Here is a 113,845-nt window from a genome sequence, read left to right on the forward strand (position 1 = left end):
AAAGGCTTCCGCCAGCGCGGACCGGGCGACGTCGGGCTTCAGCTGGGTATCCTTCTCGATGACGACGATCTTGCGGCCGTCGACTTCCATCGTGCCGGCGGTCGCATATTCAAGGCCCATCATCAATCCCGTATGGGACTGCTTGGCATAGGCCTCCAGCGCGCCGGTCTTGCCATAGACATGCGCGATCTTGATATCGTCAGCCAAGGCAGCCGACGAAACGCCGACACATAGCGCAAGCGCGATCGTCAGCGATCGCTTTCCTGAAATCCGCTTCATCGTGAACCCTCCCGGTCGATGCAAAGCGCCGCTGCCCTCCGCCAGGAAAAAGCGGCATCGGGCTCCTCCATTGGCGGCCATTTCGCACTTCGCAATATATGACGCATGATTCATGTTTCATGTCAATTTGGCGCAATCGTAATTCTGATGCGCAGCGGCAGAACCGCCTTCGATTTGAACGTCCAACGGGAATGCAAATGAAATGAGATGCGGCCAATAAACGGGCAATGATTTTGCGTGGGATTTCCGTCGGGCTTTTTGTCTGATTTCTCCCACGGAGGGAGCGTTTGACCGGATCCAGCCGTTTCTTGTTCGCACGGCGATGCGGCTGCGAGTAAGTAGGTGTCTTTATAAAATAACTGACAATTCAAATATTAAGTGGCGGAAGAGGTGGGATTCGAACCCACGAGACGGTTCCCCGCCTGGCGGTTTTCAAGACCGCTGCCTTCAACCACTCGGCCACTCTTCCTTGCCTTCCGTTTCCAGCGTGGGAGATGGAAAGTCAAGCCGGCAATCGACGCCTCCGCCAAATTGTGTGGGCACCCCGGAAGCCCGGTCCTTCGGCGAGTCAGATCAAGGGTATGATTCAGTTGGTGCCGAAGCTGGAACCGAACTGAAGACCGCTTGCAATCAAGGCCCTGAATCCTTGCCGCAGACGTCTGCCTAGTGTCATTTCGGTCACGCTTAACTTTTTATTAACACTAAAGAAATGAGTTTCACCCGAAATTCGGGCTCCCCGGGTCGACCGACACTTCACGATAAAGTAAGAGCTTTCGTTGCATGCTTTTCCAAAGCGCCTCAGGAGTGGGGGCTGGCGCTATCAGGCAGGGCATGATCCGGGGGTTTGCAGGTGACTGCGGCCTGCCCGGAATCTTCGAAAGCGGTTCGTCGGCAATCCGGGATTGGCTCAGCGCAGAGCCCGTGAGTGTCGGCAACGTGTATCGAGTAGGCGGCATGGTATCGAAGAAGCAGGCTCCCGCAATCCGCATTCAGCGTGATCAAACCCTTGGCTCGCCCATCGCGAAGACCGCCGTCGTTCTTGCCACCACCACGCTTTGCCTCGCCATAGCGGGCTGTTCCAGTTCTCCGAGTGGCAAGAAGGTCAAATTCAGTTCAGCGAAATACGGCGTGCCCGCGAGCCCGAGGGTGGTTGCCGACGGGCAACCCGTGCCCAAGGGCGGCGGACGCGCGGTCGTCGGAAAGCCCTACAAGGTCGCGGGCAAAACCTACCGCCCGAAGCTCGATACCGACTATGAGAAGGTCGGACTGTCGTCCTGGTACGGACCGACGTTCCACGGCCGCCTGACGGCGAATGGCGAAGTGTTCGACAAGACGTCGATCACCGCGGCTCACACCACCATGCCGCTGCCTTCCTATGCGAGGGTCACCAATCTGGAAAATGGCCGTTCGCTCATCGTTCGGGTGAACGACCGGGGTCCATTCCACGGCAATCGCGAGATCGACGTTTCCGAGCGCGCGGCGGGCCTGCTCGATTTCAAGCGCAAGGGCGTCGCCAAGGTGAAGGTCGAGTATGTCGGTCCGGCGCGGCTGGACGGCCGTGACGAGGCCTACCTTCTTGCCTCGTATGTTGGTCCCGGCGCGACGACGCCTGGCGGAACCCTGCCGGGTACATTGCTCGCGCAGGCGACCCCTCCGGTTACGTTCGGCAACGCCGCTCCGGTTCCCCAGGCGAGGCCCTATCTGGACGCAACGCTTGTCGCGAGCGCCGAATTGCCGCAGCAGCTGGAGCTCGCCGCCTTCGACCCGGCCATCGCATTCGAGGCATCCGCCAGCACGATCCAGATCGCATCCGCGAATGCTTTCGTGCCGCCGTTGCCCGAGGCGCAGGACGGCGACGCCGCAGCTTACGCACCCGGTTTGCCGACCGACCTGCGTTCCTTCGTCGCCCCGGCCGCATTTACGCCCGGCGTTGGGCCGGCGCGAGAGGAACCAATTCTCGGCGTTCTGCCGGCATCGGCCCCGGTGCCGGGTTTCAGGCGAGGGGCTGCCGTATCGTCCTATGCTGCGAACGTCCGCGTTTCACTCGCTTACGAAGCCCTGCAATTGGTGGGCGGCGGCCTGCCTCTCAAGAAACTTGCGTCGAATTCGACCGACTGACGCGCACTGCGGATATCGCCGCCTAACAAGTTGATTTGACGCGAATTCCCTTTACCCTGCCTGAATTCGGGTAAAGGGAAGTTCGGGCGTGCTTTTGCATCGTTTTCATCTGGTGCCGGTCGTGGCCGGCATCCTGGTTCTGCTGACGATCGGTTTTGCTCGTGCAGCGGGCGAGACTGCCGCCGCAAAGACATCCGCCTATCTGCTCGACATGACGACTGGAACGCTGCTGTCGGCCGAGAATCCGGACAGGCCGTTCCCTCCCGCCTCCACCGCAAAGCTGATGACGGCAGCAGTGGTCTTCAAGGCGCTGGGAGACGGCGAGATCAGGCCCGATACGAGCTATCAGGTGAGCGAGCACGCGTGGCGAACCGGCGGAGCGCCGTCCCGGACGACAACCATGTTTGCCGCCTTGAACAGTTTCGTCTCGGTTGACGATCTGCTGCGCGGCCTGATCATTCAAAACGCGAATGACGGCGCAATCGTGCTTGCGGAAGGGCTCAGCGGCAGCGAGGCCCAATTCGCCGAGCGCATGAACGCCCTGGCGAAGGAAATCGGCATGACGCAGAGCCGATTCGCCAATCCGACCGGATATGACGCGGAGGGCGCGCAGACGACCGCGCGGGACCTGGCGACGCTCGCAAACTATGTGGTGAAGGAGTTTCCCCAACGCTATCCGTTGTTCAGCCAGGCGGATTTCACCTGGAACAATATTTTCCAGCGCAACCGCAATCCCATCCTCGGAGCAATCCGCGATCTCGACGGCATCGTCGCCGGCTACAGCGAAGCGGACGGCTTCAACGCGATCGGATCCATGCTCCGTGGCGAAAGACGGTTCCTGGCGGTAGTGGCGGGGTATCCGACGCATCAGGCGCGGGTTGCCGCGCTCGAGAAGCTCTTCGACAGCGTCGACAAGGATTTCGAGGAAGTCAGGCTTTTCGAAGCTCGGGAGATAGTCGCCGAGGCAAGAACCTATGGTGGCAGCGAATCGCGCGTCGGGCTGGTGGCAGGTAAACCGGTCGACGTGCTGCTTCCGCGCGGCGACCGGCATGCCTTCCGCCTTCGCGCCGTATATCGGGGGCCGCTCGTAGCGCCGGTTGCCAAGGGCACCGTGGTTGGTGAACTGCGCATCCTGCACGAAGATAGCGTTACCTATACGGTACCTCTAGTCACCGCGGAAAACGTAGGCGCCGGCACCATGCAAAGTCGGGCTTTCGATACAGTCGCCGAAACGCTATTCGGGTGGTGGTAGACAGCCGGCAAAGGCGGACGACGTGGCGGGGCAGTTCATTACATTCGAAGGCGGTGAGGGCGCGGGAAAATCCACCCAGATCGCGCGCCTGAAGGCTCGACTGGAGGCCATGCGCATCCCCGTCCTCGTTACACGCGAGCCCGGCGGATCGCCGGGAGCGGAGGCCGTGCGCAACGTGCTGCTTTCCGGCAAGGCCCGCCAACTCGGAGCGGACGCCGAGGCGTTGCTTTTCGCCGCCGCCCGCGCCGACCACATGGATACGGTCATCCTGCCCGCCCTGGCCCAAGGCAAATGGGTGCTTTGCGACCGTTTCACCGATTCCACGCGCGTCTATCAGGGTGAGGCTGGTGTCGCACCCGCCTATATCGAAGAGCTGGAGCGCCTGGCGATTGCCGGCAGGAAACCGGACCTTACGCTCCTGATCGACGTTCCGGCTCAACTCGGGTTGGCGCGGGTCCATGCGCGTTCGTCGCTCGGCAGCGTATCGGATCCGGACCGGTTCGAGCAGGACGATATCGAAGTTCACAAGCGCAGAAGAAGGCTTTTTCTGGATCTGGCGGAAACCGAGCCGGATCGCCTTGCCGTAATTGACGGCTCAAAAGGACCGGATAGCGTCGCCGAGGCCATCTGGCAGCAGGTCCAGCAGCGCCTGGCAGATGCCCTGGCCGAGACAAAGCGTATCGTTCCGATCGCCGGGCATGGTCCCGCAAAGGAAGGCCAGCGCGATGGCGAAGCGTGAAATCGTCGTATCCGTCGGAGAGGCGGACGAACTCGACGGTGTGCCCTTGCCGCGTGAAACCTCCGGGCTGATCGGCCACGGCGAGGCGGAGGGCGCGCTTTTGGCGGCCTATCGCTCCGAGCGTTTTCACCATGCCTGGATCATTGGCGGCCTTCGGGGAATCGGCAAGGCGACGCTTGCATTCCGCTTCGCCCGGTACGTTCTTTCCCATCCCGATCGCTTCAGCGACGCGGTAGCGCAGGCGAAGGATCTTTCCGTCGAACCGCAAAGCCCGGTCAGCCGGAAGATCGCCGCTGGTTCCCATCCCGACCTCCTGCATCTGCGCCGGCCTTATGACGACAAGCGCGATCGCTTCAAGTCGGATCTTCCGGTTGACGAGGTGCGGCGCACCGTTTCGTTCTTCGGCTCGACGGCGGCCGGCGGCAACTGGCGCGTCTGCATTGTGGATGCGGCCGACGACATGAACCTGAGTGCGGCCAACGCGCTTTTGAAGATCCTGGAAGAACCGCCGCCGCGCTCGGTATTTCTCGTACTCTCCCATGCGCCCGGGCGGCTGCTGCCGACCATCCGCTCCCGCTGTCGTCAACTGCTGCTGCGCCCTCTCAGCGGCGTCGAGATGGGCGAGGGCATCGCCCATGCGCTTCCGGGCCTTGACCTTTCCAACGACGACTTGGAGCGCATTTCGCGGCTGGCTGACGGTAGTCTGCGCCGCGCTATCCAGCTTGCCGCGGGTGGCGGACTGGACTTTGCGCGTGAATTCGAGGCAATGGTCGCACTGCTGCCGCACATTGATGTCGACCGGTTGCATCGCTTCGCCGAAATGGCCGGTGCAAATGGCGCCGAGGACGCCTGGCAACTCTTCCACGATCTCGCCGCAGACTATCTCCATCGCAGGCTGAAGGAGGATGCTTCCGGCTCCGGCGGGCGTCTTGTCAGGTGGAGCGAGGTATGGGAAAAGACCGTCACCGCCGTTTCGCAAGCCGAAGCTCTGAATCTTGACAGGAAGCAGGTCATCTTGAGCGTTTTCAGGCAAATGGCCGAAGCCGAACGAATGCGGAGCAGGAACTAGGCCATTGCCTCGTTACGCCACCCGCAAACGACCCTGCCCATCTCGAATTCTGCCGTCCGTATAGCATTTCAGGCCCTATGATCGGCCTCGATGGCTGCACGGCCTCCGACACTGAAGAAACCATGACCGCCAAAACCCCGTTCTACATCACGACCGCCATTTCCTATCCGAATGGATCACCGCATATCGGCCACGCCTACGAGGCGATTGCCACGGATGCGATTGCCCGTTTCGAGCGGCTGGACGGCCGCGACGTCTATTTCCTGACCGGCACGGATGAGCACGGCCAGAAGATGCTGCAGACGGCGCGCAAGGAAGGGATCGACGTGCGAGATCTGGCCGAGCGCAATGCCGGCCGTTTCAAGGAGATGGTCGCGAAGCTCGGCTGTTCCAACAATGATTTCATCCGCACCAGCGAAGCGCGGCATCATGCGGCGTCGAAGGCGATCTGGGAGCGGATGGCGGCCAATGGCGACATCTACAAGGACAGCTATTCAGGCTGGTACTCGGTTCGCGACGAAGCCTATTATCAGGAAAGCGAAACGGAACTGCGTGAAGACGGCGTGCGTTACGGCCCGCAAGGCACGCCCGTAGAATGGGTGGAGGAGGAGAGCTATTTCTTCCGCCTCTCCGCCTATCAGGACCGCCTTCTTGCGCACTACGAGGCCAATCCGGATTTCATCGGCCCTGATGAGCGGCGCAACGAGGTCGTCAGCTTCGTAAAGGGCGGGCTGAAGGATCTTTCGGTCTCGCGCACCACCTTCGACTGGGGCATTCCGGTGCCGGGCGACGAGAAGCATGTGATGTACGTGTGGGTGGATGCGCTTACCAACTACATCACAGGCCTCGGATTTCCGGACGAGAACGCCGAGAACTGGCGCTATTGGCCGGCCAACCTGCACGTCATCGGCAAGGATATCGTGCGGTTTCACGCCGTCTACTGGCCGGCATTCCTGATGTCGGCCGGCATCGCGGTGCCGAAGCGGGTCTTCGCTCACGGCTTTCTGTTCAACCGCGGCGAGAAGATGTCGAAGTCGGTCGGCAATGTCATCGACCCCTTCACGCTCGTCGATCACTACGGTCTCGATCAGGTCCGCTATTTCTTCCTGCGCGAAGTGCCTTTCGGTCAGGACGGCAACTACAGCCACGAAGCGATCGTCAATCGCGTGAATGCCGATCTTGCCAACGACCTTGGCAATCTGGCGCAGCGGTCGCTTTCGATGATCGCCAAGAACTGCGACGGCAGCTTGCCAGTGCCGGGCGCGCTCTCCGAGGCGGACAACGCTATTCTTGGCCAGGCGGATGCCATGGCCGCAGCGTGCCGCGAGGCGATGAATAGCCAGGCAATCCATCAGGCCTTGTCTACCGTTTGGGCTTGCGTCGCGGAAGCGAACCGGTATTTCGCTTCGCAGGAGCCGTGGGCGCTGCGCAAGACCGATCCGGATCGCATGGGCACGGTGCTTTATGTAACGGCCGAAGTGATCCGGCAGGTGGCGATCCTTGCCCAGCCGGTCATGCCGGACAGCGCGTCGAAGCTTCTCGACCTGCTGTCGGTCGCTCAGGATGCCCGCGATTTCTCCACGCTCGGCAGCGTGGGACGGCTGGCAAGCGGCATCGCTCTGCCGAAACCGGTCGGCGTCTTCCCGCGCTACGTGGAGGAAGAAAAGAGCGAGGCATCCGCGTGATGCTTGTCGATAGCCACTGCCATCTCGATTTTCCGGATTTCGACGAGGAACGGGACCAGATCGTGGCCCGCGCGGCCGAGGCCGGCGTCAGGACGATGGTGACGATCTCCACCCGGGTCCGCCGCTTCGACGCGATCCGCGCGATCGCCGAGCGCTATGACAACATTTTCTGTTCCGTCGGTACCCACCCGCACAATGCAGGCGAGGAGACCGACGTCACGGTTGAGGAACTCGTGCGCCTGTCCGAGCACCCGAAAGTGGTGGCTATCGGCGAAGCCGGGCTCGATTATTTCTATGACAAGGCGCCTCGCGATGCTCAGGCGCAAGGGTTGCGCCGCCATATCGCAGCGGCGCGCGAAACGGGCCTGCCGCTCGTCATCCATGCACGCGACGCCGACGACGATATGGCCGCGATCCTGGAAGACGAAATGGGGAAGGGGGCTTATCCGGCCCTCCTGCATTGCTTCTCGTCCGGCAGGGCGCTGGCGATGAAAGGCATTGAGCTTGGTCTTTATGTCTCCTTTTCCGGAATTCTCACCTTCAAGCGGTCCGAAGAGCTGAGGCAGATCGCTGCCGAATTGCCCGTCGACCGGCTGCTGGTGGAGACCGACGCCCCCTATCTTGCGCCGCAACCCTGGCGGGGGAAGCGCAACGAGCCGGCTTATGTCCGCCACACCAACAAGGTGCTGGCCGATTGTCACGCCATGAGCGAAGAGGACATGGCCGCGCAGACGACTGAAAACTTCTTCCGCTTGTTCAGGAAAGCGCGCCGGCCGGAGGCAGGATGAGCGCGTCGCGTCTGGAATTCACGATCCTAGGCTGTGGTTCGTCCGGAGGCGTGCCGCGCATCGGCAATTTGTGGGGCAGTTGCGACCCGAAGGAGCCGAAAAATCGTCGCCTGAGATGCTCGCTGCTGGTCCGGCGGATCTCCGACGCCGGAACCACGACGGTTCTCGTGGATACCGGTCCGGACCTCCGTCAGCAGCTGCTGGCAGCAAACGTGGCCGATCTGGATGCCGTCATCTACACCCACGCGCATGCCGACCATATCCACGGCATCGACGATCTGCGGGCGATTGCGATCAGTCATCGCCGCCGCGTGCCGGTTTATATGGACGAGGCAACGTCCGAACGCGCGCACCAGGCCTTCGGTTATTGTTTCGTGACCCCGCCGGGATCGAATTACCCGCCGATCCTGGACGAGCACCGCATCCAGCGAAAGCGCGAATTTCAGATCGAAGGAGCGGGCGGAGCGATCTCCGTCCTGCCCGTCACCGTCAATCACGGCGATATCGACTCTTTGGCGTTTCGATTTAATGACGTCTGCTATCTGCCTGATGTAAAAGAGATTTCTCAGGAGGCGGCAAGGCAGATGACAGGCCTGTCCGTCTGGATACTCGACGCGCTTCGGCTGACGCCGCACCCAAGTCATTTTTCGCTTTCCGATGCGCTGAGCTGGATTGAACGCCTGCAACCGAAGCGGGCCATCCTGACCAATATGCATATCGATCTCGATTACAGCACATTATGCGAAACGTTGCCGGCCAATGTCGAACCGGCCCATGACGGCCTGACGTTCACCGTCTGAAGACATGCGACCGGGTCAAAGACCGCTCAGTCCACCAACTCAGGAGCGGCTGGAACGCTCTGCCTTTGCCTATCTGCAGCGCTATGCCACGTCACGCGAGAACTTGCGGCGTGTCCTGTCCAGAAAGGTCGAACGCGCAGCCAGGGCGAATGACCTTGACCCATCCGAATTTGCGGGAATGGTCGATCGTGCCGTCGCGCGGTGCGTCGAGCTCGGACTTGTCGATGACGCAGCCTATGCCGAGATGCGTGTCACCAGTCTGCGGCGGCGCGGACGGTCGAGCCGCAAGATCCGCGCGACGTTGAGCGCCAAAGGCGTTGAAGCTTCGGTCCTGGATGCGGCGATGCAGAAGGACGACGGAAGCGATCTGGCCGCGGCCATCATCCATGCGCGCCGCCGCCGGATCGGGCCTTGGCGGACGAAGCCGGCAGACGAGAACACGCGGAGCCGCGAAATTGCGTCCATTTGCCGGGCCGGGTTCTCATACGGGATCGCGCGCCGCGTCGTGGAGGCGAATTCGCCGGAAGACCTTGCATCAGCCGATTAATCGCCTGGGCAATCGATCCGCCAAGGCCACAGCAAACCGCACCATAAGAATATTCCATAATATATCTTATGCGAATTATGGATTCAGGAAGATGCGGATGCGCAATGGCCCTGCGGTGATGCTCTCTCATGCCCCTTCCGCTACCGCGTGGCCCGAATTTGACGAAACTCACACTGAACGGAAGACGAGCCAGGTCCAGTGAACGCCGGCGGCGCGAGAACGCTCCTGCATCGGGCCGGTTTGCCGTTGTCTCAGCAGCTCGAAACTCTCGCGCTCTGCCATGGCAATCGTTTCGTCCGTCGACACCGGAAAGACAAAGCCTTCGTGTTCCTTGCCTCCGTGGCGAAGCGAGATGATCAACAGTCCGCCCTGTACGGCGATGTTCTTCAGGTTCCGGAGCGCCGCTTGCCGCTCGCTGTTCTGCAGGTGATGCCAGACCGCACTCAATAGCACCAGGTCAAAAGGTTGCTGCCGGCGGAGCGTGACAAGCTCGGGCAGGCAGTCGTTGATCCAGGATATCGCTTCCTCCGGATGGAGCTGCATGCCGGCCTTGCGCAATTCATCGACCGGTTCCACGGCAGTCACATGATGGCCCTTCCCTGTTAACCATGCTGCGTCGCGTCCTGTGCCCGCGCCGATATCCACGATACGCGCCGATTTGACCGGAAGGAGATCGGAAACGGGAGACAGATGGTGTTCCGATGTAATCGCTTCGAAGCGCGTGATCAGATCACCAGCGGACACGGCGTATCTGGCGAGGATGTCTGATCGCATCAAACTGCTCCTGATGGTTCGGAGGACTTGCTTTTCGGTCGTGCTTCGCTAGGTTCCGCCGCAATCAAAATCGAGAACCTGCCCATGTCGAATGCCGCGCCGCGTATATCCTTTGTAAGCCTTGGTTGCCCGAAGGCGCTTGTCGATTCCGAGAGGATCATCACCCAGTTGCGCGCGGAAGGCTATGAACTCGCTCGCAAGCACGACGGCGCGGACTGCGTGATCGTCAACACATGCGGCTTTCTTGACAGCGCGAAGGCGGAATCGCTCGATGCGATCGGTCAGGCCTTGAAGGAAAACGGCAAGGTGATCGTCACCGGCTGCATGGGAGCCGAACCGGACCAGATTCGCGAAACGCATCCCAGTGTGCTGGCGATCACGGGCCCTCAGGCCTATGAGAGCGTCATGGCGGCGGTGCATCAGGCGGTGCCGCCGGCGCATGATCCTTTCCTCGATCTCGTTCCGCCGGAGGGCGTCAAGCTGACGCCACGCCACTACGCCTATCTGAAAATCTCCGAAGGCTGTTCGAACCGCTGCAGTTTCTGCATCATCCCTTCCCTGCGCGGCGACCTCGTATCGCGGCCGGCGGGAGATGTCATGCGCGAGGCGGAACGGCTGGTGAAGGCTGGCGTCAAGGAGATCCTCGTCATCAGCCAGGATACGTCGGCCTATGGCGTCGACCTGAAATACGCGGCAAGCGACTGGAAACGGGCCGATGGCGAAACGCGGCCGGTCAAGGCCAGGTTCTACGATCTGGCGGAAGCGCTTGGCGAACTCGGCGTCTGGGTGCGCATGCACTATGTCTACCCCTACCCGCATGTCGACCAGGCGATCGAGCTGATGGCACAGGGCAAGATCTTGCCCTACCTCGATATTCCTTTCCAGCATGCTTCCCCCAACGTCCTGAAGGCGATGCGCCGCCCGGCTCATCAGGAAAAAACGCTCGACCGTATCCGTAAGTGGCGCGAGATCTGCCCGGATCTCGCGGTGCGCTCCACCTTCATCGTCGGCTTTCCCGGCGAGACGGAAGAAGATTTCGAGATGCTGCTGGAGTGGCTGACCGAGGCCAGGCTGGAGCGCGTCGGCTGCTTCAAATACGAGCCGGTCGCCGGGGCCAGGGCAAACGATCTCGGCCTCGATACGGTGCCGGACGAAGTGAAGCAGAGCCGCTGGAACCGCCTCATGGCGCATCAGCAGAAAATTTCCGAGCGGCTACTTCGCCGCCGGGTCGGCCAGCGCATCAAGGTGATCGTTGACAAGTCCGATGGCCTTGCAGCCGTCGGCCGTTCCGTCTGGGACGCTCCGGAAATTGACGGCTCGGTGCATATGACCGCCCGCCGGCCAGTGCGCGTTGGCGATATCGTCACGGTCAAGGTTGAGGCTTCGGATGCCTATGACCTGCATGGCGCGGTTGTCTGAGGACGCTCAGGGAAGAGGCTGATAAATAATAAAAGGGCGCCCAACGGCGCCCTTTTCCCTTGCATTGACAGTCCGAAGTCAATTGCCGGACAGCAGATCCCTCAGCGACAAGGCGACGATTTCGGTTGCTGCCCGCAGATCAGAAAGCTGCAGATGTTCGTCGGCGCTGTGTGCGTTGGCTTCCAGGATCGAGCGAGGCCCCGCGCCATAGAGGATCGTCGGAATGCCGGCCTCCGAATAGTGGCGGGCGTCGGTGTAGAGCGGCACGCCGGTCGCCTTCACCGCATCGACGCCGAGCAGGCCCGGCGCGTGGCGCTGGATCGCCGAAATCAGCTTCTCCACGCCCTCGATCGGCCGCAGCGGCTCCGCCAGCATGATGCGCCGGCATTCCACCTCCAGGCCTGCGAGCTTGGGTGCGGCCGCCTCGACCAGACGGATCAGCTCGTCCTCGACCTGCTGACCGTTTTCTTCCGGGATCAGGCGGCGGTCAACGCGCATCGTCACCCGGTCGGGCACCACATTGGTGTTGATGCCGCCGGAAATCAGGCCGACGGTGATCTGCGGCGAACCGATGCCGATCTGGGCACTGGTCTTTTCTGTCAACCGCTTGCGCTCTTCGTAAAGCGCCGCGAGGATCGGGGTTGCCGCTTCCAGCGCATCCACGCCGGTCGCCGGCATGGCCGCATGCGCCTGCCGCCCGCGCACGACGATCTCCAGATGCAGACAGCCGTTATGCGCGTTGGTGATCGCGTAGGAGAAGCCGGCCGAGATCGCCAGATCCGGCTTGGTAAGCCCCTGTTCGAGAAGCCATTTCGGGCCGACGAAGCCGCCGGCTTCCTCATCGTAGGTCAGGTGCAGTTCGAGCGTGCCGTTCAAGCCTTCCGCATGGTCGCGCAGCGCCAGCAGCGCAAAGGCGTAGGTTGCGAAATCCGACTTCGAGACAGCGACGCCACGGCCATAGATTGCACCGTCGATTTCGGCGCCGCCATAGGGATCGGTCGTCCAGCCGTCGCCCGGCGGCACCACGTCGCCATGGGCGTTGAGGGCGATCACCGGCCCGCTGCCGTCGCCGAAAACCTCGCGCACGATCAGGTTCGTCACGCTCTTCATGCCGTATTGCTTCACGAAGGGCTCCGGAACCGGATGACGCTCGACCTTGAAGCCAAGGGCTTCCAGCCGGACCGCCGCTTCTTCCGCGTGGGCCGCGGTGTCGCCTGGCGGATTGTCGCTCGGCACGCGCACGAGCGCCTTGAGGAACTCGACCTCATCCGCAAAACGGGCGTCGATCGCCGCTTTCATCAATTCTTCCTCTCCTTGTTGGCCAACTGTTCTATCCAGCCGACCATGGCTTCCACCGCCAATCCCATATCTTCAACGGTCACGCTTTCGAGCGGATTATGGCTGATGCCGCCCTTGCAGCGCACGAACAACATGCCGATATCGGTGAGCTTCGACATTGCCTGTCCGTCATGTCCGGCACCCGACATCATGCGGCGCGGCGTGAGGCCAAGCCGCTGAAGCGCAGCCTCCGCCGCGTCCTGCAAATCCGGCGAACATGGGCAGGTATTCACTTCATGATAGGGCTCGAAGGCAATGGAACAGCCCCTCGCCTGCGCGATCTGCGCCGCCCTCGCCTCGATTGCCTTTACCGCTTCAAGGCGTGGATTGTCCGATGCAGCGCGGATATCGAGCGTCAGGGCCACGTCCGCAGGGATGACGTTGACCGCACCGGGCCTGACGCCCAACTCGCCGACCGTCGCCACAAGACTATCGGTCACACCGCTTCTCGCCGTCTCTTCGATGAAAAGAACAAGCTCACTCGCTGCCGCCAACGCGTCGTGGCGAAGCGCCATCGGCACCGTGCCGGCATGACCCGCCATGCCGGAAATCCTGATGCGGAATCGGGCAGCGCCGGCAATCGAGGTGACGATGCCAAGCGGCAGGTCTTCAGCCTCCAGAACCGGGCCCTGCTCGATATGCACCTCGAGATATCCGAGTACTTCGCCCGGATCGTCGGCGCAAGCGGCAACCCGCTGGGGATCGCCGCCGAATACTCTCAGCGCATCGGCCACGCTGACGCCATTGGCGTCCCGACCCTCCAGCGCCTGGGCGGAGACATGCCCGGCGACCGCGGCCGAAGTCAGCAGAGTGGTCGGAAAACGCACCCCCTCCTCGTCGCCAAAGGCAAGAATGTCGAGGCCGAAAGGTATCTCGATGCCACGCCTAACAATTTCGCGTGCGGCCAATATCCCGCAAATGACGCCAAGATTGCCGTCATACTTGCCGGCGTCGATAACCGTATCGATATGCGAGCCGACCAGGAGCCTGTGGTTCAACGGCGTATTCGATGTCGCCTTGAGGCGTCCCCTCACGGTCCCCATGGCATCTTCGGACACGTCGAGGCCGAAGTCCCGCATCCAGCCGGCGACGAGGTCGGCCGCCTTGCGGTGCTCGGGGCTGAGATAGAGGCGCGTCAACCTGCCTTCTTCGGCGGAGATCGCGGCCAGTGCCTCGATCATCGCCTCGGCTTCGCGTCCAAGCGCAAGGATGTCCGCGTCATCCGGAAGCACGGTCATGCCCCCTCCTCCACCCGGTCTTCCAGGCGGAAGCGGAAAATGCGCGCGATCTGCGTCAGTGCCGTCTCGAATTCCGTCTCGGCGTCGTTTCGGATACGGGCCTCGAAGGCGTCCAGGATCTGGTATTTGGTTGCCCCCTTCACCGCGAAAATGAAGGGAAAGCCGAACTCGTCCCGATAGCGGGTATTCAGGTCGGTGAAATGGGCGAATTCGTCCGGCGTCAACCTGTCCAGGCCTGCCCCTGCCTGTTCCCTGCGCGAATCCTCCGCCATCCGGCCGGAAATTGCCGCCTTGCCGGCCAGGTCGGGATGGGCCCGGATCAACGCCAGTTGGCGGTCCCTGGGCGCCGCCCGCATCGCCCACTCGAAGGCTGCGATCAACGCTTCCCGATTTGCGAAGGGTCGCCTCGTAAAGGCCGACTCGGCAACCCATGCCGAATGCTCCGCGACGTCTCCGAATTCGGTCAGGAATCCCGCAAGGTCAAGCCGGTTCACGTCATCCATGCTGCGTACCATGATGCGCGGCTCCTATTGCGCCGCGATCCAGGCGCCAAGCTTGGCGCGATCTTCTTCCGTCATGCCGGTTTCATTGCCAAGCGGCATGGCGTCCGACTGAACGGCCTGTTGCGTGATCAGCACGGCATAGCGCTTCAGATCCGCAATCGACTCAAGGGTGACGCCTTTGGGCGCTTCCTCGAAGGCCTCATGGGTCGGCTTTGCCGCGTGGCATACTGCGCAATGGGTCTTCGCCAGAACGAGGATCTCGTCGTCGCTCACCCCGGCGGTCGCGGTCGCGGTCTTCGGAGCGGTCATGACCACGGCGATCACAAGTCCCAGTGCTGCCACTGGCAGGCTCCAGGCGAAGGCTTTCAGCGGGTCTCCCGCATCGTGCCGGTTGAAGAAATGGCGCACCATCGCGCCGATGACGATGATCAGCGCCACGATCAGCCAGGACTGGCTATGCGAACTGAGCATCGGATAATGGTTCGACACCATCATCAGGAGGACCGGCAGGGTCAGGTAGTTGTTGTGCACCGAGCGCTGCTTGCCCATCTGGCCGAGCCGCGGATCGGGGGCTTCTCCGGCGATGAGCGACGCCGCGATCTTCTTCTGGTTCGGGATGATCACGCCGAACACGTTGACCGCCATGATCGTGCCGATGAAGGCCCCCACATGGATCAGCGCTCCGCGACCCGAATAGACATGGGTGTAGAGATAGCCGGCGGCCACGATCAGGACAAAGACGATGACAGCGAGTAGCGGCGTGTTGTTGCCGAGCGGCGAGCGGCAGATACGGTCGTAGATCAGCCAGCCGGCGAGCAATGACGCCATCGATATGGCGATTGCCTGCCAGGGTTCGAGCGCCAGCTTCGCCGGATCGATCAGGTAGGCCGAGGCGTTGAAATAATACTGCACCACGAGGAGGCCGAAACCTGTAACCCAGGTGAGATAGGCCTCCCACTTGTACCAGATCAGGTCGTCGGGCAGTTCCTTGGGCGCCACCAGATATTTTTCGACATGATAGAAGCCGCCGCCATGCACCTCCCAGGCGGTGCCATAGACGCCTTCCTTCATCCCCTCCCGCTTGCGGAGGGAAAGATCGAGCGCGATGAAGTAGAAGGACGTGCCGATCCAGCCCACGCCCACGATCAGATGGGCCCAGCGAAGCAGCAAATTCAGCCAGTCGGCAGCAAAAGCGGCGGTCATGCGTTTTTATCGTCACAATGAGAGGTAAGGACCGAAGCGCGGTAATCCGCGCTTCGGATTCTCGGGTTGGGTCGCAAGCGCTGCGCTTATTGCGGCAGCTTGTCGTCGACGCCCTGCACGTAGAAGTTCATGCCAAGCAGCGTGCCGTCGTCGGCAACTTCGCCGGCCTTCAGCCACTCGGTGCCGTCCTGCTTGGTGATCGGACCGGCGAACGGATGCAACTCGCCGGACTTGATCTTGGCCTCGGTCGCCTCGGCCATCGCCTTCACGTCATCGGGCATGTTGGTGTAGGCGGCCATGGTCAGGATGCCATCCTTCAGGCCGTCCCAGCTGGACTGGGTCTGCCAGGTGCCATCGAGCACGGCCTCGATGCGCTTGATGTAATAGGCGCCCCAGGTGTCGACGATGGCGGTCAGCTGCGTGTTCGGGCCAGCGGCGATCATGTCGGAAGCCTGGCCGAAGGCGTGGATGCCGCGCTCGGCCGCAAGCTGCATCGGCGCAGTGGAATCGGTGTGCTGCGTCAGGATGTCGACCCCCTGGTCGATCAGCGCCTTGGCGGCGTCGGCTTCCTTGCCGGCGTCGAACCAGGAGTTCACCCAGACGACCTTGAGCTTGAAGTCGGGGTTCACGGACTGGGCGCCGAGCAGGAAGGCGTTGATGCCCTGCACCACTTCGGGAATCGGGAAGGAGGCGATGTAGCCGGCTACGCCGGTCTTCGACATCTTGGCGGCGATCTGGCCGATGATGTAGCGGCCCTCGTAGAAGCGCGAGTTGTAGCTCGTCACGTTTTCGGCCGTCTTGTAGCCGGTGGCGTGCTCGAACTTCACATCCGGGTACTTCTTGGCGATCTTGATCGTCGGATCCATGAAGCCGAAGGACGTGGTGAAGACGATACCGCAACCCGAACGCGCAAAACGCTCGATCGCACGTTCCGCATCGGCGCCTTCAGGAATGTTCTCGACATATTGCGTCTCGACCTTGTCGCCGAGGGCCTGTTCGACTTCCAGGCGGCCGATATCGTGGGCCTGCGTCCAGCCGCCATCGGTCTTGGAACCGACATAGACGAAACAGGCCTTCAGCTTGTCGGCGGCCTGCGCGCCGGAAACCGACGCGAAGACGGCGGCGAGCGCCAGTCCCATTATCCTGCTTTTCATGATTGCAACTTCCTCTCTGGTTTGAAACTCGGGCTCAGGCGCGCAAAGCGCCCGTCCCGGTCTTTTACTCCGGTTATCGGTCCGGAACGAAGGGCTGGCCGAGAGAAGCCGGTGTATTAACCAGCGTCAGCCGCCGATCACGCGAGATGATGACGAGGACGATCATTGTGGCAAGGTAAGGCAGTGCCGACAGGAACTGCGAAGGAATGCCGAAGCCGAGGGCCTGGGCGTGAAGCTGTCCGATGGTGACGGCACCGAAAAGATAGGCGCCGACGATCACGCGAAGCGGCCGCCAGGAGGCGAACACGACGAGCGCGAGCGCGATCCAGCCGCGGCCGGCAGTCATGTTTTCCACCCATTGCGGGGTATAGGCGAGCGAAAGCTGGGCACCGGCAAGGCCGGCACAGGCGCCGCCGAACAAGACCGCCAGATAGCGGATGCGGATCACGCCGATACCGAGCGTATGGGCCGAGTTCTGGCTGTCTCCGACAGAGCGCAGGGTGAGACCGGCTCGCGTGCGGAACAAGAACCAGGTAACGCCGGCAACCAGCGCAAAGGACAGATAGACGATGATATCCTGCTTGAAGAGGATGTCGCCGAAGAACGGAATATCCGACAGCAGCGGAATCTCGATCGCCTGCAGCTTGATGCCGGGTATGCCGACATAACCCTCACCGATCGCTCCGGACATGCCAAGCCCGAGCAGTGTCAGCGCCAGTCCGGTCGCAACCTGATTGGTGACAAGGGTCAGGGTCAGGACGGCGAACAGCAACGACAGGAACGCCCCCGCCGCGATACCGCCGAGAATGCCGATGTAGGGATCGCCCGTGGTTTGCGCCGTGGCGAAGGCGACGACAGCGCCGATCACCATCATGCCTTCGACACCCAGGTTGAGCACGCCGGAACGTTCCACGACCAGTTCGCCGATAGCCGCAATCAGGAGCGGCGTGGCGGCCGTCACCACGGTGACGATGATTGCAACGGCAAGATCCATTTTATTCTCCTGCCACTGCTACGGCGCCACGGGTCCGCACCAGGCGGATGCGATAGAGGATGAGCGTGTCGCACGCCAGAACAAAGAAGAGCAGCATGCCCTGGAAGACGCGGGTGATCTTGTCGGAGAGCCCGAGGACGATCTGCGCTTCCTCGCCACCGAGATAGGAAAGCCCGAGCAGAAGCCCGGCAAAGAGTACGCCGATCGGATTGAGCCGGCCGAGGAAGGCGACGATGATCGCCGTGAAGCCGTAGCCGGGCGATACGACCGGGCGTAGCTGCTGCACCGCGCCCGATACTTCCGAAATGCCGGCGAGACCGGCAAGCGCGCCCGATAGCAGGAAGGCGAAGAATGTCATCCGGCTGGCGGAAAAGCCGCCGAATCGCCCTGCCCGTGGCGCCTGGCCGGCAATCCTGATCTCGAAACCCTTCAAGGTCCGCGACAGCAGGATGGCAAGGGCGACGACTGCAACCAGCGCGAAGACCGCACCATAATGCGTGCGGCCCGAAGCCAGCACCTCCGGCAGGATCGCGTAGTCGTGGAACGTCCGCGATTCAGGGAAGTTGAACCCTTCCGGATTGCGCCAGGGACCGCGCACCAGCCAGTCGACGAAGAGCTGCGCCACGTAGACCAGCATCAGGCTTGTGAGGATCTCGTTGGTGCCGAAACGGGTCTTGAGGAAGGCCGGAATCGCCCCGTAGGCAGCGCCGCCCGCCATGCCCATGATCATCATCAGCGGCAGCACGACAGGGCTTTGGAAGTCCGGAAAGACGATCGGCAGCGTAGAGCCCACGATGGCGCCCATCACGAGCTGCCCTTCGGCACCGATATTCCAGTTGGAAGACAGATAGCAAACCGAGAGACCGACGCCGATCAGGATCAGCGGCGCGGCCTTCACCGCCAGTTCATGCAGCGACCACGTGCTCGTCAGCGGGCTGATGAAATAGACGTAGAGCGCCTCGACCGGATCCTTGCCGAGAAAAGCGAAGAGAACGGCTCCGAATGCGACGGTAAGCGCGATGGCGATGAAAGGGGAAAGCAGAGCGTAAAGAGCGGAGCGTTCCGGGCGTTTCTGCAATTCAAGCCGCATGGGTGGCCCTTCCTTCAGCCGCCTTGCCGGCCTCGCCGGCATGTCCGCCCATCAGCAGGCCTATCCGCTCGCGCGTCATCTTCTCCGCCGCTTCCGCCGCCGACAGTTCGCCACGCGAAATCACGGCGATGCGGTCGGCAATTTCGAATATTTCGTCAAGATCCTGACTGATGACCAGCACGGCGCTGCCGGCGCGTGCCAGGTCGATGAGCTGCTGGCGGATCGATGCCGCAGCGCCCGCATCCACACCCCAGGTCGGCTGGTTGATCACCAGGACGCCGGGGTTGCGATCGAGTTCCCGTCCAACCACGAATTTCTGCAGGTTGCCGCCCGATAGCGAACGCGCTTCCGGATTGTCGTGCGACATGCGCACGTCGAAATCGGCCTTGAGCTTCTTTTCCAGCTCCTCGGCCTTGCCCCGGTCGAGGAAGCCGGAGAGCACCAGGCCGTCGCGCGTCGCATGGCGGGTGAGGATGATATTTTCCGAAAGCTTCAGGCCGGGCACGGCACCATGTCCCAACCGTTCTTCCGGGACATAGGCGGCGCCCGCCCGCCGCCTCGCATTGATGCCCTTTCGCCCGACCGGAGCACCGTCGATCAGGACGGCATCGGCGCGATCCGAGAGACGCTCGCCGGATATGACGTCGAACAGTTCACCCTGGCCGTTGCCGGCAATGCCGGCAATCGCCACCACCTCGCCGGCCTTCACCTGCAAGTGGATGCTCTTCAGCGGCACGGAGAACGGACCATCGGCCGGCGCGGAAAGGTCGACGATGGCCAGCCGATCCTCGCCCTCCGTTGCAGAAGACGCTTCGCGGGTGATGTCCTTGATGTCCGCACCGACCATCATGCGGGCAAGCGATGCCGGCGTTTCCAGCGCCGGATCGCATTCCATCACCACCTTGCCATGGCGCATGATCGTCGCATGGTGGCAGATGCGCTGCACCTCCTCCAGCCGGTGGCTGATATAAAGAATAGCGCAGCCTTCGTCGGTCAGGCGCTTCAGCGTCTCGAAGAGCTGGTCGGATTCCTGCGGCGTGAGCACCGAGGTCGGCTCATCCATGATAATGAGCTTCGGCTCCTGCAGCAGGCAGCGGACGATCTCGATGCGCTGGCGAATGCCGACCGGCAGATCCGCCACGATGGCGCCGGGATCGAGCGGCAGGCCGTAATCCGCCGACACGCGCCTGATCTTGTCGGCCAGGTCGCGCAGCGACAGCCTGCCCGGAAGGGCAAGGGCGATATTCTCGGTGACCGTCAGGGCCTCGAACAGGGAGAAATGCTGAAATACCATGCCGATGCCAAGTTTTCTTGCTTCGGCAGGTGAGGATATGGCGACCTGTTGACCGTTCCAGGACAAGGTGCCGCCATTCGGCTCCAGCGCGCCATAGAGGATCTTCACCAAAGTCGACTTGCCGGCGCCGTTTTCGCCGAGCAGGGCATGGATTTCGCCGGCCCTCAGATCGATCGAGACTTTGTCATTGGCGAGGATATCGCCGAAACGCTTGGTGATACCGTGCGCCTGCAGCAGCAAGTCTCCTGTCCGCAGGCGTCCTGCGGCGGTCTCTCCCGACTTACTGCTTTCCGTATCTCTTCCCATCACACCCCCGTGGCCCTTTATTGTCTGGCGCGGTTCGTGGTTGCAAGAGGCCGCACGGTCCCCGTCCCCTCGCTCACCGCTTCTTGTCTCGCCAAGAGATCGGCTGCAATCGAAACCGCGATCGCCGCCGGAAGTTTTGATCGGATCGTGCCGAGGCCGATCGGACAGGCGAAGGTCCGCAGGGCTTCCTCTCCAAGCCCCGCCGCGCGGAAGCGCGACATCATCCTTGCCCGTTTGGTCTTGCTGCCGATGACCCCGACATAGGTAAACCGCCCCGCTCGAAGCGCGGTATCGGCGATCTGCTGATCGAGCGCATGGCTATGGGTCATAATCAGCACCATCGCCCCGTCAGGCGCGGCGCCGAGTTCCGCCGCAGGCTCGGCGCTCCGCACCAACCGGCAATTCGCGGGCACATATTTCGGGAAGGCGTCGGCGCGGCTGTCGATCCAGGTAAGGTCGAAGGGCAGCGGCGCTAGCGACAGCACCAGCGCGCGGCCGACATGGCCAGCGCCGAAGAGATAAAGCGGCGTCCGGTCCTCTCCGAAACTTTCCACCAGTTCGCCGCCGCTCAGGCTGATCGCTGGCGCATCGGCATTGTCGATCACCCGACGCTTTCCAACGTTGCCGTCCTCTCCGACCTTGGAGGCAACCGAGAACCGTCCCTTCGCCTCCAGTTCTGCGAACATTTCCGCCTCGGCGAGCCGCGAAACGCCCATCGCTTCGAAGGACAGGCGTACCCTGCCGCCGCAGCATTGGCCGAGATCCGGCCCGAGCGCGAAGCTCCGCAAGCTGATGCCCGCCGCGCCCTGCCTCAGCAGAGTTTCGCCGATGTCGATCGCTTCGAATTCAAGCTGGCCGCCGCCGATCGTGCCGCTGAAGCGCTTGCCGGGCCGCAGCACGATACGCGCCCCCGCCTCGCGCGGGCTCGACCCTTCCGCCGACAGCACGCTGATCAGCATGCAGGCGCCATGGTCGCGCAGTGCATCGGCGATGGCGGCCCAAACGGTCATCTGCCAGTTGCCTCCGCTTGCTTGATCGCCGCTACCGCTTTCAATATGGCCTCGGGTGTAGCCGGCGCGTCAAGTTCCGGAACGACACCCGGCTTCAGGCTCGCCACCGCGTCGGACACGGCACAAAAGACCGAATTGGCAAGCATGACCGGAGGTTCGCCCACCGCCTTTGAGCGATAGATCGTATCCTCCGGATTGCCGGGCGAATCGTAGAGCGACACGCTAAAGGCTTCCGGCACATCCGACGCCGTCGGTATCTTGTAGGTGGAGGGCGCATGGGTTCTCAGCCTCCCCTTGCCGTCCCAGACCAGCTCTTCCGTCGTCAGCCAACCCATGCCCTGCACGAAACCGCCCTCGATCTGGCCGATATCGATGGCCGGATTCAGCGATTTGCCGACATCGTGCAGGATATCCACCCGGTCGACACGCATTTCGCCGGTCATCGTGTCGATGGTGACTTCCGCACAGGCGCCGCCATAGGCGAAATAAAGGAAGGGCCTGCCGCTTGCGGTGGGTCGATCCCAGGTGATGTTCGGCGTTGCATAGAAACCGGCGGCGGAAAGCTGGATCCGGTTGAGATGGGCTTCCTTGGCCAGCGCCCCGAAATCGATCGCCTCGTTGCCGACGATCACCTTGTTGTCGCGGAAATCGATTGCTTCCGCTTCGACGCCGTAATGCGCGGAGGCGAACGCGATCAGCCGGGCCTTGATCATTTCGGCCGCGCGCTTCGCCGCCATGCCGTTGAGATCCGTGCCGGAGGAGGCGGCCGTCGGCCCGGTATTCGGCACCTTTCCCGTGTGGGTCGCCGTGATGCGCACCCGGTCGAGCGACACGCCGAATTCCTCGGCCACCACCTGCGCGACCTTCTGATAAAGCCCCTGCCCCATCTCCGTGCCGCCATGGCTCAGATGTATTGAGCCGTCCGTATAGACATGGACAAGCGCGCCCGCCTGATTGAGGTGCTTCAGCGTGAAGGAGATGCCGAACTTCACCGGCGTCAGCGCCAGCCCCTTCTTCAGGATGTGGCTTGATGCGTTGAAGGACCGGATTTCCTCACGCCGGGCCCAATAGGCGGCCTTTTCCTCAAGCTCCCCGATCAGCGCATGCAGCGTGTGATGTTCTTCCACTGGCATGCCATAGGGCGTGACGTCGCGGCCGGCGCTGTAGAAATTGCGTTTGCGGATCGTCAGCGGATCCTCGCCGAGCGTGATCGCAATGGCGTCGATCATCCGCTCCGCTGCGAGCATGCCCTGCGGGCCGCCAAATCCGCGAAATGCGGTGTTGGAGACCGTGTCCGTCTTCATGCGGCGGCTGAGAATGGCGGCGTCCGGATAGTAATAGCTGCTGTCGGCATGGAACATCGCCCGGTCGACGACGCCCAGCGACAGATCGGCCGAATAACCGCAGCGCGCCAGAAGCTTCATGTCGACGGCCCGGATGCGTCCTTCCGCGTCGAAGCCGGCCGTCCAGTCGGCGCGGAAGTCATGCCGCTTGCCGGTCATGATCATGTCGTCGTCGCGGTCGAGTCGGCATTTGCACGGACGGCCCGTCACGCGAGCGGCCAGGGCCGCAAGGGCCGCCCATTGGTTGGCCTGGCTTTCCTTGCCTCCGAAGCCGCCGCCCATGCGCCTCACCTCCACGGTGACCGCCGCGTCCGGCAACGCCAGCACCTTGGAGACCGTGTGCTGCACCTCGGAGGGATGCTGCGTGGAGGAATGGACGAACATGTCGCCATCCTCACCGGGCACCGCCATCGCCGCCTGGCCTTCCAGGTAGAAATGCTCCTGCCCGCCGATCATCAGTCGGCCGGAGAGCTTGCGTTCGGCTGATGCAAGGCCGGCCTCGGGCGCCCCCTTGCGGAACTGATAGTCCGGCATGACGGTGATGTCGGCGCCGACCGCGTCGTCCACCGTCAGGATAGGCGTGTGCTCCTCGACCTCGATCCTGGCAAGGCGGGCTGCGCGCCTTGCGGCGTCGCGCGTCTCGGCGACGACGGCAAACACCGCCTGGCCGTGGAACTGGATATTTCCTTCCGCGAGCACCGGATCGTCGCCGAAGGAAGGCGAGCAATCGTTCTTGCCCGGAATATCGGCGTGGGTCAGTACCGCGACAACACCCGGATAGGCGCGAACCGCATCGAGATCGACCGACTTGATGCGCCCGCACACCGCATCGCGATGCCAGCCCGGCACCACATGCAGCGTACCGGCCGGCTCGCGGATATCGTCGATATAGGTCGCCTCGCCCGTGACATGCTTGATCGCGCTGTCATGCGGGCTTGGCTTGCGGACAGAGGCATAGTCGGCTGCCGGCATCTGGTCAGGCTGCATGATCAGCCTCCATCTGCCGGAAACCGGTTATACGCGTATGCGCATCTGGCGCACCGCTTACTTCCACCAACGCCTTCGCCAGCATGCCACGCGCGGCTTCTCGCCGGTAGTCGGCGCTGGCCCGCATATCGGTGATCGGCGCGTAGTCGTCGGCCACAGCCTTCAGTGCCGGAGCCCAACTCGCCGGGTCGGCCGGGTTGGCGCCGATCAGCGCCGCTTCGGCACCACGCGCCCGCCTGGGTGTCGCGGCCATGCCGCCGTAGGCGATGCGCGCCTCGGTAATCCGCCCGTCCACGATGGTGAAGCGGAAGGCAGCCATCACCGCCGATATGTCCTGATCGAAGCGTTTGGACAGCTTGTAGGCGCGAAACGCCTGATTGGGATCGAGCTTCGGCACGAATACGCCTGTGACGAATTCTCCGGTCGCCCTGTCCTGCCTGCCGTAGTCTATGAAGAAGTCTTCCAGCGTCAGGGTGCGCGCATCATTGCCCTTGCGCAGTTCGATCGTGGCTCCCAGCGCGATCAAGGCCGGCGGGGTGTCGCCAATCGGCGAGCCGTTGGCGATATTGCCGCCGACCGTCCCCGACGCCCTCACCTGCTTGGAACCGATCCGCCGCCACAATTCGCCGAGATCCGGGTCGATCCGGCCGATGTGCGGCTCGACCGCCGAGTAGGTTGCACCGGCACCGAGCAGCAGGCCCCCGCGTGTTTCCTCGACGCGATCGAGGCCTTCGACGCGACCGAGCCAGATAACCTTGTCGAGACCGCGCAACTGCTTGGTGACCCAAAGGCCCACATCGGTGGCGCCCGCCACGATCGTCGCTTCGGGGTGCCGTTCATAGAGGTCGGCAAGCGCATCGATGGAGCCGGGCGCGGCAAAAAACCGGTCGTCATCACCCACCAGAACGTCTTCATCGTCGGCAAGACCCCGCAAGCTTTCCTGCGTTTCATTCTCGCGGCGGCAAAAGGCGTCGTCTGCCGCCGTGAAGCAGCTGTTCAGTGCAGCCTCGACAATCGGCCGATAGCCGGTGCAACGGCACAGATTGCCGGCGAGCCAGTCGGTAACGGTCTTGCGGTCGGCGCGCTGGTGGTCGGAATGATAGAGCGTGAAGAGGCTCATCACGAAACCCGGCGTGCAGAAACCGCACTGGGATCCGTGGGCATCGACCATGGCCTGCTGCACCGGATGCAGGCGACCATCCTCGGCCAGATCCTCGACTGTGACGATCTCGGCTCCGTCGATCTGTCCGAGGAAGAGGATGCAGGAATTCACCGGCTTGTAGACGATCCGATCGCCGGAAAGACGCCCCACCGCCACCGTGCAGGCGCCGCAGTCGCCCTCCCCGCAGCCTTCCTTGGTGCCTTTCAGGCCCGCGTCGAGGCGCAGCCAGTCGAGCACCGTCTGGGTCGGACTGAAATCGGACAGTTCGACGACCTTGCCACGATGCAGGAATCTGATCGAGTTTCGCATCAGCTCCCCCGGTAGGTCGAATAGCCGAAGGGCGAAAGCAGCAGCGGCACATGGTAGTGCGCGGAGGCATCGGCGATACCGAACCGGATAGGAATCAGGTCGAGGAAAGCGGGCTCAGGCAGGGAAGCTCCCGTACCGCGCAGGTAGTCGCCGGCCTTGAAGCGCAATTCATAGATCCCGACCTGCATCACCTCGCCTTCCAGCAGCGGCGAATCCACCCGGCCATCGTGATTGGTGACGACGGATTTCACCAGTTCAGGCTCTCCCGCGACCCGCCACAGCTCAATGGCAAGGCCCTTCGCCGGCACGCCCAGTGCCGTATCGAGCACATGCGTCGTCAACCGTCCCATATATAGCTCCAGATCCCAATACGAATGCAGGCACCGACCTTGTTCGGCACCCGCCCATTCCGATTCCGAAAAAGAAACGTTGCTCTTTTAGGCAAGCCTAATCAGCGTGCACCAAGAACGGAAAGCCGACTAGCATCAATTCACGCCTCAACCGATGCCATATCGGCATCAGTTGATGGAAGCTGCTTTCGCAATGCGTTCACAACGTGATCGAAAAACATTGACGACGCGAGCCCGAGCGCGCGGTTCGAGGATATCACGACCGAGAAGCGGTCGTGCTGGAGCGGCTGGTCCTCAAGCTCCCGAAAAACGAGGCTGCCCTGCACAAGCTCTTCCTCGAGACCGATGCGGGTCTGGAAGGCGACCACGTCTCCGCGCCTCGCCAGAGCCTTCATGAATCTGAGGGAATTGGCTTCGACATAGGTCTTGTGCCGTGACGGCAGGGTGACGAGGACAGCGTCCAGCCGCTTGCGCAGCGAAAGGCCTTCGGACGGAAGGCAGAAGGGATGAGCAAGGCACTGGGCGAGCGTCAATCGCTCCGTGCGGGACAGCACATGCGCCGGATTCATCACCGCTCCGATCGGCAGGTCGCGCTGGAAGGCAACGGAAAGCCCGTGTTCGCGCGTCGGGTCGAAGGTGAAGCCGACGTCTGCCTCTCCCGCAATGATCGCCCGGTTCACCGCGTCGGAACCCGCCACGTTCACCGCAATGTGAATGCCCGGGAATTTCCGTCGGAAGTCGTTCACTATCGAAGGCAGAAGGCTTTCACAGACGCTTTCGACGGAAGCAACCGCAACGGAGCCGCGCCGCAAGCCCTTCAGTGCGTCGAGTTCGCCGGTGGTCGCCTCGAAATCGGAAAGCGACCGGCGAATATGGGCCAGCAGGATTTCGCCCGCCTCCGTCAGCCGCACGCCGCGCCCGACCCGCTCGAAAAGCCGGAGGTCCATCGCTTCTTCCAGCCAGAGGATCTGGCGATTGACGGCAGAGGAAGCGACATTGAGCTCGCGCGCCGCCGCGCGGATCGAGCCGGCATCGGCGGCGGCCGCGAAGTAACACAGCGCGGGGCCGTAGAGATGGCGTGCCTGGTCCACCAGCCTGGGACCCTCCGGTTGGTCAGGCCGGGAGCGGATTGATCCGCTCCCGGTCCTCTTTCAGGTCTCAGGGTATCAGGATTGTCGTGCCGGTCGTCTTGCGGTCCTGCAGGTCGCGATGGGCGGATACCGCGTCCTTCAACGCATATTCCTGATTGACCCGGATCTTCACGTCGCCGGATGCCACCACATCGAAGAGGTCGTTCGCGGTCGCTTCCAGGTCGGCACGGGCGGCGATGTAGGTGAAGAGCGTCGGCCGCGTCGCAAAGAGCGATCCCCTCTGCGCAAGCGCCACGAGCTGGAAGTCCGTGATCGGTCCCGACGACTGGCCGAAGGAGACCCAAAGGCCGAGCGGCTTCAGGCAGTCGAGCGAACCCGGGTAGGTATCCTTGCCGACGGAATCATAGACGACGTCGCAAAGCTTGCCGCCCGTGATTTCCTTCACCCGCTCCACGAAATTCTCGGTGCGATAGTTGATGACGTGGTCATAGCCGTGCGCCAGCGCCAGTTCCGCTTTCTCCGCCGATCCGGCCGTTCCGATCACCGTCGCGCCGAGTTTCTTCGCCCATTGGCCGGCGATGAGGCCGACACCGCCGGCCGCTGCATGGAACAGAAGCGTGGTGCCGGGCTTCACGTCATAGGTCCGCCGCAGAAGATAGCGGGCGGTCATGCCCTTCAGCATCATCGATCCGGCGGTCTTCAGGTCGACGCCGTCCGGTACTTTTACCAGCCGGTCGGCGGGGATCAACCGTTCCTCCGAATAGGAGCCGAGCGGCCCGACATAGGCGACCCGGTCACCGACCTTGACGTTGGTCACGCCCTCGCCAACGGCAATCACCTCGCCCGCACCCTCGTTGCCGGGAATCAGCGGCAATCCGGCCGGCGCCGGATAGAGGCCGGAGCGAAAATAGGTATCGATATAGTTCAGCCCGATGGCGGCATGGCGGATCCTGGCTTCGCCGGCTGCGGGCGCGCCAACCTCTACTTCTTCCCACTTCATCATTTCCGGCGCACCGGTCTCGTGCACGCGTATCGCATGGACCATGAGAGGTCTCCCCAAGCTCTTTAAAGGCATATGGCAGGGATCATGGAGAGATGGTCCGCGCACGGCAAGCCCTGCCCGTCCACCGAACGGGGTCGTGGGAGGGGCGAATGCGGTCGCGCTTCAGGACAGGCTTCGCGATCTCTGCCGGGATCGCCGGGATTTGGCCAGCACGTTGAAAACCTCGACGAGTGCCGAGAACGCCATGGCGAAATAGATGTAGCCGCGCGGAATATGGAAGCCCAGGCCATCGGCAATCAGCGCCACGCCGATCAGCAGAAGGAAGGCGAGCGCCAGCATCTTCGTGGTCGGATGGCGGTGGATAAACTCCGCGACCGGCCCGGATGCCGCATACATGACGGCCATGGCGATGATCACCGCCGCCGCCATCACCTCGATATGCTGCGCCATGCCGATGGCGGTGATGATCGAATCGACGGAGAACACCATGTCGATGACGACGATCTGCATGATCACCGCCGCAAAACCCGCGGCGACCTTGTTTCCGGCGCCTTCTCCCTCGCCTTCGATGCCCTTGTGGATCTCGTGCGTGCCCTTGACCAGCAGGAACAGCCCGCCGGCGAGCAGTATGATATCGCGCCAGGAGAAGGGTTCGCCGAATGCGGTGAAGACGGGCGCGGTCAGCCCGATCAGCACCGACAGCATGACAAGCAGCACGATGCGGAATATCAGCGCCAGCGCCAGCCCTATCTGCCTTGCGCGCTTGGCGGATGCCGCCTCGAGGCGGCTGACGATGACGGAAATGAAGACGATATTGTCGATGCCGAGGACGATCTCCATCACCGTAAGGGTGAGAAGGCTTGCCCAGATTGCCGGATCGGTCAGCCACGCCATACGATTGCCCCGCCGGTTGAGTCAGAAATAGCGGTCGAGCACCTGCTGGACTGCGGAAACGCAAAGCAGATAGATGCCGGAAAGCGACAACGCCCAGATGACGGCCGGCGTCGGCGCCATCGACTGATAGATCGCAAACCCTGCCGCGATGAACCAGATCAGCGTAACGCCGAGCGTCACCGGCCGCCAGCGCGCCACCCGCACCGGATGAACGAAACGGATCGGCGCGAAGGTCAGCGCGCAACACGCGATGACAAAGAGAATGGTGAAGGTTTCTGACGGCGAAACCGCCATCAGGCCGAAGACAACCATGTTCCAGCCGGCCGGGAATCCCTTGAACGACCCGTCGGGCTGCTTCATGCCGTTATCGGCGAAATACAGCGCGCCGGTAAAGACGACGAGACCGCCGCAGATCCAGTTCCAGGGCGTCGACAACATGTCGCTTCCCGCCAGCACGAAGGCCGGCAGGAAAACATAGGTCGCATAATCGATGACGAAATCGAGCGCGGCGCCCGACCAGCGCGGCATCCGCGTGGCGATCTGGTACCGGCGCGCCAGCGGCCCGTCGATGCCGTCGATCACGAGCGCCAGGCCCAGCCAGGAAAACATGAGACCCCATTCGCCCTTGGCCCCGGCCAGCAATGCCAGCAAGGCAATGGGCGCGCCGAGCGCGGTCAGAACATGAATGAGAAACAACGCCGTCGGGGCGCTGGAATGCTCTGCCGTCTCCGCCTTGCTCTTCGCCATTGGCCCTTTCCGGATCGGCCCCGCCGACCAGCAAACGAATGAACAGCCGCGCCGCCGGACCGAAGCCGGAGGCTGCAACTCAAAACCTAATATCCGGGCTGGTAGCATATTGCGAGACCGAAATAACGGTATCCCGCCGATTTTCCTCACCGGTAACCGGATTGCTCCGTCACAATTTCCGTTATCGGGAACCGCCGCTCATCCGGCGAACCAGGCTTGACCTGCAGGGCTGGAGAGGATCATCAGTCCGCCCCATGCAATCAGAAGGACACCGATTGCCGGCGACAGCCAGCGCGAGACGACGATCTTTTCCACGGCCATGACGAAACCAAGCAGCGCGATCCACAGCACGTTCATCACGCCGACGGCGAACATCACACTCATCAGCGCCCAGCAGCAGCCGAGGCAAAAAAGTCCCTGGTCGAGGCCAAGCCTGTATGCGCCCGCCGGCCGGTCGCTCCAGTTCACCGCGAAATAGGCCCGCGGCTTCTGGCAACGGACGAGGCATGCCTGCTTGGCGCCGGTGAATTGATAAAGACCCGCCGCCAGCAACGTGGTTCCCGCAAGGATCGTCGTCGCCGGAGCCATCATCGGCGACAGGGCGCGCGCTTCCGTAAGGCCCCATTGCGCGAGGGTTGCGACAGTCGAATAGGCCGTCCACATCGTCAGATAGCCGGCGCAGACCGCCAGGACGTTGAAGGTGCGATTGACGCTCGTCCCGCGATCTTCGGCCAGCTCCGCATAGGTCGCGATCATCGGGCTGGCGCTCGGCAGCATCATGGCAAGCGTCATCATCACCCACATCAGGAAGACGAGCGCGAGGTCCACCGCCCCCCAACCGGAGACCGCCGGCATGCCGAAGCCTTCAGATCCCGTTGGCAGACAAAGCGCGGCTATTGCCGCCCTCGCCTCCTCCGGCAAGCCGGCGAAAAGGTTGAAACTGTTGAAAACACCCATGCCGGGGCCGAGCGCGGCCATATCCATGTAGGGCAGCATGTCGGCGACGACGAGACCAAGATAGATCCAGCCGATCAGCGCAGCGGCGCCTACGGAGAGAAACACCAACAGGCGCGTCCGGCGAATGACGTCGCCGGCCGGTGCGCCGGTTCTGGACAGTTCAAGCCGCGCTTCGCCCATGTCGGGTCGCCATTGCTCCACTCGGACGCAGATCAGCATATCCGAAAGAGTGCCAATTCGCGTCGTCGATCGCAAACTAGGGCGCGTTCCGCGGCCTTGTCATCCGTGCAATGCCGGATGCGGCAATGAGTGCCATTCCCGTTCGCCGCATCCCCCTTGCAATCGCTGCCGCAAGCCTCATTTTGCAATCAGACGAAGGACAAAAGGGGAGACGGCGCGATGCCGGACAAGGCAGCAGGTGCAACCAGCATCAAGGTCGATATCGCGGTTGCCGGCGCCGGCCCTTCGGGAATGGCCTGTGCGATCCTGCTTGCGCGCCATGGCTTTTCCACTGCCCTTATTGCGCCGCTTGCGCCGGTGGATGACGGCCGCACGACCGCGCTCCTCGATTCGTCCGTCGAGATGCTGAAAAGCCTCGGCCTCTGGGATGCGATCCTTCCGCACGCGGCCGCACTTGCCCATATGCGGATCATCGATGCGACGGGCCGGCTGATCCGCGCGCCCGAAGTCGTCTTCGACGCCAGCGAACTGCAGCTCGAAGCCTTCGGTTACAATATCGAGAATCGCCACCTCAACGCCGTTCTCGCCGGGGCCTGCATGGCCGAAGAGAACCTGCAGCGCATCGATGCGCGCGTCGTCGATGTGGCAGCCCATGAAGCGACGGCAGCCATCAGTCTCGACAATGGTGCAATGGTGGAAGCCAGGCTCGTCGTCGGTGCCGACGGGCGTCGTTCGAAAGTACGCGAGGCGGCAGGCATCGCCGTTTCCGAATGGCGCTATCCGCAAAGCGCGCTGGTGCTGAACCTCGAACACCTCGCGCCGCATTACAATCATTCCTCCGAGTTCCACACGCGTACCGGCCCCTTCACGCTGGTGCCCCTACCGGGTCGGCGGTCGTCGCTTGTCTGCGTCGTCGAGCCGGAGACCGCCGAAACCCTGTCGCTGATGTCGGATGAAGAGCTGGCGCTGGAACTGGAACGCCGTGCCCATTCGATTCTCGGTGTGATGAAGGTCATCGGCAAAAGGCAGTGTTATCCGCTCGGCGGCCTGACGGCGAAGACCGTTGCCGCCAACCGCACCGCGCTGATCGGCGAGGCTGCCCATGTGTTCCCGCCGATCGGCGCACAGGGCCTCAACATGGGCCTGCGCGATGTCGCTGCACTGGGTGAGATCGTCGTGAGCGCCCAGGCATCGGGGCAGGATATCGGCGGTCCGGGCGTCCTTACCGCCTATGAGCGGGCAAGGCGACCCGACATCGTCTCGCGTACGACCGGCGTCGATCTGCTGAACCGTTCGCTGCTGAGCGACCTCCTTCCCGTGCAGTTGATGCGCAGTGTAGGGCTGTATCTCGCCGGTCGCATCGGCCCGCTGCGCCGCGTGTTGATGCGCGAGGGCATCGCCCCGATGATGGCACGCCCCAAGTTGATGCGCGGGCTTTCGCTCCGCTGAAGGCGGAGGTCAGGGAGCTTTGCGAAATTGCGGCGCGATCGGCATGGGAAGTGCCGTGATGGCGCGCTCCGTTCCTGCCACGGAATGATCGAAGAGCCCCCTGCCCCTGAAATGCGGATCCTCGAAGGCTTCCTCAAGGCGTACGACGATTGTGGCACAGCAGTCCGCCGTCGCGAGAACCGGCGCCCATTCGCTGGCCCTCTTCTGGAGGATCCTGGCGGCGACGCCTTCCTTTGTTGCCTTCGGATCGGACCGGTCGTCGCGCAAAGCCTTCGGCAGGTCGATCGCCGCGCAAAATCCGTCCCAGAACTTCTGCTCGAGCGCGCCAAGAGCCACGAACCGACCATCTTTCGTCGGATAAAGCCCATAGCGCGGCGAGCCGCCTGTCAGCAGAGCGGCACCGTTTTCCGGTGCCCGGCCCGTCGCTGCCAGATCAGCGTGTGCGAAGGCCGCAAAGGTGAACATCGCGTCGGCCATGGCGATGTCGATCCGCGCACCTTTTCCTGTCTTGTGACGCTGCAAGAGCGCCAGCAGGATATTCGCGACTGCCGGCAGGCTGCCACCGCCGATATCCGCGATCTGGGTGGGAGGAAGCACGGGATGCTGCGCATCGCCGCAGGAAAGCGCCAACAGCCCGGTCAGCGCCAGATAGTTGATGTCGTGGCCAGCCTCCAGTGCGCGCGGCCCGTCCTGCCCGTAGCCGGTGATCGAGCAATAAATCAGTCCGGGATTGATTTTCGAAAGCGCCTCGTATCCAAGCCCCAGCCTCTCCATCACGCCGGGCCGGAACTGCTCGACCAGCACATCGGCCACCTCGATCATCGGCCTCAGACCTTCCAGCGCCACCTTGTCCTTCAGGTCGACGAACAGGCTCGACTTTCCGCGATTAAGCAGCGCAAAGGGCACGGAATTGCCATCGACGAACGGCGGATAGGCGCGAAGATCCTCGCCGCCCGGCTTCTCGATCTTGACGACCTCCGCGCCGGCTTCCGCGAGCATCAGCGTCGCAAGCGGCCCCGGCAGCAGCGTGGTGAAATCCAGCACCTTGATGCCTGACAAAGGCTGCTCGCTCATGGCGCCCTCCACGCAAACTTTTCCGACAGGTCTACACCTATATTTCTCATGCCGGCATCAGGGCGCAATGCCGCCACTCTATCGTGTCATTGCAGCGGCAGCATGTCGTTGGTGATCGCGTACATGAAAGCCGTCACCGTTACCGTCGAAACCAGGGTGCCGATCAGCACCGCGCTCGACGCCCGCTGTACGTAGACGCCATATTGCTGGGCGATCACGAAGACATTCGCCGCCGGCGGCAGGCAGGCCATCAGCACGGCCGTAGCCACCCAGGACGGGTCGAAGCCGCCGACCCACATGAGCAGTGCCAGCACCAGCAACGGATGCACCACCAGCTTGATCAGCAGCACCAGAGGCAGTTCCAGCGGCATACGCCCGGCCGGCTGTATCGCCACCGTCACACCCATGGCGAACAGCGCGCAAGGCGCGGCGGCGTTGCTCAGGAACATCAGGAGCGTTTCCAGCGCCTCGGGCGGCTTGAACTCGATAGCCGCCGCCAGCACGCCGGCGATCGTCGCCACGATGAAGGGATGTGTGAAGATGCGCTGGAGCACGGTGAGCGCCGTCTTCAATGGCGGTTCGTTTTCCGTGCCGCCGATCGCCATCATCAGCGGCGCCAGCGTGAACAGCAGGATGTTGTCGAAGCAGAAGATCAGCGCGGTCGGTACGGCGGCCGCCGGTCCAAGCACCGCAAGCGTCAGGCCGGGGCCCATGTAGCCGATATTCGAATAGGCGCCGACGAGGGCCTGGATCGTCGCTTCCGGAATGTTGCCGCGCGTCGCCAGCACGCCGACGCAGAAGGCGAGAGCGAAGGCGCAATAGGTGGCAAAGGTCGTCGCCGAGACATAGGCGACATTGGTCAGCTCTTCGATCGGCGTCCTTGCAAGCAGCCGGAAGAACAGAGCCGGCAGCGCGATATAGATGACGAAGAAGCGCATCCATTCGAGGCCCGCCGGCGGGATGCGCCGCAGTTTGCCCGCGGCGACGCCGAGGAAGATCAGGCCGAAGAACGGCAACGCCAGGGAAATGACCTTTTCCATGGAGTCCTTCCGGAGAGCATCCGAAATACCGGAGCCAACCGGGCGGTTGCCAACATTCGGACACTTGAGTAATCCCCTGAGGCGTAACGGGTTCGGCCAAATGGGTCAATCGGCCCTTCGAACCGGTCCCCTGCGATCGGCTTGCCGCCAGTCAAGGAACAAAAGACGACAGATGAGTCCGCCGCGGCGGGGCGCTGCCCTGAAATCCCTGCAATACCGGCTCGAATGGCTGGCGCTGAAATCGGCGCTTGGCGTCATCCGGCTATTGCCGCTCGATGCGGCGTCCTGGCTTGGCGGACGGATCTGGCGTGTGGTCGCGCCATTCAACGCACGCCATCGAAGGGCCGTGGCGAATCTCCAGGCCGCCTTCCCGGAAAAATCGCCGCAGGAATGCGACGCGATCGCCCGCGACATGTGGGAAAACCTTGGCCGCGTCATGGCCGAAACGCTTCAGCTCGACCGGCTGGCGGCGGACCCGTCGCGGTTCGCCTTCGATATTGGGCCGGCGGAAAGGGCATTCGAGGGCAAGGGAAGCATCATCGTTTCCATGCACTCGGGAAACTGGGAAGTCTGCGCCCTTGGCGGGCTGGCAGCCGGCAGGCAGCCGGCGGGCGTCTATCAGGCGCTGAAGAACCCGCTGGCCGACGAACTTCTCAAGAACCTTCGCGCCCCTATCTACCCCGCTGGCCTGTTTTCGAAAGGCCACGACACGGCGCGACGGCTGATGGCGATTGCGCGCGGCGGTGGCATGGTCGCGTTTCTTGCCGATCTGCGGGACGTCAGGGGCATCAGGGTTCCCTTCTTCGGTCGCGAAGCCCACGCGACGCCCTTTCCGGCCAGCCTTGCACGCGGCAGCAGCCTGCCGCTGATCGCAAGCCGTGTCGTCAGGCTCAAGGGTGCGCGATTCCGTATCGAGGCGCGGCCGGTTGCCTATCCGGTGACTGGTGACCGCAAGGCCGACATCACGGCGGCCACGGCGCTTGTGCATCGCCAGTTCGAGGAGTGGATCCGCGAGAACCCGAGCCAATGGATGTGGATCCACCGCAAGTGGGTCTGACCGGGCCGGCTGTCGTCCGGCCTATCTTTTCGATCAATATATGCATTGCAGCATAATCTGCTATTGAATGGCTCGCTTCGCTTTTGGCCGCCTTGGAATTGAGAGGAACGTCCCATGAAGACGCCGCGCGCCTTTTACCAGCCGCTCGCCATTGGTGCTCCAACCCCTTGCCGCGACCTCCCCGTGCGCCTTGAGCGCATGATCCATTTCGTGCCGCCGCATATCGAGAAGATGCGGGCCAAGGTCGCCGATCTCGTCAATCAGGTGGACGTGGTGCTGGGCAATCTGGAAGACGCGATCCCGGCCGATCAGAAGGTTGCCGCTCGCCAGGGCTTCATCCGCATGGCGCGCGACAATGAATTCGGCGATACCGGACTTTGGACGCGCATCAACTGCCTGAACAGCCCCTGGGTTCTCGACGATCTGATGGAGATCGTTCCCGCCGTCGGCCACAAGCTTGACGTCGTGATGCTGCCCAAGGTCGAGGGCCCTTGGGACATCCACTATCTCGACCAGCTTCTCGCCCAGTTGGAGGCGAAGGCGAGCCTCACCCGGCCGATCCTCATCCACGCCATTCTGGAGACTGCGGAAGGCGTCAAGAATGTCGAGAAGATTGCAACCGCGAGCCCGCGCATGCACGGCATGAGCCTCGGCCCGGCGGATCTTGCCGCCTCCCGCGGCATGAAGACGACGCGCGTTGGCGGCGGCCATCCCGACTATGCGGTGCTGGCCGACGCCGATGGCGACGCCTCCCGGACCGCCTACCAGCAGGACCTCTGGCACTATACGGTTGCCAAGATGGTGGATGCCTGCCTTTCAGCCGGTATCAAGCCCTTCTACGGCCCCTTCGGCGATTTCTCGGATCCGGCGGCCTGCGAGGCGCAGTTCCGCAACGCCTTCCTGATGGGCTGCCTCGGCGCATGGTCCCTGCACCCGACCCAGATCGATATCGCCAAGCGCGTCTTCAGCCCGGAACCCTCCGAGGTGCGATTTGCCGCGAAGATCGTCGATGCCATGCCGGACGGCACGGGTGCGGTGATGATCGACGGCAAGATGCAGGACGACGCCACTTGGAAACAGGCGAAGGTGATCCTCGATCTTGCCCGTCTGGTTGCGGCGAAGGATCCGCAAATGGCCGGCCTCTACGGGCTCTGAACGCCATAAACCCTTGCCCTTGCCCGATTCTGGCCGATTTTATGGGAGAATTCACATTTATCGGAGAAGCTTGACAGGATTGCGGGGACGTGACTTGTAAGGCCCCCGAATTGAAACCGCCGCGTTCGCGCGGTGTGGAACATGGTCATGCATAAAATGCGGACGGCGAAATTCAGCATCGGCCAAGTGGTCAAGCACCGGATCTACCCCTTTCGCGGGGTGATTTTCGACGTGGATCCAACCTTCGCCAACACCGACGACTGGTGGGAGGCGATTCCGGAAGACGTTCGCCCGCGCAAGGACCAGCCCTTCTATCATCTGCTCGCCGAGAACGCGGAGACGGAGTATATCGCCTACGTCTCCGAGCAGAATCTTGTGGAAGACGATACCGGCGAACCGATCCGCCACCCGCAATTCGACGAGATTTTCGAGGAACAGGCAGACGGCTCCTACCGCCCGCGTGACGTCGATATGCATTGATGGCAATTCGGTCACTTGACTAGGCAACCAAACAAAAAACGCCGCGGTAAAGAACCGCGGCGTTTTTTGTTTGTCGATAGAGCGAAGGCTCAGTTGTTCGTCACGGCCTTCTGTTTGTCGATCAGCTTCTGGCGGGCTTCTTCCGCGCGCTTCTGCAATTCGCTCTGCAGCTTCTGCTCCTTCTGCCGAAGGGCAGCAGCGTCGATCGGAGCGCCGTCATAGATTTTCGTGAAGCCTATCAGGCTGAGTTCAAAGGGAACCGCCTTTGCCTGCTGATTAAGCGTAGTCAGAATCAGCTTGCCGCCCTTCTTCATCGAATCGACGAAACCGCCATCGATCACGAGTTCCGAATAACAGGCATTCGGGAAACAGATCCCGTATTTCGCTTCCGTCTGCTTGCCAGCGTCCACCTGCACACGCAGGCCCGGCTGGATCAGCATGCCGGGCGGGACCGCGATCAGGAGCGTCTTGCGTGCCTCGCCGGAAATCTCGCGAATAGCGACGGATGCCAGAAACTGGCCGGTATCGGTTCGCAATTCCTGCGTGATCAGACAGACATCCTTCTTGGCCTTCTGGTCTGTATTGCAGACCTTGACCCAGGGGCTTTCCGCATCCGGCTGCACTTCCTGAGCAGTCTGGGCATTCGCACCAGCGGCCATCCCCAACGCGGCAATGGAAGCAACACCCCACGCCGCCAGTCTCTGCTTGAAGCTACTCGCCATTCGACCTTGTCCTCGATTCCTATTCGCCTGCAAGCCGTCCTCCCGGGCGCGCACGCCACATTGCAGGAGACGGAACATCCATTATCCGGGCGGCCAAGCCGATAAACGGATACATAGCTCACGCTGGCGTAGCGGCGTGGTTTAGCCGACGACAGTCCACCGACCCTGATTTCCCCATCCGCCTGCAAATTCGCACCGCCCCTGTTCAGGCGACCGGCCAAATAAGCGGAACGCTCGAAAGCCGCCTACTCCTCTGAGGGGAGAATGCGGCAAGACGTTGACTATGACGGACGCGCGCATCTTTACAGGGAAGATCGAGGCTTTTCCAGTGGAGCCCGGAGAAATTCAGATTGAAATTCGAAGCAGCTCTGCCCGCTATGCAATTCTGTTCAATCAATTTTCGTGTGAGTCCGGGCACGACGCAGATTGGGCTGCCGATGCTGCGGCAGGCACCAGCCGCCCCCGCGGACTTCCACCCCGCCGTTTGCGGGATGCTCGGCTGAAGCAGTATTTCTTTCCGCATGTTAACCTTAACAAAGTGATTCAGGCCGCATAGTCCTCGCATGATGGTGAGTCAGAAATTTTTTCCGCAGGTAGCCCGATTTGCCGCCGCCAAAGCGTTTTTGGCGCTTGCTCTTTTGCTGGCAATTGACGGTGGGGCAACACCCGGATACGGCGCCGGACAGGAAGACGTGCCGGCCGTCCACGGCATTGCCATGCACGGCGATCCCGCCCTGCCCGCCGATTTCCAGGCACTGCCCTATGCGAACCCCGATGCGCCGAAAGGCGGCACGGTGACTTATGGCGTGCAGGGATCCTTCGACAGCCTCAACCAGTTCATCGTCCAGGGAGGAACGTCCTCGGCTCGCGGCATCCGCGATCCGGAATATGGCGAGCTTGTCATCGAAAGCCTGCTGGCGCGGAATCACGACGAAGCTTTTTCGCTTTACGGCTTGCTGGCCAAGAGCGTCCGCCTTCCCGACGAGCGCGACTGGATTGAATTCAAGCTTGATGAGCGCGCCCGCTTTTCCGACGGTGCTCCCGTAACACCGGAAGACGTCATTTTTTCGTTCGAGATACTGAGGGACAAAGGGCGTCCGCATTTTCGCGCGCGATATTCCCGCATCAAATCGATGGAAAAGATCGGAGAGAATACGGTGCGCTTCACCTTCGAGAATGGGGAAGACCGTGAACTTCCCCTTCTTGTCGGCCTGTCACCGATCTTCCCGAAACACACCATCGATCCGGAAACCTTCGAAAAAAGCACGCTCGTCGCTCCTGTCGGCTCTGGCCCCTACGTCATCGACACGGTTGAGCCCGGCAGCCGCATTACCTACCGGCGCGATCCCGACTATTGGGCCAAGGACCTGCCAATACGGCGCGGGCTTTATAATTTCGACGAAGTGCGGGTCGAGTATTTCCGGGACGAGAACTCGCTTCAGCAGGCTTTTCAGAAGGGGCTCGTATCCTTGCTCCCCGTGCGCGACCCCGCGCGCTGGATGACCGGCTTCGACTTTCCCGCCGTCAAGGAGGGAAAGGTCAGCCGCGATTCCTTTAAGCTTGGCACCCCCGCGGGCATGAAAGGCTTTGCGTTCAATACCAGGCGCGCGGTCTTTCAGGATATTGCCGTCCGTAAAGCACTGGCGATGCTATTCGATTTCGAGTGGGTGAACCGCAACCTCTATTATGGCCTGTACGAGCGAACCGGCGGCTACTTCGACAACTCGATCCTTTCTTCCCTCGGCCGGCCGGCTAGCGACGCGGAGCGCGAACTTCTCGCGCCCTATGCTGACCAGATAGAGCCCGATGTGATGGCCGGCACATGGGCGCCTAAACAGACTGACGGCTCCGGTCGCGACAGGGCGGTCCTCAGAGAGGCTGTAAGGCTACTGAATAGCGCCGGATATGCTATCGAGGACGGCGTCATGCGGGACCGGTCCGGTCGTCCGCTGACATTCGAGTTTCTGGTTGCCTCCAAGGACGAGGAACGCCTGGCGATAGCCTATCAGCGGCAGCTGAAGCTGATCGGCGTCGAAATGACGCTTCGCAGCGTCGATGCGGCGCAATACCAGAAACGGCGGCAGGACTATGATTTCGATGTGGTGGTCGCGTCATGGCCTGCCTCTCTTTCACCCGGCAACGAACAAAGCTACCGCTGGGGCTCGAAGGCCGCCGATCTACCCGGCACCTTCAATTTCGCCGGCGTGAAAAGCCCTGCCGTTGACGCCATGATCGACGCCTTGCTGGCAGCCAGGAGCCAGGAAGACTTCGTGGCTGCCGTTCGCGCGCTCGATCGCAGTCTTATCTCCGGGCACTATGTCGTGCCGCTCTTCCATCTTCCCGATATCTGGATCGCCCGCTGGACAACCATCGGGCATCCCGCAAATGCAACCATCGCCGGACCGCGCCTGGAAGCGTGGTGGGCGATGCCGAACTAGCCAGCAGGCCATCTGGAAACCAAGCGATGATCCTGACCAGCGAGCAGACGATCGAAGCCCACGCCCAGAGCGGAATCTGGGGACGCATCACGCTGGATGCGCTCTTTCGCAGGGCGGCGGCAAGCCATCCGGACCGCGTCGCACTTGTCGACGCGCCGGACAGGGCCGAGTGGACCGGTGGCACTCCCCGCAAGCTGACATATGCGGAAGCCGACGAGGAAATCTCGCGCCTGGCGGGATTTTATGCGGCGGTCGGCCTGTCGCTCGATCACGTGATCGGGCTCCATACGCCCAACACAGTCGATGCCGTCATCGCGTTTCTGGCAGCCTTGCGCTGCGGACTTGTCGTTACCCCGCTTCCCCAGCATTGGCGCCAGAGGGACGTTCTTTCCGCCTTGTCGCGTGCCGGAGCCAAAGCGCTCGTCGCGGCCGATCGCATCGAGCCGCGGCGTATCGCCGAAGACGCCCGGGCGGCGGCGGCCGAGCTTTTCAGCCTGCGCTTCGTCTTCGGGCTTGGCAAGGAAGTGCCTGACGGGTTGATCGATATAGCCTCGGTATTGGCCGAACTCGATGCGGAGAGCATGCCGCCTCCCGCCGTCCGCAGGGAGCGAAACCCGGCCGATCACGTCGCGACGCTGACCTGGACCCGCTCTACAAGCGGAGAGCCGCTGCCGGTGGCACGCAGCCACAACCATTGGATCGCCGCAGGCTTCATGGCGTTTCTTGAATCGTCGCTTCAAGACGGTGCCGATCTTGTCATTCCCTACGCGCTGACGGGTATGGCTGGAATAGGCGCCGGCCTGATGCCCTGGCTGATGTCGGCCGGCACGCTGCATCTCCACCATCCCAGGGCGCTCGGCAATCTCGCAGCGCACGCAAATCACGTCGAAGCGGACTACATTCTCTGCCCCGGTGCGCTCGTACCCGCCGTCGAGCGCCGGCTCGACGCACCGGAATGCCGCGTCCTCGCCGTCTGGAATACCTGGTCACCTGCGGCGACCCCGCTCCGCACGAACAGGACGGTGATCGACCTGCATGTCGCGGATGAATTTGCGATGATCGCGCGCCAGCGCGGCGGCAGCGCACTTCCGACGTCGATCCCTCTCGGCGTTTCCGGAGCTCCCTCTTCGGTTCGCCACGGGCCCGCGCTCGTCGAGATCGCGCTCGATGAGGAAGCGGCCCCTCCGACGTTGAAAGTGCGTGGGGCGATGGTTGCCGATTCGGCGTGGCCTGCCAGCAAGGTCAGGATCCCCACCGACAAGGCGGGCTTCGTCGATACGCTGCTGGCTGTTCGCCAGAGCGACACGGGGCTTGCCGGGATCGGGTTGCCCGGTAGCAGCGCACCCGGCTCCGGGCCGCTGGCCGTGCTCGATGCCCTGTATTCCTCGTTCACCGGCGTGACGGAAGCCGCCGCTTTCCTGGTTGGCGATGGCATCCTCGGTGCAAGGCTATATGCTGCCTTGGTGCCTCAACCTGGGGCAATGCTGGATACGGAAGCCTTTTTCGCCTATCTCGACGCGCAAGGGGTCAGCCTTTCGGAAGTCCCCTATCGCATATTGTCGCTGCCGGCGCTGCCGCGGCTTGAAAATGGTAAGATCAATCGCGATGCGCTCGCCGTCCGGATCGACAGGCTCAGGGCGGCAGTTGCCTGAACCTCCATTTGAGGGCTCAATGGACACCGCAGAGTTCAGCCTGGCCGTGATCTGTCTCGATCATCGTGCACTGCACGACCTATACCAGGCCTTCCCTGCGTCATGCTGGCCCGCCTTCGTCGATGATCCTGCCGATATCGCTTTTTTGTTCAATTCCGAACGCTTCCCGAGAGCTATTCTCGCGATCATGAGCGGTGTTGCCGGCGAAGCGGAGATGATCCGGGAGTTGAGCCGTCAAATTCGTGCCGCTCCCGTCGAAGTGCCTGTCATGATAATGGATTTCGGCGGCATAACCGCGGCCGAACTCGATTGCCTCTCCTTTCGCCCTGCCGCGATCGTCGGGCCGGGCGTTCCGCTGGCGCAAGTGGCCACAAGAATGGGCGATGCGTCGCGCCTGACCGTGCGCATGGAGGAAGCGCGACTGCGGCGGCGCGTATTTGGGCCCGCTAACCTCCCCGTTCCGCAAGGCATCGATGCCGGCCTCCTGATCATCGGCCTGGGTGGGCGATTTTCCGCCATCGAGCGAGCAAACAAAGACCGAACCCGGATCATCGGTGCCTTTACGCCGGACATGGCTGACCAATACCTGTCCGAGGCGCCTTTTCGTGCAGTGATGATCGATTGTCCGCCGGACGTGGCGGAAACACAGATACGCAGACTGAGATCCGACGCGCGGACCTTCACATTGCCCGTGGTAGCCGCCGTCGACACGCCCGAGGAGGCCGCGCCGCTCTACGAGGTGGGCGCGACCACCGTTCTGGTCGGCAGGCTCGAAAACGAACGCCTGGCGCGCTACCTGTCATGCGCCATACGCACAGGTATCCGGAGAGGGCTGGCCAACCGTGCACTTTCCGCGTTTCGTGATCGTTTTGTGAATGATAGCAATCGCTTGCGCCTCGACGGCGCAGCCTTTCAGACCTATCTGCTGAAAGCAACGGAAGTCTCCCGGCTGAGGGGCGAAGAGCTCATATGCCTGAAGCTCGACGATCTTGCCCGGGACGGTCTTCAGGAAATGCCTGGCGATGCGGATGCGTTGTCCATTGACCTTGCTTCGAAAGTGGCTCTCTCCTCGGCGGCGCTCGCCCGCGAGGAGGATCTGGTAGCCGAAGTGGAAGGTTTGGGTGGCGTTGCGGTATTGCGAGGAAGGGACGCGGCGAGAAGACTAGGAGAACGGGTCAAATCGATCCTGAAGTCGAGCCGATTTGCCTAAGGCCGGGACTCATTGAAGTTGACTGGAATGGCTTTCGAGATGACGAGAGATGGCAGGATAAGCCCGAAGAGCGGGATAGGCCGCCGGTCGTGGGCTTTGACCCGACAGGTCGAAGTCATCTCGAACGTCCTTTGAACCGGGCGGAACCGCGCAAATCCGCTCCGGCCGTTTCAGCCGAATTGGTGAAGCCTGACCCCAGGGCGCCTGTTGTTTCAATCCATTGGGTTCGCCTGTGGAGGCGGAGGAAAGATTTGCCATGACCAACTCAGAAGTCCTGACCATTGATGTCGTTTCCGATGTAATGTGCCCTTGGTGCTTCATCGGCAAGAAGCGCCTGGAAAAGGCGTTGGAAGACCTGCCCGATGTCGCAATCGAGATTCGCTGGCGCCCTTTCCAGCTGGACGCCAGCCTGCCGGCCGAGGGCAAGGACCGCAAGAAGTACCTCTCCGACAAGTTCGGCAGCCTCGACAGGGCAAAAGAAGTCTACAAACGCATTGGCGCGGCCGGCGATGAAGAAGGCATACCCTTCGCCTTCGACAAGATCACCAAATCGCCGAACACCTTGAACAGCCACCGATTGATCCTCTGGTCAAAAGCGGAAGGCAAGCAGAACGAAGTCGTTCACCGGCTGTTCGAGCTCTATTTCCTCGAAGGCGCGGATCTTTCGAAGAACGAAACGCTCGTTGAAGTGGCGCGCGAAGTCGGGATGGATGCCGAGGCGGTCGCCAAGCTTCTTGAAACGGATATCGATCTCGAGCGGATCAAGCAGGATATCGAGAACGCGCATAGCATGGGCGTAACGGGCGTACCGTGCATGATCATCGACGAGCGCTTCGCCCTGATGGGCGCAGAAATGCCCGAAACGATCGTTGCCGCGGTGCGGCACGCACAGGAAACCAAGCCGGGCAATACCCCGGAAGGCTGATCGTCATTCAGCCTGATCGGCCGGACAAATGAAAAGGCCCGCCGGAAACCGGCGGGCCTTTTTGAATTGTATCAATCGAGCAAGCCGATTCAGGTGCGCAGGATCGACTTGCCTGCGTAACGCGCCTGCGGACCCAGTTCTTCCTCGATCCGGATAAGCTGGTTGTATTTGGCCAGCCGGTCGGAGCGGGCAAGCGAACCTGTCTTGATCTGGCCGCAGTTGGTGGCAACCGCAAGATCGGCGATCGTCGCGTCCTCGGTTTCGCCGGAGCGGTGCGACATGACGGCGGTATAGGCGGCCTTGTGCGCCGTCTCAACCGCATCGAGCGTCTCACTGAGCGAGCCGATCTGATTGACCTTGATCAGGATCGAATTGGCAACGCCCTGTTCGATGCCCTGGCGCAGGCGCTTGGAATTGGTGACGAACAGGTCGTCGCCGACCAGCTGGCACCTGTTGCCGGCAAGCTCCGTCACTGCCTTCCACCCGGCCCAGTCGTCTTCGGCCATGCCGTCCTCGATCGAGATGATCGGATAGCGTGCCGCCAGGTCTGCGAGGTATTTCGCCATTTCATCGGAGTCCAGCACCCTGCCCTCGCCCTCGAGGTGGTACTTGCCATCCTTGAAAAACTCGGTCGAAGCGGCATCGAGCGCGAGGTAGATATCCTCACCCGGCTTGTAACCGGCCTTTTCGATCGCCTTCATGACAAAGCCGATAGCAGCATCGGTGGATTCGAGATTGGGCGCAAAACCGCCCTCGTCGCCGACATTGGTGTTGTGGCCGGCATCCTTCAGCGCCTTCTTCAGCGTGTGGAAGACCTCGGAGCCCATGCGAACGGCTTCCTTGAGCGAGGATGCACCGACCGGCATGATCATGAATTCCTGGAAGTCGATTGGGTTGTCGGCATGCGCGCCGCCATTAATGATATTCATCATCGGTACAGGCAGGAGCCGCGCATTGGTGCCGCCGACATAGCGATAGAGCGGCAGACCGCTCGCCGTGGCCGCGGCCTTCGCCACCGCCAGCGACACGCCGAGTATGGCATTCGCCCCGAGCCGCGACTTGTTGGCGGTGCCATCGAGCGCAATCATCGCCTCGTCGATCTTCAATTGATCCTCGGCATCGAGACCGCCGATCGCGTCGAAGATCTCGCCGTTTACGGCGCGGACCGCGTTCTCCACGCCCTTGCCGAGGAAACGCGAGCCGCCGTCGCGCAGTTCCACGGCCTCATGCGCTCCGGTCGAAGCACCCGACGGCACGCCGGCACGCCCGAAGGAACCGTCTTCAAGATAGACATCGACCTCCACGGTCGGATTGCCGCGACTATCCAGGATTTCACGGCCGATAATGTCGACGATTGCCGTCATCTCACTCTCCCCATCGCGTTGTCGCGGCCTCCGGGCCGCGCATTCATTCGATCAAGTCCGGCTTCAGCTTTCGCCACGGGTGGGCGCCCGGCCGATACCCACATGCGTGAGCCCTGCTTCCGCGATTTCTTCCGCCGGCCAGATATTGCGCATGTCCACCACGGTGCGACCCCGCATCCTCTCCGCCAGGGCTCGCGGCGACAGGCCGCGATAGACGTTCCATTCGGTGAGAACGGCCAGCACATCCGCCCCATTGGCAACGTCATAGGGCGCGTCGCACCATTCGACGCCGGGCAGCAGGGGCGCGGCCTGCTCCTGCGCCTCCGGATCATGGGCGCGGACCCGAACGCCGGCCGCCTGCAACGCGGGAACGATAACCAGCGAAGGTGCGTCGCGCACGTCATCCGTATTCGGCTTGAAAGCGATGCCGAGGATACCGACCGTCTTGCCGGCGGGATCTGCGCCAAGCGCGTTCAGCACGCGCTCCGCCATGGCGCGCTTGCGCGCGTCGTTGACCTCGATCGTCGTCTCCACCAGCCGCAGCGCGGTGTCATATTTGCGGGCAGTCGCCGCCAGAGCCGTCGTGTCCTTCGGAAAACAGGAGCCGCCGTAGCCCGGCCCCGCATGCAGGAACTTCGATCCGATACGCTTGTCGAGGCCGATCGCGCTCGCGACCTTCTGCACGTCGCCGCCAACCTTCTCGCACAGATCGGCGACTTCGTTGATGAAGGTGATCTTCATCGCCAGGAATGCGTTGGAGGCGTATTTGATGAGTTCCGCGTTTTCCAGCGTGGTGACGACGATTGGCGTCTCGCGCAGGAACAGCGGCCGATAAAGCCGGCGAAGCGCCTCTTCCCCGCGCGTATCGACGACGCCGACCACCACGCGGTCCGGCCGCATGAAATCCTCGATAGCCGAACCCTCGCGCAGGAATTCCGGATTGGACGCGATCGAGAAGTCGAGGCCCGGCCGTTCGGCGGCGATGATTTCCGCGACTTTGCGGCAGGTTCCGACGACGACCGTCGACTTTATGACCACGACGGTCCCCGGCTTCATCGCATGGGCGAGACGCCTGGCGGCCTCGTAGACATAAGTCAGGTCCGCCTCTCCGTCTCCGCGTCGGGACGGCGTACCCACCGCGATGAAAACCACATCCGCCTGTCCGACCGCGCTATCGAAATCTGTGGTGAACGTCAGGCGCTTGTCGGCGTAGTTCCTTTCGATCAGGTCGTCGAGGCCCGGCTCGAAGATCGGCACTTCCATGCGGTTCAGACGTTCGATCTTCTCCGCGTCGATATCGACGCAGGTGACATCGAAACCGAACTCGGAGAAGCAAACCCCGGACACCAGGCCGACATAGCCCGTCCCGATCATCGTGATACGCATCTGTCACCTTTCGCGAAGGGGCGCCTTTGCGGCTTCGGCATAGTGCCGAAAATATTTCAGTTTGATGTCGGCAGACGTTTCACCACGCGATCAATCGCCTGCAAATCCATCAGCAAGGCTTTCAGATCCTTGAGCGGGATCATGTTTGGGCCGTCGCAAGGGGCATTGTCCGGGTCATCATGCGTTTCCATGAACACACCTGCCACGCCAACCGCAATGGCAGCACGCGCCAGGACCGACACGAATTCCCGCTCGCCGCCTGTCGAAGTGCCCTGCCCTCCCGGTTGCTGCACCGAATGGGTTGCGTCGAAAATGACCGGTGCGCCGGTGCGCGCCATGATCGGCAACGACCGCATGTCGGAGACCAGCGTATTGTAGCCGAAAGACGCGCCGCGCTCCGTCAGCATCACATTCGGATTGCCCGATGCAACCAGCTTGTCGACGATATTGCGCATGTCCCACGGCGCCAAAAACTGCCCTTTTTTGACATTCACCACCCGGCCCGTCGCGGCCGCGGCCACCAGAAGATCGGTCTGGCGGCACAAGAAGGCCGGGATCTGTAGGACATCTACAACTTCGGCGATTGTCATGCATTGTGTGGCGTCGTGGACATCCGTGAGCACAGGAAGGCCAAAACGCTCGCGGATCTCTGCAAAGACCGGCATGGCGGCGGAAAGGCCAAGTCCGCGTTTGGCGGAGAGGCTCGTGCGGTTGGCCTTGTCGAAGGAAGTCTTGAAGACGAGCCCGATGCCCAGGGAGTCGGCGATCTCCTTTACCGCCGCTGCCATTTCCAACGCATGATCGCGGCTTTCCATCATGCAGGGGCCGGCGATCAACGCGAAAGGAGCATCGTTCGAAAAGCTGACGGAACCCGCGGATACCCGGGTATTGCAGGATGCAGATGCAGTCATGGCGTTGCTCCTCATAGCATTGCGCGGTGAATAGCGCGCAGGCAGGCCGACCGCAACCACGGACGATCCGGCGGGCACAAAATTCCTAAATCCGTCATCGATTTGCTCCCCTATCGCCGACATTTGCCCAAATTGCATTGTTTGGCTGGCATGCTAAATACAAAGCCAAATGCCTTTCGGCTTCGCCATGCAACCCAGAGTTCAAACCGGAGTTTCCCCATGTCCTTCAAGCGTATCCGCAAAGCGGTCCTGCCGGTTGCGGGGCTTGGTACGCGCTTTCTTCCGGCAACTAAGGCCGTGCCGAAGGAGATGCTGACGATCGTCGATCGCCCCATCATCCAGTATGTGGTGGACGAGGCGCGCGAGGCTGGTATCGAGCATGTTGTCTTCGTCACCGGCCGCAACAAGCACGTTATCGAAGATCATTTCGACATAGCCTACGAGCTTGAAGAGACGCTCAAGGAGCGCAACAAGAAGGCCGCACTGAAGATCCTGGACGATATCCGCCCTGCACCCGGAACGACCAGCTTCACGCGCCAGCAGGCTCCCCTGGGGCTCGGACATGCGATCTGGTGCGCCCGCGACCTGATCGGCAACGAACCGTTCGCGATTCTCCTGCCCGACGTTTTGATCAAGGCCGAAAAGGGTTGCCTGCGCCAGATGGTGGAGACCTACGATCACAGCGGCGGCAATATCATCGCGGTCGAGGAAGTGCCGGACGACCAGACCCAGAATTACGGCATCATCCGCATAGATGGCGAACCGGCCCGCACCATGCCGATCAAGGGTATGGTGGAAAAGCCCACGCCGGGCACCGCGCCGTCCAATCTCATGATCACCGGCCGCTATATCCTGCAGCCGGAAATCTTCGACCTGCTGGCCATGCAGGGCAAGGGTGCCGGAGGCGAAATCCAGCTTACCGACGCGATGATCGCGCTGATGGAAAGGCAGAGCTTCACAGGCTTGCGTTTCGACGGTACGAGCTACGATTGCGGGTCGAAAGCAGGGTTTCTGTCGGCAAATATCGCCTACGCCCTGAGCGACCCGGATCTTGCAAGGGACCTCCGTCCGCTTCTTTCCAACCTGCTTGAGGCTTGAGGCTTGGAACGGCAGACCGCCATGCGCACCATACTCGTAACGGGATCTGCCGGTTTCATCGGTTTTCACCTCAGCCGCCGTCTGCTGGCCGACGGCTGGAAGGTAATCGGCCTCGACAATATCTCTCCCTATTACGACCCGGAACTGAAGGAAGGCCGGCTCACGATCCTGAAGGCGAGCAATCATTTCCATGAAGCGCGGATCGACCTGACGGATCGCGAAGCTGTATTTCAGCTTTTCGCCGACCAGAGGCCGGAGCGCATCATCCATCTCGCCGCCCAGCCGGGTGTCCGCTACAGCCTGGAAGCGCCCCAAGCCTATATCGACGCCAATGTGACGGGCTTCCTGACCGTTCTCGAAGCCGCGCGAAACTTCCCCGTCGACCATCTCGTCTTTGCCTCAACCTCCTCGGTCTTCGGCCTGGACAGTGCCATGCCGCTGTCGCCGCATCGGGGAGGCAACCATCCGGTCTCCCTCTACGCGGCGACGAAGAAAGCAAACGAGGCGATGGCGCATACCTACGCACATCTCTTCCGCATTCCGCTCACAGGCTTGCGCTTTTTCACCGTCTACGGCCCGTGGACGCGGCCGGACATGGCGCTTTTCAAGTTCACCAAGGCGATCATCGAAGAAAAGCCGATCGACATCTACAATCACGGCGACATGATCCGCGACTTCACCTATGTCGATGATATCGTGGAAGGAATTGTGCGTATTGCCGACAGGCCCGCGGCACCGGACGAGGCTTTCGATCCCGCCTCCCCCGATCCGGCGTCAAGCAGCGCGCCATACCGCATCTACAATATCGGCAACAGCGAGCCGGTGAAGCTGCTCGACTATGTCGACGCCATCGAGGAGGCCGTCGGCAAGAAGGCCGAACGGCGCTATCTGCCAATGCAGCCGGGCGACATGCTCGCGACCTTCGCCGATGTTGGCGATCTCATCGAAGCAACCGGTTTCAAGCCGAAGACCTCGGTTCGCGAGGGCGTGAGGGCGTTTGTCGACTGGTATCGGGACTACTACAAAGCCTGACGCGCATGACTTCGACCCCGCCAGGCCATCACATGCCGCACCCATCGAATTGATGCATCTGTTTGGCGCGAGTCATCGTATCCTTTAAACTGGAAAGACGATGGAGTGGGCCGATGAAACGCTGCTTGCGGCATGTATTTGTCTCGCTCGCCGTTGCGACGGCGATGCTCTTTGTCGCTCTTTCATCGGCCAGGACCTCCCTGGCAGATGATGTCGATGCCGCCTTGCGCCAGATCATCACCGATCAAATGGAGGCTTTTCAGAGCGACAACGCCGCCGCGGCCTTCGCTTTTGCCGCACCTGCGATCAAGGAACGCTTTCAGAAGCCCGACATATTCATGAAGATGGTCCGCCAGGGCTATCGGCCGGTCTATCGACCCAAGTCGGTCAGCTTCGGCCAGTTCAAGCAGACTTCCCACGGGCCGACGCAGGAGGTTTTCGTTATCGGACCGGACGGTAAATCCTGGCTTGCCCTCTATACATTCGAGGAACAGCCGGATGGCAGCTGGCGAATATCCGGCTGTTATCTGACTGAGGATGAGGCCCAGGCGATCTGATAGCGCTCAGCCGATCGGCGCAATGTCGCTGCGGGCCCAGTCTTCCCGGGTCCTTGCGCGGAACTCCTCGAAGGTACCGGCTTCGATCGCGTCGCGAATGCCCTGCATGAGGCTCTGATAATAGGCCAGGTTGTTCCAGGTCAGCAGCATCGCCGCCAAGCCTTCCCCCGCTTTCACGAGATGATGCAGGTAGGCGCGTGAATAGCGGTTCGCCGCTTCGCAGGCCGAAGCCTCGTCAAGGGGCCGGGGATCGTCGGCATGGCGGGCATTCTTCAGGTTCACCTTGCCGAAGCGGGTATAGGCAAGGCCATGGCGTCCGGCCCGCGTCGGCATAACGCAGTCGAACTGGTCGATGCCCCGTGCGACGCTTTCCAGAATGTCTTCCGGCGTACCCACGCCCATCAGATAGCGCGGCTTGTCGACCGGCATCGCGGGCGTCGTGATTTCGAGCATGCGCAGCATCACGTCCTGCGGTTCGCCAACCGCAAGGCCGCCTACCGAATAGCCCTCGAACGGCATTTCGCCCAGGGCTGTGGCGGACTGGATGCGCAGGTCCGGTTCCGCGCCGCCCTGCACGATGCCGTAGAGCGCCTGGCCGCGACCCGGTCCACCCATTTCCTCGAACTTCCGCCGCGAGCGTTCGGCCCACCGCAGGCTGAGCCGCATGGCCCGCTCCGTATCTTCCGGGCTCGCCGGCAGCGCAATGCATTCGTCGAGCTGCATCTGGATGTCGGAACCGAGCAGCTGCTGGATCTCGACGGAGCGCTCGGGCGTCATTTCGTAGCGCCGGCCATCGACATGGCTCTGGAACGTGACCCCGTTCTCGTCCAGCTTGCGTAGCTGAGCGAGGGACATCACCTGAAAGCCGCCTGAATCGGTCAGGATCGTGTGCGGCCAGTTCATGAACTTGTGCAGGCCGCCGAGCCTGGCAATCCGTTCCGCGGAGGGCCGCAACATCAGGTGATAGGTGTTGCCAAGCACCACGTCCGACCCGAGCGCGCGCACCTGATCGGGATACATGGCCTTTACCGTTGCCTGCGTGCCGACCGGCATGAAGGCGGGCGTGCGGACGATGCCATGCGGCGTGCGGATTTCGCCCCGGCGCGCCATGCCGTCGGTCTTGAGCAGACGAAAAGAAAACGGCTTTTGCTTTTGGTCAGTCATGTGCGGTCTTTGGAAACAGGAGCGACGCGTCGCCGTAGGAATAGAAGCGGTAGCCTTGGGCGATCGCGTGCGCATAGGCCGAACGCATGGTCTCCAGCCCACAGAGAGCGGAGACCAGCATGAATAGCGTGGACCGCGGCAGGTGGAAGTTCGTCATCAGCGCGTCGATGGCGCGGAACCGATAGCCGGGGGTGATGAATATGCGCGTCTCGCCGGAAAATGCGGCCAGGCCGCTCTCACCCTGAGCGGCACTTTCGAGGATGCGTAACGACGTCGTGCCGACGGCAACAACCCGATTGCCGCGCGCGCGCACATCCCGCAAGCGGGCTGCCGTTTCCGCACTGACCTCGCCCCATTCGGCATGCATGACGTGGTCGGCCGTATCGTCCGCCTTTACGGGCAAAAAGGTGCCCGCGCCCACATGCAGGGTAACGAGATGCTGTTCGATGCCGCGCTCCGAAAGGGAGCGCAGCAATTCCGGCGTGAAGTGTAGCCCGGCGGTCGGTGCCGCCACCGCCCCTTCCCGCTCCGCGAAGATGGTCTGGTAGTCCGCACGGTCCAGTTCGTCGTCACCCCGCCTGGCCGCGATATAGGGCGGTAGCGGGATGTGGCCGACGGCGGCAATCGCCTGATCGAGATCGGGGCCCGTGAAATCGAAGATGAAGAGAACTTCGCCGGTCTCGTTCTTTTCGGCAACCGTCGCCTCTAGGGCACCGAGCAGGCATGTATTACCGCCGTCGCCGAAGCGGACCCGATCGCCCACCGCGAGCTTCTTGGCCGGTTTGACGAAGGCGCGCCAGCGGTCCGGCCCCTGCCGGAGATGCAGCGTTGCGCCGATCTTCGCGATCGCGTCGCCACGCTGGCGAATACCTTCAAGCTGAGCCGGTATGACACGGGTATCGTTGAAGACGAGAGCGTCACCCGGCTGCAGAAGACCGGGCAGGTCGCGGACGCCACGATCCTCGAGCATGGGCGCGTCGTCCAGACGCACGACCAGCATGCGTGCGGCATCGCGCGGACGCGCCGGTCGCAGCGCGATCCGTTCGGGCGGCAGCTCGAAATCGAAATCATCCACTTTCACGACGGCATGTCCTTGCAGCCAACATCCTTACGCGAAAAAGCCACGGACAATCCCAGTCCGTGGCCTTTCAGGTCAATCGGCGCTCGTCACGCGTCGGCGGCAACCTTCACCGAGACGATGCTGTCGGGATCGCGAACAGGCTCGCCGCGCTTGATGCCGTCGACGTTTTCCATGCCTTCGATCACCTGGCCCCAGACGGTGTACTGGCCGTCAAGCCAGGGAGCATCGGCGAAGCAGATGAAGAACTGGCTGTCGCCGGAATTGGGGTCCATGGCCCGCGCCATGGAACACGTGCCGCGCTTGTGCTTTTCCTTGGTGAATTCGGCCTTCAGCTTCTTGCCGGAACCGCCGGTTCCTGTTCCTTGCGGGCAGCCGGTCTGCGCCATGAAACCGTCGATCACCCGATGGAACACGATGCCATCATAGAAGCCGTCGCGCACCAGTTCCTTGATCCGCGATACATGGCCGGGCGCCAGATCCGGCCGCATTTCGATAACGACGGGACCCTTGGTGGTCTCCATCACGAGGGTATTTTCCGGGTCCTTGTAGTCAGCCACGGTTGTTCTCCTTGAATTTTGCGGCCTTCTTATCGGTAGCGGCGGCGCTTGTCATGCTGCAATCGCGTGAAACAGCAGGGCCTTCGCCTCACTTCGCGTCCGCGGCCACCTGCATCTTGATGATCTTGTCGGGGTTTGCAGGCGGCTCGCCGCGCGTGATGGCGTCCACATGCTCCATTCCTTCGACGACCTGCCCCCAGACGGTGTATTTGCCGTTCAGGAAGTCACCGGGGGCGAACATGATGAAAAACTGCGAATTCGCGCTGTTGGGGTCATTGGTGCGGGCCATGCCCAGAGTGCCGCGCTCATAGGGCACGTTCGAAAACTCGGCCGGGATGTCCGGCAGATCGGATCCGCCCGTACCGGTGCCGGTCGGGTCGCCCGTCTGCGCCATGAAGCCATCGATCACACGGTGAAATACGATGCCATCGTAAAACCCCTGCCGCGTAAGCTTTTTGATCTGCTCCACATGCTTCGGCGCCACGTCCGGCAGCAGGCGGATCACGACGCGCCCGTCTTTCAGGTCGAGGTAAAGCGTGTTTTCAGGGTCGAGTTGCTGCGCGGAAGCGGTCGAGGCAAAGCCAAAGGCAATTGCAACAGCAAGGATTGCGGCAATCAGTCGGGACAAGGGGTATCCTCCTCAAAGGTGCTGAACGATGGATTTGCACCGAAAATTCTGTTGGGCACACGCGGGCAGCGGCTTGCTCAGGCAGTGTCTGCCAGCTTTTCCGCGATGCGGACGGCGACATTGCGCGGCACGAAAGGCGATATATCGCCACCCATTTTCGCAATCTGGCGAACAAGTGTCGCTGTAATATGGCGCACGTCCGGCGAAGCGGGCAGGAAAACCGTCTGCACGTCCGGAGCCAGGGTGCCGTTCATCCCCGCCATCTGCATTTCGTAGTCGAGATCGGTGCCGTCTCGCAGCCCCCGGATAAGAAAGGTCGCCCCGTGGTCCCGCGCGGCGTCGACCACCAGGTTCGCAAAGGAAATCACCTGAATGCGCGTCGCATCCAGGGAACCGAACGCCGCCTCGGCGACCTCCCCGATCATGGCGACACGTTCCTCGAAGGTGAAAAGCGGCATTTTGCCGGGGTGGATTCCAATTGCCACGACGACTTTGTCCGCCAACCCGAGGGCATGGCGCAACAGATCGAGATGGCCGTTGGTGACCGGGTCGAATGACCCCGGATAAAGGGCGATACGTGACATGCCTCTTCCTACTCACCCCTGATCTGGCTGACAAGTGGCCGCAAGCACTCAATGTAGCAAACAAGCAACGCTCAATGATTTTCTTTAAAATTAACCCAAAGGATGATAGGGTTTTCCACATAATAAAAGGAGGCGAATATGCTGACTGCGATTGGGCGCTGGGGGTTGATCCTGGCGGCAGGTTGCGCAGCTTTGCTACTCGCCGTGTTCGATGTCGATCGTCACGCGGATTCGAGTGCAGCAAGCAAGGGTGACCGGCTCGTGCCGCTCGTGAAAGTGGCATGCGAAGAGGTCACAATGGTCGATACGTCCAAAGGCTGCACGCATTTGGGTTCCGCAGGAAGCGCCTCACCGAAGCCCGGCGCTTACATAACCCAGGCGCGTACCGTCGACACGACAACTGTTTTGATCAGAAAGATGATTACCGAGTGATCCGCTTTTCCTGACCTCGGATCACTTCACAATGCGGCGGCGAGTCTCCCCGGCTCGCCGCCGTATTTATTTCAAGCCCCGTCCAACGGGTTACTTTGAAGAAACCGTAAGCTTTATCAATAGATCCATCATCTTACGCAGAGAACGAATGTAAAAATAAACAATATCACGTATTGATGATCGGTAACCCGTTACAAAAGCAATTGAATTTCCTGTGGCCATCCCCATTTTAAGATGCATGATTGCGAAACTTAGATTTCAAGCTTCGGTCGCAATGACCACGTGGGTAGCGAGTATCGCCCTGCTGATTGCCCTGACTGCCGGCTTCTCCATCACTGCGGACGGTAGTTCGGGTCGTGCAGAGTCTGTTATCCACATCGCCTTGCCAGCCCCGCAAGAGATTCACCGGGGTCAGTGCGAAGGCGTGATCTTCAGGGAGGAAGACCCGGACTGTTATGACGGGCCTTCTTCCGCAACCGTGCAGGGACCCATATCGGTTACCCCGCAGGAACGAACGGCGGGATCCGTTCTTCTTCGTAATTCCGATCCAACGATCGCGCCGACAGATACGTGACGTGGATCACTGTCTCCTTGAGGCAATTGAAAGAGAGTGAAGTCATCGAAGATCGCACCACGCGATGAGGGAGTGAAACAGATGACTTTTCTCCACCAAGAGGAGGTGGTTCCGAATACCCGCCTGAAGGAACTGTCGATAGCCACCGTTGCAGCGCTTGGCGTGTTTTTTGGCGCTGCAGCGGCTCTCGATCGTTTTGTCGGGGAAAGTTCATCCCCCGACCCGGTGATCGTCACAACGGCGTTGAGCAAATCCGACCGCATGAATGCCACCCTCCCGCTGACCTGCAACGGTCAGGCATGGGGCAACTGGTCGGCAGATTGCGTTTCCGCGATCACCGGTGGCGAAACGACCCGAAATATCCGTCGCGTCACGTTCGAAGAGCGCGATTTCGCCAATCGGACTTCCACGCTTGTTCGGGTAGCGGCGCGCTGAATTGACGCCGCTACCGCATTTAATCACGCCTCGGCGGAAGATTCGTCAGGCGCCTCATCCGATCCATTGCCGCCTTCGTCGTCCACCTCCGAAACGCGCTCGACGCTGACGACTTTCTCGTCTTCCGCCGTGTTGAAGACGATCACGCCCTGCGTGGACCGTCCGGCAACGCGAATGCCGTCCACCGGACAACGGATCAACTGCCCGCCATTGGTCACCAGCATGATCTGGTCGTCTTCCTCCACCGGGAAGGAAGCCACGAGCGGGCCGTTGCGCTTGTTCACCGTCATGGCGACGATGCCTTTGCCGCCGCGCCCCGTGGTCCGGTATTCGAAGGACGAAGTCCGCTTGCCAAAGCCGTTTTCCGAAATAGTCAGAATGACTTGTTCGGCGGCGCTCATTTCCACGTAGCGCTGCTCGTTAAGCTCGCCGTTGGAGGCGCCTTCCTCCACTTCCGCAGCAGTTTCCTCCGTTTCGCCGCGCATCAGCCGCCGATGTTTCAGATAGGCCGAACGTTCCTCCGCGCTCGCGTCGAAGTGGCGAATGATCGACATGGAGATCAACTGGTCATCGTCGGCAAGCGCAATACCGCGCACGCCAACCGAATTGCGGCCGGCAAAAACCCGGACTTCCGGAACCGGGAAGCGGATGCACTGGCCGGCTGCCGTCGTCAATAAGACGTCGTCATTTTCAGTACAGGTCTCCACTCCGACGATGCCATCGCCCTCGTCGAGCTTCATCGCGATCTTGCCGTTCTTGTTGATCTGCACGAAGTCGGAAAGCTTGTTGCGCCGTACGGTGCCGCGCCGCGTGGCGAACATCACGTCCAGGTTCGCCCAGCTTTCCTCATCCTCCGGCAGCGGCATGATCGACGTGATCTGCTCCCCCTGCTCAAGCGGCAGCATATTGACGAGCGCCTTGCCGCGTGACGTAGGGCCACCAACGGGCAAGCGCCAGACCTTCATCTTGTAGGCGATCCCGCGTGAGGAGAAAAACAGCACCGGAGTATGGGTATTGGCCACGAAGAGCCGGGAGACGAAATCCTCTTCCTTCGTTGCCATACCGGAGCGGCCCTTGCCGCCCCGCCTCTGCGCCCGGTAGGTATCTAGCGGAACGCGCTTGATGTAACCGGCGTGGCTGACGGTGACGACCATGTCTTCGCGCTGGATGAGGTCCTCGTCCTCCAGGTCCGCGCCGCCCTCCATGAGTTCGGTCCGGCGCGGCGTCGCGAATTCGTCGCGGATCGCGGTGAGTTCCTCGCAGATGATCTGCTGGATGCGGGCGCGCGAACGCAAGATCTCAAGATAGTCCCGGATCTCGTCGCCGAGCTTGTTCAGTTCGTCCGCGATCTCATCGCGGCCAAGCGCAGTCAGGCGCTGAAGGCGGAGTTCGAGGATCGCCCGCGCCTGCTCTTCCGACAGACGATAGGTTCCGTCTTCCGCGACCGCGTGACGCGGATCGTCGATCAACCGAACCAGCGACTCCACATCTTTTGCCGGCCAGTTGCGCTCCATCAACTGGGCGCGGGCCGTGGCAGGATCCGGCGCGGTACGGATCAGATGAATGACCTCGTCGATATTGGCGACGGCAATCGCAAGACCGACCAGTACGTGGGCGCGGTCGCGCGCCTTGGCCAGCAGGAAACGGGTGCGCCTGCCGACAACCTCTTCGCGGAAGGCGATAAAGGCGGTCAGCATGTCCTTGAGGCCAAGCTGTTCCGGCCGGCCGCCATTCAGCGCCACCATATTGGCGCCGAAGGTCGTTTGCAGCGGCGAGAAGCGATACAGCTGGTTCAGCACGACATCCGCCATCGCCTCGCGCTTCAGTTCGATCACGACGCGCATGCCGTCGCGATCGGATTCGTCGCGAATGTCTGAAATACCCTCGATCCGCTTTTCTCTGACCAGTTCGGCGATCTTCTCGATCATCGTCGCCTTGTTGACCTGGTATGGGATCTCGGAGATCACCAGCGCTTCGCGGTCCTTACGAATCTCCTCAACCTCGACCTTGCCGCGCATGACGATCGAACCGCGCGCATTCTCATAGGCCGAGCGGATGCCGGAGCGTCCGAGGACGATGCCGCCGGTCGGAAAATCCGGTCCCGGCACGATCTGCATCAGTTCTTCGAGCGAAAGCGCGGGGTTCTCGATCAAGGCGATCGACGCGTCGATCACCTCGCCAAGGTTGTGCGGCGGGATGTTGGTCGCCATGCCAACGGCAATGCCGCCGGCGCCGTTCACCAGAAGATTCGGAAACTTCGCCGGCAGCACCACCGGCTCGCGCTCCGAATTGTCGTAGTTGTCCTGGAAATCGACCGTATCCTTGTCGATATCGTCCAGGAGCTTGTGGGCGACCTTTTGCAGGCGGCATTCGGTGTAGCGCATCGCGGCAGCCGGATCGCCGTCGACCGATCCGAAATTGCCCTGGCCGTCGATCAGCGGCAGACGCAGGGAAAAGCTTTGCGCCATGCGAACGAGCGCATCGTAGATCGCGCTGTCGCCATGCGGGTGATACTTACCCATCACGTCGCCGACCACGCGTGCCGACTTGCGGTAGGGCTTGTTCCACTCGTAGCCGTTTTCGTGCATCGAGAACAGGATGCGGCGATGCACCGGCTTGAGCCCGTCCCGAACGTCCGGCAAAGCACGGCTCACGATTACGCTCATCGCGTAGTCGAGATAGCTGCGCTTCATTTCATCGGTGATGGAAACAGGCCGTATATCGGACGGCAAACCGCCGGCCGGGGCGTTCAAATCCTGATCTGACAAGGATGCGTCTCATGTCTTGTGGTAGGTGGTTTGTTTATAGCCGATTCCGCTCGTTTCGACAAATCTGACACTGCTGCCGCGCAGCTTAATAATCTTTATGTTTCAATGAATTAAAAGATTGACTGCAGAACTTGTGCATAGTGTGCGAGGTCAAATGGCGCTGCGATCTGTGCTATGCAGATCCGGACCCGGAAACGGCACGAGGGAAAGGGGCTAAATATGGTGACGGACTATCTGCTGAATGCCTTCGCGACCCTTTTCGTCACCATCGATCCCGTTGGTCTTGCTCCGATGTTCCTGGCGGTTACCGCCGGTGCCACGCCGCGGCAAAGGCGCAAGATCGCGGTCCAGGCCACCTTGATCGGCGGGGGAATTCTGCTGCTCTTTCTTGTCGCCGGAAAAAGCGTGCTGAAGACCCTCGGCATTTCCGTGCCTGCCTTCCAGATCGCCGGCGGGCTGCTGCTTTTGATGATCGCCGTGGAGATGGTTTTCGAAAAGCGGCAGAAGCGCAAAACGGAAACGGCGGAAAAAGCCATGGCCGGCCATCACGACGATCTGCACGGTGTCGCGGTCTTCCCGCTCGGCATTCCGCTCATATCCGGGCCGGCGGCGATCAGCGCGGTGATCCTCCTGTCATCCGAAGCCCGGGACGCGATCTCCTACACCGGATTGATTGCCGTCATCGCCATAATTGTCGGCAGTTGCCTTGTCGCCTTTCTCCTTGCCTCCAGGATCGAGCGACTGTTGGGCGAAACGGCGTCGATGGTGATTACACGCCTGCTTGGCGTCCTGCTGGCGGCCTTGTCGGTGCAGTTCATCGCCGATGGCGTGGCCTCATTCGTGAAAGGCGGCCTCGCCTCCGGTATCACTTGAGCAGACGGGACCTCAATCCTTGTCTTCACCGAGTTCCTGCTGCAGGTCCTGCATCATTCCTTCGATGAAGGTTCCGATTGCCGGCGAGCGCTCACGTCTCAAACGCTCGGCGTGAAGGATTGCGCGAGCGCCCTTGAAGGCACGTTCCAGGTCGTCGTTGACGATGATGTAATCGTATTTCGACCAGTGGCGCATTTCGCCAACCGCGGTCTGCAGGCGACGCAGGATCACATCGTCCGTGTCTTCCGCCCGGCGGTTCAGCCGCGATTTCATCTCGGCGATGGATGGCGGCAGGATGAAAATAGAAGCGACGTCCTCGCGCATCTTCTCGTAGAGCTGGAACGTGCCCTGGATATCGATATCGAAGAGCACGTCGCGCCCGCTTTCAAGCGCCGATTCCACCGGATCGCGCGGTGTGCCGTAGTAATTGCCGTGAACCTCGGCCCATTCCAGCAACTCGTCCCTGTCGCGCATCTGGCGGAACCGGTCAGGCGTAATGAAGTGATAATGCACGCCATCGATCTCGCTCGACCGGCGCGGCCGGGTCGTCACCGAGATCGACAGGGTGATCGTCTCTTTTTCTTCCGCGAGCAATTGGCGTGCGATCGTCGACTTGCCGGCGCCGGAGGGCGAAGAAAGCACGAGCATCAGACCGCGCCGGCTCGCCTCGGCCTGATCCGCGGTCACCACGGTCCCGGTCGGCTTGTCGCTCATCCATTTACTCCAGGTTCTGGATCTGCTCGCGCATCTGATCGACGACGGCCTTCATCTCAAGGCCGATCGCCGTCAGTCCCGTGTCATTGGACTTCGAGCAGAGTGTATTGGTTTCTCTATTGAACTCCTGCGCCAGAAAGTCGAGCTTGCGTCCCACCGGCGCGCCATCGGCAATAAGTTTCCTCGCCGCCGCGACATGCGCGTAAAGCCGATCGAGTTCCTCGCGGATATCGGCGCGGGTCGCCAGCAGCGCCGCCTCCTGATGCAGGCGCTGACTGTCGAGGGTCGCGCTTGCTTCAATGAGCATCTCGACCTGCTTTTTCAGCCGCTCCCGAATTGCGTCCGGCTGGCGGGCCGGATGGATTTCCGCGCGTCTCGTCAAGTCCTCGATCGCCGCCAATTGACCCGCAAGGACCTCCCCGATTGCCGCGCCTTCCGACCGGCGCATCGCCGCCAGGGCCGTCAGGGCTTCGTTAAAAGAGACCAGCAATCCTTCACGCAACGCTTCTCGGTCGGCTTCGTCCTCCTCCGCTTCCTGGAGTTCGAGCACGCCCTTGTGCGACAGGATCCCGTCGAGGGTGGGCGGGCTTGCGTCGGGAAGCCGGCGATGAAGCAGCTGTACCGCGCTCAGCACCGCTTCGAGAGCGGTTTCGTTGATCCGCAGCACCGCCTCGCCCTGATCGCGCTGCAGGCTGAGGCCGATCGTAATGTTGCCGCGTTTCAATCCGCGGCCGACCGCCTCGCGCACCGGCGCTTCAAGATCCTCAAGCCCTGCGGGAAGCCGCAGCCGGATATCGAGGCCCTTTCCGTTGACCGAACGCATCTCCCAGGTCCAGCGACAGGCCTTGCCTGTACCTTCAACCCGGGAAAAGCCGGTCATGCTCGCCAGCCCCATAGTGCACTCCCTGATAAATGAAGGGCGGGTCGTCATTGATCGGCGCCCGCCCTGTAAAATCCGACTTCAGAGCAATTCGGGCGTCTCAGTTGGCAGCCGGCTTGTCGCCGTCCCCTGCCTCTTCTTCCTGTTTCCTGCGCGCATCGCGCTCGACCTGCCGCCACTTGGCGACATTGCGCTGGTGCTGCTCGAATGTCTCGGCAAAGACATGACCTCCGGTGCCATCCGCTACGAAATAGAGATCCCTTGTTCGCGATGGCGAGGCGACCGCCTCCATGGCCGCCCGGCCGGGATTTCCGATCGGGCCCGGTGGCAGGCCGTCGATCTGGTAGGTGTTGTAGGGGTTTTTCGCGTCCAGCTCCGAACGCTTGATTGCCGAGCGGTCGACCTTCCATGCCTCTCCGCCGTAAAGCCCGTAGAGGATGGTCGGATCGGACTGCAAGCGCATTCCGCGGTTGAGCCGGTTGACGAAAACGCCCGCAACGCGGGGACGCTCGTCGGCTCTTGCCGTCTCCTTCTCAACGATCGACGCCAGAACGACCAGTTCTTCCGGCGACTTGACCGGCAAGCCATCGGCGCGACGCTCCCAGATCTCTGCGAGCGCCTTGGTCTGCGCCGAAATCATCTGTTGCAGGATCTGCTCGCGCGTCGTGCCGCGCGTGAAGCTGTAGGTTTCCGGCAGGAGCGCACCCTCGGGTGGAATCTCCGTCAGCTCGCCCACCAGGGTCGGATCGCTTTTAAGACGTTCGACAACCTGCGCGCTCGTCCAGCCCTCGGGCACCGTCACGGCATGATAAACGGCCTTGCCCTCCACGAGCGCGTCCATCACTTGCCGCATCGACGCCCCGGCGGGAAAGGCGTATTCACCCGCTTTCAGCTTGCGTGCGTTCTTGTAGATCCACACGCCGGCCTTGAAAACCAGGTCATCCTCGATCACGCCTTGGTAAGTCAGTATGGAGGCGATCGAGTCCAGACCCGAACCGGACGAAATGATCACCGTCTTCTCTTCCTTGAGCGGCCCTTCGCTATCGAATTGGAGCTTTCCCCAATAAAGCAGGCCGCCAGCAGCGATCACGCCGAGAACGGCAACCGTCAGCAGGAAGTTGATGAAGATTACGATGGGGTTGCGCACATGCCTGGAACGCGCCGGAGGTGGCGGCGCGGGTTCAGGCTGGATCGCTTCGCGCGGGCTTTTCGGGTGAACACGAATATCCGCGTTGTCAACGGCCGGAGAAGCAGGACCGTTCTCGTTTTCGATCTCGCTCATGACTGCCGCATTCCCGTCAGGTTGATCGTCTGCGTCACCCCCGCCCGATAGAGGTCGGAGGTGACTATGGCCAAATGACGGAGCGTCGTGTCAAGCAGCCACTTTACGGAAAACCAGCGATGCGTTCGTGCCGCCAAACCCGAATGAGTTCGACAGCGCAACGTTGATTTCCACGGACTTAGCCCGATTGGCCACGAGATCGATCTCCGTCTCGACGGACGGGTTTTCCAGATTGATCGTGGGGGGAGCGACGTTGTCGCGCATCGCCAGCAGCGAGAAGATCGCCTCGATCGCACCGGCCGCGCCGAGCAGGTGTCCGGTCGAAGATTTCGTCGACGACATCGTCAAGCCGGCACCGTTGTTGCCGGCCAGCCTCTGGACCGCGCCCAGTTCGATCTCGTCGCCAAGCGGCGTGGAGGTGCCGTGGGCGTTCACGTAGTCGACCTCGGAGGCCATGATGCCGGCGCGCTTCAGGGCAGCCTGCATGCACCGGTAGGCGCCATCGCCATCGGCTGCGGGCGCTGTAATGTGATGCGCATCGCCCGACAGGCCATAGCCGATCACTTCGCCGTAGATTTTGGCGCCGCGCGCCTTGGCATGCTCGTATTCCTCGAGCACCACCACACCCGCGCCCTCGCCCATCACGAAGCCGTCACGGTCCCGATCGTAAGGACGCGAAGCCCTTTCGGGCTCGTCATTGAAATTCGTGGACAGCGCCCTGCATGCCGCAAAGCCGGCCATGGCAAGGCGGCAGATCGGCGATTCCGTCCCGCCGGCGACCATCACGTCGGCGTCGCCGAAGCCGATCAGCCGCGCGGCGTCGCCAATTGCGTGCGCGCCTGTGGAACAGGCTGTCACGACGGCGTGGTTGGGGCCTTTGAGCCCGTGCCGGATCGACACGTAGCCGCCGGCAAGATTGATCAGCCGGCCCGGAATGAAGAACGGGCTGATCCTGCGCGGTCCCTTCTCGGCGAGAATCATTGACGCGCTTTCGATACCCTGGAGACCGCCGATGCCCGAACCGATCAAAACGCCGGAGCGCGCCTGGTCTTCGTAGCTCTCCGGCTTCCAACCCGCATCGGCCAGCGCCTGATCCGCCGCAGCCATCGAATAGATGATGAAGTCGTCGACCTTGCGCTGCTCCTTCGGATCCATCCAGTCGTCCGGATTGAACGTTCCGTTCGAGCCGTCGCCCCGTGGAATCATGGCAGCGATCTGACAGGCGAGATCACTCGTCTCGAAGGTGTCGATACGCCTGGCACCGCTTTCCCCTTCGAGAATCCGCTTCCAGGTCGTTTCGACGCCGCAGCCAAGCGGCGTCACCATTCCCATTCCGGTTACGACAACTCGCCTCATCACGATCCTGTATCCTGCGTCGCAACAATACGAAACGGACGGATGATCAATACCCGTCCGCTTCGTCTCGCGAACCGATTAACCGGCGTTCTTCTCAAGGAACCTGACGGCGTCGCCGACGGTCAGGATCGTCTCGGCGGCGTCATCGGGAATCTCGACGCCGAATTCTTCTTCAAAGGCCATAACCAGCTCGACGGTGTCGAGGCTGTCTGCGCCCAGATCATCGATGAAGCTGGCGTCATCCGCCACCTTGTCGGTGTCAACACCGAGGTGCTCGACGACGATCTTCTTAACCCGATCTGCGATATCGCTCATGTGATAGTTCCTCGATAACTTCGCGGTGCCCGTATTAAGCGCCCCGTTCGTGACGACCAGCCGGATCATCGGAATTCGGAGGTCGCGATGCCAGTCCGAACCGCCTGTTCCGCCGCCGGACGTCTTTGCATTGCCTTGGGGGAATGCGCTATTCGACCGGCGGGTTGGTAACACACTTTACAGGGCTTGACCAGCCAGGGGAACGCCGGCCCGAACCGCTTGCGGCCGGCGTCCGGATCCTGGAGATTCTGCCAATTAAATCATTGCCATACCGCCATTCACGTGAAGCGTCTGACCGGTGACATATCCAGCTTCCTCGCTGGCGAGGTAGACGGTGGCGGCGGCAATTTCCGAAGACGTGCCCAAACGCCCCGCGGGGACGCTTTGCAGAATCGATTCCCGCTGCTTGTCGTTCAGCACATCGGTCATCGCGGTCTCGATGAAGCCGGGGGCGATCGCGTTGACCGTAATGTTGCGGCTGGCAACCTCGCGGGCGACCGATTTCGTCATGCCGATCATGCCCGCCTTCGCAGCCGCATAGTTGGCTTGCCCCGGATTGCCCGTGACGCCGACGACCGACGTGATGGAGATGATACGGCCGAAACGGCGTCGCATCATGCCTTTCACCGCGGCACGGGACAGGCGGAACGCGGCGGAAAGGTTCACTTCCAGAACCTGGTCCCACTCCTCGTCCTTCATGCGCATGAAGATATTGTCCCGGGTTATCCCGGCATTGTTGACGAGAATGTCGAGCTGCCCCATGGCAGCCTCCGCCGCTGGGACGAGGCCGTCCACGGCTTCACGGTCGGCAAGGTTCGCAACGCAGATATGTACGCGCTCGCCAAGCTCGGCGGCCAGCGTCTCCAGCCTTTCCGCCCTGGTCCCCGATATGGCGACGGTGGCGCCCTGGCGATGCAGCGCGCGGGCGATCGCCTCGCCGATGCCGCCGCTCGCACCGGTCACCAGCGCCGCCTTGCCCGTAAGATCGAACATGATTGCGTTCTCCTTGTACTGTTCAGCCGATGAGGCGCCCGATCAGGGCATCGACATCGTCCGGCGTGTTGACGGCAACGCCTTCGGCCTCCCTCGCGATCCGCTTGACCATGCCCGTGAGGACCTTGCCGGAGCCGACCTCGACAAACGTGGTCACGCCGGCACCGGCCAGCCACTCGACGGATTCGCGCCAGCGTACCGTACCGGTAACCTGCTCGACGAGCCTGCGACGGATTTCATCCGGATCGGAAATCGCCGCGGCCAGAACATTGGCGACAAGCGGCACGGCAGGAGCCTTGAGCGTTACCCTGGAGAGCGCATCGGCCATGACATCGGCGGCGGGTGCCATCAGCGCGCAATGGAAGGGCGCGCTCACAGGCAGCAGGATGGCGCGCTTGGCGCCCTTGCCCTTGGCGATTTCGACCGCGCGTTCGACGGCCGCCTTATGGCCGGACACGACCACTTGACCAGGCGCATTGTCGTTCGCCGCCTGGCACACCTCGCCCTGGGCAGCCTCTTCGGCAACGGCGCGCGCAGCCTCGAAGTCCAGCCCGAGCAGCGCCGCCATGGCCCCCTCGCCGACCGGAACGGCTTCCTGCATCGCCTTGCCGCGAATGCGCAGCAGCCGCGCCGCATCCCCGACGCTCAGGCTGCCGGCGGCGGCCAGGGCGGAATATTCACCGAGCGAATGGCCGGCCACGAAGGAAGCGCTGGCGGTAAGATCGAGCCCGCGCGCTTCCAGCACGCGCATGGCGGCAAGGCTGACAGCCATCAGCGCGGGCTGTGCATTGGCCGTCAGCGTCAATGTCTCTGCCGGTCCGTCCCACATGACGCGGCTGAGCGGCTCGCCGAGCGCCTCGTCCACTTCCTGGAAGACATTACGCGCTTCGGCGAAGGCATCGGCCAGTTCCTTGCCCATGCCGACAGCCTGGCTTCCCTGGCCGGGAAATGTAAATGCAATCGTCATTTTCGTTTCCGTCCCAAAAGCCGGTTGCAGTTGCGGCAGGCCGGCACGTGTCGGGGCTATGACACGGTGCAGGCACTGCCTGTCAAGGGCCGCAGGGCAAAAAACGGATGATAGACCGTGGCGAGGCTTGTGTTTTGCCCATCTTGCGGTATAAGCCGCGCTTCACCCGGGACTTTGGCCGGGGGCTGAACGGAAGGCCGGTTGCCTTTATCAACCGGCAGGCGTGGAAAAGCCACACCGTCTTCCCGTGTCTCCGCTCTCGAAGTTGCTTCGGTTCGCCTTTCAGGAGAGCTCGAAGAGGCTTGGCGCCGGTCCCTCGTTGAAACCAAAGGAAAGGCACAAGAACATGCCTCTTTACGAGCACGTGTTCCTTGCCCGCCAGGACGTTTCCCCCCAGCAGGTGGAGCAACTGGTGGAGCAGTACAAGGCCCTGATCGAAGAACAGGGCGGCAGCGTCGGCAAGATCGAGAACTGGGGTCTGCGGTCGCTCGCCTATCGCGTCAACAAGAACCGCAAGGCGCACTACACGCTGATGAACATCACGGCCGCCCCGGCAGCGGTGGCCGAGATGGAACGTCAGATGCGCATCAACGAAGACGTTCTTCGTTTCATGACCATCCGCGTGGAGGCTCATGAGGAAGACCAGTCCGCCATGATGCAGAAGCGTGATCGCGACGATCGTCGTCGTGGCAAGGACCGCGACGATCGCGGCGGTGGCGGCGGCCCGCGTGGCGGCCGTCGTGGCGACTTCGACTAAGGGAGACGACGGATGATCGATATCGCACAGCTTCCGACCCGGCGTCCCTTCTTCCGCCGTCGCAAGACCTGCCCGTTCTCCGGCGCCAACGCTCCGAAGATCGACTACAAGGACATTCGCCTGCTGCAGCGCTACATCTCGGAGCGCGGCAAGATCGTCCCGAGCCGCATCACCGCGGTTTCTGCGAAGAAGCAGCGTGAGCTGGCCCGCGCGATCAAGCGCGCCCGCTTCCTCGGCCTGCTTCCCTTCGTGATCAAGTAAGCACGCGGTTTGCAATATCCGGGGCGCCTCCGGTGCCCCGGAACTGTCCGAAATCCTCGGGCATCCCGGCTGGGGCTGCGGGACCGTTCCACGAGCCCCTAACCGCGTTCGAAGCGCGGGACAGACGGTACAGGAGTTAACTCCAATGGAAATCATTCTTCTCGAACGCGTCGCCAAGCTTGGTCAGATGGGCGACGTCGTGCGCGTGCGCGATGGCTTCGCGCGCAATTTCCTGCTCCCGCAGGGCAAGGCGCTCCGTGCCAACAAGGGCAACCTGGCCCGCTTCGAAGCCGAGCGCGCGCAGCTCGAAGCCCGCAACCTCGAGCGCAAGCAGGAAGCGGAAGCCGTCGCGGCGAAGCTCGACGGCCAGGCCTTCGTGGTGATCCGTTCCGCCGGTGAAACCGGTCAGCTCTACGGTTCCGTCGCCACCCGCGACATCGCCGAAGTGCTCGACCAGGGCGGCTTCACCATCGAGCGTTCCCAGGTCAGCCTCAACCGTCCGATCAAGACGATCGGCCTGCACAAGGTCGAGATCTCCCTTCATCCGGAGGTTCAGGTATCCGTCAACGTCAACGTCGCTCGTTCGTCCGATGAAGCCGAGCGTCAGGCGCGCGGTGAGGACCTGACCCAGGCCGACGTCAACCTCTTCGAATTCGAGGAAGTTGAGGGCGAGGAAGGCGAAGAGGCGGAAGCCGCTGAGGGCGAACAGGATTAATCCGGTTTAAGTACCGGGAATCCCTGATGTCGAAATTCGGGACGGCGCCTTCGGGCGCCGTTTTTTGTTGGGAATTTCCCTGTGGATTCAAGCGCCGTTGCCGGCGTGCACACGTCAACTGCATTGCTGGTTTATCCCCGATGATCTCAATGCGCCAAAGAGTGTCGGGAAACTCCCTGAATCGACTTTTCCTCCTTCCTTTCGCAGGGTAACGAAGAGTGGGGTAGATGCGAGGGGCGAGATGAAGGGTCAGCTTCAGCAGATGGAGGCCGCGCAGCAATTGATGCGCGTGGCGCCGCACAACGCGGAAGCCGAACGCCAGCTTCTCGGCGCGATACTGGTCAACAACGAGACGTTTTACCGCGTTTCCGACTTCCTCGAACCCCTGCACTTCTTCATCGAGCCGCACCGCGACATTTATGAAAAAGTCAGCCAGCTCATCCGCGCGGGCAAGGTGGCGTCTCCCATCACGCTGAAGACCTTCTTCGGCGCGGACGCGAAAATCGCGGACCTCAGCCCCGCGCAATATCTGCTTCGCCTCGCCGCCGACGCCACGTCCATCATCAATGCCGAGGATTACGGCCAGGCGATCTACGACCTGGCGATCCGCCGCAACCTGATCCGCATCGGCGAGGATATGGTGAATATCGCCTTCGATGCGCCGATCGACATGCCACCGGGCCAACAGATCGACGACGCCGAACGCCGCCTCTTCGAACTGGCGGAAAAAGGACGCGCCGAGGCCGGCTTCCTGAGTTTCGGGGATGCGCTGACCGATACGATCGCGATGGCTGCCGCCGCCTACCAGCGCGAAGGCAAGCTCTCCGGCATTTCGACCGGAATGCGCGATCTCGACGAGAAGATGGGCGGCCTGCAGTCGTCGGATCTGATCGTGCTGGCCGGCCGTCCGGGCATGGGCAAGACCTCGCTTGCCACCAATATCGCTTACAACGTAGCCGAGGCCTATGAGGCGGAGGAGCAGGCCGACGGCACCCTGAAGACCGTGAACGGCGGCATCGTCGGCTTCTTCTCGCTGGAAATGTCGGCGGAACAGCTGGCCACCCGTATCATTTCCGAGCAGACGGAAATCCCCTCCTCGAAGATCCGCCGCGGCGATATCAACGAGGCGGAATTCGAAATGCTGGTGGCCGCATCGCAGAACATGCAGATCGTGCCGCTTTACGTCGACCAGACCGGCGGTATTTCGATAGCCCAGCTCGTGGCGCGCGCGCGGCGCCTCAAGCGCCAACGCGGCCTCGACCTGCTCATCATCGACTATATCCAGCTCATTTCCGGTTCCTCGAAGAACCAGGGCAACCGCGTCCAGGAAATCACCGAAATCACGACCGGGTTGAAGGCGCTCGCCAAGGAACTGAACGTCCCGATCATCGCACTGTCCCAGCTCTCCCGCCAGGTCGAGAGCCGCGACGACAAGCGCCCCATCCTGTCGGATCTGCGCGAATCCGGGTCCATCGAGCAGGATGCCGACGTCGTGATCTTCGTCTATCGCGAGGAGTACTATCTCGGAAAATCGATCCCGGAAGAAGGGACCGAAGAGTTTTTCAAATGGCAGGACAAGCTCGACCGCGTGAAGAACCGGGCCGAAGTGATCATCGCCAAGCAGCGCCACGGACCCACGGGCACGGTCGATCTCCACTTCCAGGGCGAATTCACCCGATTCTCGGATCTAGCCGAAAGCGAGCGCTTCCCGGAGCCGCGCGACTAGGGCCCCGCCCCTGGGACGATTGGCGTCCCTCTTGGAAAAGGCGCGTTCCGGGACATATTTTCGCCCTTTCCGCTTCGACATAAGTGGCTCGTCACCCAAAATGGGGTGTCACGAATCGGGCAGAGGCGAAAGCGATGGTCTCAACCCCAGCGCGGCAGGACGATGGTTCCCTGCGCAGCGGGCGGATCACAATCGATCTCGATGCGATCGCCGATAACTGGCGAACGCTTTCCGCGAAACTGAAAACGGGCGCCGAATGCGCTGCCGTCGTCAAGGCGGATGCCTACGGACTCGGCATCGCCGAGGTCGCCGTTGCGCTTCATGCCGCCGGCGCCCGCACCTTCTTCGTTGCGACGCCCGAGGAGGGGTTGGCCCTGCGCGCCCTGCTTTCGGACGCTGTCATCTATATTCTGAACGGCCTCTATCCCAACGCGGCAGCCGACTACGCGGCGGCGAACCTCCGGCCGGTGATAGGCTCGACGAGCGAAGCCGCCGTTTGGTCGGATTTCATCAGATCGGCCGGGATAGCCTCACCCGCCGCGCTTCACGTCGACACAGGCATGAACAGGCTCGGCCTGACGATCGATGAAGCCCGCAGCCTGTCGCAAGACGATCGGAGCGGCTTCGCGCCCGTGCTAGTGATCTCGCATCTCGCTTGTGCGGACACGCCTTCCCATCCGATGAATGCCGAACAGCTCGTCCGTTTCCGCACCCTGAAGAAGCTCTTTCCCGGTTCGGCCATGTCGTTCGCCAATTCGGCCGGCATTCTGCTTGGCCAGGACTATCATTTCGATCTCGCCCGCCCGGGGATCGCTCTTTATGGCGCGCGGGCGAGTACGTCCGGCGAGACCCCGCTGCGCCCGGTAGCCAAGGTCGAAGCCCGCCTCCTGATGACACGACATGTCCGCAAGGGCGAAACCGTCGGCTACGGTGCCAGCTACACCGCGGAGCGTGACATGCGGATCGGCCTTGTGGCCGTCGGATATGCCGATGGATTGCTGCGTCTTGCCGGCGCAACCGACGACAGGCCGGGCGCCTTCATGTCGATCGGCGGGCGCAAGGTTCCCATTCTCGGCCGCGTTACCATGGACCAGACCATGATCTCGCTGGAGTCCATAGCCGAGGATGAAGCCGCGCCGGGCCGCATGGTGGAAGTTTTCGGTCCCGATATTGCCGTTGACGACGTTGCAGCAAGCGCCGAAACGATCGGTTACGAACTCCTGACCCGCCTTGGCCAACGCCTCGAGCGCCGCTATATCGGTGGCCGTCATGGATTGGGTGATTGATGGCCAAGAGGACCTCCTCCTTCGTCTGCCAGGCCTGCGGCGCGGCAACAGGCAAATGGGCCGGCCGTTGCGAGAGCTGCGGCGAATGGAACACCATCGTTGAAGAGCAGACCGGCGGTGTGGGGGCTGCGCCCGGGCAGGCGCAGGCGCGCAAGGGGCGGGTTGTCCCCCTCGTCGGACTTTCCGGGGAGATGAAAGAAGCGCCCCGCATCGTCAGCAAGGTCGCCGAACTCGACCGCGTGACGGGCGGTGGTTTCGTTCGCGGGTCCGCCCTTCTCGTCGGCGGCGACCCGGGCATCGGCAAGTCCACGCTGCTCATCCAGGCGGCCGCCCAGATTGCCCGGCTTGGCCACAAGGCCGTCTACATTTCCGGCGAGGAGGCCGTCGACCAGGTCCGGCTGCGCGCCGAAAGGCTCGGGCTCACCGATGCCGATGTCGGCCTTGCGGCGGAAACCTCCGTCGAGGATATCCTGGCAACGCTGAAGGCCGGTCCACCACCGGCTCTCGTCATCATCGACTCCATCCAGACGCTCTGGACCGAGCTTGCCGATTCTCCGCCCGGCACCGTGACGCAGGTGCGCGCGTCCTCGCAGGCCCTGGTGCGCTATGCCAAGCAGAGCGGCGCAACGGTGATCATGGTCGGCCATGTCACCAAGGACGGCCAGATCGCCGGCCCGCGCGTGGTGGAGCACATGGTCGATGCCGTGCTTTATTTCGAGGGCGACGGCGCCCACCAGTACCGCATCCTGCGATCCGTCAAGAACCGCTTCGGGGCAACCGACGAAATCGGCGTCTTCGAGATGACCGACAACGGCCTGAAACAGGTTACCAATCCGTCGGCCCTGTTCCTCGGCGACCGCAGCGGCTCGGCGCCCGGCGCATCCGTGTTCGCCGGCCTGGAAGGCACAAGGCCGCTGCTGATCGAAATCCAGGCCCTTGTCGCCCCCTCCCCGCTTGGCACCCCTCGTCGGGCGGTCATCGGCTGGGACAGCGCCCGACTTTCCATGATCCTCGCCGTGCTGGAAGCGCGTTGCGGCGTGCGTTTTGCCCAGCATGACGTCTATCTCAACGTCGCGGGCGGCCTCCGGGTCAACGAGCCGGGTGCCGATCTCGCCGTGGCCGCCGCCTTGATATCGAGCCTCAGCGGGGTTGCCCTTCCACCCGATAGCGTCTATTTCGGCGAAGTCAGCCTTTCAGGGGCAATCCGTCCCGTTTCACAGGCGCAGGCCCGGCTGAAGGAAGCGCAGAAACTCGGGTTTTCCACGGCGCTTGCGCCACAGGCAAACCTGAAGGACGGTAACAGGGAAATCGCATCCGCGGTGGGGCTGAGCGAGCTGAGCGAACTCGTCGCCCGCATTGCATCCGGCGCCGGCAAGGACGGGTCAGGCAAGGCGGCATAAGGAAGACTTCCGCGAAAGGTCCACGCGGAATTTTGGACCGAAGGACGCCCTTTCAGGCGACGGCCAGGGACTTAAGCGAGCAATGCCAATAACGCTTCTCGACGGAATCCTTCTCGTCATCATGCTGCTGTCGGCAGTGCTCGCCATGATCCGCGGCTTCGTTCGCGAAGTCCTGTCCATTGCCTCGTGGGTCGCAGCCGCCGTGGCCGCATATCTTCTGTACGGGAGCGTGCTTCCCTTCGTGAAGCAATATGTCGCACAGGAATATGTGGCACTTGGCGTTGCCGTGGCGGGAGTTTTTCTGGTCACGCTGATAGTGGTGAGCTATATCACCATGCGCATCTCGGACTTCGTTCTGGACAGCCGGATCGGCGCGCTCGATCGCACGCTCGGTTTCGTGTTCGGAGCGCTGCGGGGATTGCTGCTGGTGGTCGTCGCCATGCTCTTCTTCAACTGGTTCGTCCCCGAAGAACAGCAACCTCAGTGGATCGTCAGCGCGAAGTCGAAAGGCATCATCGATACGATCGGCAACCGCCTCGTGGCGGCTCTGCCGGAGGATCCGGAAAAGACGATCCTGGAAAGCATCAAGAACCGTGCCCGCAAACCGTCCGGCGACACGACCCAGGCGCCCGCTGAAGAGCCGGACTATTCGGCATCGGAGCGCCAGGGCCTCGACCAGTTGACGAATTCGGGTGGCAGCAACTGATCTCTATGACACGAGAGGCGCCATGTCTGACGACATGCTGACGACCAATCCCTTTGAAGACGGCGACCACCTCCGCGAGGAGTGCGGCGTCTTCGGCATATTCGGCCATTCGGATGCCGCAGCCCTTGTAACGCTTGGATTGCATGCCCTCCAGCATCGCGGCCAGGAAGCGGCAGGAATTGTCACGTTCGACGGCAAGCAGTTCCACAGCGAACGGCACATGGGCCTCGTCGGCGACAATTTCACCAAGCAGGCCGTCATGAACCGCCTGCAGGGCGACCGTGGCATCGGCCATACCCGATACTCGACCACCGGCGCTTCGGCTCTACGCAACGTGCAGCCGCTCTACGCGGATTTCGCGGGCGGCGGCTTCGCCATGGCGCATAACGGCAATCTCACCAACGCCCTGACCCTGCAGAAAGACCTGCAGAGGCGCGGTTCGATCTTCCAGTCCACTTCCGACAGCGAAACGATCCTTCACCTGATCGCCATGAGCAGCCAGAAGCATCTGGTCGACAAGCTGATCGACGCGCTTACCCAACTTGAGGGCGCCTACGCCCTTGTGGGCCTTTCGGAGAAAAAACTGATCGGCGCCCGCGATCCCCTGGGCGTTCGCCCGCTCGTCCTCGGCGACCTGCATGGCGCATACGTACTGGCGTCCGAAACCTGCGCACTCGACATTATCGGCGCGCGCTTCGTGCGCGATATCGAGCCGGGCGAGATGGTCATCATCTCCAATGAGGGGCTTGAAAGCCTGCATCCGTTCGAAAAGCGCAATCATCCACGCTTTTGCATCTTCGAATACGTCTACTTCGCGCGCCCCGATTCCAGCGTGAACAGCGTGAACGTCTACGGCGTGCGCAAGCGTATCGGCGAGGAACTGGCCCGCGAGGCCCCGGCTGACGCCGATCTCGTGGTGCCCGTGCCCGATTCCGGCACGCCGGCCGCCATCGGCTTCGCGCAGGCCGCGAACCTCCCCTTCGAACTCGGCATCATCCGCAACCACTATGTGGGCCGCACCTTCATTGCGCCGACCGATTCCATTCGCCATATGGGCGTGAAGCTGAAGCACAACGCCAACCGCGCCATGCTGGACGGCAAGCGCGTGGTTCTGGTCGACGACTCGATCGTGCGCGGTACGACCTCGCTGAAGATCGTGCAGATGGTCCGCGAGGCCGGAGCGCGTGAGGTGCATATGCGCATCGCAAGCCCCCCAACCACGAATTCCTGCTTCTACGGTGTCGATACGCCGGAGAAGACAAAGCTCCTTGCCTCGCGCATGTCGATCGAGGAGATGGCGAATTACATCAAGGTGGACAGCCTCGCCTTCCTGTCGATCGATGGTCTCTATCGGGCGGTCGGCCAATACGGCCGCGACAATGAGCACCCGCAATTCTGCGACGCGTGTTTCACCGGCGATTATCCGACGAGCCTTACCGATCACGATCAGCCGACCGAGATCATGAAGGCAACCCGACTGGCGGAGGCCGGATAATGAATGCTCACAAGCCCTTCGAAGGGCGAATTGCCGTCGTGACCGGCGCGTCGCGCGGCATCGGCTACCAGATCGCCAAATCCCTCGGGACAAAGGGGGCGCATGTCGTCGCGATCGCCCGCACGGTCGGTGCCCTTGAGGAACTGGACGACGAAATTCAGGCCGCCGGCGGCTCGACGACGCTCGTGCCCGTGGACTTGAAGGACTTCGATGCCATCGACCGTCTTGGCGCTGCCATATACGAGCGCTGGAAGAAGCTCGATTTCCTGATCGGCAATGCCGGCATTCTCGGCGTGCTTTCGCCGGTCGGCCACATCTCGCCCAAGGTGTTTGAGGAAACGCTTGCGGTAAACGTGACCGCCAACTGGCGCCTGATCCGTTCGCTCGACCCGCTGCTTCGTCAGTCAGATACTGCCCGCGCCGTTTTCCTGACGGCGGCGGAAGCGCATAGCTGCAAGCCCTATTGGAGCCTGCAGGCGACCACCAAGGCCGCACTCGAGGCGCTGGTAAAGACCTATGCGGCGGAAACCCGCAATATGGGCGTCCGCGCCAACCTCTTCGATCCCGGCCCCGTGCGAACCGCGCTTCGCGCCAAGGCGATGCCCGGCGAAGATCCCGCACGCCTGCCAGCCCCAGAGGAGGTCGTGCCCGCCGTGCTCGACCTGCTTTCGCCCGACCTGACCGCAACGGGCGAGACTTACAGCTACTCCAGCCGCAAGGCGGCGTAATGAAAACAAGAAAGGCCGGGCAATGACCCGGCCTTTTTTCGATTGAGCCGTTCAGCCCTTATCGATCCTTGCTGTGATAGGGGTTGTCGCCCTTGCGATAGCTGAGCCGTATCGGCGTTCCCGCCATGTCGAAACTGTCACGCAGGCCGTTGACCAGATACCGCGTATAGCTTTCCGGCAGATTCTCGGGCCGTGAACAGAAGACGATGAAATGCGGCGGCCGGGTCTTCGGCTGCGTGATGTAGCGCAGGCGGATTCGACGGCCGGAAACCGCGGGCGGCGGGTGGTGGATCAATACGCCGTCGAGCCAGCGATTGAGCCTCGACGTCGAAATGCGGCGGTTCCAGGTCTCATAGGCTTTGAACGCGGCATCCAGCAGCCGGTCGATGCCCTGCCCGTGCAAGCCGGACAGCGTGACGATCTGGACGCCCCGGATCTGGTTCAGATAGCGCTCATGCGCATCCTTGAACAGCTGCGCCGCGGCGTCGCGATCTTCAACCAGATCCCACTTGTTGATCGCAATGACGATGGCACGGCCTTCCCGCGCAACAAGATCGATGATCTGCAGGTCCTGCTTCTCGAACGGAATCAGCGCGTCGAGCGTGACGATGACCACTTCGGCGAAGCGAATGGCCCGCAGCGCGTCGGCGACCGAAAGCTTCTCCAGCTTTTCCTGTACCCGCGCCTTGCGGCGAATGCCGGCCGTATCGAAGATCTTGAGATGCCGGTCGCGCCATTCCCACTCGACGGAAATCGAGTCCCGTGTGATACCGGCCTCGGGTCCGGTAAGCAGACGCTCCTCGCCCAGGATCTTGTTGATCAGGGTGGATTTGCCGGCGTTCGGCCGCCCGACGATGGCCACCCGAAGCGGCCGTTCCTTCGTGCCGGCCGGTTCTTCCGCCGCGTCGTCCTCGACATCCACGTCGGTGACGGCCACGTCGCGCTGCTCTTCGGCTTCCTTCACTTCGTCGACATAGGGAAGCAGGGCTTCATAGAGCGAGGCCATGCCCTCGCCATGCTCCGCCGAGAGCGCGACGGGCTCGCCGAACCCCAGGCCGAATGCTTCGTAGAGCCCCGCCTCGCCCGCCTTGCCTTCCGCCTTGTTGGCGACAAGGATGATGGGTGTCGGGCTCTTGCGCAGCAGGTCCGCGAAATGCTCGTCCGTGGGAACGATGCCGGCTCGCGCGTCGACGACGAAGAGCACGACGTCGGCCGCCGCGATCGCCTCCTCGGTCTGGGCGCGCATGCGCCCTTCCAGCGAATGGGCTTCCGCCTGCTCCAGACCGGCCGTATCCACGATGGTGAAACGCAGGTCGCCAAGTCGCGCTTCGCCCGCGCGACGGTCGCGGGTCACACCTGGCGTATCGTCGACAAGCGCGAGGCGCTTGCCGACCAGTCGATTGAACAGAGTCGATTTCCCGACATTCGGTCGGCCGACGATTGCTACCGTGGCGGGCACGCTGGGAACTCCTGGGCGCTTGACGCGTCTTAGTTGAATGCGACCACGTCGCCGTCGGAAGAAACCGTCACGACGCGCCCACCAGCCACGATCGGGCTGACGTAAACATCAATAGACGTTTCCTGGGTGCCAATGGAGCGTCCGCTCGATGCATCGATCCGCACCATTTTCCCGTCGCTTGAAAAGGCAACCAGCGTACCGTTGGCCAGGATCGGGCCGGCCCAGTTTACCCGGTCCTTCTTCTTTCCGCTGGGAAGCGGCGTCTGCCACAAGGGCTCGCCGGTCTTGCGGCTGAGTGCCAGCATATTGTCGTCGAGGTCGATCAGGAATACCGCGTCGCCGGAGACGACCGGCGTATGCACGGAGCCATAATCCTGCTCCCACACACGCTCGCCCGTCTTGATGCTCGCGGCGATGATGCGGCCGGCAACACCTGCCGCATAGACGACGCCGTCGGCGATTACAGGGCTGCCGGCGACGTCGACAAGCCCCGATACCGCATGGGTCCGGTAGGACCTGGACACGCCGTCGATCCACATCGGCTGCCCTTTTTCGATATCCATTGCCAGCACTTCGCCTGATGACGACGGAAAGACCACGGTGCCGCCGGATACGGCCGGATTTGCGGAAGACAGGATGCCGCCCGTTTCCGGAATGCCGGCATAGGCCCACTTTTCCGTTCCGTCTTCCTGGGTCAAAGCGACGACTTCGTTGTTCTGTGTAACAGCGAAAACGTGGCCCGCAGCAGCGGTCGGCGCCTCGCGCGCGGGCGCGGAAAGATCCTTGCTCCACAGCACGGTGCCGCTGTTGGCGTCGAGAGCCGCCAGCTGGCCGTAGCCGGTCGCCACAAACACCCGACCATTATCGACGGCTACGCCGCCGCCGGAGGCCACGTCGCGTTCGCCCTCGGGCCGCAGGTCGCGGCTCCAGGCCCTGCCGCCGCCGCTGGCGCTGAGCGCGACGACGGTACCGTCCTGCTTGTAGACATAGATCCTGCCGCCGTCGGAAACCGGCCGCGCCGACAAACGCACCGGCGAGGAGACCACCCCGCTGATACCGCCAAGGCCGCCGCCGACCGACTTGCCAACGGACGAACGCCACGCGCGCGCGCCGCTGACAGAAACGGCAACGTTACCCGGATTGTTCGTCGAATTGCCGCCGGCCTGCGACCAGTCCTGCCCGCCCGACGCCGGGCCGACGGACGCTGTCTGTCCGGCGATTTCCGCCGGTGTCGTTCCCGCAGAAAACAGATCCTGTCGTTCGCCCGGCAGGATCTTTTCCTTCTTTGTGAACGGATTGATGGTGTCCGTATATTCGGAAACCGTGTCGCAGGCACTTACAGTCAGCCCGCAGGCGATCACGCAGGCGCTGAGAATGTTTCGGCGCAAAGCAGCAGACGTCACGAATTGCTTCCTTCTTTCGGCGCGCCCTGGCTGGCGTTTACGAGGTCGAGCAGCAGGTTGGCCCGGCCGACCACCTCCGCCGGCGCTCCTTCCGCCTTGACGATGCCATCGAGCCAACGGCGTGTCGCATCCATGTCGCCCGCCTTCCAGGCGGAGAATGCCAGGGCCTCCCGTGCGAGGAAGCGCCACTGGTTGCCGTCGCCGGCAAGCGTGGAGAGGCGTTTCTCCATGGCCGCGTAGTCTTCCGTATCCATGGCGAGATAGGCGGCGCGCAACGTGGCTATATCGCGATACAGCTGCGTCAGGGCACTATCGGACGCGATCGCGTCGAACTCGGCAAGGGCAGCCTCCACGTCGCCGGCTTCGGCCTTGCTGGTCGCCGCGCGCATCCTGGCAAGCATCGGATAACCGCCGGTCGCGTCTTCCAGCTTGCCGAACAGTTCCTGTGCCTCGACCTGCTTGCCCTCATTCGAAAGCGCGACGGCCTGCAGGAAAAGATCGCCGGCTTCCGCCGCCTGCTGCGCCTGCCAATATTGCCAGCCGCGATAGCCCGCCGTACCGACGACGATAAGAAACGCCGCCATCAGCAGCCACAGGCCAAACCGGTCCCACAGCTTCTTGTAGCGCTCGTGCCGGATTTCCTCATCGACCTCGCGGAAAATATCGGACATTCGATCTCGGTTCCTGAACGTATTGAGAGGCTTGGCGAAGTAGCCTCATGTTTTCCCGGGGCCTTGGCCCTTCATCGCGCGCGACACCATATATAAGCGTCATCCCGCTGGCAAACGGCCCGAAGGCATATCGCCCCTAAATGCACGCGCGCTACGCATTGCCTTAAAATTGGGGCTGAATTCTGCCCGTTTCGCGCTTCAGACAAGAGGAACGCCGATCAGCCAGCCATGGAGCTTCCAGAGGAATAGACCATAAATGGCCAGTCCGCCGACAATCGCAATGGAATCGTTGCGAGCGGCGGCGCTGCCGGGCGCAAGGGCGGGTATCCCGCCGCGTCGTTTGAGGGAAACCCGGTCGACCACCGCCCATGCGAGAAAGGCGAGGAAAAGCAAGGCCGAAGCGACGTCGCCATTCGCCAGCAGATGCGAAAGTGCCCAGATCTTGATGGCCACAATCATCGGATGGCGGACCTTCGCCTTGATCCGGCCGGGCAAATAGGCCGCGAGCAGCAGCACGAAGACCGGCACCATCAGGAGCATTGTCACGTGCCGCAGCCAGATCGGAGGATCGTAGAGGACCGGGGCTCCCTCGGCTCGAGCCTGGGCATAGCCCAGGACGATAAGCGCAAGGCCGGCAAGTGACAGCAGCGAAAAAAGGGCTTTGTAACCGCCTTCGCCCAGACGCGATCGCAATCCGGCACGTATCTTCCCGGTTATCGGAAGGCTATGCACGCCAAGAAACAGGATGAGGCCCGCCACCAGAAGCCCAATTCCCATGCGTGATCTTCCTTCCTGTCCGGATATTCCCCACTGCCCCCCATAACCTCCATATCCCACTGTAGCAATAGCCAGATTTTTCACATTCCTCTGGACAACAAGAGCGACGCACCCTACAGCCGATGCGTCGGAATCAGGTTCTCAGGCAGCGCGGGCCGGTTTCCCTTGCAGGCAAGGAAGCCGAGGCTGGAGCGTGTTCCGTTCAGGTCGAACCGACCCGAGCGACAAGATTGTGCTCAAGGCGTTAATCCTGGAGCAATTTCTTGCTTTTCGGGTCATTCCACCGGAAGGGAAAACGCTTTAGGAATTTGGCGAACTCGAAGAGAAATCCCCTACACACGTTGGCGTGACCGAACGCCGGCTATTTGGGGAATCTCAACCAATTGGCGCAATAGGTAGCGCCGAACAGCCAGATAGCGAATATGGCCATGGCAACTGCTGCGACTGATAGGCACGAGGAAGGGATGAGCAATAGCGAACGCCGCAAGGCCACGCGACGCCGGACATTGAAGGGCGGCAAGATCATCCTCGGCAGGGTGAGCGTGTTCGATTGCACGGTCCGCAATCTTTCCGACACCGGCGCGCTGCTCAAACTCCCCTCAACCGTCGGCATTCCGGACGAATTCGAGTTCAAGATCGCCAATGACGATATTCACGTGATCGCCAAGGTCCGCTGGCGCACGGAGACCGAGATCGGCGTCTTTTTCGAGAAGCGCCTGCCCTGAGCACTGCGAGGCCACGGCTCCCGGGATCCAGTATACGGCTCCCGGTTCTCCTTGAATTATCGGTTTATAACGAATTTTCCTTCAGGAACTCCTGATGGACACGCGCTCGCAAGCATTCGCCAGAGCGCAATCGGAAAGCTCGTCCGCGTCGCCGAGTTCGCTCGCGTGCCGCCTTCCCCATTCGCAAAGTGACATGATGAACGGCTCCAGGCTCAGGCCGAGAGGGGTTGCCGAATAGTCGACTCTGGGCGGAACCTGCCGAAAGATTTCCCGATGCACCAGGCCATGAAATTCCATTTCGCGTAATTGCTGGATGAGAACTTTCTGGCTCACGTCGGGCAAAAGGCGGGTCAGCTCGGAGAGCCGCTTGGAGCCGTCGAAAAGATGGAAGAGAATGACCGCCTTCCAACGGCCCGAGATAACCTTCAATGCCCGCTCGATCGGCAGGGCGGGAAGGCGTTTCAGTGGCTCCGCCATACTTACCTCTTAGTGAGTATTGGACCGAAAAGTCGGTTTAATTCAATCGGAACCTACGCCCATATCGCTCGCGAAGCCAATCAACTGCGCGAGCTTATCATGAGAGCTATACAGATAGAACGGTTCGGCGGACCGGAGGTCCTCCGGCTGGTCGAGCTGCCGAAGCCGCAGCCTGCCCCGTCCGAGATCCTGGTTCGGGTCGCGGCCTCAGGGGTCAACTTCGCCGACACGCTGATGCGATCCGACGAATATGCGGCGACGCCCCCGCTGCCGTCGGTCCTCGGATCGGAAGTAGCCGGTATCGTCGAGGGCATCGGCAGCGAGGTCGACGGACTGCGGGAAGGCATGCGGGTCGCGGCCCCGCTCTTTGCAGCCGGCATCTATTTCGGCGGCTACGCAGACTATGTGACGATCGACGCCCGCTACGCCGTGCCGGTGCCTGACGACCTTTCCTTCGACAAGGCCGTAGCGCTGATGGTCCAGGGCCTCACTGCGCTCTACCTCACCAGGCAGGCCGACCCGAAGGGCAAGACCGTGCTGGTCAATGCGGCAGCCGGTGGCGTCGGCTCCCTGCTGGTGCAACTGGCAAAACAAGCCGGCGCGAGGACCGTGATAGCGGCCGCCAGCACAAGCGAGAAGCTTGCCTTCGCGAGGGAACTCGGCGCCAATGCCGCGGTCAACTACACATTGCCCGACCATATCGACCGGCTAATGGAAGCCAGTGGCGGACAAGGCCCGGATATCATCTATGAATCGGTTGGCGGCGCCGCGCTCAAGGACGGCCTCAAGGCGCTTGCCCCGCGCGGCCAGCTGATTACCTACGGTGCGCTGAACATTCACAAGTTCAGCCTTGGCACGCCCGAACTGCTGGGGCTTATCTTCAGGAACCAGTCGCTGACCGGCTTCGCGCTGGTGCCGCTTCTCACGCCGGACCTCCTGCAGGAAAGCCTGAAGGATCTCTTTGCCAGCGCGGCGGCGGGCGAACTTGCGGTGACGATCGGCGCATCCTACCCGCTGGAACGGGCCATGGACGCCCATCGGGCGCTGGAAAGCCGCACGACCACCGGCAAGGTCGTCCTGACCGCCTGAAAAAGATTGGCGGTCAGGTGGAGACATCTGATCGCCATTCTCGGCAGTCGGAAGGAAATGGCTATTCCCGTTCCACAGTCCGAAAGGGCCATAAATAACGGTATCTGCTTATCAAATTCCGGGGGCTCTTCAAAAAGGCCGCCTTAGCTACCCCTCCAGCGCCGCAATCATTTCCACCCGCGTCGCATGCCGTCCGCCCTCGAAATCGGCGGTCAGGAACGCATCCACGATATCGAGCGCCAATCCCTCGCCGACCACGCGCGCGCCGATCGACAGCATGTTGGCATCGTTGTGCTGACGGATCATGCGGGCCGAGAAAGTGTCGGCGCAGGCGCCGCAACGGATGCCCTTTATCTTGTTCGCCGCCATCATGATGCCCTGGCCGGTACCGCACAGGATGATGCCAAACCGGCAATCGCCGGAAGCGACGAGCCGCGCGGCCGCTTCGCCGTGCCTGGGATAGTGTGTGCTCTCCGGCGTCGTCGGGCCGATATCGACCACCGTCCAGCCACGCGCCTCAATATGAGCGGCAATCGTCTGGCGGAGCTCGATAGCGGCATGGTCGCTGGAAAGAACGATGCGGTCTTTGGCAGTCATGAAGCCCTGATCCGGTTTCCGGAAACAATTGCGGCTTTGTCGAGTTGGTTCGACGTACCGGCTCATTCCCACTCGATTGTTCCCGGCGGCTTGGACGTCACGTCATAGACGACGCGGTTGATGCCCTTCACCTCGTTGATGATGCGGGTCGCCGCACGGCTCAGGAATTCCATGTCGTAGTGGTAGAAATCGGCGGTCATGCCATCGATCGACGTCACCGCCCGCAGCGCGCAGACATATTCGTAGGTCCGGCCATCGCCCATGACGCCGACCGTCTGCACCGGCAAAAGCACGGCGAATGCCTGCCAGATCGCGTCGTACAGGCCCGCCTTGCGGATCTCGTCCAGATAGATCGCGTCGGCCTGGCGCAGGATATCGAGCTTGGCGCGCGTGATCCCGCCCGGGCAGCGGATGGCAAGGCCAGGACCGGGGAACGGATGCCGGCCGACAAAAGCCTCGGGCAGGCCGAGTTCCCGGCCAAGCGCCCTCACCTCGTCCTTGAAGAGCTCGCGCAACGGCTCGACCAGCGCCATGTTCATGCGCTCGGGCAGGCCGCCGACATTGTGGTGCGACTTGATCGTCACCGACGGGCCGCCGGTAAAGGAAACGCTCTCGATCACGTCCGGATAGAGCGTGCCCTGGGCCAGAAACTGCGCGCCGCCGATCTTCTTCGCCTCGGCTTCGAACACCTCGATGAACAGGCGGCCGATCGTCTTGCGCTTCACTTCAGGGTCGGTTTCCCCTTCCAGCGCATCGATGAAGGTGTCGGCCGCGTCCACATGAACCAGCGGAATATTGTAGTGATTGCGGAAGAGCGACACGACCTGCTCGGCCTCGTTCATCCGCATCAGGCCGTGGTCGACGAAGATGCAGGTGAGCTGGTCGCCGATCGCCTCGTGGATCAGAACCGCCGCCACCGCGCTGTCGACACCGCCGGAAAGGCCGCAGATCACCTTGCCGTCGCCGACCTGGGCGCGGATGCGCGCCTTTGCATCTTCACGGAACGACGCCATCGTCCAGTCGCCCGCGCAGCCGGCGATGCCGTGCACGAAATTGCGCAAGAGCCGCGCGCCGTCCGGAGTGTGGACTACCTCCGGATGGAATTGAACCGCATAGAAGCGCCGCGCCTCGTCGGCGATTGCCGCAAAAGGCGCGCCTTCCGAAGTCGCGATGACGCGGAAGCCCTCAGGCAAGGCCGTGACGCGGTCGCCATGGCTCATCCACACCTGATGCCGGGTACCGATATCCCAGACGCCCTCGAATAACGGGCTCTTTTCCTTGACTTCGATATAGGCCCTGCCGAATTCGCGATGGTTGCCGGCTTCCACCGCACCGCCGAGTTCGGCGCACATGGTCTGCTCGCCGTAGCAGATGCCGAGGACCGGAATACCCGCATCGTAAATCGCCTTTGGCGCCCTCGGACTTCCCATTTCGGTGGTCGACGCCGGCCCGCCCGACAGGATCACCGCCTTGGGCTTCATGTCGTGAAAGGCGCTCTCGGCCGACTGGAAGGGAACGATCTCCGAGTAGACACCCGCCTCGCGCACCCGGCGCGCGATAAGCTGGGTTACCTGGGAGCCGAAGTCGATAATAAGGATGCGGTCTGTCATGCGCCGCTTCTAAACTTTCGCCCCGTGTTTTGAAACACAAAAATGCTGCGCTGCGCTGTCGATACCGCGCTCTGGATATCCCGCGCGATCGATACGCGAATTTTGACCCGGCCCCTTCGCACACCTACGCTCGGTAGAAAGATGAAAAGCGATTCGGGGCGAACCTGCGGCTCGCGGCAACCGGCGGAGTTCGATGGGCGACATGTCTGCATCCGATGACACGATCGGGATCGAAGCTGCTCTTGACGAGGCCGGGCGCCTGGAGCGCGGCGGCGACCATGCGAGTGCCGTAACAATCTACGAGCACCTGCATCGTTCGCTGCCCGAAGATCTCGAAATCACCTATCGACTGGGAACCGCCTTCCTGCGCACCGGCCGACTTGAAGAGGCGGTGCCCTTGTTGCGTCAGGTGGTGTTTCACAATCCCGGCCATCTGGCGGCGCGCACCAATCTCGGCAACGCCTTCCTGCTGATGGATCTGCTGGACAAGGCTGAGGAGCACTTCCAGGCAGTCCTCCAGAACGAGCCGGATAACCGCAATGCATTGTTCGGGCTGGCGAGTGCACTTATCCAGCAAGGCCGCAATCTGGAGGCGCTCGCCTATTGCGACCGTCTTATGATGCAGCTTCCGAACAATGCCGCGGCCCTGACACTTGCCGGCGAAGCAGCTTCCGACGATCCCCGGCTCAATATTGCGATCGCGAGATACCGCCAGGCCCTGAAAGCCGATCCGGATTACGTACCCGCGCTGCTGGGCCTTTCGCGCGCGCTCTATCGCAGGCGTCGCTTCGACGAAGCGCTTTCGCTGACCGAACGGGCCGCGCTCAGGCAGCCGCGGAACGCTGAAGCGCTTGCCCTGAAGGGCCAGATCCTGTCTGCACTGCAAGATTTTCAGGCTGCGATGCAGGTCTTGACGACTGCGATCGAGCTCGCACCCGACAATGCAGGCCTTCAAGTGGAGTTCAGCGTTGCCGCGCGACGCCAGGGCGAGCTTGGACCTGCGATAGAGAGCGCCTTCGCGGCCTGGAACCTGCAACCGACGAGCGTCGAAGCCGCAAAGGCTCTGGGCGCTGCTCTGTCGGCAGTTGGAAAGGCAGCGGCGGCGCGCGAGGTTCTCATGTCCGGAGGCGATCTTGGCTCGCTCGGCCACAGTACCCGGGAACTGCTAGAGCGGCTGCCCGGGGACATCCACGCGGTAGCGATCATCCCGACGCCGCCCGAGGCGGAACCGGACATACCCACGCAGTGCGACGATACGCCGGAAGCCCTCGAACGGGACGAGCAACCGCGCCTAACGCCGGATGATGACGATCTGCCGCTCTTTCGCGGTTTCTGAGCGCTTCAGGCAGTCCTGCGCCGCAGCGCGCCGACGAAGAAACCGTCCGTGTTTGTCCTGGCCGGGCTGAGAGTAGCAAAGCCATTCTCGTCGAAGCGCGGTTGCGGAGCGTCTGCGCCAAGAACGTCATCCCAGACGGGCTTCAGGGAAACCGCCTCGAAATCGGCATTGCGATCGAGAAAATCGGTCACTTGCCGACCGTTTTCGCCGGGAAGCAGGGAGCAGGTGACATAGACGAGCATGCCGCCGTCCCGCACGTAGCGCGCCGCGGCATCAAGCACGTCGCGTTGTTCCTGCCTGCGGCCGGCAATCGCATTCGAGGTAAGGCGCCACTTGGAATCCGGGCGCCTGCGCCACACGCCGGTTCCCGAACAGGGCGCGTCGGTAAAGACGAGATCCATGCGCCCTTCGAGATCGTCCAGCCCGCCGGTCTTCGGATCGCGCACCTGCACATTGCGCGCGCCCGCCCGCTTCAGCCGGTCGTAGATCGGCGCGAGCCGCAGACGGTCGGCATCATAGGCATAGACCTGTCCGCGATTGTCCATTTCGCCGGCCAGCGCGAGCGTCTTGCCGCCGCCGCCCGCGCAATAGTCCAGCACCTGTTGCCCCGGCTGAACACGTGCAAGCAGCGCGGCGATCTGGCTGCCCTCGTCCTGCAGTTCGAACCAGCCCTTCTGGAATCCCTCTTCCGCCTGCACATGCGGAGAGCGCCCGCCGCCGGTCGTTGGCGCAATCCGCACGCCAATCGGAGAAATCGGCGCAGCCTCGGCGTTAATATGGGAAAGCCGCTTCAACACCTTGTCCCGATCGGCCTTCAGACGATTGACGCGAAGATCGATCGGCGCCCGGCTGGCAAGCGCCTGTCCCTCGGCGATAGCATCGCCCCCGAAAGCCGCGCTGAATTCCTGCCAGAGCGCCTCAGGAACGTCCGCCCTGACCCAGTCCGGCGCACCCTCCAGGCTCGGCCCTGCCAGCCTTTGGCGTTCGTCATCCGTCAGCGGCTGCGGCGCATGGCGATCTTCCGCGAGAGCGGAATCCAGGGCATCCAGGCCGCGCTCCCAGTCGAGTACATATGTCGCCAGCACCAGCGCGCGCGCGCTTTCGTCGCCCATCTTCCAGGCGGAAGACAATTTGTGCCGCAGGGCATCGAAGACCAGATTGCCGATCGCCACCCGGTCGCCGGAGCCGGCGAAACGATGGCTGGCGCCCCAGTCCTTGAGGGCTTCCTGCACGGGACGGCGGCGGGTCTCGATATCGCTCAACACGTCGATTGCCGCGGCCAGGCGTCCGCCGTCCTTCATTCCTGCTACTCCGCTCTACGCAACGCGTACTTATCAGATGGACGAGGGGTAATTGGGCGATTCCCGCGTGATCGTCACGTCGTGAGCATGACTTTCCCGCAGTCCTGCACCGGAAATTCGCACAAAGCGCGCCTTCTCCTGCAGCTCGGGAATGGTCTTCGCTCCGACATAGCCCATGGCCGCGCGCAGGCCGCCGGCAAGCTGGTGCAGGACGCTGGCGAGCGGTCCCTTGTAGGGCACCTGCCCTTCGATGCCTTCCGGCACCAGCTTCAGCGTGTCGCGAACCTCGGCCTGGAAATAGCGGTCGGCGGAACCGCGCGCCATCGCGCCGACGGACCCCATGCCGCGATAGGATTTGTAGGAGCGGCCCTGATGCAGGTAGACCTCGCCCGGGCTCTCCTCCGTGCCGGCCAGCAGCGAGCCGACCATGGCGCAGGACGCGCCGGCGGCAAGCGACTTGGCAAGATCGCCCGAATATTTGATGCCGCCATCGGCAATCACGGGCACGTCCTGCTTGCGGGCTTCCTCGCAGGCTTCCAGGATTGCCGTCAGTTGCGGCACGCCGACGCCCGCGACGATACGCGTGGTGCAGATCGAGCCCGGTCCGATACCGACCTTGATTGCATCGGCACCCGCATCGATCAGCGCCGCCGCCCCGTCGCGCGTCGCGATATTGCCGGCAAGCACCTGCACCGAATTGGAATGCCGCTTCACCTTGCGCACCATTTCCAGCACGCGCTCGGAATGACCGTGGGCGGTATCGACGACCAGAAGATCCACGCCGGAATCGATCAGCCTTTCCGCGCGCTCGAAGCCCTCGCTGCCGACGCTCGTCGCCGCGGCGACGCGCAGCCGCCCCTGATCGTCCTTGGAAGCGTTGGGGTGAAGCTGTGCCTTCTCGATGTCCTTCACCGTGACGAGGCCGATGCAACGGCCGGCATCGTCCACCACAAGCAGTTTTTCGATGCGGTACTGGTGCAGCAGGCGCTTGGCTTCTTCCTGGCTTACCGTTTCGCGCACCGTGATGAGATTTTCCCTCGTCATCAGTTCGGCGACGCGCTGCGCCGGATCGGAGGCGAACCGGACATCGCGATTGGTCAGGATACCGATCAGTTTGCCGGTGTGATGACCGCCGCGCCCCGCATTCTCCACGACCGGAATGCCGGAAATGCCGTTATGCGCCATCAGGTCCAGCGCGTCCTGCAATGTCGCATCGGGGCCGATCACCAGCGGGTTCACCACCATGCCGGACTCGAATTTCTTCACCTGGCGAACCTGTTCGGCCTGCTGGTCGATGGAGAGGTTGCGGTGGATAACGCCCATGCCGCCGGCCTGAGCCATCGCGATCGCGAGCTTTGCCTCCGTCACCGTATCCATGGCGGAGGAAAGAATCGGCAGGTTCAGGGACAATTCCCGCGTCACCCGCGAGCGCAGGTCCGCCTCGCCCGGCAGCACTTCCGAGTGGCCGGGCAGCAGCAGCACGTCGTCGAAAGTCAGCGCTTCGCGGCCATTATGGGGTTCGTAGAAAGAAGGCATGGGCCAAATCCCCTTCATCAGATGTAAAGGCCGCCGCGCTCCGTGCCTTGATCATAGGTACGGATGAGAAGCGACTCGGGCGGTGCCGGAGAAGTTGGCGCGGGTCAATAACACGGGCGTGAACGAATGGAAAGCGTTCTGCTCGCATATCTGCGCACGAGCGTTCCTGCGGCAGGCATGAACGACAGGGCTGCTGCGTCCTAATTGCAGACCTGGCGGCTCTTTCATCTGATATAAGACCGACATTCCACTTCTGGTTCGCAGCGCTTCAGAGCTATATTTCGTGCAATCCCGCCAACGTCTGGTCGCGCTCGTCGTGGCCTGTGCCCTGTTCATGCAGACGCTCGATTCGACGATCATCGGCACCGCGCTGCCGGCGATCGGCGCGAGCTTCGCCGTGGATCCCGTACGCCTGCATATGGCGATGACCTCCTATCTCATCGCGCTGGCCGTTTTCATGCCGATGAGCGGATGGGTCGCGGACCGGTACGGCACGCGCAATGTCTTCCGGGTGGCGATCCTCATATTCGTCGGCGCCTCAATCGGCTGCGGGGCGGCGTCTTCGCTGGCCGAACTTGTGGCGATGCGGATCGTGCAGGGGTTCGGCGGCGCGCTGATGGTGCCGGTTGCGCGGCTGGCGCTGCTGCGTGCCGTGCCCAAGTCGGAACTCGTCCAGGCGATGACCTGGGTCACCGTCCCTGCGCTCGTCGGGCCGGTCGTCGGGCCGCCGCTTGGCGGCTTTCTCGTCACCTATGCCGCATGGCCGTGGATATTCTGGATCAACGTTCCTTTCGGCATTCTGGGCATCTGTCTCGCCACGGCCTATTTCGAAGACATTCGCGGCGAGCAGCGCGTTCCCTTCGATGGCCTTGGCTTCGTCTATTCGGGCCTTGCCATCGGCGGCATCCTATTCGGCTTCGAACTGATGCCCCTTCGCGACCTTGTCGGCCATGCCGGCCACGCATTGGCGGCTGCGGGCCTGATTGCCGTCCTTTTTGTCGGCGGCTTCGTGCGATCTCTTCAGTTCACCGCACTCAATTCCATCGCCTTTGCCGATCTCGACGAGCGGCAGATGAGCCGCGCCACGGGCTTCACCTCCATGGCGCAGCAACTATCGCTGTCGATCGGCGTCAGTATTGCCGCGCTCAGCCTATCCCTGAGTGCCGCGTTGCGGGGCGAGGCAGCGCCACAGCCGACCGACTACGCCGTCGCCTTCATCGTCGTGACCGTGCTGGTGTTGCTGTCGGCCGTGTCGTTCCTGAAACTGGAATCGGATGCGGGCGCGGCGGTGTCCCGGCATGCCACAACGGTGGGCGGCGCCGCGCGCACCCCGTCCGACCCGCGTACCTGAGCCGGTTTCAGTCTTCCGATTTGCCCCTGAACCCCTTGGCGAGCACATAGAGCTCGGGGCTTTCCTTGCGGCTCGCCGGCGGCTTGATATGGGATACGCTCTGGTATTCGCGCTTGAGCTGCGACAGCATCCCGCCTTCGGTTCCGCCCTGAAAGACCTTGGCCAGAAAACTGCCCCCGGGGGCCAGGTTGTCCCGGGCGAATTCCGCGGCGACTTCAAACAGATGGGTGGTGCGCAGATGGTCCGTCTTGCGGTGTCCCGTCGTCGGCGCCGCCATGTCGGACAGCACCAGATCCGGCCTGTGGCCGCCAAGCGCCTCGATCAGTTGATCGGGCGCATCGTCATCCAGGAAATCCTTCTGCAACAGGACGACGCCGGGCACCGGATCGAGTTCGAGGTAGTCGATGCCCACGACGAGCGGATCTTTATCCGTCGACCCGGTTTTCGCTGCAGCAATCTGGCACCAGCCGCCGGGCGCCGCGCCCAGGTCCACCACGCGTTGGCCGGGCTTCAGCAGTTTGTGGCGCTCGTCGATTTCGAGAAGCTTGTAGGCGGCGCGCGAACGGTAGCCGTCCAGTTTCGAACGGCGCACATAGGGATCGTTGATGTGGCGCTCGAGCCAGCGCGTGGAGGATTCCTTGCGCTTGCCCGCCGTCTTCACACGTTGATGCAGACCGCGATCGCCGCGGCCTCGCCCGCTATCGGCCATGGCCGTTCCTTCACAAGATAGGTATCGCCGGCGGCCTACCTGCCGCGAGGTCGATTGCGCCAGTTGCCGGGACCCGAGCGCCGCCAGACGCCATCGGACGCCATCAGCTCCATGAGAATGCCTTCGCGCAATCCTCGATCCGCAACCCTCAGCCGCTGGCAGGTCCAGCGCCGACGGATCGCCTCGAGAATGGCGCAGCCGGCAAGCACAAGGTCCGCCCGGTCCGCTCCGATGCAGGGGTTGTCGACGCGCTCCTCATAAGGCATCGCGCGCAATCGGTCTATCATTGCCGAAACATCTTCGTGTTCCAGCCAGGCGCCGTCCACGCGGCGCCGGTCGTAGCGCTTCAGGCCGAAGTGGACACCGGCCAGGGTTGTCACGGTGCCGGAAGTGCCGAGCATGTGCACCCGGCCGCCGCAAATCGCCTGCGTCAACTGCTCGCCGAGCGCGAAAGCCTGCAGGTGCTCTGCCGCATCGGCCACCATCGCCTCGAAGGCATCCCGCGTCACATGGCGTCCACCGTGCCGCTCCGCAAGGCTGACGACGCCGACGGGCAGTGAAATCCAGGCACGGATGAATTTGGTAAGCTGATAGCCTCTGGCTCCGCAACGGTTGCGGAGATCCAGCCAGACGATCTCCGATGACCCTCCGCCGATATCGAACAGAACGACGCCGTCGGCTTCCGGATCGACCAGCGAAGCGCAGCCGGCGACGGCAAGGCGGGCCTCGGTCTCCCGCGACACGATCTCCAGCGAAAGACCCGTTTCCTCCCGCACGCGATCGATGAAATCCGGCCCGTTCTCGGCCGCGCGGCAAGCCTCCGTGGCGATCAGCCGGAAGCGGTCCACGCCGCGCTGTACAAGCTTGTCGCGGCAACAATTCAGCGCATCGACAGCGCGGTCCATGGCATCATCGGCCAGCTTGCTGGAGCGGCCCAACCCCTCTCCAAGCCGCACGATCTTTGAAAAGGCATCGACCACGCGAAAGCCGCGTTGCTCGGGACGCGCGACCAGCAAACGGCAATTGTTGGTCCCCAGATCAAGCGCTGCGTAAAGCGGCCCGCGCTTGTCGCAATCCGCTTCGGCTCTCGAATGCGGACGATCCGCCCGGTCGCGGTGCACATACGGCGCCGGTGGCGTTGACCGCGCGTCCGCCTGCTGTCTCGCGCCTGCCGGATCCGGCGCGCGATCGAAGCCGTTTGCATGCCGGCCGGGTCTCTTGGCCTGCATCTCGCAGGCGTTGACGGGGAGTGCCTTGGGGAACTTGGAGGAAAGCAAGTCGGAGTCGACTTCGGACGCAGGGGCAAACTGCACCGCCCTGCGTTCGGCCCGATTGGGCCGCCGACGCTTCTTGCCGCGTCGTGGCTGAATGGCGTCCGGACGCAACTCGGCGGTCGACTGGCATGGGGCACGGTCGGGAGAATCCGCCAATTTCGGCCTCGTCTCGCCCTCCGGCTTCCGCCGTTTGCGGGAGCCGCGGCGAATACGCCCCTGACCAGTTGCCCCCTTCTCCGCCGCGCCGGGCATCGTCCGGGAATCGCCCGGTCCGAATTCACCCAAATCGCTCACATCAAACCCTCGGCGCCGCAAAAAGGAGCGCCTTTGAAATGCTTCGTTGTTGAAAGTGTAGCAGTTTGTCGGGATTGCGCAAATAATCTGGCATGCCACTTTCGTGGGCGTTCGCCCTGTTTTCCCTCGTTCGATGGTCGAGGTCGATCCGGATCAGTCTCATCGAAGCGGTGGAAAAATCTCCGGGCCAGTGTTGCAATTGCCGTCGAACATTCGGTATAACGCACTCGTCGGCGACGCGGACGGTCATTTTCCCGCGCGGCGGCGTGCACTTTCCAGATGGCCTCGCGCGCTGGAAACCCTGCTGGGGAATAGGTTAACGGTAGACCCGCGGACTCTGACTCCGTTAGTCCTGGTTCGAATCCAGGTTCCCCAGCCAACTCTTCCTTTAAATCTGCCGACGCTTGAACAAGCGCTGCTCAACACTTTGTCCTTGGGCTTAGTGGGTTGGCGTGTCGTTGGCCGTGGAACCAAATCGTCATTCATTTCCTTTAAGCGGACCATCACCGATCGTCGCGGAAATGCGGTTCGCGAGCGCTCTGCGGAACTCTTCGATTTTATCGAGCCTCCACGTGATGTGATTGTACTGACGGATATCGAAATGTACCTTGTCGATCACATCCTGGCGGCAGGTGAATATGACGGGAATGTTGAGACCATGCGCAAAACCGGCCTCATAATAGACGCCGCCGCGCATCCCGGCTTCTCCATGCGTAAAGTCGGCCACCAGAAACCGTGAGCGACGGATTTCTGCAACAATCTCGTCATCGATCTTGTTGTTGTGATCCTTTTTGTCGATCCGAACCGGCTGATAACCAGCGTCCAAAATAGCCTTGGCGATCCCCCTCTCGTAGACTTCGCTCACCGAGTCGTCGAACCACATGGCGATGAAGGCCTGTTTCGAATCTATGGCTTTTGTTTCGAGTTCTGCTAAATGGATATAACCATCTGCCAAAATCGTAATTATGCGATCTAAATAATCTCCACTTTCTTCTATTGCCGCATCCTGATCAAAATCAATTAACCCGCGACTGTCATATACACTCGGCAATTCTTGAATTATAAATTCTCTCTTGAGTAATATTTCCAGAAGGAATTCGACTTCTTTTTCATTATTGCTTTCTGATACTGCGAAAAATCTCCAAAAATCGACTGGTTTCTTGATCCGCATTTCATCACCGATGAACCGACTGAGCGTGCCGAGAAATCCCAACAGTCGGTCCGCGCGTTCAAGGATGGGTAGCGGTTGTCTACGCTTGACCTCTTCAATCGTGGTGCTCATAACTTCCGGGCATTCGACTCCCAGGCGGCGCTGATCGATAAGCCATGTAGTCAGCCGCGCTTTCACCGCATCATCGATGTACGATATTAGCTCAACTGCCGTCCCGCTGATGAAATACGCTCCACCAGCGCGTGCCGAATTCACTTCCTTACCATCACGGCTTGAAGGCGAAATACTGGCCGGGGTTCCCCAGATCGGACACGTGCAATCGGTTGTCATGAAGCTTGCCTCTTAATATTCAGCATGCCGCAAACTGTTTGAACGCAGCTTGAGCAAGGGGCCGGAAAATGGTCCCTGCAACAACGCAAGCGAAAATCATCCCTCCACCCAATCCTCGAAGCGCAGCCCCTCAACACGCGCGAATTCGCGCGTGTTGTTCGTCACCAGCACACATTCGGCGGCCAGCGCATGACCCGCAATCATGGTGTCATTGCCGCCGATGGGTGTTCCCATCGCCGTCAAGGCCTGTTTGATCCGTGTAGCGTGTTCCGCAGCGGCGGCGCCCCATGGCAGGATGGCTGAGAGGCGAGCGACGAAAGCTTCGACCAGCCGCGCGTGACGGGGCGAGGCATTGCGACCGACTGTACCCAGCAGCATTTCGTAATAGGTGATGACCGAGATGACGATCTGATGCTGACTTTCCGCAGCTACCTGCAAACGCTCGAGTACGGAGGCCGGGCGCTCGCGCATGATGAACGAGCATATGTTGGTATCGAGCATGTAGACGACAGGCATTATTTCTTTTCCTGTCGCGTTCGCAGCGCTTCTCGCCTGTTGGTCTCTCCATCATCGTCCAGCGAGAACCGCCCTTCTTCGATGACGTCCGGCCGCTCAACGAGGAAATCCGTGTCGCTCGGCGGTTCTTCCATAAACGAACGCCAGTCCGGCCGGACCGGACGCAACACGATCGTATCGCCCTGCCGTTCGATGGTGAGTTCGGTCACCCCCTGGAACTCGAAGTCCTTGGGCAGGCGTATCGCCTGATTGCGGTTGTTGCGAAAGATCGACACTTTTCGCGCGGTGTCCGGGCGGGTCATTAGACGCCTCCATGGTGTAAAGATCATGATAGCATATGCCATGCATATGTATATTCATATCTTCACGCCGTACCGCACGTGAGTGCCCCACGTCGACGCAGACACAGGCCGCGGCCAAGGCCGCCTGCCTCACCCCGGGTCGCGCCGGGCAAAAGGAATTGGTCTTCCAATTGTATCTGAAAAGCTTGCTGAATTTGCTCGCCCCCTCGGGGCGCTAGTGGTTCGATTCCGACATTTGCCTCCCTAGGCCGCATTCGCCCGAGCAAATGTCGGAATCAAAAGAACCACTAGTAAGTATATGATTCTAATAAGGCTTTTGAATTTGACATTTGAGCGCGAGCCTCGCTGCAACCGGGACTCAAATGTCAAATTCGCTCCGCTAGAGCATATCCCGCCAAATCTGAATCGGATTTGGCGATAAGGATATGCTCAAAGCATTGATCCTGGAGCGATTTCTTGATCCACGAAAGCGATCCCGCTTTCGTGGAAAGCGCACTAGACGCCAGTCTGATCACCTTGGTTGCCGTCCAGGACCTGATAGCTCAGCTCTCGACGTCGATATAGCGCTTGCCGATAAAGCCGGTCTGGCCGGAATGGGTCGCCTCGCACCACCAGCGGTCGCAGTTGCCTAGGGTCACTGTCGTCTTCGCCGGAAGGATCTTCAACACCTTGGCATCGTTGCTTTTTCCCTCGCGCAGGTTCACGGAGATCGTCACCTGACCGGTCTTCGTCTCATCGCTCGCTGACTGGACCTTCTCGGGCTCGGCAACCTGCTCCTCGACAACGGGGGCGGCGGGAGGAGCCTGTTCGGTCACCGGCTGCGGTTCGGCTACCGGCGCCGGTTCGGCCGCCGTTGTCGCCGGCTCTGCAGTCGGCGCAGGATCGGACGACGCGATTTCGACATCGGAAGTTCGATCGACGGTCTGAACTGTCGTGCCCGTGGCTGTCGCGTTCCGTTTCGTCGCATCGACGATCGCCCGCTGCGCGGCGGCTGAGTCGGCTTCTGTGACGGGAGCCTTGTCCCCGGCCGATACATAGCCGAGCACCGGGCTGACATCCGGCTTTATGGCAATGGTCTTTACCGGCTTCGTGTGATGGACGATGCCAAGGTCGGTCCCGGCGATATTGGCGGGTTCCTCGGCGGTATCGGCCACCGGTTGCCGCTGGACGTGGGCCTGGAGATCGATACCGAGATCGGAGTCGGCACTGGCGGTCGCAAAGCGATCGTCAAAGGCCTCCGACGGTAAAACATCGACTGCCGCTTCCGGCGTCGCGGTTTCGGTTGCCTGGTGCTGCGCGGAGGCCGCCTGGCCCGGAGCCGCAGTCTCGGCAGGATCGGGGATGGAAACCGTCAGCGTGGTTGCCAATCCGGCGCCGGTCGCAAGGAGGATCGCAGCGGCCGACACCAACGCCACCCGGCGGCGGTAGAAATGCGCGAAAAGGCCCCGCTGCGCTTTTTCCGCCGCGGCTTCGGTCGGTTCCAGAAATTGGTCGTCACCGTCGTGCTCATCCGGCCGATGCTCTGCGACGGCCTTTTCAGCCAATTGCCTGTAGGCATCGCCTTGCGCCGGGGGTTCGATGCTCTTGAGGATGGTGCAATCGTTGATCACCCGGAGCGAATGATACTCCAACTCCTCGGGGGCGGATTGCTTTGGATACGCGAGCATGGGAACCCTCCGCGCCACTTCGGGCGCAATTACCAGACATCATCAAGCTTAAAGCCCCCATCGACTTGTAGATTAACCAAGAATATGGCGCGGATGCGCCGAGAATCGGGTCATCTTCAGAAGATTGCGTCATTTTTTATGGCGACAACCTTCGCTTCACCCGCCCTAACTCTTCCGGGGCACCCAATAGATGGCGATAGCATTCCTGAGCTGCGCTTTCGGGTGACGCGCCGCCTCCTGCCATCGAATGGCGCTGACGCGAGGCGACACCTATAATAAACGGGCCCAATAAGCTGAAACACTTACAAAAAACGGCGCCGCAGTTACAATTTTTGAACTTCCTTTAAGGAAATATTGTCCCGTCGTCGCATACAAATCGTAAGAATGCTGCTTGCGGGGCATGTAATGAAGTACTGCGTCAAACAGATCACTACGGCAACCCGGCTCCTGGCAGGGCTTTTCCTGGTCTTCGCATTTCTCGGCCCGGCGACCGCGGAAGGCGAGCGCTGGGAGATCCGGAAAGCATCCGGGCAAGTCTATCTCGTGTCGCCGGAAGTTCCCGCATTCCGCGCCAGGGCGGGAATGTATCTGGAGCCGGGCTTCACCATCGCGACGAGGCAGAACGGGCGGGCGCTGATCGCCAGGGGTGAAAGCAGTATCCTCGTCGGTCCCGACACGGCATTCGCCTTGTCCGCCTACCAGTCCTCGGATAGGGCCACGACGCTGCTGCAGCGCAGCGGGCGGATCGAGATCGAGGTCGAGAAGCGCACCGTGCCGCATTTCAAGGTCGAAACGCCTTACCTTGCGGCGGTGGTGAAGGGCACGCGGTTCACCGTCACCGTCGGCAAGGATGCAGCGGCGGTCGATGTCAGCCGCGGCCTGGTAGAGGTCAGCGATTTCGCCTCGGGTGACACGGCCGACGTCAAGGCCGGGCAAAAGGCATCCAGCAAGCCGGGATTGAACCCAGGCCTGTCGGTGTCCGGCATCGGCACGGTCGAGCGCGTCCGCAAGGCCCCCCCGCAGGCCCCCTCCTTCCTGTCCGGCAAGGTTTCGCCGGCGGCAGCCGCCGCTGCCAGTTCCGCTGCTGGCAGGAGCGCCGGTGGCCTCGCCAGCGCGGGCGGCACGGGCCAAGGTGGCACCCATGGAAATGCGGGCGGAAAGTCTGCCGAGGCCGGAAACAACAGCTCCGGCGGAAATGGCGGCAAGGGTGGCGGCTCGGAAAGCGCCAGCGGCAAAGGCGGCGGCAACGGCGGCGGCAACGGCGGCGGGCACGGCCGCAATTGAACCGGGAACGGATGCTGCGCCCTCTCCTCCTCCTCACCGCCCTGATACTGGCGGCGGCCGGCCTCGATCGGATCGGAGCGCTTCATCCGCTGGAGCGATACCTGAGCGAATTGCGCTTCGAGGCAGGCCGGCGAGCCCCCTCCGGCGAGATCGTCTTTGTCGAAATAGACGCTCAAAGCCTGAAGGCCATCGGTCAGTGGCCCTGGCCGCGATCCGTCCACGCCGATCTGGTGGACCGGCTGAACGAGCTGGCGGTTGGCGAAATTGCCTTCGACATCGATTTCAGCGCGCATAGCGATGCCGGTGCGGACCGGCGCTTCGCCGCCAGCCTGCAACGTTCCGAAAGCACCGTGGTGCTGGCGGCCTTTCGACAGCCCGCGACGAGCGGGGCGAACAGCGGCTTCGTGCTGAACCGGCCGCTCAACATGTTCCTGAACTCGGCCTGGATGGCCGATGTCTCATTCGCGCTGGAGCGCGACGACAGGGTTTGGCGGGGCGGATTCGGGCACGACCACGGCAGCAGGAACATTCCGTCGATGGCGGCCTTTCTCGCCGGCGGCAGTCGGCCGCTTGGCGCGGACTTCATGATCGACTTCGGCATCGATGCGGATCGGATCGAACGGGTATCGGCGATCGACGTTCTTGAGGGACGCGCGGACGCGGCAAAGCTGAAGGCCAGGACGGTCCTGATCGGCGCGAGCGCGCAGGAGCTGCGCGACCTGTTTCACGTCCCGGCGCATGGCGTCGTTCCGGGGGGCATCCTGCAAATCCTGGCCGCTGAATCGATCGCGCAGGACCGGATGCTCCGCCGCACGGGCGCCGCGCCGCAACTCGCCGCGTTGGCACTCGTTGCCCTGGTGTTGCTGGCGGCGGCTCGATCGCCGCTCTGGATACGCCTTTCGGCGCTGTGCAGCCTGGCGGCGGCAGGAGAGCTGACGGCTTTTCTGGTGCAGCAGAGCCACCCGGTCATTGTCGCCACGCCGCTGTGGCTGACCGGCCTTGGCTTGTTCGCCCTCTTTCTCGCGGTCGAGGAATTCGGCCTCAAGCGCCTTCTGCTGCTCGTCGCGCAGCTGCGGACGAGAAACGCCGAGACGATCCTTGGCCGCGTCATCGGCGACAGTTTCGCCGGCATCCTGATCGTCGACCGCGACGAAACGATCATGCAGGCAAGCCGGAGTGCAGCCGGCATTCTGTCCCTCGACGCCGACATGCGCCTGCAGGGACGCTCGATCCGCGAGATCCTGCCGCCCGTGATGTGTAGAGACACCTTGCGGGCCCTGTCGTCGCGCAATACCGAGAGCCGGACGGGCGAATGCGAGCTGGCGGTTCCGGGACAGAGCGAGCGGATCCTCGACTACGTCGTGACCGCGTCCCGTCTCTCCGAATTGTCCGAGCGGCAAAGAGAGGAAAGGCAGATCGCCTGCGTCACCTTCAAGGACGTGACGCGGCAGCGGCAGGCGGAAAGCAGGCTGCGCTACCTGGCGCGCTTCGATCCCGTCACGGGCGCCTTGACCCGCAACGCCCTTCTTCAGGACATGGAGAAAGGAGAATGCCCGCAAGAGGGCGACCGGCATGTCGCCCTTTTCGTGGTCGACCTCGACCGTTTCGAGGAGATCGGGGCAACGCTCGGCCACCAGCATGCCGACCAGCTTCTGGAAGCCGTCGCCGGGCGACTGACGGAAATCGCCGGTCCCGGAAACGTCGCCCATCTTGGCGGCGGGCGTTTCGCGTTCCATCGGACGGACGATATCGAGACGGATGCGACTTCGCGAATTGCCGAAACGGCGATCCGCCGCCTGAACGAGACCTTTGACATCGACGGCAATCACCTTCTTGTCGGCGTCAATATCGGGACGACCATTGCCATATCGGACGCGCCCGATCCAGCCGGTCTGCTGCGCCAGGCAGAAACGGCGCTCGCGCACGCAAAGAGCTCCGGCGTCAATCGCTGGCAATGCTTCCGCTCCGGCATGGAGCTTGAGCCGATCCGCCGGCGCATGCTTGAGCTCGAACTTCGCCGGGCGGTCCGTGGCAGGGACCTGTATCTGCTCTATCAACCGCAGGTTTCGATCCTGTCCGGCGAGGTCATCGGCGTCGAGGCCTTGTTGCGCTGGCAGCACCCGCATCTTGGCGCGATTTCACCCTGCGAATTCATTCCGATAGCCGAAGCCTGCGGCCTGATAGAGGAAATAGGCCGCTGGACGATCCGGCAGGCCTGCAAGGACGCAGCCGGATGGGAGCGGCCGATCAGGCTTGCCGTCAATGTCTCGCCGAAGCAGTTCGCGGATCCCGGCCTCGTGCCGACGGTCGGGAGGGCGCTGGAGACGAGCGGTCTTGCCCCGTCCCTCCTCGATCTGGAAGTGACGGAATCGCTCTTCCTGCATGACTGCGCCGATCTCGATCTCACCATCGGCAAGTTGCACGATCTCGGCGTCGGCCTGGCGCTCGACGATTTCGGGACGGGTTACGCATCGCTTGGCTACATCTCGCGGATGCCGCTGACGAAGATCAAGATCGACAAATCCTTTATCGATCCTCTTGCCGATGAGGTGAAGGCGCAGGCGATCGTGCGTGCGATCTCCACGCTGGCACGCGAGCTTGGACTGACAATCATTGCCGAGGGGATCGAAACGGCGGCGCAGGTCGCCCCGCTGCGTGAGGCGGGCATCGAGATCGTTCAGGGATTCTATTTCCACCGGCCGCTTCCGGCGGCAGAGATCGCGGCATTGCTTGCAACCGGGAACAACGTCGTCCGGCGCATCCCGGCATAGCTATTCCGATGTCCCCTGCCAGGCCCGCCCTGGCCGCCGGTGCCGGCCCCTGCGAATAGTTCAATGCTGCTATGCACAATACGCTCTTTAATTCAGCGCATGAATAAATACATTGGGGACAACAAACGGCGATAAATCAATGCGCCGACACGATTTCCGCGCTCACGTTGCAGCGCAAAAGGAGAGCATCATGTTCGACACGATCCGTCAGAAGTACCGCACCTGGAAGACCTACCAGAACACGGTTTCCGAGCTTTCGCGCCTTTCCAACCGCGAACTCAACGATCTCGGCATCGGCCGCGGCGATATCCGCTTCGTCGCCCGTCAGTCGGTTCGCTAAGCAGAAAACGCTTGGCAAAATTGCCGATATGCTAAGCAGATCCCCGTAAGTGCGAAGCCTGAATAGTCTTCACGCCGAATCAGGGCTAAATATTCATACAAGTTTTCTTAACGTTCATCAGGCAATACTCCTCCCGTTGCTTGGTAACGTTCCCGGAAGGGCATCCTCCTCCCAGCCCTGACCGGACAATGCGACGCCCGCCGGACCTCCTCCCCCGGCGGGCGTTCGCGTTTTCGGCCGCCTTATATTCATGACAATTGTCAATGCAGGGCCTTTCGTTACGGCATTAGGCTCGTCCGGGAACAGCTTCCTGCTTTCCTTTCGGCCATGGAGGTGCATCGATGCCTTTTGCGCAACCGACATTCAGGTCCGCCTTTCTGAGCGTCCTGATACTGACCCTGCCCGGCATTGCCGCGACAAAGGCGGCGGCCGAAATCGATCCGGAAGCCGACCGGATCCTGCAGGCGATGTGCACCTACCTGTCGGGGCTGAAATCCTTCTCCTTCCAGACCGATTCTTCGATCGAAGCGGTGCTGCAGACGGGGCAGAAGATCCAGCTTGCCGCCTCCGGTTCCGGCATATTCGACCGGGAACAGGGCTTTCGCTTTCAAAGGAAAGGCGAAGCCGCCGACCTGGAAATGATCTTCGACGGCCTCAAGCTCACGCTCTTCTCGCCGGGCCTCAATCGCTACAAGACGGTCGAGGTCGAAAGCGGCGGCAATGACGCTGCGCTGGACGAGGTGCGCGCCTCGTTCGGCGTCGAGGCAGTGAGCGGCGCCGACCTGCTCTATTCCAACCCTTGCGACGGGTTGAAGTTCGATGTCACGGACGGCGCCTATTTCGGCGAAGCCTGGATCGGCGGCCGCAAGGCGCATCACCTGGGATACCGCGCGGCGGAAGTCGACTGGCAGCTATGGATCAATGCGGAAGGCGATCCGATGCCGCTGAAATACGTCATTACCAGCAAATGGGTGACGGCCGCACCCCAGTTCACCATGCAACTGCGGGACTGGGACGCGACGGCCACCGTCAGCCGTGGCGACCTGGCCTTTTCTCCACCCGATGGGGCAAGCGAACTGGAGCCCGCCGATATTGCCGCACTTTCGGCCGAGGGAAAGGAGTAGCGCGATGCCTCGCAAGACCATGTTCCGAAAGGCGGCGGTGGCGTCGCTCTCGCTGCTCGCCTTCGCCGCAATGCTCGGCGCCGATACGGATTTCCTGTATCGCAACGGCGTACCAAGCCCCGTGAGCCAGGCCGAAGCCCGCGTCGGCCGCCCGCTGACGCCCAACAGCTATGCCGGAGTGGCGCGCCGGACAACGCGGCGCGTCGTTCGCCGCTCGGCGATCTACGTGGCGACGCTGCCGGCCGGCTGCGCCAAGGTGGTCATCAACGGCACCAGCTATTTCGAATGCCACGGAACCTATTACGAGCCGTATCAGGGCCGCTACGTGGTGGTTTACGTCAACTGATATCGAAGCGTTCGGCGGGAATGTGCCGGAATGGCAGGCGGGAAACGTCGGCCATGGCCGGCCCCGGCGTGTCGCATTGCCGGACTTCGTCGAAAAGCCCGCCGAAGGCGGCCATGAAGTGGTTCTTCGCCTTGGCAAGCAGCAGCGGCACGGCTTCGATATCGATGCCGTGCAGGGCGAAATAATTGCGGTCGTTCGGCGACTGGCAGCCTTCCGTGACGATTGTGCGGAGCCTTCCGGCCTGAAGAAGCGCCGTGCGGCCGAGATTGACGCGCATGCCCTGCTCCATCGGCCCGGCATTGCGGAAGTGGCCGTCCGTCAGGCGCAACACCGTCGCCCCGCAGGATACCGGCTCGCCGAACCGGCGGTCGAGGCGTCCGCCCAGCGAAATCTCCAGCGATGCGCCCTCGCCCGCCGCATGTGCCTTCGCCGCAAGCCCGGGATCGCAGAAGAAGGCGAAGACGGAGCCTTCAGGCAGATCGGTTGCCATCGCCGCCGCGAAAAGCCCCGGAGTATCGCCAAGGCCGCCGGACATCGGATTGTCGGAGGGTTCCAGGATCGCCACCCGCCGCCCGTTCGCCCATGGCCTGGACGCCAGCACGGCCTCGGCCGAAGCGAGGTCGGGAATGAAGGCCCGCCGCCGCTCGAACAGCGCAGCGGCAACGGTATCGGCAAGGCGATTGCCCGCCGCCTCGTCCTCGCAGGTGACGACGACGCCGGAATTGGCGGCCGGGACATCGGCATAGGCGAAGCTGGCGAAGGGATAGGCGGCAAGGATGCGGCCATCGCCCATTGCGGTCTGCGCGCCGACGGCGATATCTTCCACCTCGCCCATCGGCCCCGACCCGTCCGTGCGCATGTTGAAACTCGGCAGGATGCGGTCGATAGCGCGGACGACGACCTGGGTACGCAGCCCTTCCGCGACGATGCGCGCCAGCATGTCGAGCGCGTCGTTTGCCGCCTGCGCCATGTCGACATGCGGATAGGTACGGTAGACGGTCGCAGCGTCGAGATGCGCGGCGATGTCCGGCGTCAGGCAGGCGTGCATGTCGAAGGAGGCCGAAATCGGCAGGTCGGGAAAGCGCCGGCGGAGCGCTTTCAGCAGGCTTTCCTCCGGCGCAAGGTCGGCGGTGCCGATCGAGGCGCCGTGCAGGGAAAGGTAAAGTCCGTCGATGCCGTCCAGCGCCCGGTCGCCCGCGACTTCGGCCGTGAAGGCATCGAGCAGCGCCTGGTCGACCGGGCCGGCAGGTGCCGCCGAGGCGCAGCGCGAAAAGACGAGTTCCACATCCGGCCTGCTGCGCTGCCAGGCAAGCGCGCCGCCGATCTCCGTCGCCGTGCCGTCAAAGAGCGGTACCGCGTCTTCGCCGCGTACCCATTCGCGCGCCTTGAATTGCGCCATGCGCGTGATTGCCGGCGAGAAGGCATTCGCCTCGTGCCAGAGCCGCGCGATACCGATCCGCATCCGTCACCTGGAATCCGTGTTTGACAGGCATCCAAACTCCGCCGGCGGCAAGCCGTGTGTCAAGACGACAGCAGCCTGGCGACATAGGCATCGGCGGCCACATAGCCCTTCTGGAACAGAACCTTGACGAGGCCCGGCGTCGGCTGCTGGGACAGCATGTCCGCTTCCGTATCGAGGGTCGCGTCGATCTCGTCCAGGCGTTCCGACAGGCGGGGCACGGCAAGCGCGAGCCGCTGCAGCTCCTCCTCCAGCGGCCGGGCGAACAGGGTATTGCGGATATAAGCCTCGATCGCCTTCTCGTCACGCGGCACCTCCGCGGCGCCGCTGCGCATCAGACGCACGAGCAAAACCCGCTCGCTGTCGTTGAACAGCGGAAACAGTGCCGGGTTCGCCGCAAGACCGCCATCCCAGTAGGCGTCGCCATCGATATGCACCGTGGGATGGAGGCCGGGGATGCAGGCTGAAGCGAGCAGGACGTCGAGCGTCAGTTCGGCGTTGGCGAACAGGCGCGGCTTGCCGCTCAGCACATGCGTCGCGCTGACGATCAGGCGCGGCGCGTCCGGGTGGGCCAGCGCGGCGAGGTCCACATGCCGCGACAGGATCGGCTGCAGCGGGTTGTTGCCGAGCTGGCCCGGGATGAGGCGTGTGGAGCGGGAAAAGGCCTTGCGGACCGTCTCGACATGGCCGGCGATGACGAGCGGCGCCAGCAGGATGCGGGATATGGACGCGGCTTCGGCGACATCGCGCCAAAAGGCCTCCAGCGCATGGCGGGCCGCCGACCTGCCGCCGTTCATCAGCCCGGATACGAAGACGGCGGCATTGAGCGCGCCGGCCGATGCTCCGCTGATTGCCGGAAAGGTAAGCCTTGCTTCGTCGGAAATGCGGTCGAGAACGCCCCAGGTGAAGGCGCCGAGCGCGCCGCCTCCTTGCAGTGCGAGGTTCAACCGCTGGCCTGCCGCCCCGGCGTCAGGCAGGTTCTCTTGCTCTCGCGTCGACAATGAGCGGGCTCCCGTCAGTTTTACAGGTCCGAACCCTGGGACCCAAACCTGAGCGACGGGGGCAGTATCGCATTCCGTTGTGCAATGCACAACGGAATGCTGATTTCACGTTTCGGCCGGAGCCTTTCAGGCCGCCTTCGCGGACTGACCGGTGGCGACCTGACGGCCGAGGCCGCCATGGAGGTCGAGCATGCGCTCGAACCACGCATGCACCGGGGTGCCTTCCTCCAGGATCGCCATGTCGCTGACGACGCGCGGCCACTGCAGGGCGGCGAAGAGGATGTAGTCGCTGTAGAGCGGGCTTTCGCCGCCGACGAAGGGCTGGCTAGCCAGCGTCAGTTCCAGCGGCTTCAGCGCCTTTGCGAGATCGGCGACGCGTGCCTCGCGGCCGGCCTGCACGTCCTCGAGGCTGCGGCCGAAGCGCTTCTCGCGGCTTTCGCGGAAATAGGCCTGGTCTGCCGGCGCGAGCACGTCATGCACGTCCTTGACGACCAGCGAGGCAAGGATCGGCATCAGCGCGCCTGCAACGAAGCTTTCGATAAAGCGGCAGGCCGCGCGGCCGCCCTCGCCGCCATACAGGCTCGGACGGTCGGCATAGGCCTCTTCCAGGTAGTTGGCGATCGCCACGCTGTCGCAGATGATGCGGCCGTTGTCGGACAGGATCGGCACGGTCTTGCCGGCATCCGGAGCGATATCCTTGATCTTCGTGAAGGGCGTCGGGCGAATCTCGACATCCACGCCCTTGTGCGCGAGGGCATAGATCGTGCGCCAGCAATAGGGGCTGAAACGCTGCTCGGGATTGGCGCCGCAAAGATCATATAGGACAGGCTTCACGTCTGGTCTCCGCATGTGTGTTGGGCATGTGTGGTGAGTTCCGGGCACCATAGACGGCAGATTCCGGTCGCTGAACAGGCAGTTCATGCTCAAGCGTTCTGAACATCGCGTGATAGCGTTCAGATACCCGCGCGGTCGGATAGACTGGCTGCATTTCGCACTGAGTCCCGCACAACACGACGACCGGGATACGAGGGGGATTTCGATGACGGACGCCAATGCCGAAGCCCTGCTTGAAGGCCTGCTGCGCTGGGTGAAGATCGAAACCCATACGCCCGCCGCCGCCAATCTCGACAGGCTGATGGGTATGGTCGCCGGCGAGGCTTCGGGCTTCGGCGCCGGCATCAGGCGCTTTCCCGGCCGCGACGGGCGCGGCGGCCACCTGCTGGTGACCTCGCCATGGGGCGGCAACAGCGCGCCCTATATCCTCGTCATGAGCCATCTCGACACGGTGCATCCGCTCGGCACGATCGAGAAGGCCCTGCCCGTGCGCCGCGACGGCGACAAGGTCTACGGTCCGGGCATCTTCGACATGAAGGCCAGCGCCTTTATCGCGCTTGCGGCCATGCGCGAACTGGCGGAAGCCCGCGCCACGCCGCCGCTGCCGGTCTGGCACCTGTTCACTTCCGACGAGGAAGTCGGCAGCCAGACCTCCCGGGACCTCATCGAGGATCTGGCGGCGAATGCGAAATACTGCCTCGTGACAGAGCCAACCCGCGACAGGAACGAGGTGGTGACGGCCCGCAAGGGCGTCGGCCGTTTCACGATCTCCGTCGAAGGCCGGCCGTCGCATTCCGGCGTACGCCACGAGGAAGGTCGCAGCGCGATCCGGGAACTCGCACATCAGATCCTGCAGCTTGAAGCCATGACAGACTACGAGCGCGGCATCACCGTCAATGTGGGCGAGATCACGGGCGGCAGCGGCATCAATGTCGTGCCGCAATTCGCCTCCGCCGAAGTCGACCTGCGCGTGCCGACACCGGCATTGGCGGAGGAAATGCTCACCCGGATCGGCGGCCTGCAGGCGGTAACGCCGGACGTGCGCGTGACCGTCACGGGCGGCATGAACCGTCCGCCCTTCGACCAGAGCGAGGGGTCGCGGGCGCTATTCGAGCATGTGAGGTCCATCGGCGCCGAACTCGGGCTCGAACTGCGCGGAATTCATACGGGCGGCGGATCGGACGCGAATTTCGTCGCCGACCGGGTGCCGGTGATCGACGGACTGGGCGCGCTGGGCAATGGCGCGCATACGCTAGACGAGCATATCCTCGTCAGTTCGCTCGTGCCGCGCATGACGCTGATGCGCCGCCTCTATGAAACCCTTGCCTGAAGTCCCTGCCGCAACCGATTGACAAGACTCGACCATGGTTGGGCGGAAACCGTCCCGCCCGGCCATGGTCGCGTGACCTCAGACCAGCGCGAAAAGCCGGCTGATGCCGCCTGTGGCACCCTTCACCTTCGGCGCGCCGACGACGATCGTCGCACCCGTGGCCGGCACGGAATCCAGGTTGGCAACGCATTCCATGCCCCAGCGGCCCGAGGGTAGCCAGGCGTAATGGGCGGCAAAATCCTTGGAGGCGCCGAAATCGAGGGACAGCGTGTCGACCGCCATGCCGACGACGCCCTTTTCCATCATGTACATGGTGGCGTCGAGGTGGAAGCCCGGGAAATGCATGCCGCCATCGGCATCGACATTGCGGAACTTGTCGGTCGTCACGAAATCCGCCCAGCCGGAATTCATGGCGACGCAGCCGCCCGAGGGCAGGTCGCCATTCGCGCTTTCCCAGGCCTTCAGGTCGTCCGCGGTGAGTTGGTAGTCCGGATCGGAAGCCGCCTTCTCCTTGACGTCGACCACGGCGAGCGGCACGACCAGCTGGCCGAGATCGATGGACGCCGCGTCCGCCCCGTCCTTCGAGAAATGGATCGGCGCGTCGAGATGGGTGCCGGTATGCTCGACCAGCGTCCATGTGTTCATGTTGAAGCCGTCCTTGTCGAAGGAGAAATTCGTCTCGATCGAAAGCTGCGGCTTGCCGAAGAAGGTCGGGAATTCGGGCCCGAGCGCGTGGGTGAGATCGACGACCTTGGAAAAGCTCGCCCCCTGCGCCAGCGCCGGCCGGGGTGGCGGAAAGGCGGTAAAGACGGCCGCGCCCGCACCGACGGCCCCCAGACCCTTGAAGAACCCGCGCCGCGACAGGCGCCGCATCACCACATCCTGACATCCCGGTACGCACATGGCTCGCCTCCTGCAGTCATGAACCGCTGGAAGCTTACGTTGCGTTCCCTGGTCGGGCAATCAAATCAACGATCTGCCTCGGCCGCCTCTTGCATCCCGGCGCCTCGCCTGCCATTGATCCGCGCCATGCTGCAGATCACCGACCTCACCTATCGCATCGCCGGACGCACGCTGATCGACCACGCCAGCGTCACCATGCCGTCAGGCTCGAAGACCGGCCTCGTGGGCCGGAACGGCGCCGGGAAATCGACGCTGTTCCGCCTGATCACCGGCGAAGCGGCGCCCGAGAGCGGCGAGATCCTGATGCCGAAGAACATCCGCATCGGGCAGGTGGCGCAGGAAGCGCCGGGCACGGAGGTGAGTCTGATCGACACGGTGCTGGCGGCGGATACCGAGCGCACGGCATTGCTGGCGGAAGCGGAGACGGCGCAGGATCCGCACCGGATCGCCGAGATCCATACCCGGCTCGCCGATATCGGCGCCCATACGGCGGAAGCGCGTGCGGCGACCATCCTTTCCGGTCTCGGCTTCGACGCGGAAGCGCAGCAGCGGCCCTGCTCCGCCTTTTCGGGCGGCTGGCGCATGCGCGTGGCGCTGGCCGCGGTGCTGTTTTCCGAGCCGGACCTGCTGCTCCTCGACGAGCCGACCAACTATCTCGACCTCGAAGGCACGCTGTGGCTGGAGAACTACGTGGCGCGCTATCCGCATCAGGTGGTGCTGATCAGCCATGACCGCGACCTCCTCAACAAGGCGGTGGATTCGATCGTCCATCTCGACCGGGGCAAGCTCGCCTTCTATCGCGGCGGCTATGACAGTTTCGACCGGCAGCGGCGCGAAGCGCTGATCCTGCAGGGCAAGATGAAGGAAAAGCAGGACGCGCAGCGAAAGCACCTGCAGGCCTTCGTCGACCGCTTCCGCGCCAAGGCGACCAAGGCGCGCCAGGCGCAATCGCGCCTGAAGATGCTGGAGAAGATGGAACCGATCGCCGCCGTGATCGAGGATCACGTCCATCCGATCACCTTCCCGGACCCGGCCGGCCGCCTGGCGCCGCCCATCCTGAAGCTGGAGAATGTATCGGTCGGCTATGACGGTCCGCCGATCCTGAGCCGCCTCAACCTCAATATCGACACCGACGACCGCATCGCGCTGCTGGGCGCGAACGGCAACGGCAAATCGACCTTCGCCAAGCTGATCTCGGGCCGGCTGGCGGCAAGCGCCGGCACCATCGTCAAGGCGCCGAAGCTGGAAATCGCCTTCTTCGCCCAGCACCAGCTCGACGAGCTGCGCCCGGCGGAAAGCGCGGTCGCCCATGTGCGCCGCCTGATCCCGGACGCGGGAGAAGCCAAAGTGCGCGCTAGGGTCGCCCAGTTCGGCCTGCCGACGGACCGGATGGACACGCCCGCCAAGGACCTTTCGGGCGGCGAGAAGGCGCGCCTGCTGCTGGGCCTTGCCACCTTCCACGGCGCCAATCTGCTGATCCTCGACGAACCGACCAACCACCTGGATATCGACAGCCGCGAAGCGCTGGTGCATGCCCTGAACGCCTTCCAGGGCGCGGTGATCCTGATCTCGCACGACCGCCATCTGGTCGAGGCCAGCGCCGACCGGCTGTGGCTGGTCGGCGAGGGCGGCGTGAAGCCCTATGACGGCGACATGGAAGACTATCGCCGGCTGATCCTGTCGCGCGACGAAAGATCGAAGGGCAACGGCAAGGCCACCGAGGAGGAAAGGCAGAGCGCACAGGACCGGCGCCGCGAGGCGGCCGAACGCCGCGCGCAACTCGCCCCCCTGCGCAAGGAGATCACCGCCTGCGAAAAGGAGATGGAGAAACTCCAGGCGCAGATCGGGAAGCTGGAGGCGGAACTCGGCGACGCCGACCTCTATGCCCGCGACCCGGCCAGGGCAACAAAACTTGCCAAGGACCGCGCTGACGCGCAGAAAAAGCTTGCTACAACCGAAGAGCGGTGGCTGGAACTTTCCACCGAATACGAAATGGCGGGCGCCGCCTGAATGCTTGAATACCGCTGATGATTTTATATTTATTTGATATTCGAAATATTTTTTTCAGAATAGAGACTCGGAATACTTATTTACTCGTGGATTTTAGCGAATTTTGACTCAATCACGCCGCATTTCCTTTCCACCAAATTAAGCCGGCGGCGCGAAGATTCGCCTCGGTGTGGTTGTTGTTGAGCGCATGACCTGGAAAAGCCTCCCGCTTGACCATCAGGATCATGCCCGGATGGGGAAATTGCATGAAGCCGATAACGAAAACCGCGACGGTTGCGCTCAGCGCCTCGCTCCTGATCATGGCGCCGGTTCTTGCGGGCGGCCTGTCGACACTGTTCGACGGCTCAGGTGCCGCCTATGCCAAGAGCGACAATGGCGGCGGTAATGGTAATGGCGGGGGCAACGGCGGGGGTCGTGGCGGCGGATCCGAGCGCGGCGGCGGAAACGCTGGCGGCAACGGCAAGGGCGGTGGCAGCCAGGCCAGCGCCGGCGGTAATGGTAATGGCGGGGGCAACGGAAAATCCCAGGGCAAGGGCGGCGGCATCGGCGCCACGGTCGATCGGGTCGGCACGGGCGTCGCGGATTTCCTGGGCGGCGTATTCGGCTCCGGCAACAAGGGCAAGTCGAAGTCCGCGTCCATTTCGAAGGGTAAGAACGGCTCGGTCCAGAAGGCCTCGCTGAAGGGTATCGACGCGGTTCCCTCCGCGCATCCCAAGGCTAAAGAGAAGAACCTGAACGCCAGGCTCGCCGGTCTCAACTCGCTGAAGCGGAGCGCTACCGCCATCATGAAGGCCAACGATCCGCGCATGGCCGCGATCCGTAGCTACATCGACGGCGTAATCGCTTACGAGGACGCGATGGCCGCCGCGACCATGGCAGCGGAGCAACTGGCCGCCGCGCAGCAGGCCTTCGCCGGAACGCTCGATGGCATCGCGCCCTATGGCGACTTCAGCTATGACGGAAAGACGCTCACCGAACTCAACGACCGCCTGAGCGAGCTGGAAGGCCTGGATCGCACCGGCCTGACCGACGAGGAAAACATGGCCATCGACGATGAAATCGCCGGCCTCACAGGAGCCCTCAACAGCCCCGAGGCGACAGCCCTTTCGGACGCCGAGACCATGGCGGCCGAAGCCGAGAGCGTCGCCGCCGGCCTGGAGGGCGCAGCCTCCGACGAAGCGCTGAAGGAAGCGCTGCTTGAGGCGGCGAACGACAACCGCGTCGCCCAGTACGGCGACGACTACATCAATGACGAAGTCCTCGGTTGGGCCCACGATACCCTCGACGGCAAGATCGACGAGATCCGCGCGGCGCGCGAGGCGGAAGAAGCCGCAGCCGCACCCGAAGGTCCCGAGGTCGAGGAGGCTCCCGCCGGCGAAGGCGAAGAAGCAGCCGCGGCAGAAGAGACGCCGGATGGCGGCGTCGAGGTAGCGGCCTCGGTGGAGGACCTGCGCCTCGAGACGCAGTGAGGTTTCGGCCAGCAACGCCAACCTGAAGGAAAGGCGCCGGGACCGGTTCCCGGCGCCTTTTTCGTTGCTGGATCAGAACTGTCGGGATTTGCGGGCGAGTTCGATGCCCGCCCCTACCCGCATCAGCCGCATTTCGCCGATGCCGCGGATGTCGTGGCGGCCGAGGTCGTCGAGGTGGAATTCCTCCACCAGGGCTTCCTTCATGTCGTCGGGGGCGACGACCGTCATCGGTTCGGCGAAAACCTGCAGCCTCGCGGCCATGTTCACCGCCGGGCCAAAGACGTCATAGACGTATTTCTGGATGCCGACGACCGAGCCAACCGCTGCCCCCGTGCCAAGGCCGATCCGGGCCAGCCACTTGTGCGGATGGCTCTGGTTGCGCCGTTCCAGGTAGCGGATGAAGCGCACCGCGCAATTGGCGACGGCCCGCGCATGATCGTGCGAGGGCTCGGGCATGCCCGCGACCGCCAGATAGGCGTCGCCGATCGTCTTGATCCGTTCGCAGCCATATTGCTCCGAGATGCGATCGAAGGCGGTGAAGATGTCATTGAGTTCGCCAAGCGTGATCGTCGGGTCGGACTCGGCGGCGAACTTGGTGAAATCGACGAAGTCGAGCATCACCACGGAGACATCCTTGTAGAGCTGCGGCGTGACGACGCCGAAGGTCTTGAATTCCTCGTAGACGGAACGCGGCATCAGGTTGAGAAGCAGGCGCTCCACCCGCTCCTTCTCGCGCTCCAGCTCCCGCGTGTTGCGCTCCACCATGGTCGAATAGCTGTCGATCATGGACTCAAGCTCGCGGATGCGCGTGATGTTCTGGCACTCGACGATGAAAAGTCTTTCGTCTTCGACTGTTGCGGAGGAAATCGACAGGGCGATAACCAGTATCCGCCGCTTCGGCTTGATCGAAATCTCGCCGGTGTAGCGGCCTGCCTCATCGACTGCCTGCGAGACCGCTGCCAGATCGAGATCGGGCAGGACGTCGGAAAGCGCCGCCTCCCCGCCCGCCTCGCCGAACCACTCGCTGAAGGCCTGATTGTGGAAGATCATGCGCAGGTCCGACCGGCGGGCGATCGCCACGCCCACGCCGATCGACCGCAACAGCTGCTCGTTGATGGCGGCAATGCTCATGGCCTGCCCGCCGAAAGGATCGGGCCGCGACGGGCTTCCACCTCGCGGATGATGTGGTCGACATCGGCGCGGTCCATGCCGTACTCGGTCAGCGTTTCGCGTAGCAGGGCCGCCATCTCGTCGAAATCGGCGTGGCTCAGCTTCAGGTGTTCGTGCATCTTCTGCAGCCGGTCGTCGGTATAGGACGCCGGACCGCCCATGATGGTGGAAATGAACTTCGTCTGGTGATCGATGAGCCGGGACATGTCGATATCTTCGAAATAGTCGCCGATCTGATCGGAATCGAGCACCTTTTCATAGAAGGACATGACGATCCGGCTGACGGATTTGAACCCGCCGTACTTTTCGAAAAGCGTCTTCGCCATGCCACCCCTCCACCGGCGGACGTCATTGCCCGTGGCTGAAGATCAGAATAGGTCATACGATATGCAAAACCAAGAACGTTACAGAGAGATCGCCTGAGCAATGCTTGGCACGACTGCAATTTCTTCCTTAGAGGAACGCAATCCCAACGGATAATCCCGTCTTCAGGGGCAATCCTGCGATCTTCCTTTCCGTGGCGGCTTGCCTTTGGCATTATTCCTCGACACGCAGCCGGTATCCGCAATCATGAGGAAGCTCACCACCATCGGCTTTGACGCCGACGACACGCTCTGGCACAACGAGCGCGTTTTCAAGCTGACCGAGGACCGTTTCGCCGACCTTCTTGCCGATCATGCGGACAGGAGCCATCTTGCCGAACGGCTGATCGCGGCAGAGCGGCGCAACGTCCGCCACTACGGCTTCGGCGTCAAAGGCTTCACCCTGTCGATGATCGAAACGGCGATCGAGGTGACCGGGGGCAAGGTCCCGGGGGACGTGATCGCGGAAATCCTGCAAGCCGGGCGCGAGATGCTCACTCATCCGGTGGAGACGCTGCCGCATGCCGAGGATACGCTGCAGCGGCTGAAGGACAGCTATAATCTCGTGCTCATCACCAAGGGCGATCTCTTCGACCAGGAGCGCAAGCTCGCCGAATCCGGCCTCGATCACCATTTCACCGCCGTCGAAATCGTCAGCGACAAGCAGCCGGCCACCTACGAAGCGATCTTCCGCCGCCACGGCGACGGCGCGCAGCGGGCGATCATGGTCGGCAACTCGCTGAAATCGGACATCCTGCCGGCGCTGTCGGCGGGCAGCTATGCCGTCTATGTCCCGCACGAGCTGACATGGGCGCTGGAACATGCCGAGGAGCCCCTGAGCGACGCCCGCTTCCGCCGCATCGGCCATCTGGGCGAACTGGTCGACCTTCTGGAGAAACTCGACTGACGGCGGTCAGTCGATGGCGCGGGAGCGCATCTTCTTCACGTCGCCGCGCTGCTTCTTGGATGCGAGCCTTCGCTCCTTGGAGGCTTTCGTCGGCCGTGTCGCCTTGCGCGGCTTGGGGCGCTCGAAGGCGCGAAGGGTCAGCTCCACCAGCCTTTCGACGGCGTCCTGCCGGTTCTGCTCCTGGGTGCGGAAGCGGTCGGCCTGCAGGACGATCTCGCCGGAAAGCGTGAGTCTGCGCCCGGCAAGCCGCACCATCCGCGCCTTCACGTCTTCCGGCAAAGTCTCGTTGCCGGCAAGGTTGAAGCGCAGCTGGACGGCGGTCGAGACCTTGTTGACGTTCTGCCCGCCCGGTCCGGAGGCGCGGATGAAGACCTCGCTCACATCCTCCGCCGGGATGAAATAAGCGCCCTTCACCGCGATATCGCCCTGTCGCCGTTCCCGCATGCCGATCCCTGCCCTTGCCTGCAACAGGCGAGAAACCACAGGCATGCGCCTTGATGCAAGCCATGCATGGCTTTAGAGCCTTATGCGGAGATCAGCACAAAGGCCCGCCATGCACCCTTCCCGCGACATTTCCCGCCTGATCGAGATCATGGCCGCGCTGCGCCATCCCGAAACCGGCTGCCCCTGGGATATCGAGCAGGACTTCGCCTCCATCGCCCCCTACACAATCGAGGAAGCCTACGAGGTCGCCGACGCGATCCAGCGCGGCGACCTCGACGACCTGCGCGAGGAACTGGGCGACCTGCTGCTGCAGGTGGTCTATCACGCCCGCATGGCCGAGGAAGCGGACCGTTTCGACTTCGGCGCGGTGGTGGAAGGCATCACGGCCAAGATGATCCGCCGCCATCCGCATGTCTTCGGCGACGAGGAAGCCCGCAGCGCCGGCATGGCCAAGGGCGCGTGGGAGCGGATCAAGCAGCAGGAGAAGCGGGAACGGGCGGAGCGGCGCGCGGCACTCGGCCTGACCGACCGGCCGTCGGGCCTGCTCGACCATGTACCGACGGTGTTCCCGGCGCTGACGGAGGCTGAAAAGCTGCAGCGGCAGGCGTCCAGGGTCGGCTTCGACTGGGGCGCGGCCGGCCCCGTG

The 113,845-nt window shown here is 62.5% G+C and carries 107 protein-coding genes and 2 tRNA genes (2 of these 109 running past the window's edge); 48 read left to right on the top strand and 61 right to left on the bottom strand.

Annotated features, from left to right (window positions below; translation table 11 throughout):
• Positions 1-279: the 5' portion of a substrate-binding domain-containing protein gene (locus H2509_RS06415; RefSeq protein WP_182163433.1), read on the bottom strand. 915 nt of this gene lie to the left of the window's left edge; only the first 279 of its 1,194 coding nucleotides appear in the window; it begins with the start codon at positions 277-279; the stop codon falls past the left edge of the window.
• A gap of 379 nt (positions 280-658) precedes the next feature.
• Positions 659-748 (bottom strand) — tRNA-Ser (locus H2509_RS06420).
• Between the two features lie 485 nt (positions 749-1,233).
• On the opposite strand from H2509_RS06420, the gene H2509_RS06425 reads away from it, so the two are divergent.
• From H2509_RS06425 to H2509_RS06460, 8 genes are all read left to right on the top strand, one after another.
• A complete protein-coding gene (locus H2509_RS06425; RefSeq protein ID WP_182163435.1) occupies positions 1,234-2,397 on the top strand; it encodes a septal ring lytic transglycosylase RlpA family protein in 1,164 nt (387 codons plus the stop codon).
• Positions 2,398-2,485: 88 nt separating this feature from the next.
• Positions 2,486-3,649, top strand: a complete 1,164-nt coding sequence (locus H2509_RS06430) for a D-alanyl-D-alanine carboxypeptidase family protein (protein ID WP_182163437.1) — start codon at positions 2,486-2,488, stop codon at positions 3,647-3,649.
• Positions 3,650-3,671: 22 nt separating this feature from the next.
• Positions 3,672-4,388, top strand: a complete 717-nt coding sequence (tmk, locus tag H2509_RS06435; protein WP_182163439.1) for a dTMP kinase — start codon at positions 3,672-3,674, stop codon at positions 4,386-4,388.
• Positions 4,375-5,457: a DNA polymerase III subunit delta' gene (locus tag H2509_RS06440; protein ID WP_182163441.1), complete on the top strand. Its 1,083-nt coding sequence runs from the start codon at positions 4,375-4,377 to the stop codon at positions 5,455-5,457. The genes tmk and H2509_RS06440 overlap by 14 nt, the downstream gene beginning before the upstream one ends.
• Before the next feature lie 122 nt (positions 5,458-5,579).
• Complete coding sequence (metG, locus tag H2509_RS06445) at positions 5,580-7,142, top strand: methionine--tRNA ligase (protein WP_182163443.1); 1,563 nt, start codon at positions 5,580-5,582, stop codon at positions 7,140-7,142.
• The gene (locus tag H2509_RS06450; protein WP_182163821.1) at positions 7,142-7,930 is read left to right on the top strand and encodes a TatD family hydrolase; all 789 of its coding nucleotides are present in this window, start codon (positions 7,142-7,144) and stop codon (positions 7,928-7,930) included. The genes metG and H2509_RS06450 overlap by 1 nt, the downstream gene beginning before the upstream one ends.
• Positions 7,927-8,730, top strand: coding sequence for an MBL fold metallo-hydrolase (locus H2509_RS06455; RefSeq protein WP_182163445.1), 804 nt, complete (start codon positions 7,927-7,929; stop codon positions 8,728-8,730). Before H2509_RS06450 ends, H2509_RS06455 begins: the two co-directional genes overlap by 4 nt.
• Before the next feature lie 244 nt (positions 8,731-8,974).
• Positions 8,975-9,277: a hypothetical protein gene (locus tag H2509_RS06460; protein WP_408022668.1), complete on the top strand. Its 303-nt coding sequence runs from the start codon at positions 8,975-8,977 to the stop codon at positions 9,275-9,277.
• Between the two features lie 168 nt (positions 9,278-9,445).
• On the opposite strand, the gene H2509_RS06465 is transcribed toward H2509_RS06460, so the two are convergent.
• On the bottom strand, positions 9,446-10,051 hold the full coding sequence (locus H2509_RS06465) for a class I SAM-dependent methyltransferase (RefSeq protein ID WP_182163449.1): 606 nt from the start codon (positions 10,049-10,051) through the stop codon (positions 9,446-9,448).
• 84 nt (positions 10,052-10,135) lie between these two features.
• Here H2509_RS06465 and rimO point away from each other — a divergent pair, with 84 nt between their 5' ends.
• Entirely contained in the window at positions 10,136-11,470 is a 1,335-nt protein-coding gene (rimO, locus tag H2509_RS06470; RefSeq protein ID WP_182163451.1) for a 30S ribosomal protein S12 methylthiotransferase RimO, read from the top strand.
• Between the two features lie 78 nt (positions 11,471-11,548).
• Here the strand turns inward: rimO and H2509_RS06475 are convergent, their stop codons facing one another.
• The 17 genes from H2509_RS06475 to H2509_RS06555 all read right to left on the bottom strand — a co-directional run bounded on the left by H2509_RS06475 (position 11,549) and on the right by H2509_RS06555 (position 30,623).
• Positions 11,549-12,769: an ArgE/DapE family deacylase gene (locus H2509_RS06475; protein WP_182163453.1), complete on the bottom strand. Its 1,221-nt coding sequence runs from the start codon at positions 12,767-12,769 to the stop codon at positions 11,549-11,551.
• Positions 12,769-14,046: an allantoate amidohydrolase gene (locus H2509_RS06480; protein ID WP_182163455.1), complete on the bottom strand. Its 1,278-nt coding sequence runs from the start codon at positions 14,044-14,046 to the stop codon at positions 12,769-12,771. Before H2509_RS06480 ends, H2509_RS06475 begins: the two co-directional genes overlap by 1 nt.
• Positions 14,043-14,561 (bottom strand): 2-oxo-4-hydroxy-4-carboxy-5-ureidoimidazoline decarboxylase, encoded by a 519-nt coding sequence (gene uraD, locus H2509_RS06485; protein WP_182163457.1) that lies wholly within the window; start codon positions 14,559-14,561, stop codon positions 14,043-14,045. The genes H2509_RS06480 and uraD overlap by 4 nt, the downstream gene beginning before the upstream one ends.
• Before the next feature lie 12 nt (positions 14,562-14,573).
• Positions 14,574-15,752 (bottom strand): urate hydroxylase PuuD, encoded by a 1,179-nt coding sequence (locus tag H2509_RS06490; RefSeq protein WP_182163459.1) that lies wholly within the window; start codon positions 15,750-15,752, stop codon positions 14,574-14,576.
• A gap of 86 nt (positions 15,753-15,838) precedes the next feature.
• The gene (locus tag H2509_RS06495) at positions 15,839-16,906 is read right to left on the bottom strand and encodes a BMP family ABC transporter substrate-binding protein (protein WP_182163461.1); all 1,068 of its coding nucleotides are present in this window, start codon (positions 16,904-16,906) and stop codon (positions 15,839-15,841) included.
• A gap of 73 nt (positions 16,907-16,979) precedes the next feature.
• Positions 16,980-17,900 (bottom strand): ABC transporter permease, encoded by a 921-nt coding sequence (locus H2509_RS06500; RefSeq protein ID WP_182163463.1) that lies wholly within the window; start codon positions 17,898-17,900, stop codon positions 16,980-16,982.
• A gap of 1 nt (position 17,901) precedes the next feature.
• On the bottom strand, positions 17,902-18,990 hold the full coding sequence (locus H2509_RS06505) for an ABC transporter permease (protein ID WP_182163465.1): 1,089 nt from the start codon (positions 18,988-18,990) through the stop codon (positions 17,902-17,904).
• Positions 18,980-20,590 (bottom strand): ABC transporter ATP-binding protein, encoded by a 1,611-nt coding sequence (locus H2509_RS06510; protein ID WP_182163467.1) that lies wholly within the window; start codon positions 20,588-20,590, stop codon positions 18,980-18,982. The genes H2509_RS06505 and H2509_RS06510 overlap by 11 nt, the downstream gene beginning before the upstream one ends.
• A gap of 17 nt (positions 20,591-20,607) precedes the next feature.
• Positions 20,608-21,600 carry a xanthine dehydrogenase accessory protein XdhC gene (xdhC, locus tag H2509_RS06515; RefSeq protein ID WP_182163469.1) on the bottom strand — a complete coding sequence of 331 codons (993 nt, stop codon included), beginning with the start codon at positions 21,598-21,600 and terminating at the stop codon, positions 20,608-20,610.
• On the bottom strand, positions 21,597-23,930 hold the full coding sequence (xdhB, locus tag H2509_RS06520) for a xanthine dehydrogenase molybdopterin binding subunit (RefSeq protein WP_182163471.1): 2,334 nt from the start codon (positions 23,928-23,930) through the stop codon (positions 21,597-21,599). Before xdhB ends, xdhC begins: the two co-directional genes overlap by 4 nt.
• Positions 23,920-25,401: a xanthine dehydrogenase small subunit gene (gene xdhA, locus H2509_RS06525; RefSeq protein WP_182163473.1), complete on the bottom strand. Its 1,482-nt coding sequence runs from the start codon at positions 25,399-25,401 to the stop codon at positions 23,920-23,922. The genes xdhB and xdhA overlap by 11 nt, the downstream gene beginning before the upstream one ends.
• Positions 25,401-25,751, bottom strand: a complete 351-nt coding sequence (gene uraH, locus H2509_RS06530; protein ID WP_182163475.1) for a hydroxyisourate hydrolase — start codon at positions 25,749-25,751, stop codon at positions 25,401-25,403. The genes xdhA and uraH overlap by 1 nt, the downstream gene beginning before the upstream one ends.
• Positions 25,752-25,891: 140 nt before the next feature.
• On the bottom strand, positions 25,892-26,842 hold the full coding sequence (locus tag H2509_RS06535) for a LysR family transcriptional regulator (protein ID WP_182163478.1): 951 nt from the start codon (positions 26,840-26,842) through the stop codon (positions 25,892-25,894).
• 67 nt (positions 26,843-26,909) lie between these two features.
• A complete protein-coding gene (locus H2509_RS06540) occupies positions 26,910-27,887 on the bottom strand; it encodes a quinone oxidoreductase family protein (protein ID WP_182163480.1) in 978 nt (325 codons plus the stop codon).
• A 120-nt stretch (positions 27,888-28,007) separates the two neighbouring features.
• Positions 28,008-28,739: a TerC family protein gene (locus tag H2509_RS06545; RefSeq protein WP_182163482.1), complete on the bottom strand. Its 732-nt coding sequence runs from the start codon at positions 28,737-28,739 to the stop codon at positions 28,008-28,010.
• A gap of 21 nt (positions 28,740-28,760) precedes the next feature.
• Complete coding sequence (locus tag H2509_RS06550; protein WP_182163484.1) at positions 28,761-29,486, bottom strand: CDP-alcohol phosphatidyltransferase family protein; 726 nt, start codon at positions 29,484-29,486, stop codon at positions 28,761-28,763.
• Between the two features lie 198 nt (positions 29,487-29,684).
• Entirely contained in the window at positions 29,685-30,623 is a 939-nt protein-coding gene (locus tag H2509_RS06555; RefSeq protein WP_182163486.1) for a DUF2182 domain-containing protein, read from the bottom strand.
• A 219-nt stretch (positions 30,624-30,842) separates the two neighbouring features.
• Here H2509_RS06555 and H2509_RS06560 point away from each other — a divergent pair, with 219 nt between their 5' ends.
• On the top strand, positions 30,843-32,072 hold the full coding sequence (locus tag H2509_RS06560) for a UbiH/UbiF family hydroxylase (protein ID WP_182163488.1): 1,230 nt from the start codon (positions 30,843-30,845) through the stop codon (positions 32,070-32,072).
• Positions 32,073-32,081: 9 nt separating this feature from the next.
• Here the strand turns inward: H2509_RS06560 and H2509_RS06565 are convergent, their stop codons facing one another.
• Both H2509_RS06565 and H2509_RS06570 read right to left on the bottom strand, forming a co-directional pair.
• Positions 32,082-33,146, bottom strand: a complete 1,065-nt coding sequence (locus H2509_RS06565) for a CaiB/BaiF CoA transferase family protein (protein ID WP_182163490.1) — start codon at positions 33,144-33,146, stop codon at positions 32,082-32,084.
• 86 nt (positions 33,147-33,232) lie between these two features.
• Positions 33,233-34,186, bottom strand: coding sequence for an AEC family transporter (locus H2509_RS06570; RefSeq protein ID WP_182163492.1), 954 nt, complete (start codon positions 34,184-34,186; stop codon positions 33,233-33,235).
• 172 nt (positions 34,187-34,358) lie between these two features.
• On the opposite strand from H2509_RS06570, the gene H2509_RS06575 reads away from it, so the two are divergent.
• From H2509_RS06575 to hspQ, 3 genes are all read left to right on the top strand, one after another.
• A complete protein-coding gene (locus H2509_RS06575; protein ID WP_182163494.1) occupies positions 34,359-35,243 on the top strand; it encodes a lysophospholipid acyltransferase family protein in 885 nt (294 codons plus the stop codon).
• Positions 35,244-35,357: 114 nt separating this feature from the next.
• Positions 35,358-36,398 (top strand): HpcH/HpaI aldolase/citrate lyase family protein, encoded by a 1,041-nt coding sequence (locus tag H2509_RS06580; protein WP_182163496.1) that lies wholly within the window; start codon positions 35,358-35,360, stop codon positions 36,396-36,398.
• 156 nt (positions 36,399-36,554) lie between these two features.
• Positions 36,555-36,878 (top strand): heat shock protein HspQ, encoded by a 324-nt coding sequence (gene hspQ / locus H2509_RS06585; RefSeq protein WP_182163823.1) that lies wholly within the window; start codon positions 36,555-36,557, stop codon positions 36,876-36,878.
• Positions 36,879-36,967: 89 nt separating this feature from the next.
• On the opposite strand, the gene H2509_RS06590 is transcribed toward hspQ, so the two are convergent.
• Positions 36,968-37,678 (bottom strand): invasion associated locus B family protein, encoded by a 711-nt coding sequence (locus H2509_RS06590; RefSeq protein ID WP_235974717.1) that lies wholly within the window; start codon positions 37,676-37,678, stop codon positions 36,968-36,970.
• Between the two features lie 205 nt (positions 37,679-37,883).
• Between H2509_RS06590 and H2509_RS06595 the strand changes: the two genes are divergently transcribed.
• From H2509_RS06595 to H2509_RS06615, 5 genes are all read left to right on the top strand, one after another.
• Complete coding sequence (locus tag H2509_RS06595) at positions 37,884-38,156, top strand: hypothetical protein (protein ID WP_182163498.1); 273 nt, start codon at positions 37,884-37,886, stop codon at positions 38,154-38,156.
• 10 nt (positions 38,157-38,166) lie between these two features.
• Positions 38,167-40,038 (top strand): extracellular solute-binding protein, encoded by a 1,872-nt coding sequence (locus H2509_RS06600; RefSeq protein WP_182163827.1) that lies wholly within the window; start codon positions 38,167-38,169, stop codon positions 40,036-40,038.
• Positions 40,039-40,064: 26 nt separating this feature from the next.
• Positions 40,065-41,690, top strand: coding sequence for an AMP-binding protein (locus tag H2509_RS06605; RefSeq protein ID WP_182163500.1), 1,626 nt, complete (start codon positions 40,065-40,067; stop codon positions 41,688-41,690).
• A gap of 19 nt (positions 41,691-41,709) precedes the next feature.
• Positions 41,710-42,900, top strand: coding sequence for a hypothetical protein (locus H2509_RS06610; RefSeq protein ID WP_182163502.1), 1,191 nt, complete (start codon positions 41,710-41,712; stop codon positions 42,898-42,900).
• Between the two features lie 256 nt (positions 42,901-43,156).
• Positions 43,157-43,825: a DsbA family oxidoreductase gene (locus tag H2509_RS06615; protein ID WP_182163504.1), complete on the top strand. Its 669-nt coding sequence runs from the start codon at positions 43,157-43,159 to the stop codon at positions 43,823-43,825.
• A gap of 89 nt (positions 43,826-43,914) precedes the next feature.
• On the opposite strand, the gene eno is transcribed toward H2509_RS06615, so the two are convergent.
• From eno to kdsA, 3 genes are all read right to left on the bottom strand, one after another.
• Positions 43,915-45,189: a phosphopyruvate hydratase gene (gene eno, locus H2509_RS06620; RefSeq protein WP_182163506.1), complete on the bottom strand. Its 1,275-nt coding sequence runs from the start codon at positions 45,187-45,189 to the stop codon at positions 43,915-43,917.
• A 63-nt stretch (positions 45,190-45,252) separates the two neighbouring features.
• The gene (locus H2509_RS06625; protein WP_182163508.1) at positions 45,253-46,575 is read right to left on the bottom strand and encodes a UDP-glucose dehydrogenase family protein; all 1,323 of its coding nucleotides are present in this window, start codon (positions 46,573-46,575) and stop codon (positions 45,253-45,255) included.
• Positions 46,576-46,631: 56 nt separating this feature from the next.
• Positions 46,632-47,486, bottom strand: a complete 855-nt coding sequence (gene kdsA, locus H2509_RS06630) for a 3-deoxy-8-phosphooctulonate synthase (RefSeq protein ID WP_209001852.1) — start codon at positions 47,484-47,486, stop codon at positions 46,632-46,634.
• A 219-nt stretch (positions 47,487-47,705) separates the two neighbouring features.
• On the opposite strand from kdsA, the gene galU reads away from it, so the two are divergent.
• From galU to H2509_RS06645, 3 genes are all read left to right on the top strand, one after another.
• On the top strand, positions 47,706-48,584 hold the full coding sequence (galU, locus tag H2509_RS06635; RefSeq protein ID WP_182163510.1) for a UTP--glucose-1-phosphate uridylyltransferase GalU: 879 nt from the start codon (positions 47,706-47,708) through the stop codon (positions 48,582-48,584).
• Positions 48,585-48,605: 21 nt separating this feature from the next.
• The gene (locus tag H2509_RS06640) at positions 48,606-49,616 is read left to right on the top strand and encodes an NAD-dependent epimerase (protein ID WP_182163512.1); all 1,011 of its coding nucleotides are present in this window, start codon (positions 48,606-48,608) and stop codon (positions 49,614-49,616) included.
• A 62-nt stretch (positions 49,617-49,678) separates the two neighbouring features.
• Complete coding sequence (locus tag H2509_RS06645; protein WP_235974718.1) at positions 49,679-50,173, top strand: DUF4864 domain-containing protein; 495 nt, start codon at positions 49,679-49,681, stop codon at positions 50,171-50,173.
• Positions 50,174-50,179: 6 nt separating this feature from the next.
• On the opposite strand, the gene tgt is transcribed toward H2509_RS06645, so the two are convergent.
• From tgt to coaD, 5 genes are all read right to left on the bottom strand, one after another.
• The gene (gene tgt / locus H2509_RS06650) at positions 50,180-51,337 is read right to left on the bottom strand and encodes a tRNA guanosine(34) transglycosylase Tgt (protein ID WP_182163514.1); all 1,158 of its coding nucleotides are present in this window, start codon (positions 51,335-51,337) and stop codon (positions 50,180-50,182) included.
• Positions 51,330-52,418 carry a tRNA preQ1(34) S-adenosylmethionine ribosyltransferase-isomerase QueA gene (queA, locus tag H2509_RS06655; RefSeq protein ID WP_182163517.1) on the bottom strand — a complete coding sequence of 363 codons (1,089 nt, stop codon included), beginning with the start codon at positions 52,416-52,418 and terminating at the stop codon, positions 51,330-51,332. The genes tgt and queA overlap by 8 nt, the downstream gene beginning before the upstream one ends.
• Positions 52,419-52,504: 86 nt before the next feature.
• Positions 52,505-52,939 carry a peptidylprolyl isomerase gene (locus H2509_RS06660; protein ID WP_182163833.1) on the bottom strand — a complete coding sequence of 145 codons (435 nt, stop codon included), beginning with the start codon at positions 52,937-52,939 and terminating at the stop codon, positions 52,505-52,507.
• A 124-nt stretch (positions 52,940-53,063) separates the two neighbouring features.
• Positions 53,064-53,594: a peptidylprolyl isomerase gene (locus H2509_RS06665; protein ID WP_235974766.1), complete on the bottom strand. Its 531-nt coding sequence runs from the start codon at positions 53,592-53,594 to the stop codon at positions 53,064-53,066.
• A gap of 86 nt (positions 53,595-53,680) precedes the next feature.
• A complete protein-coding gene (gene coaD, locus H2509_RS06670) occupies positions 53,681-54,187 on the bottom strand; it encodes a pantetheine-phosphate adenylyltransferase (protein WP_182163521.1) in 507 nt (168 codons plus the stop codon).
• A 138-nt stretch (positions 54,188-54,325) separates the two neighbouring features.
• Between coaD and H2509_RS06675 the strand changes: the two genes are divergently transcribed.
• Together H2509_RS06675 and H2509_RS06680 are read left to right on the top strand one after the other, a co-directional pair.
• Positions 54,326-54,619: a hypothetical protein gene (locus tag H2509_RS06675; RefSeq protein ID WP_182163523.1), complete on the top strand. Its 294-nt coding sequence runs from the start codon at positions 54,326-54,328 to the stop codon at positions 54,617-54,619.
• A gap of 655 nt (positions 54,620-55,274) precedes the next feature.
• Complete coding sequence (locus H2509_RS06680; protein WP_182163525.1) at positions 55,275-55,628, top strand: hypothetical protein; 354 nt, start codon at positions 55,275-55,277, stop codon at positions 55,626-55,628.
• Between the two features lie 23 nt (positions 55,629-55,651).
• Here H2509_RS06680 and gyrA read toward each other — a convergent pair whose 3' ends face one another.
• Positions 55,652-58,321, bottom strand: a complete 2,670-nt coding sequence (gyrA, locus tag H2509_RS06685) for a DNA gyrase subunit A (RefSeq protein ID WP_235974768.1) — start codon at positions 58,319-58,321, stop codon at positions 55,652-55,654.
• Between the two features lie 294 nt (positions 58,322-58,615).
• Between gyrA and H2509_RS06690 the strand changes: the two genes are divergently transcribed.
• Positions 58,616-59,269, top strand: coding sequence for a MarC family protein (locus H2509_RS06690; protein ID WP_182163529.1), 654 nt, complete (start codon positions 58,616-58,618; stop codon positions 59,267-59,269).
• Between the two features lie 12 nt (positions 59,270-59,281).
• Here H2509_RS06690 and gmk read toward each other — a convergent pair whose 3' ends face one another.
• The 7 genes from gmk to fabD all read right to left on the bottom strand — a co-directional run bounded on the left by gmk (position 59,282) and on the right by fabD (position 65,776).
• Entirely contained in the window at positions 59,282-59,983 is a 702-nt protein-coding gene (gmk, locus tag H2509_RS06695) for a guanylate kinase (RefSeq protein ID WP_182163531.1), read from the bottom strand.
• Positions 59,984-59,987: 4 nt separating this feature from the next.
• A complete protein-coding gene (locus H2509_RS06700) occupies positions 59,988-60,878 on the bottom strand; it encodes a YicC/YloC family endoribonuclease (protein WP_182163533.1) in 891 nt (296 codons plus the stop codon).
• 85 nt (positions 60,879-60,963) lie between these two features.
• A complete protein-coding gene (mltG, locus tag H2509_RS06705; protein WP_182163535.1) occupies positions 60,964-62,145 on the bottom strand; it encodes an endolytic transglycosylase MltG in 1,182 nt (393 codons plus the stop codon).
• Between the two features lie 90 nt (positions 62,146-62,235).
• On the bottom strand, positions 62,236-63,501 hold the full coding sequence (gene fabF, locus H2509_RS06710; protein ID WP_182163538.1) for a beta-ketoacyl-ACP synthase II: 1,266 nt from the start codon (positions 63,499-63,501) through the stop codon (positions 62,236-62,238).
• Positions 63,502-63,579: 78 nt separating this feature from the next.
• Entirely contained in the window at positions 63,580-63,816 is a 237-nt protein-coding gene (locus H2509_RS06715) for an acyl carrier protein (protein ID WP_182163540.1), read from the bottom strand.
• A 255-nt stretch (positions 63,817-64,071) separates the two neighbouring features.
• Positions 64,072-64,809 (bottom strand): 3-oxoacyl-[acyl-carrier-protein] reductase, encoded by a 738-nt coding sequence (fabG, locus tag H2509_RS06720; protein ID WP_182163542.1) that lies wholly within the window; start codon positions 64,807-64,809, stop codon positions 64,072-64,074.
• A 22-nt stretch (positions 64,810-64,831) separates the two neighbouring features.
• On the bottom strand, positions 64,832-65,776 hold the full coding sequence (gene fabD / locus H2509_RS06725; protein WP_182163544.1) for an ACP S-malonyltransferase: 945 nt from the start codon (positions 65,774-65,776) through the stop codon (positions 64,832-64,834).
• A gap of 346 nt (positions 65,777-66,122) precedes the next feature.
• Here fabD and rpsF point away from each other — a divergent pair, with 346 nt between their 5' ends.
• The 9 genes from rpsF to H2509_RS06770 all read left to right on the top strand — a co-directional run bounded on the left by rpsF (position 66,123) and on the right by H2509_RS06770 (position 74,850).
• Positions 66,123-66,533 carry a 30S ribosomal protein S6 gene (rpsF, locus tag H2509_RS06730; protein WP_182163546.1) on the top strand — a complete coding sequence of 137 codons (411 nt, stop codon included), beginning with the start codon at positions 66,123-66,125 and terminating at the stop codon, positions 66,531-66,533.
• A 12-nt stretch (positions 66,534-66,545) separates the two neighbouring features.
• A complete protein-coding gene (rpsR, locus tag H2509_RS06735) occupies positions 66,546-66,794 on the top strand; it encodes a 30S ribosomal protein S18 (protein WP_182163548.1) in 249 nt (82 codons plus the stop codon).
• A gap of 145 nt (positions 66,795-66,939) precedes the next feature.
• A complete protein-coding gene (rplI, locus tag H2509_RS06740; RefSeq protein ID WP_182163550.1) occupies positions 66,940-67,509 on the top strand; it encodes a 50S ribosomal protein L9 in 570 nt (189 codons plus the stop codon).
• A gap of 241 nt (positions 67,510-67,750) precedes the next feature.
• Positions 67,751-69,235 (top strand): replicative DNA helicase, encoded by a 1,485-nt coding sequence (locus H2509_RS06745; protein ID WP_182163552.1) that lies wholly within the window; start codon positions 67,751-67,753, stop codon positions 69,233-69,235.
• 134 nt (positions 69,236-69,369) lie between these two features.
• Positions 69,370-70,521, top strand: a complete 1,152-nt coding sequence (gene alr, locus H2509_RS06750; protein ID WP_182163554.1) for an alanine racemase — start codon at positions 69,370-69,372, stop codon at positions 70,519-70,521.
• Entirely contained in the window at positions 70,521-71,921 is a 1,401-nt protein-coding gene (gene radA, locus H2509_RS06755) for a DNA repair protein RadA (protein WP_182163556.1), read from the top strand. The genes alr and radA overlap by 1 nt, the downstream gene beginning before the upstream one ends.
• A gap of 82 nt (positions 71,922-72,003) precedes the next feature.
• The gene (locus H2509_RS06760) at positions 72,004-72,627 is read left to right on the top strand and encodes a CvpA family protein (protein ID WP_182163558.1); all 624 of its coding nucleotides are present in this window, start codon (positions 72,004-72,006) and stop codon (positions 72,625-72,627) included.
• Between the two features lie 22 nt (positions 72,628-72,649).
• Positions 72,650-74,122: an amidophosphoribosyltransferase gene (purF, locus tag H2509_RS06765; protein ID WP_182163560.1), complete on the top strand. Its 1,473-nt coding sequence runs from the start codon at positions 72,650-72,652 to the stop codon at positions 74,120-74,122.
• Entirely contained in the window at positions 74,122-74,850 is a 729-nt protein-coding gene (locus tag H2509_RS06770) for an SDR family NAD(P)-dependent oxidoreductase (RefSeq protein WP_182163562.1), read from the top strand. The genes purF and H2509_RS06770 overlap by 1 nt, the downstream gene beginning before the upstream one ends.
• A 58-nt stretch (positions 74,851-74,908) precedes the next feature.
• On the opposite strand, the gene der is transcribed toward H2509_RS06770, so the two are convergent.
• The 4 genes from der to H2509_RS06790 form a co-directional block, all read right to left on the bottom strand.
• Positions 74,909-76,309 (bottom strand): ribosome biogenesis GTPase Der, encoded by a 1,401-nt coding sequence (gene der / locus H2509_RS06775; protein ID WP_182163564.1) that lies wholly within the window; start codon positions 76,307-76,309, stop codon positions 74,909-74,911.
• A gap of 29 nt (positions 76,310-76,338) precedes the next feature.
• The gene (locus tag H2509_RS06780) at positions 76,339-77,712 is read right to left on the bottom strand and encodes an outer membrane protein assembly factor BamB family protein (protein WP_328805002.1); all 1,374 of its coding nucleotides are present in this window, start codon (positions 77,710-77,712) and stop codon (positions 76,339-76,341) included.
• Entirely contained in the window at positions 77,709-78,383 is a 675-nt protein-coding gene (locus H2509_RS06785) for a tetratricopeptide repeat protein (protein WP_182163566.1), read from the bottom strand. Before H2509_RS06785 ends, H2509_RS06780 begins: the two co-directional genes overlap by 4 nt.
• Before the next feature lie 198 nt (positions 78,384-78,581).
• A complete protein-coding gene (locus H2509_RS06790) occupies positions 78,582-79,160 on the bottom strand; it encodes an NnrU family protein (RefSeq protein ID WP_209001820.1) in 579 nt (192 codons plus the stop codon).
• Between the two features lie 464 nt (positions 79,161-79,624).
• Between H2509_RS06790 and H2509_RS06795 the strand changes: the two genes are divergently transcribed.
• Positions 79,625-79,885 (top strand): PilZ domain-containing protein, encoded by a 261-nt coding sequence (locus H2509_RS06795; protein ID WP_182163568.1) that lies wholly within the window; start codon positions 79,625-79,627, stop codon positions 79,883-79,885.
• A gap of 81 nt (positions 79,886-79,966) precedes the next feature.
• Here the strand turns inward: H2509_RS06795 and H2509_RS06800 are convergent, their stop codons facing one another.
• On the bottom strand, positions 79,967-80,362 hold the full coding sequence (locus H2509_RS06800) for a winged helix-turn-helix transcriptional regulator (protein WP_182163570.1): 396 nt from the start codon (positions 80,360-80,362) through the stop codon (positions 79,967-79,969).
• A 99-nt stretch (positions 80,363-80,461) separates the two neighbouring features.
• Here H2509_RS06800 and H2509_RS06805 point away from each other — a divergent pair, with 99 nt between their 5' ends.
• Positions 80,462-81,451, top strand: a complete 990-nt coding sequence (locus H2509_RS06805) for a quinone oxidoreductase family protein (RefSeq protein WP_182163572.1) — start codon at positions 80,462-80,464, stop codon at positions 81,449-81,451.
• A gap of 147 nt (positions 81,452-81,598) precedes the next feature.
• On the opposite strand, the gene rpiB is transcribed toward H2509_RS06805, so the two are convergent.
• Together rpiB and guaA are read right to left on the bottom strand one after the other, a co-directional pair.
• Positions 81,599-82,048, bottom strand: coding sequence for a ribose 5-phosphate isomerase B (gene rpiB / locus H2509_RS06810; protein ID WP_182163574.1), 450 nt, complete (start codon positions 82,046-82,048; stop codon positions 81,599-81,601).
• A gap of 62 nt (positions 82,049-82,110) precedes the next feature.
• Complete coding sequence (gene guaA / locus H2509_RS06815; RefSeq protein ID WP_182163576.1) at positions 82,111-83,658, bottom strand: glutamine-hydrolyzing GMP synthase; 1,548 nt, start codon at positions 83,656-83,658, stop codon at positions 82,111-82,113.
• Positions 83,659-83,860: 202 nt separating this feature from the next.
• Here guaA and H2509_RS06820 point away from each other — a divergent pair, with 202 nt between their 5' ends.
• Positions 83,861-84,994: a tetratricopeptide repeat protein gene (locus H2509_RS06820; RefSeq protein ID WP_182163578.1), complete on the top strand. Its 1,134-nt coding sequence runs from the start codon at positions 83,861-83,863 to the stop codon at positions 84,992-84,994.
• A gap of 5 nt (positions 84,995-84,999) precedes the next feature.
• Here the strand turns inward: H2509_RS06820 and H2509_RS06825 are convergent, their stop codons facing one another.
• Complete coding sequence (locus tag H2509_RS06825) at positions 85,000-86,295, bottom strand: RsmB/NOP family class I SAM-dependent RNA methyltransferase (protein ID WP_182163580.1); 1,296 nt, start codon at positions 86,293-86,295, stop codon at positions 85,000-85,002.
• A gap of 33 nt (positions 86,296-86,328) precedes the next feature.
• Positions 86,329-87,831 (bottom strand): IMP dehydrogenase, encoded by a 1,503-nt coding sequence (gene guaB / locus H2509_RS06830; RefSeq protein ID WP_182163582.1) that lies wholly within the window; start codon positions 87,829-87,831, stop codon positions 86,329-86,331.
• A 283-nt stretch (positions 87,832-88,114) separates the two neighbouring features.
• On the opposite strand from guaB, the gene H2509_RS06835 reads away from it, so the two are divergent.
• Positions 88,115-89,182 carry an MFS transporter gene (locus tag H2509_RS06835; protein WP_328805003.1) on the top strand — a complete coding sequence of 356 codons (1,068 nt, stop codon included), beginning with the start codon at positions 88,115-88,117 and terminating at the stop codon, positions 89,180-89,182.
• Positions 89,183-89,189: 7 nt separating this feature from the next.
• Here the strand turns inward: H2509_RS06835 and H2509_RS06840 are convergent, their stop codons facing one another.
• Together H2509_RS06840 and H2509_RS06845 are read right to left on the bottom strand one after the other, a co-directional pair.
• A complete protein-coding gene (locus H2509_RS06840) occupies positions 89,190-89,891 on the bottom strand; it encodes an RlmE family RNA methyltransferase (protein ID WP_182163584.1) in 702 nt (233 codons plus the stop codon).
• A 35-nt stretch (positions 89,892-89,926) separates the two neighbouring features.
• Positions 89,927-91,417, bottom strand: coding sequence for a Ppx/GppA phosphatase family protein (locus H2509_RS06845; protein ID WP_209001856.1), 1,491 nt, complete (start codon positions 91,415-91,417; stop codon positions 89,927-89,929).
• Between the two features lie 347 nt (positions 91,418-91,764).
• On the opposite strand from H2509_RS06845, the gene H2509_RS06850 reads away from it, so the two are divergent.
• Positions 91,765-91,838, top strand: a tRNA-Gln gene (locus tag H2509_RS06850).
• Positions 91,839-91,937: 99 nt separating this feature from the next.
• Here H2509_RS06850 and H2509_RS06855 read toward each other — a convergent pair.
• The 4 genes from H2509_RS06855 to H2509_RS06870 all read right to left on the bottom strand — a co-directional run bounded on the left by H2509_RS06855 (position 91,938) and on the right by H2509_RS06870 (position 95,445).
• Positions 91,938-92,960: a hypothetical protein gene (locus H2509_RS06855; RefSeq protein WP_182163586.1), complete on the bottom strand. Its 1,023-nt coding sequence runs from the start codon at positions 92,958-92,960 to the stop codon at positions 91,938-91,940.
• A 96-nt stretch (positions 92,961-93,056) separates the two neighbouring features.
• Positions 93,057-93,476, bottom strand: a complete 420-nt coding sequence (locus H2509_RS06860) for a type II toxin-antitoxin system VapC family toxin (protein ID WP_182163588.1) — start codon at positions 93,474-93,476, stop codon at positions 93,057-93,059.
• On the bottom strand, positions 93,476-93,778 hold the full coding sequence (gene vapB, locus H2509_RS06865) for a type II toxin-antitoxin system VapB family antitoxin (RefSeq protein ID WP_182163590.1): 303 nt from the start codon (positions 93,776-93,778) through the stop codon (positions 93,476-93,478). Before vapB ends, H2509_RS06860 begins: the two co-directional genes overlap by 1 nt.
• 542 nt (positions 93,779-94,320) lie before the next feature.
• The gene (locus H2509_RS06870; protein WP_182163592.1) at positions 94,321-95,445 is read right to left on the bottom strand and encodes an SH3 domain-containing protein; all 1,125 of its coding nucleotides are present in this window, start codon (positions 95,443-95,445) and stop codon (positions 94,321-94,323) included.
• A 405-nt stretch (positions 95,446-95,850) separates the two neighbouring features.
• Between H2509_RS06870 and H2509_RS06875 the strand changes: the two genes are divergently transcribed.
• The 5 genes from H2509_RS06875 to H2509_RS06895 all read left to right on the top strand — a co-directional run bounded on the left by H2509_RS06875 (position 95,851) and on the right by H2509_RS06895 (position 101,310).
• The gene (locus H2509_RS06875; RefSeq protein ID WP_182163594.1) at positions 95,851-96,729 is read left to right on the top strand and encodes a FecR family protein; all 879 of its coding nucleotides are present in this window, start codon (positions 95,851-95,853) and stop codon (positions 96,727-96,729) included.
• 11 nt (positions 96,730-96,740) lie between these two features.
• The gene (locus tag H2509_RS06880; RefSeq protein WP_182163596.1) at positions 96,741-99,500 is read left to right on the top strand and encodes an EAL domain-containing protein; all 2,760 of its coding nucleotides are present in this window, start codon (positions 96,741-96,743) and stop codon (positions 99,498-99,500) included.
• A 190-nt stretch (positions 99,501-99,690) separates the two neighbouring features.
• Entirely contained in the window at positions 99,691-99,840 is a 150-nt protein-coding gene (locus tag H2509_RS06885; RefSeq protein ID WP_182163598.1) for a DUF1127 domain-containing protein, read from the top strand.
• 341 nt (positions 99,841-100,181) lie between these two features.
• A complete protein-coding gene (locus H2509_RS06890) occupies positions 100,182-100,964 on the top strand; it encodes a DUF2092 domain-containing protein (RefSeq protein ID WP_182163600.1) in 783 nt (260 codons plus the stop codon).
• 70 nt (positions 100,965-101,034) lie between these two features.
• Positions 101,035-101,310: a DUF6515 family protein gene (locus H2509_RS06895; protein ID WP_235974770.1), complete on the top strand. Its 276-nt coding sequence runs from the start codon at positions 101,035-101,037 to the stop codon at positions 101,308-101,310.
• Here H2509_RS06895 and H2509_RS06900 read toward each other — a convergent pair.
• From H2509_RS06900 to H2509_RS06910, 3 genes are all read right to left on the bottom strand, one after another.
• Positions 101,303-102,772 (bottom strand): M81 family metallopeptidase, encoded by a 1,470-nt coding sequence (locus tag H2509_RS06900; RefSeq protein WP_182163604.1) that lies wholly within the window; start codon positions 102,770-102,772, stop codon positions 101,303-101,305. The two genes, H2509_RS06895 and H2509_RS06900, sit on opposite strands and share 8 nt — an antisense overlap.
• Before the next feature lie 59 nt (positions 102,773-102,831).
• Positions 102,832-103,770 carry a patatin-like phospholipase family protein gene (locus H2509_RS06905; RefSeq protein ID WP_182163606.1) on the bottom strand — a complete coding sequence of 313 codons (939 nt, stop codon included), beginning with the start codon at positions 103,768-103,770 and terminating at the stop codon, positions 102,832-102,834.
• Positions 103,771-103,896: 126 nt separating this feature from the next.
• Positions 103,897-104,604: a glutathione S-transferase family protein gene (locus H2509_RS06910; protein ID WP_182163608.1), complete on the bottom strand. Its 708-nt coding sequence runs from the start codon at positions 104,602-104,604 to the stop codon at positions 103,897-103,899.
• 205 nt (positions 104,605-104,809) lie between these two features.
• On the opposite strand from H2509_RS06910, the gene H2509_RS06915 reads away from it, so the two are divergent.
• Complete coding sequence (locus H2509_RS06915; RefSeq protein WP_182163610.1) at positions 104,810-105,934, top strand: M20 family metallopeptidase; 1,125 nt, start codon at positions 104,810-104,812, stop codon at positions 105,932-105,934.
• Between the two features lie 78 nt (positions 105,935-106,012).
• Here H2509_RS06915 and H2509_RS06920 read toward each other — a convergent pair whose 3' ends face one another.
• A complete protein-coding gene (locus tag H2509_RS06920) occupies positions 106,013-106,837 on the bottom strand; it encodes a cyclase family protein (protein WP_182163612.1) in 825 nt (274 codons plus the stop codon).
• 126 nt (positions 106,838-106,963) lie between these two features.
• On the opposite strand from H2509_RS06920, the gene H2509_RS06925 reads away from it, so the two are divergent.
• The gene (locus H2509_RS06925; RefSeq protein WP_182163614.1) at positions 106,964-108,847 is read left to right on the top strand and encodes an ABC-F family ATP-binding cassette domain-containing protein; all 1,884 of its coding nucleotides are present in this window, start codon (positions 106,964-106,966) and stop codon (positions 108,845-108,847) included.
• Between the two features lie 245 nt (positions 108,848-109,092).
• Positions 109,093-110,316, top strand: coding sequence for a hypothetical protein (locus H2509_RS06930; protein ID WP_182163616.1), 1,224 nt, complete (start codon positions 109,093-109,095; stop codon positions 110,314-110,316).
• A 72-nt stretch (positions 110,317-110,388) separates the two neighbouring features.
• Here H2509_RS06930 and H2509_RS06935 read toward each other — a convergent pair whose 3' ends face one another.
• Positions 110,389-111,447 (bottom strand): adenylate/guanylate cyclase domain-containing protein, encoded by a 1,059-nt coding sequence (locus H2509_RS06935; RefSeq protein WP_182163618.1) that lies wholly within the window; start codon positions 111,445-111,447, stop codon positions 110,389-110,391.
• On the bottom strand, positions 111,444-111,812 hold the full coding sequence (locus H2509_RS06940; RefSeq protein WP_182163620.1) for a group I truncated hemoglobin: 369 nt from the start codon (positions 111,810-111,812) through the stop codon (positions 111,444-111,446). Before H2509_RS06940 ends, H2509_RS06935 begins: the two co-directional genes overlap by 4 nt.
• A gap of 244 nt (positions 111,813-112,056) precedes the next feature.
• On the opposite strand from H2509_RS06940, the gene H2509_RS06945 reads away from it, so the two are divergent.
• Entirely contained in the window at positions 112,057-112,755 is a 699-nt protein-coding gene (locus tag H2509_RS06945) for an HAD family hydrolase (protein ID WP_182163622.1), read from the top strand.
• 6 nt (positions 112,756-112,761) lie between these two features.
• Here the strand turns inward: H2509_RS06945 and arfB are convergent, their stop codons facing one another.
• Positions 112,762-113,199 (bottom strand): alternative ribosome rescue aminoacyl-tRNA hydrolase ArfB, encoded by a 438-nt coding sequence (gene arfB / locus H2509_RS06950; protein ID WP_182163843.1) that lies wholly within the window; start codon positions 113,197-113,199, stop codon positions 112,762-112,764.
• Positions 113,200-113,308: 109 nt separating this feature from the next.
• Between arfB and mazG the strand changes: the two genes are divergently transcribed.
• Positions 113,309-113,845, top strand: partial view of a nucleoside triphosphate pyrophosphohydrolase gene (mazG, locus tag H2509_RS06955; protein WP_182163624.1) — the 5' portion only. Its footprint extends 285 nt past the window's final position; the window shows 537 of its 822 coding nt (coding positions 1-537); it begins with the start codon at positions 113,309-113,311; the stop codon falls past the right edge of the window.

The sequence above is a fragment of the Stappia albiluteola genome (assembly GCF_014050225.1).
In the GTDB taxonomy this organism is placed as follows: domain Bacteria; phylum Pseudomonadota; class Alphaproteobacteria; order Rhizobiales; family Stappiaceae; genus Hongsoonwoonella; species Hongsoonwoonella albiluteola.

Bases quoted from the DNA above. Each gene is read 5' to 3' on its own strand.
- H2509_RS06900 (WP_182163604.1), bottom strand. From the start codon at position 102,772: ATGCGGATCGGTATCGCGCGGCTCTGGCACGAGGCGAATGCCTTCTCG.
- purF (WP_182163560.1), top strand. From the start codon at position 72,650: ATGTCTGACGACATGCTGACGACCAATCCCTTTGAAGACGGCGACCAC.
- H2509_RS06505 (WP_182163465.1), bottom strand. From the start codon at position 18,990: ATGCGGCTTGAATTGCAGAAACGCCCGGAACGCTCCGCTCTTTACGCT.
- guaB (WP_182163582.1), bottom strand. From the start codon at position 87,831: ATGCCTTCTTTCTACGAACCCCATAATGGCCGCGAAGCGCTGACTTTC.
- H2509_RS06500 (WP_182163463.1), bottom strand. From the start codon at position 17,900: ATGGATCTTGCCGTTGCAATCATCGTCACCGTGGTGACGGCCGCCACG.
- H2509_RS06820 (WP_182163578.1), top strand. From the start codon at position 83,861: ATGTCTGCATCCGATGACACGATCGGGATCGAAGCTGCTCTTGACGAG.
- xdhA (WP_182163473.1), bottom strand. From the start codon at position 25,401: ATGCGAAACTCGATCAGATTCCTGCATCGTGGCAAGGTCGTCGAACTG.
- H2509_RS06440 (WP_182163441.1), top strand. From the start codon at position 4,375: ATGGCGAAGCGTGAAATCGTCGTATCCGTCGGAGAGGCGGACGAACTC.
- rpsR (WP_182163548.1), top strand. From the start codon at position 66,546: ATGATCGATATCGCACAGCTTCCGACCCGGCGTCCCTTCTTCCGCCGT.
- fabG (WP_182163542.1), bottom strand. From the start codon at position 64,809: ATGTTCGATCTTACGGGCAAGGCGGCGCTGGTGACCGGTGCGAGCGGC.
- H2509_RS06450 (WP_182163821.1), top strand. From the start codon at position 7,142: ATGCTTGTCGATAGCCACTGCCATCTCGATTTTCCGGATTTCGACGAG.
- H2509_RS06845 (WP_209001856.1), bottom strand. From the start codon at position 91,417: ATGCCCGGCGCGGCGGAGAAGGGGGCAACTGGTCAGGGGCGTATTCGC.
- H2509_RS06760 (WP_182163558.1), top strand. From the start codon at position 72,004: ATGCCAATAACGCTTCTCGACGGAATCCTTCTCGTCATCATGCTGCTG.
- hspQ (WP_182163823.1), top strand. From the start codon at position 36,555: ATGCGGACGGCGAAATTCAGCATCGGCCAAGTGGTCAAGCACCGGATC.
- H2509_RS06675 (WP_182163523.1), top strand. From the start codon at position 54,326: ATGCTGACTGCGATTGGGCGCTGGGGGTTGATCCTGGCGGCAGGTTGC.
- H2509_RS06540 (WP_182163480.1), bottom strand. From the start codon at position 27,887: ATGGTCCATGCGATACGCGTGCACGAGACCGGTGCGCCGGAAATGATG.
- H2509_RS06425 (WP_182163435.1), top strand. From the start codon at position 1,234: ATGGTATCGAAGAAGCAGGCTCCCGCAATCCGCATTCAGCGTGATCAA.
- rpiB (WP_182163574.1), bottom strand. From the start codon at position 82,048: ATGACTGCCAAAGACCGCATCGTTCTTTCCAGCGACCATGCCGCTATC.
- H2509_RS06880 (WP_182163596.1), top strand. From the start codon at position 96,741: ATGCTGCGCCCTCTCCTCCTCCTCACCGCCCTGATACTGGCGGCGGCC.
- H2509_RS06680 (WP_182163525.1), top strand. From the start codon at position 55,275: ATGACTTTTCTCCACCAAGAGGAGGTGGTTCCGAATACCCGCCTGAAG.
- H2509_RS06795 (WP_182163568.1), top strand. From the start codon at position 79,625: ATGAGCAATAGCGAACGCCGCAAGGCCACGCGACGCCGGACATTGAAG.
- radA (WP_182163556.1), top strand. From the start codon at position 70,521: ATGGCCAAGAGGACCTCCTCCTTCGTCTGCCAGGCCTGCGGCGCGGCA.
- H2509_RS06945 (WP_182163622.1), top strand. From the start codon at position 112,057: ATGAGGAAGCTCACCACCATCGGCTTTGACGCCGACGACACGCTCTGG.
- H2509_RS06545 (WP_182163482.1), bottom strand. From the start codon at position 28,739: ATGGCGTGGCTGACCGATCCGGCAATCTGGGCAAGCCTTCTCACCCTT.
- alr (WP_182163554.1), top strand. From the start codon at position 69,370: ATGGTCTCAACCCCAGCGCGGCAGGACGATGGTTCCCTGCGCAGCGGG.
- H2509_RS06805 (WP_182163572.1), top strand. From the start codon at position 80,462: ATGAGAGCTATACAGATAGAACGGTTCGGCGGACCGGAGGTCCTCCGG.
- gyrA (WP_235974768.1), bottom strand. From the start codon at position 58,321: ATGAAGCGCAGCTATCTCGACTACGCGATGAGCGTAATCGTGAGCCGT.
- H2509_RS06595 (WP_182163498.1), top strand. From the start codon at position 37,884: ATGACGGACGCGCGCATCTTTACAGGGAAGATCGAGGCTTTTCCAGTG.
- H2509_RS06555 (WP_182163486.1), bottom strand. From the start codon at position 30,623: ATGGGCGAAGCGCGGCTTGAACTGTCCAGAACCGGCGCACCGGCCGGC.
- H2509_RS06800 (WP_182163570.1), bottom strand. From the start codon at position 80,362: ATGGCGGAGCCACTGAAACGCCTTCCCGCCCTGCCGATCGAGCGGGCA.
- H2509_RS06920 (WP_182163612.1), bottom strand. From the start codon at position 106,837: ATGTGCGTACCGGGATGTCAGGATGTGGTGATGCGGCGCCTGTCGCGG.
- H2509_RS06590 (WP_235974717.1), bottom strand. From the start codon at position 37,678: ATGTTCCGTCTCCTGCAATGTGGCGTGCGCGCCCGGGAGGACGGCTTG.
- galU (WP_182163510.1), top strand. From the start codon at position 47,706: ATGTCCTTCAAGCGTATCCGCAAAGCGGTCCTGCCGGTTGCGGGGCTT.
- H2509_RS06825 (WP_182163580.1), bottom strand. From the start codon at position 86,295: ATGAAGGACGGCGGACGCCTGGCCGCGGCAATCGACGTGTTGAGCGAT.
- H2509_RS06475 (WP_182163453.1), bottom strand. From the start codon at position 12,769: ATGAAAGCGGCGATCGACGCCCGTTTTGCGGATGAGGTCGAGTTCCTC.
- xdhC (WP_182163469.1), bottom strand. From the start codon at position 21,600: ATGACCGTTTGGGCCGCCATCGCCGATGCACTGCGCGACCATGGCGCC.
- H2509_RS06605 (WP_182163500.1), top strand. From the start codon at position 40,065: ATGATCCTGACCAGCGAGCAGACGATCGAAGCCCACGCCCAGAGCGGA.
- H2509_RS06550 (WP_182163484.1), bottom strand. From the start codon at position 29,486: ATGGCGAAGAGCAAGGCGGAGACGGCAGAGCATTCCAGCGCCCCGACG.
- H2509_RS06855 (WP_182163586.1), bottom strand. From the start codon at position 92,960: ATGACAACCGATTGCACGTGTCCGATCTGGGGAACCCCGGCCAGTATT.
- H2509_RS06490 (WP_182163459.1), bottom strand. From the start codon at position 15,752: ATGACCGCCGCTTTTGCTGCCGACTGGCTGAATTTGCTGCTTCGCTGG.
- H2509_RS06565 (WP_182163490.1), bottom strand. From the start codon at position 33,146: ATGAGCGAGCAGCCTTTGTCAGGCATCAAGGTGCTGGATTTCACCACG.
- H2509_RS06885 (WP_182163598.1), top strand. From the start codon at position 99,691: ATGTTCGACACGATCCGTCAGAAGTACCGCACCTGGAAGACCTACCAG.
- rimO (WP_182163451.1), top strand. From the start codon at position 10,136: ATGTCGAATGCCGCGCCGCGTATATCCTTTGTAAGCCTTGGTTGCCCG.
- H2509_RS06930 (WP_182163616.1), top strand. From the start codon at position 109,093: ATGAAGCCGATAACGAAAACCGCGACGGTTGCGCTCAGCGCCTCGCTC.
- H2509_RS06560 (WP_182163488.1), top strand. From the start codon at position 30,843: ATGCCGGACAAGGCAGCAGGTGCAACCAGCATCAAGGTCGATATCGCG.
- H2509_RS06890 (WP_182163600.1), top strand. From the start codon at position 100,182: ATGCCTTTTGCGCAACCGACATTCAGGTCCGCCTTTCTGAGCGTCCTG.
- H2509_RS06660 (WP_182163833.1), bottom strand. From the start codon at position 52,939: ATGGAGACCACCAAGGGTCCCGTCGTTATCGAAATGCGGCCGGATCTG.
- uraD (WP_182163457.1), bottom strand. From the start codon at position 14,561: ATGGTACGCAGCATGGATGACGTGAACCGGCTTGACCTTGCGGGATTC.
- H2509_RS06745 (WP_182163552.1), top strand. From the start codon at position 67,751: ATGAAGGGTCAGCTTCAGCAGATGGAGGCCGCGCAGCAATTGATGCGC.
- H2509_RS06895 (WP_235974770.1), top strand. From the start codon at position 101,035: ATGCTCGGCGCCGATACGGATTTCCTGTATCGCAACGGCGTACCAAGC.
- uraH (WP_182163475.1), bottom strand. From the start codon at position 25,751: ATGGGACGGTTGACGACGCATGTGCTCGATACGGCACTGGGCGTGCCG.
- eno (WP_182163506.1), bottom strand. From the start codon at position 45,189: ATGACGGCAATCGTCGACATTATCGGCCGTGAAATCCTGGATAGTCGC.
- arfB (WP_182163843.1), bottom strand. From the start codon at position 113,199: ATGCGGGAACGGCGACAGGGCGATATCGCGGTGAAGGGCGCTTATTTC.
- H2509_RS06715 (WP_182163540.1), bottom strand. From the start codon at position 63,816: ATGAGCGATATCGCAGATCGGGTTAAGAAGATCGTCGTCGAGCACCTC.
- H2509_RS06455 (WP_182163445.1), top strand. From the start codon at position 7,927: ATGAGCGCGTCGCGTCTGGAATTCACGATCCTAGGCTGTGGTTCGTCC.
- H2509_RS06690 (WP_182163529.1), top strand. From the start codon at position 58,616: ATGGTGACGGACTATCTGCTGAATGCCTTCGCGACCCTTTTCGTCACC.
- H2509_RS06940 (WP_182163620.1), bottom strand. From the start codon at position 111,812: ATGGCGAAGACGCTTTTCGAAAAGTACGGCGGGTTCAAATCCGTCAGC.
- guaA (WP_182163576.1), bottom strand. From the start codon at position 83,658: ATGACAGACCGCATCCTTATTATCGACTTCGGCTCCCAGGTAACCCAG.
- H2509_RS06640 (WP_182163512.1), top strand. From the start codon at position 48,606: ATGCGCACCATACTCGTAACGGGATCTGCCGGTTTCATCGGTTTTCAC.
- H2509_RS06935 (WP_182163618.1), bottom strand. From the start codon at position 111,447: ATGAGCATTGCCGCCATCAACGAGCAGCTGTTGCGGTCGATCGGCGTG.
- gmk (WP_182163531.1), bottom strand. From the start codon at position 59,983: ATGAGCGACAAGCCGACCGGGACCGTGGTGACCGCGGATCAGGCCGAG.
- H2509_RS06870 (WP_182163592.1), bottom strand. From the start codon at position 95,445: ATGCTCGCGTATCCAAAGCAATCCGCCCCCGAGGAGTTGGAGTATCAT.
- fabD (WP_182163544.1), bottom strand. From the start codon at position 65,776: ATGACGATTGCATTTACATTTCCCGGCCAGGGAAGCCAGGCTGTCGGC.
- coaD (WP_182163521.1), bottom strand. From the start codon at position 54,187: ATGTCACGTATCGCCCTTTATCCGGGGTCATTCGACCCGGTCACCAAC.
- H2509_RS06790 (WP_209001820.1), bottom strand. From the start codon at position 79,160: ATGGGAATTGGGCTTCTGGTGGCGGGCCTCATCCTGTTTCTTGGCGTG.
- vapB (WP_182163590.1), bottom strand. From the start codon at position 93,778: ATGACCCGCCCGGACACCGCGCGAAAAGTGTCGATCTTTCGCAACAAC.
- H2509_RS06860 (WP_182163588.1), bottom strand. From the start codon at position 93,476: ATGCCTGTCGTCTACATGCTCGATACCAACATATGCTCGTTCATCATG.
- H2509_RS06770 (WP_182163562.1), top strand. From the start codon at position 74,122: ATGAATGCTCACAAGCCCTTCGAAGGGCGAATTGCCGTCGTGACCGGC.
- H2509_RS06495 (WP_182163461.1), bottom strand. From the start codon at position 16,906: ATGAAAAGCAGGATAATGGGACTGGCGCTCGCCGCCGTCTTCGCGTCG.
- H2509_RS06915 (WP_182163610.1), top strand. From the start codon at position 104,810: ATGACGGACGCCAATGCCGAAGCCCTGCTTGAAGGCCTGCTGCGCTGG.
- H2509_RS06625 (WP_182163508.1), bottom strand. From the start codon at position 46,575: ATGCGTATCACGATGATCGGGACGGGCTATGTCGGCCTGGTGTCCGGG.
- H2509_RS06875 (WP_182163594.1), top strand. From the start codon at position 95,851: ATGAAGTACTGCGTCAAACAGATCACTACGGCAACCCGGCTCCTGGCA.
- rpsF (WP_182163546.1), top strand. From the start codon at position 66,123: ATGCCTCTTTACGAGCACGTGTTCCTTGCCCGCCAGGACGTTTCCCCC.
- rplI (WP_182163550.1), top strand. From the start codon at position 66,940: ATGGAAATCATTCTTCTCGAACGCGTCGCCAAGCTTGGTCAGATGGGC.
- H2509_RS06510 (WP_182163467.1), bottom strand. From the start codon at position 20,590: ATGGGAAGAGATACGGAAAGCAGTAAGTCGGGAGAGACCGCCGCAGGA.
- fabF (WP_182163538.1), bottom strand. From the start codon at position 63,501: ATGAGGCGAGTTGTCGTAACCGGAATGGGAATGGTGACGCCGCTTGGC.
- xdhB (WP_182163471.1), bottom strand. From the start codon at position 23,930: ATGCAGCCTGACCAGATGCCGGCAGCCGACTATGCCTCTGTCCGCAAG.
- H2509_RS06465 (WP_182163449.1), bottom strand. From the start codon at position 10,051: ATGCGATCAGACATCCTCGCCAGATACGCCGTGTCCGCTGGTGATCTG.
- H2509_RS06575 (WP_182163494.1), top strand. From the start codon at position 34,359: ATGAGTCCGCCGCGGCGGGGCGCTGCCCTGAAATCCCTGCAATACCGG.
- H2509_RS06610 (WP_182163502.1), top strand. From the start codon at position 41,710: ATGGACACCGCAGAGTTCAGCCTGGCCGTGATCTGTCTCGATCATCGT.
- H2509_RS06580 (WP_182163496.1), top strand. From the start codon at position 35,358: ATGAAGACGCCGCGCGCCTTTTACCAGCCGCTCGCCATTGGTGCTCCA.
- mltG (WP_182163535.1), bottom strand. From the start codon at position 62,145: ATGAGCGAGATCGAAAACGAGAACGGTCCTGCTTCTCCGGCCGTTGAC.
- kdsA (WP_209001852.1), bottom strand. From the start codon at position 47,486: ATGACTGCATCTGCATCCTGCAATACCCGGGTATCCGCGGGTTCCGTC.
- H2509_RS06480 (WP_182163455.1), bottom strand. From the start codon at position 14,046: ATGACCGTGCTTCCGGATGACGCGGACATCCTTGCGCTTGGACGCGAA.
- H2509_RS06570 (WP_182163492.1), bottom strand. From the start codon at position 34,186: ATGGAAAAGGTCATTTCCCTGGCGTTGCCGTTCTTCGGCCTGATCTTC.
- H2509_RS06840 (WP_182163584.1), bottom strand. From the start codon at position 89,891: ATGGCCGATAGCGGGCGAGGCCGCGGCGATCGCGGTCTGCATCAACGT.
- H2509_RS06925 (WP_182163614.1), top strand. From the start codon at position 106,964: ATGCTGCAGATCACCGACCTCACCTATCGCATCGCCGGACGCACGCTG.
- H2509_RS06460 (WP_408022668.1), top strand. From the start codon at position 8,975: ATGCGTGTCACCAGTCTGCGGCGGCGCGGACGGTCGAGCCGCAAGATC.
- H2509_RS06600 (WP_182163827.1), top strand. From the start codon at position 38,167: ATGGTGAGTCAGAAATTTTTTCCGCAGGTAGCCCGATTTGCCGCCGCC.
- H2509_RS06700 (WP_182163533.1), bottom strand. From the start codon at position 60,878: ATGGGGCTGGCGAGCATGACCGGCTTTTCCCGGGTTGAAGGTACAGGC.
- metG (WP_182163443.1), top strand. From the start codon at position 5,580: ATGACCGCCAAAACCCCGTTCTACATCACGACCGCCATTTCCTATCCG.
- H2509_RS06615 (WP_182163504.1), top strand. From the start codon at position 43,157: ATGACCAACTCAGAAGTCCTGACCATTGATGTCGTTTCCGATGTAATG.
- tgt (WP_182163514.1), bottom strand. From the start codon at position 51,337: ATGACTGACCAAAAGCAAAAGCCGTTTTCTTTTCGTCTGCTCAAGACC.
- H2509_RS06785 (WP_182163566.1), bottom strand. From the start codon at position 78,383: ATGTCCGATATTTTCCGCGAGGTCGATGAGGAAATCCGGCACGAGCGC.